This window comes from Corynebacterium sp. HMSC073H12 (assembly GCF_001837775.1).
GTDB lineage: Bacteria > Actinomycetota > Actinomycetes > Mycobacteriales > Mycobacteriaceae > Corynebacterium > Corynebacterium amycolatum.
Window position 1 is genome coordinate 245,746 of the sequence record NZ_KV834027.1, and the last position, 108,102, is coordinate 353,847.

The window sequence follows — 108,102 nt, forward strand, 5'->3', positions numbered from 1 at the left end:
GTCAGAACCTCGGACTCGTCAATGAAGTCAACACCGAGAGACTGCAGAACCTGTGCCTCAACAAAGTGGCCGATACGGGCCTTGGCCATAACCGGGATGGAGACGGCATTGATAATGCCCTCAATCATGTCCGGGTCGGACATACGCGACACGCCACCCTCTGCGCGAATATCGGCGGGGACGCGCTCCAGCGCCATCACGGCAGTTGCGCCGGCATCCTCAGCGATCTTGGCCTGCTCCGGAGTAACGACGTCCATAATGACGCCGCCCTTCATCATCTCAGCGAAACCGCGCTTCACGCGTGCGGTGCCCTGCCCGGAGTTGTTCTCAACCGTGCTCAACGAACCCTACTTCCCTAATAAAACTGGTGAATATGACTGTTTGTAGTCGTCTAACACTATAACGCCTGAACTAGACAGTGCTGTTCATTGAGTCAGAAAACACCACGAACTTCCAGCACAACGGCGGGTTTTCCCACAATTAAGCCGTTGTCAGTCCGTCTGCAACATCAAAATATTCCGGTTCAGGTGCAGTGCCCGCCAGGCGCAGCGCGCGCACTAGCGGCCTGGCTCGCAGCGCTTTCGTATCCGTCACCGCATCATTGTAGAAACGGCGGGCGAGCTCGAGCCGCGTGTGGGCGTCAGAAAGCTCAATTGCCATCGTCCGGTCCACAGGTTGTTCCTCATAGAGCGCCACAATTTTCCTAGTCAGTTCGTTTTCCACGTCTGCGCGCTGCCCAGTGTTGTTGGCTCGAAGTGGTGTGGCTTCCACCTTTGTCACTACGCCGGCGAGCTCCGGGTAGGCGGCACGAGCAACTGCGGCCCTTCGACCCAATGCTGCTTCCAGTGAGGAACGCGCCAAGTCCGTGCGAATGTGCATACGGTTCAAACGCGTCGCTGTCGATGAAGCCACCAAACCGCTAACAAGCACGACAATCAGCGCAATGACTAGGACAACGACCCAGATTGGAACGGTTATGTCCACCGAAAAACCCACTTTCACTCCGCTGCGTTTAATCAGTTGCCACGACGGAAATCTCTATGGCGCAATGACGACTTTTTCGCCATCCATGCGCACCGTATCGTACACACGCAAAACGCCGTCGGCGACCTGCGACCAGTCATACTCCCAAGCCCGTTTATGCCCGAGTGCGCGAAGCTCCTCCCCCAACTTTGGCTGCCTCAAAAGGCGTACGACTGCATCCGCAAGGTCTGAGCAGTTACCGTTTTCAAAGTGGAGCCCGTAATGGCCGTCGTCAAGCACGAGTCTGAACGCATCGATGTCGCTGGAGATTACCGGCGCACCCGCCGCCATCGCCTCTACCAGCACGATGCCGAAACTCTCCCCACCACGCTGCGGGGCAATGTACGCATCCGCATCGGCGAGGATTGCCGCCTTAGCGTCCTCCGACAGTCTGCCGACGAAATGCAGGACATCTGCATTTCTGCCCGCTTTACGACGTGCTGCTGCGACATCACCATCACCAACAACACAGACCTCAAGCTGTGGAATCTCCGCACATATTGCTGGCAACGCGTCGAGCAGAACGTCAAAGCCCTTGCGGGATTCGTCGAAGCGTCCGAGGAACACAAGCCGATAGAACCCCTCACGCCGTGGCGGGATCTCGGGCAACGAGGAGGCGGCCGGACAGGACTCGAAATCTCCAACACGGACACCATTGGGAATGAGAACTGGGTCGCCGCCGAGTTGCTCAACCTGCCAGCGACGAGCCACTTCCGAGACAGCGATGCCTCCCCGAATGCGTTCAAGGTACTTCCGCAAAAATGGCGTGGCCAATTTCAACGCCAGGGAGTCTGTCGCCGCAGAGTGATAGGTCGCGACAATTGGACCGACCGAGTTCACTAAGGACAGCATTGAAAAACTGGGCGAATTCGGCTCATGGATATGAAGGATGTCAAAGCTACCCTCCTCAATCCACGTGCGGACTCGACGGCTGGTGCGGGGACCAAAAGACAGTCGAGCGACCGAGCCGTTGTATGGAATCGGGATGGCGGCACCACCTCGAACAACGAAATCCGGCACGTCCGCCTGCGCGCTAGCTGGGCCGATAAGACTGACCTCGTGGCCGCGACGGATGAACTCCTCACACAAGTCAATCGCGTGAGCTTGAACACCACCTGGGACGTCGAACGAGTACGGGCACACCATTCCGATTCGCACGGCTACTTTGACCTCTTCTTATCCGCTGGCCACAGTGGCTGCACCATGTGCCAATCCGCTGGATGCTGGGCAATATCAGATTCAAAAACAGTAGCGATGTCCTGGACAATGTCAGCTAGCTTGCGCCCCTCAGTCGGCACAAAAGGATGCGCTACAAAACGCCAGCCATCGCGCGTGTAGGACAGGCCCGCGGGCATAAGCCGAGCGCCAGTGTCCAATGCCAGCTTTGCTGCACCGACCGGCATGGTAGTCTGCTCGCCGAAAAAAGTGACCGGGACCCCGTGGCCGCCGAAGTCACGATCAGACAGCAGGCACACAACGCCACCGTCTTCCAATCGCTTCTGCAGTTCCGGCATTGCGGGTTTGCCACCGGTAAGCGGGAGAATGCGGAATCCGAGGGATTCGCGGTATTCCACGAAAGCGTCGTAAAGCACCTCTGGCTTCAGCCGTTCCGCCACGGTACTGAACCGGCCATGGCGGGAAACGAGCCACATACCTGCCATATCCCAGTTACCAGAATGCGGCAGTGGGATGACGATGGAATCTCCTGCCTCGAGGGCCTCAGCAACTCGTTCGAGCCCATCGCTTGTGGATTCGACCGTGTCTGCCAACTCTGGCGACGCGATGGAGGGCAACCGGAATGCCTCCACCCAATAACGTAGATAGGAACGCATGGAAGCCCGAATAAGACCTTGCGGCACTTCCTCAGGTGGACAACCCATAACGCGAGCCAGGTTCTTGCGAAGCTGGCGGGTAGTCGCGGGATTTACTGCTACACGATCGGCGGCTATGTTGCCGATACGGTAGGCCACGCGTTCCGGCAGCAGACCAAAAATCTTCCACCCGGCCATATAGCCGAGCGCAACGAAATCATCTTTAGAGCGAGGCAGGAAGAAACTAGTCATTGTATCCTCCTTTAGTTGTTGGAATCAGCCGAACCCGTGGACTTCGGAGCAGAGTCAGGGTTAATAGATGAACTATCAGCTGTGCCTTCTGGCGGGGCGATGGGATCCAACGCTCCTGGCTGCTTAGCCACCATATACAAGCGCTGGACGACGGTGAATACCGACCCAATCGCCAGGAGCCACATCGCGACGTAGAGGGCATAGTCCACGCCAAGCCCCTGGAGCCCAATACCGATTAGACCGATAATCAGGCGCTCCGCACGTTCGACGAGACCACCGTTGACCTTAAGGGCGCTGGCCTCTGCCCGAGCCTTAACGTAGGAAATGACCTGGGAAGAGCCCATGGTAATCAGTGTCAGAATAAGCAGCACTGAATCCGCGTCATGGTGATACACCACCCAATACGCTATCGCCCCGAACAGTGCAGCATCAGTAATGCGGTCACAGGAAGCATCCAGCGTCGCTCCGTATTTCGTTCCCTGCCCTCGAAGTCTGGCCATCGTGCCATCGAGAAGGTCAAAAGCTGTGAAAATAGCGATTGAAACCGCAGCTGCAAAAAGATGGTTGGTAGGAATCAGGATTACCGCAAGCAGAACGGAAACTGCAGTTCCCACCAGGGTGACCGTGTTCGGGCTAATCCCGACCCGCAAAAGTGCAGCGGCTACCGGTTCAACTACTGGGCGGATTGGAGCCCTGCCACGGACACTCAGCATGCTGCCCCATCCTCCTGATTGAGGGCACGCCAGCCGTCGGCAAGCAATTCGCGTGTCTGACGAAGCGCCTGGGGTAGCACCTTGGTGCCGTCGATCACGGTCATGAAATTGCTGTCGCCGGACCAGCGCGGCACAACGTGCATGTGCAGGTGGTCAGCAACCGAACCGCCGGAGGCCTTGCCCAAGTTGAAACCTACGTTGACGGCGTGCGGACGCGAAACCGATTTGAGAGTACGAACCGCATGCTTGGCAAATCGCATCATCTCGGCCGTTTCTTCGTCGGTCAAGTCCTCAAGGTTGGCGACTTCGCGATATGGAACCACCATGAGGTGCCCTGGATTGTATGGGAACAGATTCAAAACGGCGTACACCCACTCGCCGCGAGCGATAATGAGTGCTTCCTCATCGCTTTGCTGAGGCAAATCAACGAAGGGGTTACGGGATGGCTTGGAGTTATGCACACCACGCTTGACGATGTAGTCCAGCCGGTACGGTGCCCATAAGCGGGTGAGCCGATCCGGTTCGCCGTAACCGCTGTCGACGTACACGCCATCAGACGATTCCTGCTGGCCGGCATTGCCCTGCTGCTGCGGAGGCAACTCTTCACTTCCCGACTGATTCACTGCCATCCCCTTCGTTGCGTGGCCGGGCCCCATTCGAACCCCGACCACATATGTTTCTCTGCTGTAGTTTACGACCTCGCGGTCAACTTCTTTGGATTACCACGCGTGGTTCACCAGTTAAAACAACGCGGTCGAATTAGAGAGCGTTAGCGACCTCTAGAGAGCAGAGACATTCTCCTTGTTCGGCTGTTCGTTATTCCGCGAAGCAACCCAATCACAGATGATGTCCACAGCCTTCTCAACTTCCACCCCGTTAATCTGGGTGCCATCGAGGAACCGGAAGCTGACGGCACCTGCCTCAATGTCGCGGGCACCAGCCAGAATCATGAACGGAACCTTGGCCTGGGTATGGTTGCGAATCTTCTTCTGCATGCGGTCATCCGACGTATCTACGTGGACGCGGATGCCACGAGACTTCAGCTGTGCAGCAAAGTGCTCCAGGTGCGGGATACAGTCATCCGCAACCGGGATACCAACAACCTGTTCCGGGGCCAGCCAAGCCGGGAAAGCACCCGCGTAGTGCTCCAATAGGACGCCAAAGAAACGTTCGATGGAGCCGAACAGCGCACGGTGAATCATAATCGGGCGCTTCTTGGTTCCGTCAGGTGCGGTGTACTCGAGCTCGAAACGCTCCGGCAGGTTGAAGTCGAGCTGAACGGTCGACATCTGCCAGGTACGGCCGATAGCATCGCGGGCTTGGACGGAAATCTTCGGACCATAGAAAGCGGCTCCGCCCGGATCAGGAACGAGCTCGAGGCCAGAAGCATCGGCAACGCGCTGGAGAATTGCAGTGGACTTCTCCCAAATTTCATCCGAGCCGACGAACTTCTTTTCGTCCTTCGTAGACAGTTCCAGGTAGAAGTCATCCAGGCCGTAGTCACGAAGAAGCGAAATGATGAAGTCGAGGACACTAGTGAGCTCTTCTTCCAGCTGATCCTCGGTGCAGTAGATGTGGGCGTCGTCCTGCGTAAAGCCACGGGCGCGGGTGAGACCGTGGATAACACCCGATTTCTCGTAGCGGTAGACGGTGCCGAACTCGAACATACGAATCGGAAGTTCACGGTAGCTGCGACCACGCGATGCGAAAATGAGATTGTGCATCGGGCAGTTCATCGGCTTGACGTAGTAGTCCTGCGGAGCCTTGGTGCAGTTGCCATGTTCGTCATATTCGCCGTCGAGCTGCATCGGCGGGAACATGCCATCCGCGTAGAAGTCCAGGTGACCGGACTTCTTGAACAAGTCGCCCTTGGTTACGTGCGGGGTGTTCACAAAGTCATAGCCCGCTTCGATATGACGGCGACGGGAATGCTGCTCCATCTCGTTGCGGATGATGCCGCCCTTGACATGGAATACCGGGAAACCAGAACCAATCTCATCTGGGAAGCTGAACAGATCCAGCTCGGAGCCCAAACGGCGGTGATCGCGCTTCTCAGCCTCGAGCATACGGTCAAGGTACTCGTCAAGCGCTTCCTTGGACTCCCACGCAGTGCCGTAAACACGCTGCAGGTTATCGCGAGACTGGTCACCACGCCAGTACGCAGCGGAAGAACGCGTGATCTTAAAAGCAGGGATGTAGCGGGTGGTCGGCACGTGCGGGCCGCGGCAAAGATCAAACCACTCGGTCTCACCGGTACGCGGATTGACGTTGCGGTAGCCGGTCAAAGTCGTGCCTGCACCACCGACATCGACATTGGCCTCATCATCTTCGGACACCTTGCCAGCCGACTTTTCAACAATCAGCTCGAGCTTATACGGCTCGTCGGCAAGCGCTTCCTGCGCCTCATCAGCAGACTCGAACGCGAAGCGCTCGAACCGCTGACCAGACTTGATGATCTTCTTCATACGCTTTTCGATGCGCTTGAGATCCTCCGGCGAGAAAGGTTCATCGACACGGAAGTCGTAGTAGAAACCATTGTCGATGGCAGGGCCAATGCCCAGCTTCGTTCCAGGGAACTCCAACTGCACGGCCTGAGCCATCACGTGAGTCGCAGAGTGGCGAATGACATCGCGACCGTCCGGAGTATTCGCCGGAACGGGCTCGAAGACGGTTTCCGCTTCTGGCTTAAAGGACAGATCCTTCAAATTGCCTTCAGGGTCGCGGACACAAACGATGGCGTCAACGCCCTTGTTCGGGAAACCCAAGTCTCTCATCGCCTCGCCCGCAGAAACTCCTGCGGGCACGGAAAACGGTGCTGGGGTTGCAAATTCTTCTGACACGGCGTGCGTGTACTCCTTTTCAAAGTGTCTTCGAAAATCACATACCTGGTGACCTTCGTCAGTCGTTCACACACTTTACCGCACAGCCAAAACTCAGGCCTCGAAAAGGTCCTGCGCCCAGTACTCCTCCTCAGAAGTTCCTCGCGGCATGACAAACACAGCGGATCCAATGTGGAAAATCCACTGATTGAGACGGTCGTTCTTTGACAGCCGCTCCTGAATCGGATCGAATTGCTCCAACGGGTCCTTCTGGAAACAAATGAATACCAGGCCGGTGTTGGTCTCGAATCGACCATTCGGTTCCGGCGGCAGGTCGTAATTGTAGACCCGTCGAAGAATCCGCTGATTGGGTTTCTCCTTCGGAGGCATTGACAGTGCGACATGGCTGTTCGGATCCGTCAGAGGCAGACCATATTCATCAGTCTTCACCAGGTCGACGGTCTCAAATTCGTCCTTACCGCCTATTGGCGCGCCGGTACCGATATCTCTGCCCGTAATAACGGAGCGGCTTTCGCGGTCCAAAACGTCCCAGCCTGGAATATCCATTTCGATACGGCGGACAACCATCGCTGTACCGCCCCGCAACCAGTCAGGACCACTATCAATCCAGACCTGCTTGTCGAATTCTTCACGAGTGCGTGGGTTGACCGTACCGTCCTTCTGGCCGAAGAGATTGCGCGGGGTCTCGCCTTCCTGCCTAGAACCATTGGCGTGCTGGAAGCCAACTTGCACCCAATGGACGTCCAAATAAGAGCCCGCATTTCGGATCATCATTCGGGCCGCATGGGAGACCATTACCGGGTCATCCGCACAAATCTGCAGGCACAGGTCTCCACCGTTCCACTCCGGGCGGAGCTCATCGTTAACGTACTTTGGCAGATCCTCCAGCCACTCGGGCTTCTGGTCTTCCCTATCGATGATTGTGAAGAAGTTTTCCCCATATCCAACCGTGATAGTCAGATTGGCCGGACTCCCCATGAGCTCAGGCTCCAAGTCCGTTCGAGTAGCCTTGCCGGCTGTCATTCGGCGAGCGTCATCGGTCCAGGCACGCATGAGATTTTGGAGACGATTGCGATTGACCCCCTTCTTTACGTTGAAGGCTATTAGCCATAGATTCGCCTGTGCGGGCGTCGCAATCCCCGCCTGATGAGCCCCATCAAAAGATACGGTTGCTGTCTGCAAAGGCGGTTTCGGCGGCTCTTCCTGTGGACGTTCCAACCCAATCGCCTGGGCTTCCGGCGCCCCCAGGGCGAGCGCTGAGGCTCCTGCGGCGGTGCCGAGCCCGCCAAGAAAACGCCTTCTGGAAAAGCCTTTGGACATGTTGTGCACTCTTACCTTTCTGATTACTTCGAACTGGAGCACATGAGGTGGCTGGGAATCCGCCGATTTTTCAATGGCTTCAACGCAACCACTGGCCTATCCAATTCGACCGTATCGAAAACCTTTTTCGGAAAAAGAAAAGCGCCGGAGTTCGATGCATTTGCCGCAATAACCTGCCAACTCCAGCGCTTCTGCCACCATTAGATCCAGTTAATCAATTCCTCGACGTACCTGAGCTCACGCCCGCTTTACGACGAGCCATTGCTTGACCAACTTGTCACAAGAATTAGTGGCCCGAGTGATCCATCTCACCGCCGCCCATATGCTCTGGGTTGTTCAGGTCACCGTCATTACCGTAGTCCTCTTCACCCGCCGGCTGGACACGAACCTCAACGTCCTGGGTGATGCTAGAGCCGTCGGAAAGCTCAATGACGAGCTTGTACTCAGCTCCCACATCCATAGCTTCATCATTGTCCATGATCATGAAGTGAGTGCTACCCGGTTCGAGAACGAGTTCACCATTAGCCGGAATCGTCAGACCTTCCGGCACCTCGAACATCTTGCCGTCCTTGGTGTCGTGCTGCTCGAACTTCGTGCCCTCCTTCAGCCCCTCAAGCTTGAAGGAGGAAACCTTGATGTCCTTATCGGTGTTGTTGGTCAGCGTACCGAAGATGGCGGTCATGCCCTTGTCAGCCGGTTTTTCCTTGATGTAGGCATCGGCCAGCTGCACAGCAGCATCGCTCTTGTCCATCTCAGAAGTAGCCTCGGTCGCAGTGGAGGTTGCGGACTCAGTCACCTCAGCAGCAGTGTTATCGTCGGATGAGCAACCTGCCAGAGCAAGGGTCAGAGCTGCGGAACCAGCAATCAGTGCAGTTGCAGTGCGATTGAGCTTCATGTGCCTATTTTGCCTTTCGATTAATAACGGTGACGACAGCGGCGATGATGACGATGAGTCCACCACCGAGGCCATAAGCCCATAGCGGTATTGACTTCGTTTCCTCGGCGTGCGCACCGGTTTGACGAGATTCTGCCCCAGCTTCGGCTGCGCCAGCAGCATCCGGATCAGCCACTGAGAAAGAGGTCTTTCCTCGGGTGGAGTGACCATCAGAGGAGGTAATCTGGAAACCAATAATGTAGTTGCCAGGCCCTGGATTAATCTCCTCAGGAATATCCAAAGAGACCTCATTACCCACTACTTCTGGCTCGTGGGAGTACAGGACTTCCTTGGCATCTGCATCACTAATTGCAACGGTGTTGAAATTGTTCTTGGGGTTGCCGGAGAACTTGAGAGAAACGTGGTGCGGAAATTCATCGAGAACCTGCTTGTCACCTGGATTCGATGACAGGACGGAATCATGAGCACTCGCAGGGGCTGCATTGATAACGGATGCGCCGGCAAAGACCGCAAGCGCCGCAGCGGCGGCTACTGCACGTCGGAAACCCGACTTTGAGAACCGAAACGTTTCGCCTGAAGCGACCCGGGGACTCACTAGAACAGTTCAACTCCTTTAAGCGGGACAGTTCGAGAAGAACAGCAGTAGTCTGACCGCTGCCCTTATACCTATTGTCGGATGGTAGCCCAGAAAAGTTCCCGAGAGGGACGAATATAGTTCAGGTCACACAGCAAAACCCCGGCCGCGCCGTTTTTATACGATGCGTCGACCGGGGTTTTAAATGGTAGTCCCAACTGGGTTCGAACCAGCGACCTTTCCGGTGTGAACGGAACGCTCTTCCACTGAGCTATGGGACTCGGACAGAAAAGCACTAAGCCTTTGCTGCTCTGCGGAATAAGTTAGCACGCGTTTTGGAAATTTCCCTAATTGAGTTGCATTGCGTTTGCGATTACGCAGTTCGAAGATTTTTTACCCCACCGATGGAAGTCCATGACGATAGCGACTCGATAGCCGTCCAGTAACAAACCCGCGAAAGCGAATAAATGACATTGTTGCGATTCAGAGGCATCAAAGATTGGTCTTTAGCCCTACACCCACAGGCACAATACAGATGTTCACCTGGTAATTTGTAATCAATCGCACAATCACGCTAAAGTATCTTTCGCACCGCAAGGGAGCAATTGAGATTCTCTTTTCGCCCTTCTTGCAACGCGATGCGGATGTAGCGCAGCTGGTAGCGCATAACCTTGCCAAGGTTAGGGTCGCGGGTTCGAGTCCCGTCATCCGCTCTGGTTTCTCAAGAAGTTAGGCCCTGTGGTATAACTTCGAGGCAACCACTGAGGCGGCAGCCTCACGGTGGAATGGCCGAGTGGCGAGGCAACGGCCTGCAAAGCCGTGTACACGGGTTCGATTCCCGTTTCCACCTCAGCAGAGATTCCTTACCGGTTTCGATGTATTGCGCGATTAGCTCAGTGGGAGAGCGCTTCCCTGACACGGAAGAGGTCACTAGTTCAATCCTAGTATCGCGCACCACGTAAGCCCTTATGGGCGAACGTATTTGCGGATGTAGCGCAGCTGGTAGCGCATAACCTTGCCAAGGTTAGGGTCGCGGGTTCGAGTCCCGTCATCCGCTCAGTGCAAAGCCCCCTTCTCTTAGAAGGGGGTTGCGCATGAAAGCTTTCATATAGCTTTTAACCCAGCGCGATTAGCTCAGTGGGAGAGCGCTTCCCTGACACGGAAGAGGTCACTAGTTCAATCCTAGTATCGCGCACCACGTAAGCCCTTATGGGCGAACGTATTTGCGGATGTAGCGCAGCTGGTAGCGCATAACCTTGCCAAGGTTAGGGTCGCGGGTTCGAGTCCCGTCATCCGCTCAGACTAACTCCCTCCCGGGCATCCGGGAGGGAGTTTTCGTTTAACCTCAGTCAAGCAACCAATTTCATTGAGCCCTACCGCTCCCCCGTGTTTAAGTAGCAAGACATGTCTTCCACCGGGCGGCTCGGCTGCCAAGTTTTCCAATTCGGCGGGCTTTGCTGAGCAGCTCACTCGCTTGGGACTATGAATGATCAGCCCATGGCAGCTCCACGAATTTAGGTTTGACTAGACGCCAAGCCCATCGATTGAGACTCCAGCTGAATAGAAATGACCGCCCCAGGAACTTAGCCCTGGAGCGGTCTTTTCTATCAAATTTGTGAACTGAACTCGAGGTTACGCTGCGTCGCGAGCGCCGAGCTCCTTGTCCAGGCGCAGCAGGCCAGCGCCATCGTCACCCAGAATTTCCAGACGACCGATGATGCCGCGGACGGTGTCCTCTTCCTCAATCTGCTCAACTACGAAGCTATCCAGCAGCGGACGAGAGTCGATGTCACCTTCGCTGTCAGCAAGGTTGCGGAGGTTACGGATAGATGCCGAAACCTTCTCCTCGTGCTCGAGCGCAATGCGGAATGCATCGATAGCGGATGTGACCTTTACCTCCGGCGCCTCGACGGCGCCGATCTGCGGGCGATTGTCGCGAGCGTCAAGGTGGTTAATGAACTGATTGGCGTGATCGACTTCCTCATCCGCCTGTGCACGCATCCACTCTGCCATGCCGGAGAGATCCAGCAGGTCCAGCTCGATAGCGAGCTGACGGTAGACGTGCGAAGCGGTGAACTCCATAGTGATCTGGTCGTTGAATGCCTTTTCAAGGGTATCTGTGAGTCGCATACCTTCACTATAGGTAAAACCCTCGTAAACAACAACGATTATGGCGCTGCCCTTATAAGCCAGGCCTTGCCTATTTCGCAATCGTGAGCTTAACCTCGGCGGTATGGCTACACTCACATCCGCAAACCCATCTACCGATGAAATTCTTCACTTTCTTTCCCGACCAGCACAAACAACACCTGCTTCAGCGCCGGAGCTCCCCGCCACTCCCACAGTTACCGCCATCGCCGTCACCAGTATGGACGGACGTGGCGCCATCGAAGGCACCTCAGGACAGCTTGGCAATGACACCGACGCCACAATTTTCAACACGCTTCGAGCGCTTGCCGACGTCGTTTTCGTTGGTACAGGCACCATTGCGGCCGAGGGTTACGGGCCAGTTGAGATACCGAAGTACCTAGAGACCGTTCGACAGGAGCTAGGTCGCTCCGAGCACGTTGCGATGTCCACACTCTCGCGCTCGTTGGACTTGGACGTAGAGTCCGACTTTTTTACAAACGCAGAAGTCAATCCTCCGATAATCTTCACCCCGACTGAGGACATTTTTAATAGCGAAGAGGAAACAGCCGCGCACGAGAACAAAGTTAAAAAGATTGAGTCAGCCGGGGCTCGCGTCGTTAAGCTCCCTGACCCCTCGATAGAAGCGGCGTTGGCGTGGCTGGCTGAACATGGGTATCGGGACATTGTCGTAGAGGGTGGGCCGACGATGTACCGAGAAGCATTCAAAAACGGGTGCGTCGACGAACTGTTCCTGACGTTGTCGCCGACGTGGGTGGGTAACGGTCCCCTGACTTTCGGCGAGAACGACCCTGATGAGGACGGGAACTCGACGAACCCGCAGGCTTTTGAGGTGCGAGATATCCTACGTTCCGACTCACACATCTTCCTACGCTATTCCCGCAGCTTCACCCAGTAGGGTGGAGTATTGTGAGTAAACCAAAAATCGACGTGAGCGCAAGCGCAACGGCATTAACGCAAACGTCCAAGGAAACGCCAGAAACACCTTCGGTGGCTCCACACCCTCTGTCTCGGCACGTGTCGCGAGGACTCAGCGCTTTCTTGTGGCCTATCGCAGCTGTGGTGATTTTTCACCGCACCTGGGTTTTACCGAAAGACGTTTCTGGCACAGATGACTTTACGACGGTCTGGTCGGCAATTAATCGATTCGTATCGCAGGTACCCGTTTATTCGGAAGACTACGTAACAGCCGATCCGCACTATCTGTATTCCCCAGGCGCTACTCTACTTTTAGCCCCGATTGATTTGTTCGGCTCACTTGAATCGGGCCGAATCTGGTTTGCGGTATTTCAGTCAGCTGCAATCATTGCGGCAATTGTGTTGCTACTCAGGTGGCTTGGTATTGCGCGCTCCGGTCCCATCATTCCAGCGTCGATAGCACTGCTCTACCTCACGGAACCCGTTACCAACACCCTTGATTTTACGAATGTCAACGGTTCACTGTTCCTTGCCTTAGTGCTGTTTTTTATTGCACTGACCGAGCGACGCAATATCTTGGCCGGTCTGATTATCGGTATCGCAATCACCATCAAACCCGTATTCTTGCCAATGCTGTTCCTACCGTTCATGCGCAGGCAGTTCTCTACGGTACTGATCGGTATCGGGGTGGTAATTGCAGCCAATGTCATTGCGTGGCCGCTCATGGTGCAACCACGTGACTACCTAGATATCACTATCCCCTACCTGGGAATTGTCCGTGACTTTGCAAATGCTTCACTGACTGGGCAGCTTGTTTGGCTGGGTGCCCATCCGACACTGATTTTGCTGTGGCGGATCTTTTTCGGCATTTTTGTCTTGGTATCTGTCGTGCTCCTTCTTCGCTGGCTCGAAAGGGATGAGAAGTTCTGGATTGCAACGACTTCCGGAGTTCTATTCACCGGCGCGTTCTTCCTTTCCAGTCTGGGACAGCAGTACTACTCGATGACGCTCTTGCCAATGGTTCTCACCGTGCTTCGCCCATTGGTTCTGGATCGCGACAATGAAGGAAATATTGGTTCGACTGTCATGTTGAATTGGGGAGCAGGACTCGGAGTCGTACTCTGTTTCTTCTACGCTAATTGGTGGATTGATGAGGATGACCTCTTTTTCCCGTGGTTCACGGTTGCAATCGGCGGTATTGGCTGGGCCGTTCTTATCCTCTCCATCACGGCAGCACTCATTCGAATGACGATCGTGGATGCCGTCAATGGGCGTAGCTTTGCATCCGGCTTCAGCTGGCTGGGTGACTGGAAGATCGCAGGCAGGAAGTTTAATCAGGAATCTGATCTCAAGTCTGAGGAGGCTATTCAGAATGGTTGATTCGCATAGCGAAGACTGGAATCTGAGCGAAGAAGAATGGCGCGAACGCCTCAGTGCCGCGGAGTACCAGGTTTTGCGTCAGGCAGGTACTGAACGCGCCTTCACCGGCGGGTACACCGATACTAAAACTCAAGGTGTATACCGCTGCCGGGCTTGTGGTTACGAGCTGTTTCGCTCGAACGAGAAGTTCGACTCTCACTGCGGTTGGCCATCTTTCTTCTCTCCACTAGCAGGAGACCGCATTATTGAGCGACGAGATACGAGCCTCGGTATGGTCCGCACCGAAGTACTGTGCAGTCGTTGCAAGTCTCACCTCGGCCACGTCTTTGAGGGAGAGGGATACAATACTCCAACCGACCTGCGTTATTGCATCAATTCAATTTCACTCACGCTGGAACCGGACAAGACGGCTGAATAACTGGATAAAGAAGCAGCGCCGCTGGTCACAATCCCGTCAGTTAACGGGGCTTAACCAGCGGCGCTGCTGATTCTCACGTAGATTGCGCGGGCTACGGCAGAACGTTGATAATCTCCGCGATGTCATCGACGCGACGGCCCGTGTGGAACGGAATCTCTTCGCGGACGTGCAGACGAGCCTCGGTGTAACGCATCTTCCACATCAAGTCCACAATGCGGTCGAGCTCCGGCCCCTCGAATGCAAGGATCCACTCGTAGTCGCCGAGTGCGAACGCCGGGACAGTATTGGCGCGCACATCCGGGTAGTCACGACCAGCCATACCGTGTTCAGCAAGGATGCGACGACGCTCGGTCGGCTCCAGCAAGTACCAGTCGTAGGAACGGACGAATGGGTAAACCGCAATCCATCGTCCTGGCTCTTCACCCATGATGAACGACGGCAGGTGCGACTTGTTGAACTCAGCTGGACGGTGCAGCGCAGCGTTCGACCAGTGCGGGATGGATGCCTGGCCCAGCGGAGTCTCGCGCAGGAAAGCGTTGTAGAACGCCTGCAAATCTTCCAATTTCTCTGCGTGAATCCAGAACATGAAGTCAGCTTCAGCACGCATAGCCGAAACGTCGTAGAAACCACGGATGATCAGATCAGTGTCTTCGTAACGAGCCAGGAATTCCTTGGTCTTAGCCACTGCCTCTTCGCGGTTATCACCGAGTGCACCAGGGGTCACCTTGAAGGCAGACCACATGGTGTAGCGGATGGTGTCGTTGAGCTTCTTGAAATCGAGCTTCGTCATTAGTTGTCTCCTAGTTCGGTTGAAAAGTCTGTTTAAAAACGATGGTTCAGCGCCAGTTTCGTACTCAGCACCAATCTCGCGGCTTTATCGCAGCTCCGCGGCAATCTTGCTAGCCGCAGCCTTGGCGTTGGAAATACACTCCGGAATGCCCGGTCCACTGAGCCATGCCCCTGTTGCTGCGAGCTTAGGCACCTCGTCCAACTCCTGGCGAGCAAAATCCATCAAACCTCCATGCCCCATATCGAAGCGTGGAATCCCTGCCCACCAACGCTGGACGAAAACCGCTGTCGGTTCAGCATCAAAGCCAGTCGCCTTAGCCAAATCCGCCTTTGCCCTGGCGATGAGGTCCTCGTCGCTGCGATGCACGTGCGAGTCATCATCAAAACGGCCGAAACTTGCCCTCACAACGGCACCGTAGCGCTCACCAATATGTGGCCACTTTCGGGACGACACTGTGAAAGCTTTTGCGGACAGGTCCGCACCAATCTCACACAACACGCCGTTGATCTCCGGCAGTCCGTCCGACGTGTCGAAACACATACCGACCACCGCCGAGTTCGACGTGTCTACCCCACCGATAAGCTCTGCCGCCTCTGGAGCAAGGCTGCTCAACAGCTCTGATGTCGTTGCAGAAGGTGCCGCCAGGACAACACCGTCGACGTCGATAGTGTTAACGCTCGTGCCGCTTTCCGACGGCGCTTCCACTGTCACCTCAAAGCCATTGTCATGCTGCCGCAAGCCGGCAGCCTTCGTCGACAAGAGGAGTTCGGCTCCCGATTCGTCGGCAAGCGTGTTGTAGAGAACCTCGAAGCCATCTCGGAACGTTTGGAAGACCACCGGTCGCTTTGTCTTCGCAGAGTCTGTCGCAGCCTCACTGCTCAGACGCGCCTGCTGCGCCTGCTTACGTGCTTCCAGAACGCGTTGGACAGCGCCGGTGAGGCTGACATGATCACCGACACTGGCCATTTCATCAAGCGCTGCCGCCAGCTGTGGGATGGTCGCACGCAGCCCCAGGTCGTATGCGGTGGTTGAGTACACGCCCCCGAGCAGCGGGGAGACGATGCGGTCAACCACTTCTTCACCGAGACGCGCCGCGACCAGCTGGCCGACATTCATGTCGTCGCCCAGTACCCAGTGCAAGGCTGGAGTGAGCTCGGGGTTCGACTCGGCATCAATCTTGGCAAGGGTGGCCTCGCTGAGGAGATAGCCCAACCCCTCTGAGCTTCCTGGAATACCGGTGACCGTATTGCGCGGAAGGTCCTTGAGCTCACCGCCAATGTAGAGCTTGGAAGGCAACCCCGAAGGGGCGACTAGCTGATCCGCCAAACCGAGTTCCTTGAAAAACTCGGTCGCATCGTGACGGAATGCCAGATACGCCTCAGCGCCCGCTTCAAGAGGGCCGTTAGCTCCTGGTCGAGTCTTCAGCTTGCCGCCGACCTGTGCACTGGACTCGATGACAATAATTCTTGCGGCGGGTCCGAGCTTTTTACGCAACTCATACGCTGCGGTCAGGCCGGAGATACCGCCACCTACGACGGCAATGGTAGAAGGTTGTGCAACCACGGTATTTCGTACGCTTTCTCTATGCCCGCCCCTCGAGCAGGCACGGTCGATAAGACTTGTAGGAAATTAGCTAGTGCGTGTTTTACACGCCTGTTTCGTCGGCTTTTACGTTGCGTGAATGATTTCAACGGCGCGCGTAATCGCGTCGGCATCGGTATTCGGTAGCACCCCGTGACCCAAGTTGAAGATATGTCCACGGGCATCACCACGCTTAATTGCACGGTCCGCTTCAGAACAGATGCGCTGAATCTCTTGGGTCATTGCAGCTTCACCGGCAAAGAGAATCGCCGGGTCAAGGTTACCCTGCAATGCAAGGCTGTTTTGCGCCGGGTCTGCGCCTCGGTGAACGTCGGAAAGCGTGGCACGAATGCGGTTGGCAGCAACGTCCAGTGGCACGCGCCAGTCGACGCCCATGACTTCTGGGCCGGCTTCAGCCATAGCACCGAGAAGCTCGCCGGTGCCCACACCGAAGTGGATGCGCGGAATGCCGGCGTCGGCGACGGCCTGGAAGATTTCCTTCGAGTACGGCAACACAAAGCGGCGGTAATCGCGCTCGGTGAGATAGCCAGCCCAGGAGTCGAAGAGCTGAATAGCGTCCACACCAGCGCCAATCTGCGCGCGCAGGAAAGCAATCACCATCGGAGTGACTTTCTGCATCAGGTGATCCCACAATTCAGGATCCGAGTGCATGAGCGCCTTAGTGCGCTCATGATTGCGGGATGGACCGCCTTCAATTAGGTATGACGCCAAGGTGAACGGCGCACCAGCGAAACCAATGAGCGCCTGAGCCTCAGTCAGCTCTTGCAGAATGAGGCCGATGCCCTCGGCCACCGGAGCGAGTTGCTCTTCCGTGATTTCCGGTAGTGCCTTGATGTCTGCTTCCGAGCGCACCGGAGTATCCATTACTGGACCACGGCCAGGAACAATATCCAGGTTGACACCCGCGGCCTTCAGCGGCACGACGATATCGGAAAAAAGAATCGCAGCATCAACGTCGTGCCTACGTACCGGCTGCATAGTAATCTCAGCGAGCAATTCCGGACGGAAGCAGGAGTCCAACATTCCGATGTCCTTGCGCACCTCACGGTATTCAGGCAGTGAACGACCGGCTTGCCGCATAAACCACACCGGGCGGCGCGAAGGAGTTCGACCGTAAGCTGCATCAAGAATCGGGGCATCAGTCAAAGTGCGACGATTGTTCATACGGACAATCATGCCCCACTTACCTTAGAAATTAATGTGTGGGGTACTAAGAACAGGGAAATCGCTCGCCCTGCTGTGCGTTTTCGACAAACCGCTTGGTCGCTTTCCGCTCTTTTCGGCGCGCCTCCCACTAACGCAAGCGACATATGGCTAAGTTCAGGCGCGTGAATGGAACCGATTCAACGCCACAGAACTTCCGCGCCGCGGTCGAGTCAATGCACTCTGCTGAACTGCGACCTGAGATTGCTCTGGGCACCGTTCGGCCACCGCAGAAGCTGGCACCGTTTAGCCACGCTGTCTCGCTTGAGGTCACGCAGCCCGAAGCTGATATTGTCCCCGAGTCCTCGGACGATGATGCCTTTGGTCGTTTAATTTTGCTGCACGATCCCCGCAGTGAGGAAACCTGGGACGGCGATATGCGCTTGGTTGCATACATCCAGGCAGATATGGATGCCTCCCTCGCGGAAGATCCGCTGCTTCCCCAGGTTGCCTGGCAATGGCTCACCGAGGCTCTGGCTGAGAACAACGCCAAACTGTCAAACTTGGGTGGCACGGTGACAACTACGAACTCTGTCCGCTACGGCGAGATTGGCGGCAAGCCACAGGCCTTTCAATTGGAAATGCGCGCATCGTGGACTGCTCGTGGCACCGACCTGCGCACTCACGTTGAATCCTTCGCGCAGGTACTAGCGAACGTCGCTGGCCTGCCACCCGTCGGCGTATCCCTGCTGGGTTGATACCGGCAACTGCTAATACCGACGACCGAAGAGGCGTGCGATGAGCTCCGATGTGGAAACTAGTCCAAACGTAGAAGTAAGACTTGCCCCGGCCGAAGGAACTCCACGCGTGCTTTCCGACATCGCCGACATTATTGATGCCGGTGAGCAGCTGGCCAAAGGACACGGTTGGCTCGCCGTCGATACTGAACGAGCTTCGGCATATCGCTACGACGACCGCGCCTTCCTACTTCAATTTCGCCGCCGTGGAGCGGGCACCTTTCTTATCGATCCCGAAGACGGACGCAAGGCGATGGCCGTTTTCGGTTCCTCAGTCAACGACCTGACCTGGATTATTCACGCAGCTCATTCTGACCTTCCCTGCCTCGCAGCTCTGGGCCTCTACCCCACCAAAGTCATTGACACTGAGCTGGCCGGTCGCCTTCTCGGGCTCGAGCGAGTCAACTTAGCAGCTCTGACAGAACGACTCCTCGGAGTTGGACTTGCTAAGGGGCACGGTCGAGAGGATTGGTCTACTCGTCCGCTGCCATCGGATTGGCTGGACTACGCAGCCCTGGATGTCGAGCTGCTCATCGAACTCGCCGAAGTTCTTTGTCAGGCGCTGGCTGAGCTCGACCGTTTGGAATGGCTAGAGCAGGAATGCGCACGCGAACTCGCTATCAACCGTAAATACCTCGATGGTCTACACGTCGGACACTCGTGGCAAGGACTCAAAGGCATTGGGAAGCTGCGCACTCCCGAACAACTCCACGTCGCCCGTGCACTGTGGACTGAGCGTGACGAAATCGCGCAGCAACGTGATGTCTCCCCAACACACGTCATGGGGCACAGCGTTCTACGTACAATCGCAGAACAACTCCCAGGTACGCAGCGTGAGCTGACTGCAATCCGTGGATTTCCACGTCGCCGTCGCGGTGCTGCGGACGCATGGTTGAAGGTCGTTAATGAAGCCCGTCAGGAACCCAGGTCATCATGGCCGAAGCCTCAAAAGCCGCCTCGCAACGAGATGCCACACTTTCGGCGTTGGGCTGAACATGCCCCACAAGCCGCCGAGATTTTCGAAGCCACGCGAGACTGCATCGACAACGTCTGTGCCCAAATACACCTGCGCAAAGACACACTCATCACTTCCGCGCAGACACGTGAACTGGTTTGGTGGATTCACAGCCGCGCAGTCGGCTCATTCGTATTCCGCCACCACGACAACTACGCTGGCGGCCTGCCAGCCGTTACAGAAATCTCCGCCCACCTCAGCGAACAGGGTTTCCGCCGATGGCAGGCACATTTGCTTGCCGACGTAATCGGCGCCAACGTCCTTGCGCCCATGCGGCACCCACTCTAGCTACAGCTGCTCTAGCACCGCGATGGTTTCAAAGTGATGTGTTAGGCCAAATGCGTCTACGACCTCGAGGTGTTTGAACGCGTAGCCGTGGTCAGCCCAGTACCGGGCATCGCGGGCAAAAGTCGCCGGATCGCAACCGAAATGTACAACCGTGCGTGGCTTGGCCTCAGCAATAGCGGCAATGGCATCCTTACCGGCACCGGAGCGCGGAGGGTCGAGAACGACGACATCCGGGTTTGGTGTTTCCTCATTAGCAACTTCGCGGCGCACAACCTTGGTGACATCCCCAGTAACGAACCGGACTGGTGCCGCAGGTGTCGCATTCCCACTGTGGTCAGCTGCAGTGAAGGCCTTGCGCCCCGCCGTCGCTGCCGCGGCAAACCCCTCGACAGAGAGAATTGACCCCTCAGCATCTACTAGCTTGCGCAGTGCCGCCGCCAGAACGCCTGCGCCGCCGTAGAGATCCCAAGCACAGGAGAAGGACTGACCGGCCAACAGGTTAATGATGCGCGAGCCATAGAACTCAGGAGCATGGCGATGAGCTTGCCAAAAACCGGTAGTCGGCACATCGAAAGTAATGCCGTGAACAGTGTGCTGTGTGGTTGGCTCGCCTTCAATCACTGTTTGCTTGCGATTCCGGCCGCTGCCGGAGACGTACACAGCGCTTCGGTTACCCTCGGCATCCATTGCCACATGGAGTTCTCCCAGCTTCGGCGTTTTGCGCCCTCTACCGCGAGCGGGCTCAGCGACGGGGATGGTTCCGGCCGTCGTAAAGCCAGCGATGAGATTGGGTACTGTCTGGGCACACTCGGAGCCGATGACGAGATTGTGGGAACGAGAACGACGCAGACCCGCTCGCCCCTGGGAATCCACACCTAGCCGCACGCGCGTTCGCCAGCGGGAAGTGGGCGCAAGTGGAACGACATCGATAGCTGGCAGCTCGTCGGTGGTGAAACGTCCCAGACGGCGCAGGCAATCAGTCAAGACATCAGCCTTGAGACGCGCCGCGTGCTCAGGATCAATAAAACCCCAGTCGCAACAACCCGCGCCCTGCCGAGCTGCTTCGCAACGCTGCGAAACTCGGTGCTCTGAGGCATCCAGAACCTCAACGACATTGCCGCGCCACAGCTTGGCATCAGGTTTGGCAATTTCGACAACAACGCGTTCGCCGGGGATGCCGCCGGTGACGAAACCGATACGTCCGTCATAGCTGGCAATGAATTCTCCGCCGGCAGCGGGACGGTCAATAGTCACTTCGATGTTCACGCAGTGTGATACTACCCGCTGACAAGAGAAAAGCCGCCGTCGGGTGACGGCGGCGGGCAGTGCACAGTGGCACCTGCAAATCCTCTTCTAACTGGTCAAGCAGCTAGATTCTCTCTGCTGGCGAGTTGACCAAACTAATTGGTGGAACCATCCGGGTTGATACCAGTAGCGCCCGGCACCTGCCCAGGTTCACCTTCAGCTTGAGCAGCCTGGGCCTGCTGCTGGTATGCCTGACGAATCTGCTCGGCCATCTGCGACGGCAGCGTAACCGGAAGCGGCTGACCTGCCGGCATCGGGTTCTCACCGCGAGACACGAAGCTACGGGCAAGGAGACCGCGGGCGAGATCCGCAAGTTTTTCCGCCCGATCAGCCGGTCCGGAGGCCGTCATGCGAAGCATCCAACGCGGGCCGTCGGCGCCGATGATTCGCATTTCCATATCGGAGGTGCGGCCAACGACCTCAGACCCCCACGGCCCCTGTTCGACGTGGACATCGAGGCCATCGGACTCAAGACCGTCCTTGATTTCCTGAGCAGATTCCTCCCAGAGGCCACCCGACGTCGGAGCAGCGAATGCTACAGGAGTTACGCGGCCATGCTCAGTGGCGACGTGCAGCATAGTTGGACCTGTCGGCCCCATCTCCACCTGAATATCACCAACGTGAGGAATAGGCAGCAGCATCGAACCGAGGTTCAAACTGGCCTTCGCGAAGTCCGAAAAATCAAACTGCGTCGGGCTAGCGCTGTTGATATCGAAGGGGCCGTTTGCTGGTGCATTCTCCGCGGTGACTTCCGACGCGTCGTCATTCAGGGTTGCGGCAGCTTCCTCAGAAGCTGGCGTCGCAGACTCGGTGGTAACGGCGTCTGCCTCGGCAGCTGGTTCTTCTGGCTGGTTCTTCTTTCCAAATGGCCACATGGTGGTTTATTGACACCTCGCTAAAAAGAAATCTTTGTATACGCCTTTGTAAACGCTTTATTGAGCTCTTCACGCATTGAACCACACTTGGTGGGGTCCGCGCGCTGTCAGAGACGTTTTAAAGCGTCGTGGACACTCCGGTTGACCCGTGACCACCCGCACCGCGTTCAGTTTCATCGAGTTCATCGACTTCCAGCAGCGGGCTGAGCTCGACCTTCTGCACAACCAACTGTGCGATTCGATCACCTTTGGCGATCTCCACCGCGTTGGTCGGGTCCAAGTTAATCAGGCAGACTTTAAGCTCACCACGGTAACCGGCATCGATCGTGCCGGGAGCGTTGACGATGGATAGCCCCTTTTTGAAAGCCAATCCGGAGCGTGGATGAACCAATCCCACTGTGCCTGCCGGCAAGGCAATGGCAATTCCGGTTCCGACGAGCGCCCGTTGCCCTGGTGCTAGGACGACATCCTCCGCTGAGCTCAAATCCACACCGGCATCATCGGCATGCGCACGCTGGGGGATCACTGCGTCTTTAGCGAGCTTTTTCACTTGCACCGGGGCATAAGTCATCTCTTCGTATATCCTTCGCTGTCGCGTCTTTTAAGAACCGCACTTCGGCCTTGTCAGTACCGAGCATAGCTGTGTCCTAGAATGGATAACCGTGAGTGGAAAAGATAACCTGCAGCCTCGTCGCGACGACAGCTCAGCATCCGTCTCTGAAGATGCGGCAATAACAATGAGCTCGAGCGGAGATTCATCGATTGTCTATTCCGAAAAGCTCTGGGTTCCCTGGTGGTTCTGGGTACTCGGCGCTGTCGCCGTTTTTGTATGTACGGCCCAGATTGGCTTTAACCGTTCACCGATTTGGCTTGTCGTCGGCGGCATTATTTGCCTGGCCGTAGGCGTGTGGGTGCTGTTGACTATGTCGAAGACTACGGTGTCCGTGGAAGTGGATAGCACGGGTGAGCGCTGGCTTCACGCTGGCACGGCAGTTCTGCCAGCATCGGTTGTTGCAAAATCCCTGGTGGTCCCGAAGTCCGCGCAGCGCAACGCGTTGGGCCGTCAGCTCGATCCGGCAGCATTCCTGGTTACGCACACGTGGATTCCCACGATGGTGCTGCTAGTCCTCGACGATCCGGACGACCCCACCCCCTATTGGCTGGTCTCCACCCGCCACCCCGAGGCACTACTTGACAGTCTCTTCGACCGCTAGGTCACAATCTCTCACCGCCGCTACACGCTTTCCGACGGCCCCTCGCCGCCATAGCCGTGGCAGTGGCGGTTTTCCTTTTCCTAGGAAGTTATCCCGGTTGTATGAGGACTAAGCACAGTCCTGGCAGATGGGGAAACCATCGCCGTTATCGATTGCAATCATCGAGCGGTGCATCACCATGAAGCAGGAGCCACAGGTGAATTCATCCTCCCCCTTCGGGGCAACATCCATATCGAATTCTTCACCCGCGATGTCGGCGACCGGCAACTCGAACGGCTCGACAATTTCGCCGTCGTCAGTGTCGTCGATTTCCTTCTCAGCAGATGCAGCCTGAAGGCCCTCGAGGGAATCGGTCTCCAGCTCTTCGGTTTCACGAGTACGCGGGGCATCGTAGTTTACAGCCATGTCCCAAACCTTCTTTCCGGACCTTTGCTAGACATTGTGAACTGACTTTTTCTCGGAGAATACAACGCGCTGAGACGATTGACACCCTGTACTCTCCAGTGCCTTTCTCAGCGGATATTAAGGCAATTCACGCAATCTGTCATCTCTGCAGGTCAGAACAGGTTTCTATGTCCATTAGCCGAGGAGACGATAACATGATGGCTATGAGTTCAGGCCCCGCGAGCACTTCGAGCGCATCACATCGACGAAAAATTGTTCCCTACGTGGTGGTTTCCGTAGTTGCTGTAGTGATTGCGGCTACGTTATGGGTATTGGCTTTCCGCAGCCAACCGGCAAGTTATCCGGTGTCCTGTTCCCTCCCCGCGGCTGGCACCCCGGTTTCCTCCACCACGCTAATCGGAGAACACGTCGTTCCACCGTCGGATGTTCATGTGCGCGTTTATAACGCCAACGGCAAAGTCGGCCAGGCTACAACCGTCGCCGAACAATTGCGGCAGCTCGATTTTGTTCTCGATGAGCAGGTTCCCTACGGTAACGACCCTATTGTGGAAAACCAAGATCTCAGCTGCTTTGGCCAGCTGCGTTATGGCGAGGAGTTCAATGGCCACGCCGCAGCGCTTCACGCTCTTTTCCCCTGTTTTGAGCTCATCCACGATGGTCGGCCTGATGCAACTGTCGATGTGTCGTTGGGTAAGGGGTTTAAGGACCTCGAAGTAGCCAGCCAGGTTGAGGGAGCGATGTCCGCATTGAACCGTGGCGAACAGGCCGACTTAGAGGGGTTGAGCTCGTTAGGCTCGAGCACCTGCTCCTAGACCGACGAACTAATTTCTAGCCTTCGCGGTCGCACCATCCAATACCTCGAAGAACGCATCGGCAACTTCAGGATTCGCCGCACCGACACCGAAGTCGAGGGGGTCTCCCTCCGGCCGGCCAGCAGCGTTGGCACACTGAGTGAATTCCGGAATCCTGATTCTTGCGCCTGCTTCAGCCGCAATCAGAGAACCTGCTGCATAGTCCCAAATCTTGATGTCGTGTTCGTAGTACGCATCAACACGGCCGTGCGCCACCATGCACAAATCCAGCGCCGCCGATCCCATGCGCCTAATATCTCGACACTCCCCTAGCAACTGCGACGCTATCCGGCCCTGCACCTGCCGGAGACTAGCGGAATAGCTGAATCCCGTTGCCACAAGTGCCTTTTCCAGCTCGGCCGTTGGGGAACAACTGAGCGCCTGCACAGTGCCGTCCCGCCGAGAAACCTGAGCGCCCTCTCCCTTTGCTGCACAGTAAATCTCTCCCGAGGACACATTTGCCACTGCACCCGCCACTACCTCATCGCCTACGGCGCAGGCGATACTCACAGCAAAATTGGGCAGGCCGTAGAGGAAATTCACTGTGCCATCGATGGGGTCTACAATCCAGGTCACTGTTTCGGACGCGTCAGTAGTTTGCGCTGGAGAGCCCGCGCCGTCGTCAAGCCCGCCTTCTTCGCCCAAAATACGGTCGGAGCTGCTAAACGCCTTGATGAGCGAACGAATGAGCTCCTCAGATTCACGGTCGACGACGGTGACGGGGTCTACAGCTGAGGACTTCGTTTCGGAGCTTGCTAAAACGCCATCGGAGCCGAGTTCGACCCGACGACTGGCGATGTGCGCCGCGGCTGCGCGGGCAATAAGTACCGCGCGATCACGCAATTCCCTGACGCTGGGCCGCACGGCCCCGGGGCTATTCGGTGCCGTAAACCCCCTATTATCCGCTCTGCTAGCGAGTTGTTCGGTGCCACGCGACTTAATGCTCATGCCCCCATTGTGTCTGTTTCGTACAATTTGAGCTATGGGACAACGAATTGGATTTGGCATCGACGTCGGAGGCTCTGGAATCAAGGGTGGCCGCGTGGACCTTGATACTGGGCAGCTTATTGGCGACCGCATTAAAATTTTCACGCCACAGCCGGCGACTCCGGAAGCGGTTGCGAAGACCATTGCAGAAATTGTGGACATTGCTCAGTGGGATTCCGATGTCGGCATCACGATTCCGTCCGTCGTACAGAATCAGATTGCCTTGCTGGCCGCCAATATTGACGGTTCTTGGGTTAATACGAACTGCCAAGAGCTCTTCGCTAAGTACCTGCCCAACAACAAGGCGCACGTGCTTAACGACGCTGACGCTGCCGGCCTTGCTGAAGTCCAGTTTGGCGATCCGGGCAATAAGACTGGCGCCGTGTTGTTATTGACTTTTGGTACCGGCATCGGCTCCGCACTTATTCATGATGGACTGCTCTACCCCAATTCGGAGTTAGGCCACCTCGTCATCGAGGGCATGGAGGCCGAACACTTTGCGTCCGCGAGAGTTAAAGATGTGGAAGGGCTTGACTTTGAAGAGTGGGCTGAGCGCGTGAGCAAGGTGTTAAAGACCTACGAGGCGTTGTTTTGGCCGTCACGGATTATCGTCGGCGGCGGAATCAGTCGCGAACACGAAAAGTGGATTCCGCTGTTGACATGTAAGACTCCAGTTGTCCCCGCAAGTTTGGATAATAATGCGGGTATCGCTGGCGCCGCTTTTGCCGCTGAACAGGGGATTTACCCTTAAGCAGTTTCATTTCTTGGGTGGGGATAGGTGCCTCCGGGGCGGGCGTGACACGTCGTTGAACCCATGCCCCGTGGCGGCGATTTTCAGAATTGGTTTACAATAGGAAGTTGACTCACGGCAAGGTTGAATAATCAACAGGCTCGAGGAGGATTGGGAAAATCGAATTCCGGCGCACTGCTTCGATGAGGATTTTCACCGATTACTTCTTCGCTAGGAGCCAGAAAAGCAACACTGATGACCGTGGCACGAAAAGGTCAGCTCTGAATGTTTCCCATTCAGCTAGTTGGCTATAGACGAAGTAAAGGCGCACCACTGGCGCGTCGAGCTTCTCTCTGACCGAGAGAAGCTGACGGCGGCTTTGGCGGCGCACACAACGTACATCGTGAAAGGGCGTTCGTGGCAGGCAACGAACTGGGGCAAGCTCAGGACCAATCCACCGGGAGTGGCACCGGTTCAGCTACTCCTGCAAAGAAGGCTGTAAAGAAGGCCATCAAGAAAGCAGTGAAGAAGACCGTGGCAAAGAAGACTGCCGCGAAGAAAACTGCCGCCAAGAAGACGGCTGCCAAAAAGACAGCTGCCACCAAGACTGCGGCGAAAAAGGCGACCGCTAAGAAGGCAGCGGCCAAGAAGACCGTGAAGAAGGCGGCTAAGAAGTCGGTCGCTAAGAAGACCACACGTAAGGCCGCCGCCAAAAAGGCAACTAAGCGGACAACGGCTGCGAAGGCCACCGCGGCCAAGGCTGCTGCAGCGAAGGCGAAGGACGCACAAGCTCTCGACGCAACTGAGAACGAAGAGCTCGAGGACGAGGAACTCGACCACGACTTGGAGCAGGAGCGGGACTACGACCCGGATCTGGATGATGATCTCGAAGGCGATGATCTTCACGGCGATCTGGATGATGACGACCTCGAAGACGACGACCTCGACGACGATGAAGAAGAGGACGACGAGGACGAAAACGAAGACGAGGATGAAGAGGACGAGGGCGACGAGGTCTGGAACGAGGACGAGTCTGCTCGCCTGCGTCAGGCCCGCAAGGATGCTGCCCTCACCGCCTCCGCTGACTCTGTCCGCGCCTACCTCAAGCAGATTGGTAAGGTCGCGCTGCTGACTGCCGAGGAAGAGGTCAGTCTGGCTAAGCGCATCGAGGCCGGTCTGTACGCGCAGTACAAGATTGACGAGGCCAAGGAAGCCGGCGAACGCATCGCTTACGCTCAGAAGCGCGATTTGCGCGAGATTTCTCGCGACGGTCAGCGCGCCAAGAATCACCTACTCGAGGCCAACCTCCGTCTTGTAGTGTCCTTGGCAAAGCGCTACACCGGCCGTGGCATGGCTTTCCTCGACTTGATTCAGGAGGGCAACCTCGGCCTGATTCGCGCCGTCGAGAAGTTCGACTACACCAAGGGCTACAAGTTCTCCACGTACGCAACGTGGTGGATTCGCCAGGCCATTACTCGTGCAATGGCCGACCAGGCTCGAACCATTCGTATTCCGGTTCACATGGTCGAGGTCATTAATAAGCTCGGCCGTATCCAGCGTGAGCTGCTCCAGGATCTGGGCCGCGAGCCCACTCCGGAAGAGCTCGCTAAGGAAATGGATATCACCGAGGAAAAAGTTCTCGAGATTCAGCAGTACGCTCGTGAACCCATTTCGCTAGACCAGACCATCGGTGACGAGGGCGACTCCCAGCTCGGTGACTTCATCGAGGACTCCGAGGCAGTCATCGCCGTGGACGCCGTGAGCTTCACGCTCCTCCAAGATCAGCTTGGCGACGTCCTGGAGACACTGTCCGAACGCGAAGCCGGAGTCGTCCGCCTGCGCTTCGGCCTTACCGACGGCATGCCACGTACTCTGGACGAGATTGGTCAGGTCTACGGTGTGACACGCGAGCGTATCCGTCAGATTGAGTCCAAGACGATGTCCAAGCTGCGTCACCCATCGCGTTCGCAGGTGCTGCGCGACTACTTGGAGTAACGCTTTCACCTGGCGTGTTATTGGGGCTAATAGCTAGACCCAAAGAATCGGGCTTGAACGAGGTTTCACACCTTATTCGGGCCCGATTTTCTTTTGGTGGTTTGGGGCTAGCGGGTTAGTGACTGCGTTTATGTTCGCGACGACGGGTCAATCGAAGTTACTGACTGCGCTTATGTCAAAAATGGGCGGAAAAATGGCATGAAAGTGCTATAAACTCACACAGTTTCACATTTGCAGCCCAAAGCCCCGAACCACCTAGGTGGAACGGGGCGAAGGAACATCTAAGCAACGCTAGGCGAAGCAGTCCGCTGGCGGTCCAGCAAACTGGACCACCATCCAATACCGGCTACCACATACCCAGCTAGTACACGACGCCGAATACCCACTGCAGCAGCGTCAGCGAAGCCACAGAAATCACCATCAGCGCAACGATGTTCAGCCAAACACCGGCCTTGACCATGTTGTTCATACTGACGTAGCCGGAGCCGTAGGCGATGGCGTTCGGCGGTGTTGCAACCGGCATCATGAACGCCGAAGTAGCCGCCAGTGCAACTGGAACAGCGAAGATCATCTGGTCGTGGCCCAAGCCGATTGCCATCGCACCAACCAGTGGCAGGAAGGTCGCGGCCGTCGCGGTGTTAGAAGTGAACTCGGTCAGGAACAGCACAACGGCCCCGACGACAACCACGAGTGCAGCCACTGGCATCCAGCCGAGGGTAGACAGCTGCTCGCCAATCCAGTCCGACAGCCCAGAGGCACCGAACTGCGAGGACAGCGCCAGGCCACCACCGAACAGCAGCAGCACACCCCACGGCAGCTCCAACGCATTTTCCCAGCGCATGAGCTTCACGCCATCAGGGCCACCCGGAATCAGGAACAGTGCAATACCTACCGTCATCGCGATTACCGCATCGGCAATCTTGGTGTCTGGCAGCAGCACCGGAACAAAGACCCATGCAAGCGCCGCGGCGATAAACACCATGAGCACGCGACGTTCACCAGCCGACATACGGCCGAGGCGCTTGAGCTCATCACGCATGAGCTCACGGCCACCCGGAATGTGCGTAATCTCCGGCTTAAACAGAACATTCGTCAGCAGGAACCATGCACAGAACATCAGCACAATTGCCACCGGGACACCCAGCAGCATCCACTGCCCAAATCCGATATTGACGCCCTGCTCCGCCATATAGGCCGCCAGCATTGCGTTCGGTGGAGTACCAATGATCGTGCCCAGCGAACCAATCGATGCAGAGTATGCAATGCCCAGCATCAGCGCGATACCGAAGTTCGACTTAGGCATCGGATCATAGCTTGACGACGATTCCTCAGCCTCCTCCAGCGCCTCTCCACCAGGGGTTTCGGCAACCGATTCTCCTGCCGACCCCGTAGAGCCCGCAGCCTTTGCTGCCACCTTCTCATCGTGCAACATGCGGACGATGAGGCTCAGCACGGACACACCGATTGGCAGCATCATCACGGCCGTGGCCGTGTTGGATACCCACATCGACAGGAAGCCCGTAGCCACCATGAAGCCTAGAATCAGCATCTTTGGTGACGACCCCATGAGCACCAGGACCCACAATGCGACACGCTTGTGTAGGTTCCAACGCTGCATCGCCAGTGCCAACAGGAAGCCGCCCATAAAGAGGAAGATGGTCGGGTCTGTGTACTTGCCCGAGAAATCCTTAATCTCCGCGAGGTTGAGAATCGGGAATAGCGCCAGCGGCAGCAGAGCCGTAACGGCAATCGGGATAGCCTCGGACATCCACCACACGGCCATAAGCACTGCTACACCTGCGGTTGCACGCAGGTTGTGATCGAGCTCAGCCGGCATAAAGAAGTACACGAGCAAGGACAGGATGATACCGAGTCCTAGACCGGTGCGTTTACGGAAAAGCTCCCGGCTGAGGTAACCACGGTCTTGTTGGCCAGGTGACAATTCCGGGGAGTTGTCGCGCGTAGATGTCGCTGCCACGATTCACGCTCCTATTTTTAATAATCAGCAGACATCCTGTATTGCACGCATGTTCAAACGTTTACCGCATGTAGGGGATGCCAAATGTGGGTACTTTCTGACACCAATATCATTACCAACACTCGGCCAAATATGAGATTTCACTAAGAAACCCCCGGCCGAAACTGCAGGCAGTTGGACTTCGGGGGTGAATTACGGGGTTAGCTCATTTCCTCATTGCGCATCTGGCATTAACCGAAAACTCCGGGCACAAAGTAAGACCGCCATTGACTTCGCGTCCGCACTCACTCCGATTGCTTCTTTGGCTGGTCAGTCCCCATCTGATTAGAGATGCACTCGGCATACTCTCCAGAGGTGCGCTCGAATTTCTCGCACTTCGACATCGCGTCTGATGTCGACCAGTACAGCATCAGCGACACCACGGCAGCTGCAATACCCGTCACAATGCCGACAACGCCCAATCCGAACGAACCGCTGATGACCGCGTCTCCCCCAGCAGCTTGCACGCGCTTCTTCGCGCTCAACGCCTTCGCCATCGCGATGATGCCCAGAACAATGCCAAAGACACCGAGGATGCCACCAACAATCATCCAGGACATCAAGAGTCCGCCGACACCAAAGATCAGTGCCAGCACGCCAATAGTCCGACTGTCATTGCCTGGTACAGCCGACAAACCATCGCCGGTCAATTCCGACGGCCTCGACTTATCACTGCTTGCCGACATTCTTCTCTCCACCATGACCTGTTCGATAAATTGCTCAGTTAGCTTGAAACCCTACCAATTGCGCAGGTAGCTAATGCGATCGCGCAACTGCTCCTCCGTACACAGCGCAGTCGGCGGGCCACCACAGGCGCGCCGAACCTCGTTATGCACCTGACCATGTGGCTTACCGGTTCGCGCCGCCGTCATCGACACCAGCGTATTGAGTTCCTTCCGCAACTTCGGCAACACCTCACTGGCCACCTTCTGCGGCCTCGGGTACGCCGATCCCTCAATGCGGTGGATCGCGCCGCCTTCGCCTCCGCTTGACGACGATTCCCTCGCCTCCTCGCGGGCTTCCTTCTCTCGGGCACTGGCGGCTTTAAGCTGTTCATCCTGCCGCTGACGCAGCAAGAATCGCATTTGATCAGCGTCGAGAAGCCCGGGCAAGCCAAGGTAGTCGGCTTCTTCAGCGGAACCGGCAACGGTTGCGGTGCCGTAGGAGGAACCGTCGTAGATCAGGTAGTCGAGTTCAGCATCCGCGCCAATGGATTCGTAGGCCGGCAGCAGTTCGTCGGGCTCATCCTTACGCCGGTTAGCTTCGGCGACCAAGTCATCTTCCCAGCCCTCCGAAGGCCGATCCGGTTTACCGAGCACGTGGTTGCGCTGCACCTCCATCTGCGAGGCCAAGTCGAGCAGCACCGGAATCGACGGCAAGAAGACGGACGCAGTCTCCCCCGGCATGCGGCTTCGCACGAATCGTCCGATAGCCTGCGCGAAGAATAGCGGAGTCGAGGAACTAGTCGCGTACACGCCGACCGCCAACCTTGGCACGTCCACGCCTTCGGAGACCATTCGCACAGCGACCATCCACTCGTCGGTGGACTCAGAGAAGGTCTTAATGCGTTCCGACGAGCCAGGCTCATCCGAAAGCACCAACGCCACCGGCGTGGAGGCAATTTGCTCGAGAATGCGCTTGTACGCACGGGCAGTTGCCGCATCGGAGGCGATAACCAGGCCACCGGCATCGGGAATATGCTGCCTCATCTGCGAGAGCCGGGTGTGCGCTGCCCGCAGCACCGACGGCATCCACTCGCCCTTTGGGTCGAGCGCGGTGCGCCAAGCTCGAGTGGTCTCCTCTGGGCTCATCACGGTACCCAGACGCGCAGCGAACTCATCACCCGCGCTATCTCGCCAGCGAGCTTCACCGGAGTAAGCCAAAAAGACCACTGGGCGCACGACGCCGTCGGCAAGCGCATTGGAATAGCCGTACGTGTAATCAGCGACGGAGCGCGAGTAACCATCGCCATCCGGCGAGTAGCGAACAAACGGAATTGCCGCGTCATCGGAGCGGAACGGCGTACCAGTTAGGCACAGGCGACGTTCGACATCGCCGTAGGCCTCGGAAATGCCGTCGCCCCAACTCTTGGCATCACCGCCGTGGTGTACCTCGTCCAGAATCACCAATGTCGGCCGAGCGGTGGCTACGGCATGGTGCTTAAACGGATGCACTGCGACTTGGGCGTAGGTCACAACAATTCCCTGGTAGGAAGGATTTACCACACCCTTGGCGTTGGAGAACTTGGGATCCAACGCAATCCCCGAACGAGCAGCAGAGGCAGCCCACTGTACCTTCAGGTGCTCAGTAGGCACTACGACGATAATGCGCTCGACAATCCGCCGCGACAGCAACTCACTGGCGATACGCAGAGCGAAGGTCGTCTTACCTGCGCCCGGTGTCGCCACTGCAAGGAAGTCCTTGGGGTTAGTCGCCAGGTATTTGTCGAGGGCCTCCTGCTGCCATTTACGAAGCCCGCTCACTTGCGACGCAGGGACTTGTAAATCCGCTCGCAGTCAGGGCATACCGGTGAACCCGGCTTCGCCGACTTTTTCACTGGGAAGGTTTCACCGCACAGAGCAACGACGTAGGAGCCGTTGACCGCGGAGTTCACGATCTGGTCCTTCTTGACGTAATGGAAGAACTTCGGAGTGTCGTCCCTCGTCGACTCATCGACGCGGGTATCGGTGCGTTCAATCGTCTTTGTCGTCTTCAATGGAGTGCTCACAGATTCCAATTGTGCCCCATTGGTCAAATTATGCCTAGCGCCCCAGGTGCTGGCCGCTGCTGACTGCTACCTTCCACAGCCATCCACAACACCGCTGCGACTACGCGAGCATGCGGCTGCAACGGGCATAGCTAATTGAGACACTCCCACGCCACAGGCGTATGCTAGACAGCCATGGCGCGAATCAATGACCGTCGCGACTCCGCGCTGCCGAAACGCGGAAGTTCCCGGCGACGCAAGAAAGACGCGGCGTTGATTACCGACGCCCGCGGCTCAAGGATTCGCAACTATGACCACCGCCGCCACGTCTACGCGGTCCTGCAATGGTCTCGCATTCCACTACTACTTCTTTCCGGCGCTTTTTACCTGTGGTGGGATGTGCCGTGGATCGCGGCGATTCTCATGGTCGTCTCCGTACCCATGCCGTGGATCGCGGTTGTCATCGCCAATGGCGTTGGAGAACCCGCTGACAAGCGCAAACCCCGCGTCTACAAACCTGGCGTTGTACGCGAGCAAAACCGCAAATGGGAGGAACAGCAGCGCCAGCGCGCCCTCAAGGAAGCGGAGATGCGCGCGCTCGGTTCTGCCGCCAGTACCGAAGACACCGACGCACCGCCGCGGTCCGATGCCGAGACCATCTCACCCCCCTTCGATGACGCAAATGTCATCGATATGCCGGAAGACGACGATCCGTCGTCAAGCTCCCTTAACTAGCCCCTCCGCCCCGCTATACGACGAAGGTAGTGCCTACGATGACCTTTTCCCCCTCCACCTTCACCCCGCCGACTGATCAGCAGCTTCGTGCTTTTGTCGACTGTGCAGAGGAATTCGCCACCGCACTTAGGCGCCTTGAGTTTTCCAGCGAGTCACTGCGTCGAGTCCTAGGAGCCGAGGGGTTAGCCGCGCTGGACCGCGGTGAGCCCGGCGTTGTCGATGTTCTGCTTACCGAGACAGACGGCGTTTCTGCGGATACTGTGACCGCGTTGCGTCTTCTCATCCTGGGCGATTTCGCCGACGCAGAGCAGCTATTTGGAGCTGAGATGACAGCCAAGTTGCTGGACAGCGGCATACTTGCCGGCACCGCCAGCAACGCACAGGTGTGTATCGATGTGCGCCCGGTTGAGATTGCGGGAGTCGACCGTATTATCTTTTCCGACCGCGACGCCTCTATGAGCGATCACGTTCCTGGACCCGATCATGTCCTTGGCGTAGGGCGGGCTTCCCGCTCCCTCCTCGATATTTCGTCGACCTCAGCGGTGGAATCCGTACTCGATCTCGGTGCCGGTTGTGGCATCCAGAGCATTGCCCAGCCTGATGCAAAGTCGATTGTCGCGACAGACATTCACCCCCGGGCGCTGTTTTTTGCCCGCGCTACTTTCGCAGCTAATGGCTTCGACCAAGCGCAGGCTCTCGAAGGCTCGTGGTTTGAACCGGTTGCAGGCCAGAAGTTTGACCGCATTGTGGCCAACCCGCCGTTCGTCGTAGGGCTGCCAAGTGTGGAACATGTTTACCGTGACTCAGGATTGAATCTGGACGGTGCCACCGAGCTTATGCTCCGCGGTCTGGCCGACCATCTCACCGACGGCGGCACGGCGCATCTACTCGGCGCTTGGGCCCATGTCGAGGGCGAGAGTTGGCAACAGCGCATCGCTTCTTGGCTCCCTGCTGAGGGCCTCGAGGTGTGGGTAACGCAACGGGATCTCGCTACGCCGACGGAATACATTGGCACCTGGCTTCGAGACGAGTCCATCGACCCCCGCAGCCCAGAGGGGTGCGAGCGCTCTCGTGCCTGGCTGGAGCACTTTCGCAACAGCGGCGTGACAGGCATCGGGTTCGGCTACATCACAGTCCAACGCATCAACGGCCCGACTTCCGCCGTGTGCGAGGAAATGCCGCAGCCTTTGGCCGCTCCCTTCGCCGCCGAAGCCGATGAGTATCTCGGCCGCGCCGAATGGCTTCGTACGCAAACTGCCGACACCATCCTCGAAGCTTCCTTTACCGTGCGCCCCGGTGTCGCCATCGAACGCGTTTCGCTTGCCGACGTCGAAAGCGGCCAGGGCTTCACCGAGTTCGATACGCGCATCTCACGCACCGATGGCCCCGCCTGGACACACTCAATCGATGAGTCCGTGGCAACCATTCTGGGGGCGCTGCATCCCGAAGCTGCTCTGGGCTCCGTCATCGATATCATGGCAATGTTTGGAGCCTTCGATGAGTCCGACGTACCTGCCATCAAGGACGCCCTAGTTCCCATCGTCGTTGACCTGGTTCGCCATGGCCTGATTCTCCCCACCGAGCTCTTGGAGGATAAACAGTAAATGAAAGCCGTTCTCACCCGAGTTAAATCCGCGTCAGTCACTGTCGACGGCTCCGTTGTTGGCCACGTTGACGGAGGCGATACTGGCGCCATTTTGGCGCTCGTAGGCGTTGGCCGCGAGGACGCTGCTGATGCTTGGGAAACGATGGCCCGCAAGATCGCGGAGCTGCGCATCCTGGATGGCGAACTCAGCGCTGTCGATGCTGGCGCCCAGGTGCTCGTCGTTAGCCAATTCACGTTGATGGGGGCGACAAAGAAGGGACGGCGGCCGTCGTGGGTAGACGCGGCTCCGGGCCCAGAGGCCGAACCCGTCATTGAAAAAATTGTCGAGAACTTGCGCAATCGTGGCTTGACGGTCGAAACAGGACAATTTGGGGCAATGATGGAGGTCGCATCAGTCAATGATGGCCCCTTTACTGTTCTTGTGGAATGCTAGTGACGGCAGTTTTTCTTAACATTATATTTGCATGGCAAAATTACCCTATTGACATTCATCATCTTTCACGGGAACATTTTCGTAACTCCGTGCGTTGTAACGATTGAGTCCACTTAAGAATCCAGGAGGCAGATTCATGAAGAGTGCCGATATTCAAAATGACGAACTGGAAGGTCAGACAAGGGACAAGGGGCGCCGCACCGGCAATAACTCCAACCCGTCCGCCGATTTGGTTCGTGTGTATTTGAACGGCATCGGAAAGACTGCTCTTCTCAGCGCTGAAGAAGAGGTGGAACTTTCTAAGCGCATTGAAGCCGGTGTATACGCCGAGCACTTGCTGCAGACCGGCGCGAAAATGACCCGTGCAAAGAAGCGTGATGTCAAGATTTTGGCGAAGGAAGGTAAGGCTGCACGCGCCCACCTACTCGAAGCCAATCTCCGTCTTGTGGTCTCGCTGGCGAAGCGCTACACCAACCGCGGTATGCCGCTGCTGGATTTAATCCAGGAGGGCAACTTGGGCCTCATCCGCGCCATGGAAAAGTTCGACTACACCAAGGGCTTCAAGTTCTCCACTTACGCAACGTGGTGGATTCGCCAGGCTATTACCCGTGGTATGGCTGATCAGTCGCGCACTATTCGCCTCCCTGTCCATTTGGTTGAGCAGGTCAACAAGATTTCTCGTATTAAGCGTGAGCTCTACCAGCAGCTCGGCCGTGAGGCTACGAATGAGGAATTGGCAGAGGAATCCGGCATTCCAGAAGCCAAGATCGAGATGCTGCTGCGCCAGTCCCGCGATCCGGTGAGCTTGGACATGCCAGTGGGCACTGACGAGGAAGCCCCCCTGGGAGACTTCATCGAGGACTCAGAGGCAACTGATGCTGAGGAGGCAGTTGTCGCTTCCCTGCGTCACCACGATGTCCGCAAGGTTCTGTCCACTCTCGAGATTCGAGAGCAGGAAGTTATTAAGCTCCGCTACGGTCTCGACGATGGCCTACCCCGCACGCTGGATCAGATTGGCCGCCACTTCGGCCTGTCTCGCGAGCGCGTCCGCCAGATCGAGCGGGAAGTTATGTCCAAGCTGCGCGAGGGAGACCGTGCTGACAAGCTGCGTGAGTACGCAAACTAACGCCACATGGCGGTGACATCGATAGGGTTCCCAATTTCAGCCCTGAGATAGAGCTGGACTGCAATGCCGACCCCGTGCGGGAGTTTCATCCACACTGGCGGTCGGCGTTTTCGTCTGCAAGTCGAACTTTCGACATCGCGTACGCTCCCTTCCGTCTCAGCAGCGCTCACCGAACCAAGCTTTTCGCTGCCTAGTCAGCACCAAAGCCACTGGATTTGCGAGCCCTAACATCTTTCTTACGCAAGTGTGGTTATCCTAATACTTGAGTGAAAACTTTTAAGACTGCGTTATCGGAGGAAAACCGTGAGGGATTTGGTTGACACCACGGAAATGTACTTACGTACGATTTTCGAACTCGAAGAAGAGGGCATCATCCCTTTGCGTGCTCGCATTGCCGAACGCCTTGAGCAGTCGGGGCCGACCGTTAGCCAAACCGTTGCGCGCATGGAGCGCGATGGCCTTCTTGTAGTTGCCCCAGATCGCAGCTTGCAGCTTTCCGACGAGGGCCGCAGGCTGGCCACGGCTGTCATGCGTAAGCACCGCCTAGCTGAGCGCCTACTTACGGATGTCATTGGCCTCGAATGGGACAAGGTTCACGATGAAGCCTGCCGCTGGGAGCACGTAATGAGTGACGAGGTCGAGCGCAAGCTTCTCGACGTGCTCGACTCTTACACACGCTCCCCATTCGGCAATCCGATCCCCGGTTTGGAAGACCTCGGTGGGACTCAGTCACCAGAGCCGTTAGAGAACGTTCGCCGGCTCTCCGACCTAAACCCCGGTGAGTACACGATTGAAATCGTCCAGATTAACGAAATCCTGCAGGTCGAGCAGAGCTACATGAAGCGTCTCCACAAGGCCGGAATTATGCCGGGTACTGAAGCACTTGCCGAGGTTGCCGCTGGCCGCGTGACTCTCGCCCGCGGTGATCATTCTCTTGACATTCCGGATACTCTGTCTCACGCGATCATGGTGATTACCAAATGAAACTCCTAGTCACTGGTGGTGCCGGCTACGTCGGTAGCGTTTGCTCGGCAGTATTGATTTCTCTTGGCCACGACGTCACCATTCTGGACAACTTCTCTGTTGGCAACCGTGATGCGGTGCCGGAGGGCGCAACCCTAGTCGAAGGTGATGTGGCGGACAAAGCCTACGAGGTTCTGTCCTCCGACAACTTCGACGGTGTCGTTCATTTCGCTGCGAAATCACTTGTTGGCGAATCCGTCGAAGTTCCTTCCGACTACTGGCACAACAATGTGGGCCAAACCCTGAAGCTACTCGACGCGATGCGTGATACCGGTACGAATAGCTTGGTGTTCTCTTCGACAGCCGCAACCTACGGTGAGCCAGAGAAGACACCAATTACCGAAGACATGCCAACCGCACCGACTAACCCTTACGGTGCCACTAAGCTGGCCATGGACTACGCCATCGCGTCTTACGCCAAGGCATACAACATCGGCGCTACCAGCTTGCGTTACTTCAATGTGGCGGGCGCCTGGGGCGGTTTTGGCGAAAACCGTGAGGTGGAAACTCACCTCATTCCACTGGTACTCCAGGTTGCGCTTGGTCATCGCGACAAGATTATGGTCTTTGGCAATGACTGGCCGACTCCGGACGGCACCGCGGTCCGTGACTACATCCACATCAAAGACCTCGCGGATGCGCACGTATTGGCACTGGAGTCCAACGCGCCGGGTACGCACCGTATCTTTAACCTCGGTTCTGGCGACGGCTTTTCGGTTCGCCAGGTCATCGAGACCTGCCGTAAGGTCACCGGTCACCCGATTCCCGCTGAGGATGCACCGCGCAGAGCCGGTGATCCGGCCACTCTTATTGCCTCTTCCCAGCGTGCCATGGACGAGCTCGGATGGAAGCCCAATCACACGGAGCTGGAAACCATCGTCGCCGATGCATGGGAGTACACCAAGACCCTCGGCGACCGAGCCCACTCGGCGCACCGCTAGGTACTACAGCACAGCTTGCAGGGGCGCTAATCAATTCGCGGCATTTTCACCTTGTATACCCTGCGCAGTACCTCTTGTGCTGCCCCAAGAATTGTGCCGACGCACCTCGGCACAATTTGATTGGCCACCGCAATTTCCAGCAACTGAGTCAGTGAATGATTCGGTTGCTCCCCCGCTGCCTCATCGAGGGCTGTTTGCGCATAGTTCTCCAGCCCAGCCGCGAACTTTGCGATGGCAAAACACGCTAAAGCGTTTGCACGCAGGCTGCCGCGGTGGACAATTGCGGCCTCGCGCCAGATTTCTCCCATTGATTGCGCCAACTGCGTAGTGATGAAAATCATGGACATATCTCGCAACGTGACGTTGGTCAGTGCTGCAGCAATGGCATATCCTGCGTTTTCATCGCGCACCGCCTCATGTGCATCCATCACACCATCGGCCACGTTTTCCACGGCGGTTTTTAGCATGTCGAAGTGCTCAATGAGCGCGGGATTGTCCGAACCAATTTTGAGCTTCCTCGGCTGCTCAACGGCTATCGCTCGTTCCCGGAGGCGTTCAATCAGAGCCCTGTCTTTACTGTCGCGGAATTGACCACCTCGAAAATAACTGCGGTACTCCTCATAGTTTTTGAAAATCTGTTCTCCCTGCCGAGAGATTAGATTTGCATTCTCGGTCATCAGACTGTCACCGACAATGCCGACGATCTCTCCCTGCTCGTCCGTGACAACTTCCCCTGCAGCAATAGTGGCAACGCCCGCCAAACGCACCTCATGCAGGCCGCCTTCTCGCAGCCAGCCTGTAATCGGTGTGGAGTCCTTTTCAATCCCCCAGGATTCATCGATGATAAACACATCTGCGTGAGTGCAGCCTTCATCGAGCAGGAAGTCCGCAGCTGCCCGCACCAAGTCAGGATTGCTCTCCATCGAGGCCACATCCTTGATCAGCATCGGGCCTGCATGCGCTGTCGGGTCAAACTCGACCTTGCCGTCGATGAAATCTTCGACCTGCTGACGGTACAACGCCGCAATCACTACCTGCCCCCGCGGATAGAATCCAACGATTCCTGGCAGGTTCGTCAGAAAAACACTCGGCTCAATTTCAGGCATCTTTCCTGCACCGAAATTCTTTTTGTTTCCCATTGATTCCTTACCCCTTTTCCCCCATTGGGATAGCTCGACAGCGGACAATCCGCTCGCCACCTGGTGGCTCTCATTGTTATCGAATCCGCAACAGCCTTGCTTGTGCGCGACCGGAAGAATCGGCCCATCTGTGGACTACTTTCAACTTGTGGATAACTGGAATATTTTCTGCGGTATCCTGGTTGCTTACTTCAAATGACGAAAAAATGTGATGCAGGAGGTAGTCGTACGTGAGTGATCCGACCGACAAGCCTCAGGGCAATATGTACGAGGTAGTTTTCCCGGTTCCTGATGTAACGGGAAGCGAGGGGCATCTGACCCTGGTCATTGCTCTTAGCGGTTACGCGGATGCCGGTAATGCAGTCTCGGAATCAGCGAGTTTCCTCTTGGATGCTCTCGAGCACCGTCCATTGGTGAACTTTTCTATCGACGAGCTGATTGATTATCGTTCCCGCCGTCCCGCTGTGACGATGAACCGCGACCAGATCGTGGATGTATCCGATTTGAACCTGTCGCTCAATGTGGTTCGCGACAACGTCGGCAAGCCGTTCTTACTGCTTTCTGGCCCTGAGCCAGACATGCGGTGGGAGGCTTTCTCGACTGCGGTTGCAGATTTGGCAGAGCGCTACGATGTCGGTCGGACTGTGTCACTGTACTCGGCGCCGATGACGGTTCCGCACACCCGACCGCTGGGCATCATCGCCCATGGCACAGATAAGCGGAAACTCAGTGATATGCATACCTGGGGCAACCGCGTCACGGTTCCGGGGGCTGCGAGCCTGAACATTGAGTACGAGCTCGCAAGCCGCGGTTGTGATGCCTTTGGTTTCACCGCACAGGTGCCGCACTATGTCGCGGCCTCTGAGTATCCGCTGGCATCACTGCGGCTGTTGCAGGAGGTAGCAAAGCTAGCCAAGCTCGAGCTCCCGCTCGACGCCTTGGAGAAGGAATCCGCGCGGGTGGCGGAGCTGCTCAATACGCAGACGAATGATTCCGGCGAGGTCTCTCAGCTGGTCAATCTTCTCGAGGAACAGTACGACCAGGAAGTTCAACGTCGTCAAGAGCTGGAGACGTCTCCCCTGCTTGGGCCTAACGGCGAGATGCCTTCGGCGGACGAAATTGGCGCTGAGTTTGAGAAGTTCCTCGCTTCTCAACCGCTGCGTCCAGTAGAGGATTCTTCCTCGCTTGACGCCGAGACGGAAACCCCGGCCAACGCGGATTCCTCGGCACCTACATCAGAGGACGCTGACGCACACTCGGAAGAACCCGAGTCGACCTCGGCGGATGATAGGTCTGCGGAGTTTTCTGCAGACGAAACTGCCGAACAGCCTGAGTCTGAACAGCCTCGGGAAGAGCAGCCTCGGGCAGATCAGGCGGAAAGCGATGAATCCGGTGAACCGGAAAAGCCTCGTCGTCGGCGTGGCTGGAAGCCCTGGTTCCGCTTCTAATCCGGGGTTACCGCTAGGGTGGGAAGCGTGTCACTATCTGAAATGCTTCCCGACCTAGCTGAGGTTCCTGAGTCCCTTTTCGACGATGCGATTATGGACTCGTTCATTGCCTGGACCAGGAATCAGGGCATCACGCTCTACCCGGCGCAGGAAGAGGCCGCTATCGGCCTGGCCGGTGGCGACCATGTCATCCTTGCCACCCCGACGGGGTCGGGCAAGTCGATGGTGGCTATCGCCGCCCATTTCTGCGCGCTCGCCCGTGGTCAGCGCAGCTTTTACACAGCGCCTATTAAGGCCTTGGTCAGCGAGAAGTTTTTCGCCCTCTGCGAAGTTTTTGGCGCTGAGAACGTCGGTATGATGACCGGCGACGCCACCGTCAATGGCGGCGCCCCCATCATCTGCGCAACTGCGGAAATTGTTGCCAATATCGCTCTGCGCGACGGCGCCGATGCCGATATTGACCAAGTGGTCATGGATGAATTCCACTTCTATGCTGACCCTGACCGAGGCTGGGCATGGCAGGTGCCACTGCTCGAGCTTTCCCGTTGCCAATTCCTGTTGATGTCCGCCACTCTCGGCGATACTCAAAAGTTTGAGAAGGATCTGAAGGAACGCACAGGGCTCGACGTAAACCTCGTCACGGGTACGACGCGCCCGGTGCCGTTGGATTTCCACTATGTCTACACGCCAGTTCATGACACGCTGGCGGAGTTGCTGGAATCCGGAAAAGCCCCAATCTACATCGTCTTTTTCTCCCAGCGCCAAGCAGCTGAACAGGCCCAAGCACTGACCGGTCTGAAGCTGCTGACGAAGGAGGAAAAGGAGCGGATTCGCGAGGAGATTGGCGATTTCCGGTTTACGACAGCGTTTGGTCGAGTTCTGTCAAAATTGGTGCGCCAGGGCATCGGCGTGCACCACGCGGGAATGCTACCGAAGTACCGTCGTCTAGTTGAGCGCCTCTCGCAGACCGGCCTGCTGAAAGTCATCTGTGGCACGGATACCCTCGGCGTGGGCATCAACGTGCCTATTCGTACGGTATTGATTACCGGCTTGGCAAAGTTCGATGGCCGTCGTAGCCGAATTCTCAAGTCACGCGAGTTCCACCAGATTGCTGGACGCGCCGGCCGTGCTGGCTACGATACCGAGGGCACCGTAGTAGTCGAAGCACCTGAACACGAAATCGAAAACGCCAAGCTGCGTCGCCGTGCCGGCCAGGATGAGGCCAAACTGAAGAAGTTGCGGCTGAAGTCCGTTCCCAAGGGCGAAGTGACATGGTCGGAGAAGACTTTCGACAAAATCGTTTCTCAGCCACCAGAGCCGCTGACCAGTCGCTTTGCAGTTACCAACGGTATGTTGCTCAACGTCATTGCACGTGGTGGCGATACCTACGAAAACATGCGTCATCTGCTGCGCACCAATCACGACACCCGCCACCAGCAAAATGAGGCTATTCTGACCGCAATTGAGCTCTACCGCGGTTTGGTCAACGCGGGAATCGTCGTCACGCATGGCGAGGGCGATGACTGCCGCCCCGAGCTGACAATGGAGCTGCAGCGTGACTTCGCGCTCAACCAACCACTGTCACCTTTCGCCATCGCCGCGCTCGAACTGCTGGATAAGGACAGCCCGAACTACGCACTCGATGTCATCAGTGTGTTTGAGTCAATTCTGGAAGACCCTCGCCCACTGCTCATCGCGCAGCAGAAAAAGGCTCGCGGTGAGGAAATCGCCGCGCTCAAGGCCGAAGGCGTCGATTACACCGAACGTATGAACATCGTCGAAGACATCACATGGCCGATGCCGCTTGCCGACGAGCTGGAGGGCGCATTCGACACCTATGCCCAAGGTCACCCGTGGGTGCGTGAGTTTTCGCTGTCGCCCAAGTCTGTGGTGCGCGAGATGGTGGAAAAGGCCATGACTTTCTCGGACGTGGTATCTGAGTACGGAATCGCCCGCTCCGAAGGTATTTTCTTGCGCTACCTCACCGATGCCTGGCGCACTTTGCGACACACTCTCCCACCGGAAGCTGCTAACGAGGAGCTCCGGGACATTGTGGAATGGCTCGGCGAGCTCGTTGTGCAGGTGGATAACTCCCTGGTAGATGAATGGGCGCAGATGGCCGATCCGGACAAGCCATTGGACGAAGAAACTCTCCAGGAAGCGGCTTTTGGCACCGACGAGTCGCGGCCCCTTACCGGCAATGAGCGTGCATTTACCCGTATGGTGCGCAATCTCATGTTCCGCCACGTGCAGCTCTTTGCCTTTGAAAAGGAGGAGGAGCTGGCCGACCTGGACAACTACCTCGACGACGCACCAGATTGGCCTGCCGCGATGGATGACTACTTCGATGAATACGATGACCTAGGCATCGATGCAAAGGCACGCGGCGGCGATATGATTTCGATTGACCGCAAGGCTGGTGAGGGCCTATGGCATGTGATCCAGATACTCGATGATCCTGAGGGTGACCACGGTTGGCGTTTTGAAGCGAACGTTGATTTGGCTGCATCTGATGAACACGGCGAAGTCAGGTTGGCATCGCTGCGAATTATTCAGGGATAAACGCCAAAACCGGGCTGGAACTGCCAGCCCGGTTTTGCTTATTTCGTACGCTACTGCAGCATGCGCCAAGAGAGCTTTAGGCAACAGCGTCTATGTATGCCTGCCGTACCAGTTCGGCAATTCGGTTGAACTCGCCGCCGCGTACCGATGATGCGCGGTGAACCAGCCCAATGGTGCGTCCCGGCCGTGCCGGACCTTCGAATCGCGCAACAGCCAGGCCGGAACGGTCGGCCTCAATCTTGACAGCCGATTCCGGCACAAGCGACTGCCCCAACCCACCGGCAACACACTGCACGACGGTCGATAGAGAAGCCGCCCGTGTTTCCAAGCTGGATGACTCGCCGTGAACAGCATCGACCTTGCGACAAATATCCAACACCTGGTCACGCAGGCAATGACCGTCGTCAAGCAGGAGCAAGTCCAAGTCCCTGATTGCCTCAAGCTTTACGTCTTCCTTTCCTGCCAGCGGATGATCCTCTGGCACGACGATGTAGAACTCTTCGTCGTAGAGGTAAATCTCGTCAAAGGAAGGCACATCCGACGGCAGTGCCATGATGGCTGCATCAATGGTGCCGGAACGAAGTGATTCGATGAGGCGCTCGGTCGGCTCCTCGACGATTCTAGGCTTTAGATCTGGCAGCTCGTCACGAACCAACTGGAGGAAGTTGGGCAGCACGTATGGAGCAACCGTAGGGATAACACCAATGGATAGTGGTCCGGACAAATCATCTGTACGGCCAGAGGCGCGAGCGACGATCTCGTCAACAATTTCAGATGCTTGACGTGCATAAGGAATCAGACCGCGACCGAGTGGCGTCACCAGCACTCGGCGAGTCGAACGTTCTACAAGCTGCACCCCCAGTCCCTGCTCAAGGGTGGAAAGCGCTTGTGACAGGCTGGGCTGTGAAATGCCGAGGCGGGCAGCGGCTTGACCGAAGTGACCGGTATCGGCAATCGCGACAAAGGCACGTAACTGAGGCAAAGTGGGCCGATAATCTCTATTACGCATACCTATAAGCCTACACGAGCTTATTAACTTTTTCCTCTTGACGGTTTGGGAATCCATAGGCATAATGGTGTGTGACCCCAGAAGGAATACATTCAGGAGGATTCCATGGCAATTTTGACTGTTGGCGACAAGTTCCCCGAGTTTTCTCTGACCGCTCTCAAGGGCGGCAACCTGCGTGATGCAAACGCTTCTTCTCCGGATGACTACTTCGAGCAGGTGACCAACGAGTCCTACGAGGGCAAGTGGAAGGTCGTCTTCTTCTACCCGAAGGACTTCACCTTTGTCTGCCCGACTGAGATTGCCGCTTTCGGCAAGCTGAACGAAGAGTTCGAAGATCGCGACACCGTTATCCTGGGCGGCTCTGGCGACAACGAGTTCTCCCACTTCAACTGGCGTGCAACCCACGAGGACCTGCTGGAAATTCCGTTCCCGATGTTCTCCGACATCCGCCACGACCTGATGCGTGCACTCGGTGTCGAAAATGCTGACGGTGTCGCTGACCGCGCAACCTTCATCATTGACCCGGACGGCATCATTCAGTTCGTCTCCGTTACCCCGGACGCTGTCGGTCGTAACGTTGACGAGGTTCTGCGTGTTCTCGACGCTCTTCAGTCTGAAGAGGTCTGCGCATGTAACTGGCAGAAGAATGACCCGACTAAGAACATTGACAAGATGGATGTTCTGAAGCAGGAGCTGAAGTAACTCATATGAGTATCGATAACCTTCGTTCCGGCCTGCCGGAGTACGCCAAGGACATGAAGCTTAACCTTGGCACTCTTACCCGTTCGACGGAGTTGTCCGAGCAGCAGCTGTGGGGAACTTTGCTTGCATCCGCTGCGGCAACACGCAATGAAACGGTTTTCTCGGAGATTGCCGAGGAAGCCAAGGAACACCTATCGGCTGAGGCATTTGAGGCGGCTCTTGGCGCTGCAACCGTCATGGGCATGAACAACGTTGCCTACCGCACCCGCCACATGCTCGGTGATGACTACGCACAGGTCAAGTTTGGTCTGCGCATGAACATCATCTCTAAGCCCGGTGTCGAGAAGGAAGACTTCGAGCTGTGGTCTCTCGCAGTTTCTGCCATCAACGGCTGTGAAGCATGCGTGACCTCCCACGCAAAGGTCGTCCGCGATGCTGGTCTGACCAAGGAGCAGGTCTGGGAAGCTGTGAAGATTGCAGGCACCGTCTCTGGTGTTGCACAGGCTGTCTTCGCTGAGGCTAGCCGCTAATTATTCGGAGGATACCTTCGGCTTTGATAGTCGAACGCTCCCACGCAGGATTTCCTGCTAATCAAATAGCGCCCAAGGAACCAATTTGTACCGGTTCCTTGGGCGCTTTTTCTTGTTCGTTTCGGCTACTGCTGCGGAGGGTAATAGCCCGGATTTTCCTGCGCTTCATTAATAACTCGCCGACCACCGATGAGCTGGCGGTAGATGTGCACCTGAACCAGCATGGCCAGCGGCATTGTGTACAGCATGCCGATATAGAAGAGCATCGCACCTGCGGAAGAAACAATCGACGTCAGAATGAATGCGACAAGCATCGTCCAATATTGGGGCTTTACCAGGCGCCAAGCGACAACCGGCGCCTCAAGCGCAGTTGCTCGACCATCGAAAACAAGTAGTGGCATAGTCGCTGTAATTGGCATGATGAAAATCGACGTCAACAACAAAACCAAGTAGCCCAGTGGAATCATCGCCGCGGCAGCTTCACTGCCATTGGCGGACAAGGATACTCCAGCGATGAAGAGCACCATCCCCGGCAGCATGGCGAGCAGTCCCACCAGGAACGTGACAATGTAGGCACCGATCAGAGCGCCCCACCTATTTACACGGAAGAAAGTACCGTAGTTCGGCACTCGCCCATCGACAGCTTCGAATGCACCGCGCAGCATAAATACCTGCATCGCGAACATGCCCACGGCAAATAGGAGTGCCATCGCGCCGACAGTCGCGAACATTGACCCTAGATCCTCAAACGGAACATCGCCTGGATAGTTCGGCTCAAATTCCGGATCGACGTCACCAGAGGCAAAGAGAATTGCCGCTGCGCCAACAATCAGGGCGACTAGTACGGCGAAGAACGTCAGCATGACGCCAAGCCAAGAAGCAAAATTGCTGTTTAAACTACGAAACGCCGCGGAAAAGGCACTTCCAATGTCGACCTTCGTCGGCCCTTGTGCCACAGGCTTCACCGGTGGCTCATTGCCACCTGGCATGTTGACTCCGGGAGCAAGTGCACCGGCTGCAGGATTCCCCCCCTGCCGGTTGCTGCCAGTAGCTTGATCCCGCACCATAGGGCTGGCCACCATAGTTCTCGCTCGGCTCACCAGTTCCGTAGGACGGAATATCGCCATAGGCCTGTTCCCTACCGTAAGCCTGATTCCACTGTGGCGAATCCTCTGGCCCACGCGGGCCATGTTGTGCGTCCGAATCGAACCCGTAAGGGTTGTAGTCCTGCGAACCATTGTTGGGAAAACCGTGGCTCTGGGAGTCATAGTTACTGGACTCATTGTCCCGGGTGCCGTCACCGTAAGGATTGTTGTTGCTATATGGATCGTTTGGGGTATTCATGAAGCAAACTGCTCCTGCCAAATTGACGGATACATACAAATAATGCGCACAACGGACTATACGTGAGACAAGCCCTTGATGAGATTTTAAAGGGCCAAAGTATAAGTCACATTGTGCGCATGAATGTATTTAATTGGACGTTCTTACACGAGCTCCACCGAAGCGACTCCCTCGAATTCGTTCAATGAATCACCGACACCCAACGCGCTACCACGCACGATGATGTCATACTTGCCCGGTGCGACTCCTCCGGTCTCCCAAGTGACTTTGGCGGTGGTATAAATACCGTCCTTGGCAAATTCAATGACAGTTGCCTGGTCCCAGTCATCGGAAACAATCTCACCGCGGTCATTCTTGATAAGTAGGTAGCCGTCTTCCAGTCGCAACTCGTTATTCGGATTTGCCGCGACGAATTGGGCAACGGCTTTCTGCCCTACCGTGACGCTTGCCGTGGATTCAAGCACGTCACCAAAATTCCTGCCCATTGGAGCGGAATCGATAATCTTTCCTCCTGCTGGCGACGGCGGGATGATGCCAGTGAGATCACCTGCAGCACTGCCCGGGTCGACAGCCATGCCGTCGGCAAGCGCGTGAGCGAGATCGTGATAAATGGAAATCATCGCACTGAGCGTGTACTTGCCGAAAGCCGTTGCGCCGCCCTCGTAGTCCTGCTGATCGTATTCCTCTGGGGTAGCGACGTAGTGTCCATAGCTGTTGGTGTAGCCCTGGCAAATGACAGTATCGATTGGAACGCCGAGGACTTCAGCGACGTGCTGACGCATGCGGTAGCCCGACATTGTGGTGGGTTCAAGGCCATTGGTGATCAAGGTGAAGCCACCGATGCGGGTGATGGAGAACATGTGGGTCTGCTGGAGAAGACCATCGATGTAGCCAACTGGCAGCAGGCACTCTTTGTCACCCTGAATCTCCCGGATGTTTTTCGGGAGTACGACGTTATTGAGCTGACGTACCCACGGTGTGCCTCCACGCTCGCCCTCGTTGAAACCTAGGGCTGGTTCGCCGCCGCCGTCCTCCTGGCTACTGGCTGCGAAGGCCGCACCGAGGATTGCAGGTCCAGTGCGGTGCGGCTGGCCGTCGGGCGTGAATTGGCCGTCGATGTCGACATCGCCAAGGTTGACCCACTTGTGGACAGTGGAGATACCGCCTCCTGGCAGTGCAATGGCCTGGCCTTGGGTAGCGTCAATCTGACGCTGACCGAGAATGCGGGCGGACTCTGCTTCGTCTCCGTTGCCTGGGCCCGAATTTGGCACGAGCCCCATGTTCGGGCTGATGTCACCCGGGCACGACATGGTAAATGCGGCGACAAAGGGGGCATCTGCCGGCTCACGGTGGGTAACCCCGCGGTCGACCTCAACCTTCCATGCTGCGTAGCCCTTGTTGTCGCCGTCGATGATGGTGTGCTCGGGGCCGAAGGTGGTCGGATGAATTCCGTACCAGTTAATGAATCCGACTTCGCGGCCACCGCGACTCACGTGCAGTGTATGGCTTTCCGGGTTGACTCCGTCGGGGAAGCGACGCAGCTCTTCTTCAGGGTTACGCTTAAATGCCTGCAGGGAGCGGTTGACACCCGCATCCTTAGCAATCCCCTTGGTCAAGTGGATAGTCGACGGCTGATAATCAGCGTGTGCACGTTCAATAGCCTTGACCACACCGACGACTACAGCTTCGAAAGTGACGGGACGGAATCCAAGGGTAGTCAGGTCAACCATGAGATGGCCCGACGTACCACCCGGCGCAACATGCGTGTGAGATGCGCAGATAAGCACGTTGCCCTCATGGTAGAGGTCTCCGAAGAGAGCTCGGAGACGCCGCAGAACTTCCATCTGGATGGACTGGAACATGAGCCCCATATCTGCGGTGACGTGGACGACACGGTTGTCGTTGTCATCGCCGAAGATGAATGCACGCGCCATCTGGCGAAGACGCAGACCCGAGGTGGTCTGATCCATGACCGCATACCCGTTCATGCCAGCGCCGAGTGGCTCGCCTGTCATATCGGCCATTCCTCGACCGACATTCAAATTGGTGGTCGAATTCCCCGCAGTGGCAGAAGCCCCGTTTGCAGGAGCGGCGTTTGCCTTTGGTGCACCACTTACGGCAGGCATCATACTCGCAGCTGACACGGCAGTTGCTCCGACGAGGAAGCCTCGCCTGCCCACTTGGTACGGGGCGCGTGCGGTTGGTTCTGCCGAATTCGACGATGATGCCATTTGGGGATCGAGCATGTCACATCCTCTTCATATTTCTTTTTGAATATCAATACGTTGGACTTTAATCTGACAATCCCCTACGCGTGGCCTAATAAGCCAAAGTTTCCAAAATCCTCCGCGACAGCAGTAACCGATACGACATTCGCAAGGCGGTATCACTACCATGGACACAGTAGAATTTCGCAATATTTAGCGCGCTCCCCGCAGACACAACTTCAGAAAGGGCACCATGGCTCAGGTTGTCGGTTTTAACCGCGAGAAGTACATCGAAATGCAATCCGCTCATATTAAGAAGCGGCGCGCAGACATCGCAGGTGAAGGCGGCAAGCTCTACCTCGAAATGGGCGGCAAGCTATTTGATGACATGCATGCCTCGCGTGTTCTCCCCGGCTTCACACCTGACAACAAAATCGCTATGCTCGATCGTCTCAAGGACGATCTGGAAATCATGGTGTGCATCAATGCCAAGGATTTGGAGCGCCACAAGGTCCGCGCTGACCTCGACATCACTTACGAAGACGACGTGCTGCGCCTCGTCGATGTCTTTCGTGAACGCGGCTTTGTTGTCGGCAGCGTCGTCGTCACGCAGCTTTCCGACGACAACACCCTGGCAAAGAACTTCATTGAGCGCCTGCAGCGACTCGGATTAAGCGTAATCCGCCATCGCAATATTGAGGGCTACCCAACAAACACCGAGAAAATTGTCAGTGAAGCCGGCTTCGGACTGAATGAATGGGCGCAAACGACGCGGGACTTGGTCGTTGTCACAGCGCCGGGCCCGGGCTCCGGAAAGCTGGCGACCTGTCTATCGCAGATTTACCACGACCACAAACACGGGATTCGTTCCGGTTACGCAAAGTTTGAGACCTTCCCTATCTGGAACCTGGCGCTCGAACACCCGGTAAATCTGGCCTACGAGGCGGCAACGGCTGATCTCGATGACATCAATCTCATCGACCCTTTTCATTTGGCCGCCTATGACACCAAGGTCACCAGCTATAACCGCGATGTCGAGGTCTTCCCACTGCTGCGCACCCTGTTGGAGAAGCTCGCGGGCGAGTCGCCGTACAAGTCACCGACCGACATGGGCGTCAATATGGCCGGTTACTGTATCGACGATGACGAAGTGTGCCGAGAGGCATCCAACCAAGAAATCGTTCGCCGTTACTACAAGGCTCTTGTCGACGAACACAAGAACAGCGCAGACGACGAAGTTTCGCAGCGCATTGCCATGATTATGAGCAAGGCCAACGTGTCGACAGCTGCCCGCCGAGTCGTCGCACCAGCGCTTGAAGTTGAGAAATCTACGGGGGCGCCGGGTAGTGCAATCGAATTGCACGATGGCACAATCATCACAGGCAAGACCTCTGAGCTGCTCGGATGCTCAGCAGCAATGCTGCTCAACGCTCTCAAGAAGCTCGCCAATATCGACCCGGACTTACACTTGCTCTCCCCTGCTGCCATCGAGCCAATTCAAACGCTTAAGACGCATCACTTGGGCAGCCGCAACCCCCGCTTGCATACCGACGAGGTCCTTATCGCCCTTTCCGTGTCGGCGGCCACCAGCGACGACGCCCGCGCAGCCCTCGCCGAGCTGAAGAACCTTCGAAACTGCGATGTCCACACCACCACCATTCTGGGCAGCGTGGACGAAACAATTTTCCGCAACCTCGGTGTCCTAGTTACTTCCGAGCCCAAGTACCAGAAGAAGGCTCTCTATCAGAAGCACTAAACCAGACCAGCAGCTCACGCCGAAAATAGGATAACTGGGAGAGCAGACTAGAATAGTCCCCGTGAGCATCAGCAAGATTCTTCTGTACTACCAGTTCGCCCCGCTGTCCGATCCGCGAGCCATCATGCTGTGGCAGCGCGATCTTTGCGAATCGTTAGGGCTTAAAGGTCGCATTCTGGTGTCCGAGCACGGCATCAACGGCACCGTCGGCGGTGATCTCGATGCCTGTAAGAAGTACATCAAGAAAACCAAGCAGTACCCCGCTTTTCACTCCATGCAGTTCAAGTGGAGCGAAGGCGGCGCTGATGACTTTCCGAAACTCTCCGTCAAGGTTCGCGACGAAATCGTCGCTTTCGGTGCTCCGGGCGAGCTTAAAGTCGATGCCGAAGGTGTCATTGGCGGCGGCACACATTTGAAGCCTGAAGAGGTCAATAAACTGGTCGAGGAGCGCGGCGACGATGTCATCTTCTTCGACGGTCGCAACGCGATGGAAGCCGAAATTGGCAAGTTTAAAAACGCCGTCGTCCCCGACGTAAAGACCACGCACGACTTCATCGACGAACTGGAATCTGGCAAGTACGACTGGATGAAGGACAAGCCAGTTATCTCCTACTGCACCGGCGGCATCCGCTGCGAGATCCTCTCCGCGCTTATGAAGAACCGCGGGTTCGAAGAGGTCTACCAAATCGACGGCGGTATTGTCCGCTACGGCGAAAAGTTTGGCAATAAGGGGCTGTGGGAAGGCTCTCTCTATGTCTTCGACAAGCGCATGCATATGGAGTTTGGCGATGGCATCGAAGACGAGGACTACGTACAGCTCGGACACTGCGTCCACTGCGGCAAGCCCACAAACACCTTCCAGAACTGCATCAACGAAGACACCTGCCGTCGACAGGTGCTTATCTGCGATGACTGCTGGAAGGACACCGAGACACAGCACTGTGGGCGCGAGGACTGCAAGGAAGTTGCCGAAGAGCTAGCAGCCGCAAAGTAGGACGCTTCCTGCTGCCATCGGACCATCTTGAGCGTCTCCAATCAGCACAGATGTGGGTTGTCTACCAAGACACAGCTAATCTAGTAGGCAACCATGACTACTCCTAGCCGTTCTGATAAACCAGCTCCACGTGTCCAGTCGGGAAACCACCACTCCCGCCATCGCAATTCCGCCAGGCCACAGCGCTCTGGCAAGCCTGCTAAGGACACGCGTAAAAAGGAGCTTTACCAGCTCGCTGATCAACTACCTATTCGGGAGGCCCAGTCCTTCCGACGTCGGCTAAAGCGAGCATCCGCGCCGAAGGCGCTGTCTGCAATCTCCGCAGACCTCGACTTTGCGCTGGAGCGGTTAGAAGATCGTCGTAAAGCGATTCCTCGCATCACCTACCCTGCCCAGTTGCCGGTGTCCGCGCGCCACGACGACATAGCAGAGGCAATTGAAAACAATCAGGTCGTCATCATTGCTGGTGAGACTGGCTCTGGTAAGACTACGCAGATCCCGAAGATATGCCTCGAACTGGGACGCGGGGTGCGGGGCAAGATTGGTCACACTCAGCCACGTCGTATTGCGGCGCGTTCGGTAGCGGAGCGCATCGCCCATGAGCTGGGCGAGAAGATCGGACAGCACGTCGGTTATGCGGTGCGTTTTGATGACCGCGTGGGCAAGGATACCTGCATTAAACTGATGACCGACGGTATCCTGCTGGCCGAAATTGGCCGCGACCGACTGTTGCGTGAGTACGACACCATCATCATCGATGAGGCGCACGAACGCAGCCTCAACATCGACTTCCTGCTGGGATATTTAAAGCATATTCTGCCGCAGCGCCCAGATCTGAAGATCATTATCACTTCGGCGACGATTGATCCGGAACGGTTCGCTCGTCATTTCGCGCCTGACGACGAGCACCCTGCGCCCATCATCGAGGTGTCAGGGCGCACCTACCCGGTGGAAATCCGCTATCGCCCTCTGGTACGGACTGTTGTTGCGAAAAATGGGCAAGAAAAGGAAGTCGCCATTGAGCAGATCGATGGTGTTATCGCTGCGTGCGAGGAGCTCATGCGGCTTGGCGACGGCGATATCCTGGTGTTCTTTTCGGGTGAGCGAGAGATCCGAGAAGCAGCCGAAGCCATCGAGGGCAAGCACTGGAAAGGTGTAGAAGCCGTTCCACTATTCGGACGGCTATCTAATGCAGAGCAGCATCGGATCTTCACTCCGCATTCCGGGCGTCGCATTGTGCTGGCGACCAACATTGCGGAAACGTCGCTGACAGTACCGGGTATCGAGTACGTCGTCGATACTGGTGCCGCACGCATTTCCCGCTACTCCACCCGCACGAAGGTCCAACGTCTACCAGTCGAGGACATCAGCCAGGCATCCGCGAATCAGCGCTCTGGACGCTGTGGTCGTGTAGCTGATGGCGTGGCGATTCGTCTCTACAGCGAGGAGGATTTTCTCTCGCGCCCCGAGTTTACGGATCCGGAGATTCTGCGCACCAATCTCGCTTCGGTTGTACTGCAAATGATTTCGCTGCGGCTTGGCGCTATTGAGGCCTTCCCCTTTGTCCAGCCACCAGAGCACAAGGCAATCCGCGATGGCATTAACCTGCTCACAGAACTTCAGGCTATTACCACCACGTCGGGGTCTGGGAGCGGCCGTGAATCTGGCTCCGGCTCCAGTGCCGACGCCCCCGAGCTGACGGACATCGGCCGACAGATTGCCCGTATACCTGTCGACCCGCGCCTTGCCCGCATGCTGGTCGAAGGGTACGAAAACACCACTCTTCGGGCTGTGACCGTCATTGTCGCCGCGTTGTCTTTGCAGGATGTCCGCGAACGTCCGCTGGAGTTCCAAGCTCAGGCAGATCAGCTACATGCCCGTTTTAAGGACACCACCAGCGACTTCAACTCCCTGCTGAAGCTCTGGGAATACTTGGAGGAAAAGCGCCGCGAGCTTAGCGGTAACCAGTTCCGCAAAATGTGCAAGCGCGAGTACCTCCACTATCTACGCGTTCGCGAGTGGCAGGACTTGGTGCGTCAGCTCCACCAGGCAACGGCTGAGCTGGGCTGGCATCTCTCGGCCCGCAGCTCAACCAGCGGTGTCGACGATCCCGACGAGGTGGCAAAGTCGCTGTTACCGGGTCTGTTGTCGATGATTGGTACGCGCGAGGGCGAGGGCAAGGAATTTACTGGCACCCGCAACACGAAGTTCCTCATCCACCCCTCGTCCGCGTTGGCAAAGAAGCCGCCTCGCTGGGTGATGGCAGCGGAAATCGTCGAGACCTCGCGCACTTTTGCGCGCAACGTAGGCACGATTCAGCCGCAGTGGGTAGAGAAGGTAGCCCCTCATCTGCTCAAGCACCAGTACTCAGAGCCTCACTGGTCGACTAAGCGCGGTGCAGCGATGGCTTACCAGAAGTCGACGCTCTACGGCGTGCCTGTGGTGGTTGACCGCCTGGTGCCTTATCACCGAGTCGATGCCGATGCCGCCCGCTCAATCTTCATTCGCTCTGCGCTTGTCGACGGCGAGTGGAACACACATCACGAGTTCTTCAAGAACAACCAAGACAAACTTGCCGAAGCCGAGAAGATCGAGGAAAAGCAGCGTGCACGCGGCATTGTCGTCGATGACGACGTGCTCTACGCGTTCTACGACTCCAAGCTGCCCGCCTCTATCACCACGGCCGCCAATTTTGACCGCTGGTGGAAGAAAACTAAGCCCAAACAGCCGAATCTACTGGACTTTGATCCCAATAAGCTTCTCAACCCCGAAGCCGGCGACATCGATGACAATGCCTTCCCCGAAATGTGGCAGCAGGGCTCGGTCGATTTCTCACTGTCCTATAAATTCGAACCGGGCGCTCCTGATGACGGTGTGACTCTCCGTGTCCCCGTGCCTCTTCTTGCAGGTCTGCGTGAAGATGGCTTCGACTGGCAGGTGCCAGGTCTTCGCGCTGAGCTCGCAGAAGCCTACATTCGCACTCTGCCGAAGGCAATGCGCAAGTCCGTTGTCCCCGCACCGGATTTCGCACGCCGGGCACTGGAGACGATGACTCCGTACTCAGGCCGCTTCGTCGATGTTTTTGCCGATGCTTTACGACGGCTCGGAGGCTCGGGCATCAATGGTGCAGACTTTACCCCTTCGAAGCTGCCACCACACTTGCGCTTTAACTACGCAGTGGTAGACCGCCATGGAAAGATCGTCGATCAGAGCCGGGATCTTGCTGCGCTTCGAGACAAGCATGCCTCGACGGTCTCAACGGCTGTGTCGAAACGTTCGAAGTCTGCAGCTCGCGAAGCTGTGAAAAAGTGGACTTCAGACAACTTGGGCGCCGTCTCAGAAACGGTCAAAAGTACCGTCGACGGTCAGTCCGTCACGATGTATCCGACGCTGGTGACCACTAAGGATGGCGTGGCCATCGAGGTCAAACCAACTAAGGCGCAGGCAGAAGCGACGTTGGCGACCACAAATTTGACCATGTTATTGCGGGATTGCCCAGTAAATGGTGCACAAATGACTAAGGGGCTTCCACTCCAGCAACGTGTTGGCGTGGACGCATGGCCACATGGGGGCGCCGATGGGCTTGTCGAGGACTGCCGTGTCGCCGTGATTCGCGACCGTATGATGGCTGCCGGTGGCCCGGTCCGCGATCCGAAGGAATTCGATAAACTACTCGAACACGTTCGTTCTGGTGTTGCCTCAGAGGTGCGCCAATTGGTCGTCGGCGTTGCCCAGGCTATGCCTCGTTATGTCTCGGTGGTGAATCAGCTAAACAAGTGGGAAGGCGATGCCATTGACGATATGCGTCGCCAGCTGGAGTTCATGTTCCCTAAGGGCGCTGTGGCAAGGCACGGTTGGCAGCACCTACGTCATTTGCCACGTTATCTTCAAGCGATGGAGATTCGACTTGAGGAAATGAACCGTGACCCGGATCGTGATGCTGAACGTGAGGATGAGGTGACTGAGGCCCGCGAATACCTGGCGGCAAAGCTTAAGCAGCTACCTAAGGCACGTTCGAATTCCGCGGAGGTACGGGATATTCAGTGGCTCATCCAAGAGCTGCGCGTCAGCCTTTTCGCACAACGCTTGGGTACCGCCCAGAGCGTATCCCTGACCCGAGTAAAGAAACGTGTGGATAAACTGCGTTAGTTCTTTCTAACCTCGTTGCCATTTGCCTGCGGTCCTTTCCCCTTACGCATGCTGGAAATTTCCTGCGCGAAATCGTCCGCGGAGGAAAAGGACTTGTACACTGAAGCGAAGCGGAGATAGCCAACTTCGTCCAGTTCTTTGAGCGGCTCAAGGATGGCAAGGCCGATATCGTTTGAGTCCACCCGAGGCGTACCTTTCTCGCGGAGGCTCTCCTCCACTTTTTGTGCAAGCTTCTTCAGCTGAGACTCTGATACTTCACGCCCCTGGCACGCACGTCGAACACCCTGGATAACCTTTTCTCGGTTGAACTCCTCAGGGATTCCATCCCGTTTAACGACCATCAGCTGCGAGCGTTCAATCGTAGAAAAACGCTTACCGCAATTCAGGCATTCCCTCCGGCGACGAATCCCCATACCGTTATCTATCAACCGTGAGTCCAAGACTCGTGTCTGATCATGATGACAAAACTGGCAATACACGGTCTCCAGTCTACGTCCAACCCCAACGCCGGAAACCGGAATGATTATTGCGCGGAGTAGGAAGCGTACGTAGACGTAAAGGTGCTTTCGACTGCCTCACTTTCCCCTTGTTCAAAGACCATGCTGCCGAAAACTCCGAAGAAAGCACCAAGCCCTAGAGCCCATACCGCCATCAAGCGAGTCAGGTTAGTGCCTGCGGATACATCACTACGATTGGACTGCTGCGCCCTGCTAACGGATAGAGACGGACGCCCGTAGTTGACCGAGACATGACTGGGCCGCGACCTGTCCCTCCGTATTCGCGCCGATAAAGCCCCATTGCGATTGCGCTGTGCAATACGTGCACGCTGACCGGGCCGAACGATGTGCTGTGTGCAAGACGCACTACGTTCACCCCACACCAACGGGGCTTTCCGTGTCGTCCGAGCAGAGAGCTCGGAAACTTGAGAAAAATCAATATCAGATGCGCTACTAACACCTAGCGCGGTTGAAACCGTAGACATCATGTTTTCTCCCTTTCCAACGTTGACTCTCCCACCGTTGCCGGCCTGGAGAGAATAAGAGTTGTACGACCGTTTCCCGACGCTGTGGAGACTATGTCCAAGGGCGGATGCGGTGAACCCGTCTAGACCTTTTCATCAAACGACTGTTCGAGTAACTTGTCATGTTCGATTTATAACACCATGTTCGAACGTTGTCTACTGCTATCCGGATTTATTTTCGATTTTCGAGACCGACACCGCCTCCGAACACGGATAATGCAGATCTTTTCCAAAGAATTCAAGGACGCACGGTGTTCGATGCTCGACGATTCGAACAGTTTTGAGCTATGATTCATTCGAAAGAGTTTGAGAAGGGATGTTCCATGGCTCAAAAGAAGAAAGCAAACCCTAAAACACTCACCGATCGGCAGCGTCGCATTCTTGACGTCATTTCGGATGCCGTCGTACTTCGCGGATACCCACCGAGCATTCGAGAAATTGGAGATGCCGTGGGCTTGAATTCCACCTCGTCGGTGGCATACCAACTCAAGGAGTTGGAAAAGAAGGGCTTTCTCCGCCGCGACCCACACAAACCCCGTGCGGTAAACGTAAGGGATTCGAAGTCCTCAGCCGGCACTTTCACTCCGGTAAAGCCTGGGCCAAAGGCCACTGGCAGCACCCAAACTCCCGAGATGCCAGAGGACATGCCAGAGCCAATCTTCGTTCCTATCGTTGGACAGATTGCGGCTGGCAACCCCATTTTGGCGGAACAGCATGTGGAAAGTCATATGGCACTTCCGATGGAGATTACGGGCTCCGGTCAGCTGTACCTACTCAAGGTCGTGGGTGATTCCATGGTTGACGCGGGCATTCTCGACGGAGACTGGGTGGTAGTCCGTTCCCAAGACGTGGTCGAACAGGGCGACTTTGTTGCAGCCCTGTTTGAAGATGAAGCAACAGTCAAGGAATGGCACGAAGACGCTGCTGGCAAGTGGCTAATGCCCCATAATCGCGCATTTGACCCGCTCCCCGCGGAGCACGCCAAGATCCTCGGCAAGATTGTCAGCGTCCTACGCAGTCTCTAATTTCCCACATTTTCGTTGCCCGAAACAGACATAAACGGGCATACTGGAAACAGGTAGTAAAGCTGAGAATTCTTAACAGCTAAGGAGCGGGGAATGTACGCAGAGGAACGCCGCCGGAAGATTGCGTCTTTGACAGCAGTCGAAGGGCGCGTGACGGTCGCTGATCTTGCGGAAGCTTTCGATGTCACAGCAGAGACGATTCGCCGTGACCTAGCTCAGTTGGATGCAGAGGGCGCAGTTCACCGTGTACACGGTGGCGCTGTAGCTACACGTTCTTTTCAGACTGTTGAGTTTTCAGTTGCCGCTCGAAAGAACGCGCAGAAAGACGCGAAGCTCTCTATTGCCCGCTGTGCTGCCGATTTTCTTCCTGACTCTGGTGGTGGAATTTTTCTCGATGCCGGAACTACCACCGAGGCTCTTGCAGAGCTGATGGTCCACTCCCCTGATAACCGCCGTTGGTCGGTTGTCACAAACTCTCTTCCCAACGCCATCACACTCGCAGGATCGAACCGCATTGAGCTTCAACTCCTTGGCGGCCAAGTTCGCGTCATTACTCAGGCGGTTGCTGGCGATACAGCACTCCGTACTCTCGCGGTTATGCGTGCCGATGTCGCTTTCATTGGTTCTAATGCCTTGACAATTGACCACGGTCTTTCTACTGCTGATCCGCAGGAAGCAGCGGTAAAGCGCGCGATGATTACGAATGCGCGCAAGGTCATCGTTATGGCGGACTCGACGAAACTCGGCCGTGACTTCCTTGTCAGCTTTGCGGCATTGGAAGATATCGACGTCGTGATTACAGATTCCTCTGCCCCGGAGCAGTTCGTGAACGATCTCAGGGAGCAAGGTGTCGAGGTCGTGGTTGCTTCATGATTCTGACCTTGACTGTAAATCCGTCGATCGATCGACTTGCTCGCCTCGATACGGAGCTCAAGCGAGGTGGAGTGTTCCGCCTACCAATGGCTGAGGACATGGCTGGCGGCAAGGGAATTAATGTGTCCAAGGCGTTGCACTACGCTGGAGAAAAGACGCTCGCGCTCTACCCGGCATCAGACTCCGGAAAATTCACACGTCTGTTGGAAGTCTCTGGCATACCCCATGAAGCCATCAACACGACTAACGAAGCCCGCGTTAATCTCACACTCGCAGAGCCAGATGGGACGACCACCAAGCTCAATTCCCCTGGCATGACATTGACGAAAGCGCACCGTAGGCGTGTCCTGGAGAAGCTTATCCACCATGCTAAACGCGCCACGTGGGTAGTTTTCGCAGGTTCACTGCCCCCTGGTGTCCCCCGGGATTTTTACGTTCAATGCACCGAAGCGGTGTATTCGGTCAACCCGAATATTCGTGTTGCTATGGACACTAGCGACGGCCCACTGACTGAGGTCGTTCGCGCGTTTCCGAAGGTGCGGCCTTTTTTGATGAAGCCAAACGCCTACGAACTTGGCCAAATCATTGATCAGGACGGCGAAGAACTTGAGGCCGCTGCAGCCGAAGGGAACTATCTTCCCGTAGCGCAGGCTGCTCGTGCACTGAACGAACTTGGTGTTTCCGAAGTCCTTGCCACTCTCGGCGAGGCTGGGGCGGTACTTTCAGTGAAGTCAGGCGGTTGTTTCGCTGCTACCTCACCCTCGATAGTCGCTCAGTCCACGGTCGGTGCTGGAGACTGTGCTTTGGCCGGCTACGTTATGTCCCGCGAACGCGGTGATAGCTACCAAGATGCACTAACCACCGCCGTGGCTTATGGGGCGGCGGCAACCAGTCTCCCCGGTACGACCATCCCCTATCCAGAACAGGTTCACCCCGAGGCTGGCCGGTTATGGCAGCTCGACGCTTAGCTTTTCGATGTCTAGATAAGGAACATTAGAAAACCATGTCTTCTTCGGCAGATTTTCCCGCTATTGCATCAGACCTGGCCGATGAGTCGACAGTGTTCCTTGACCTAGATGTCGGTCCACAAAAGGAGAAAATCCTTAACTACCTCATCGCTAAAGCTGTAGATACCGGCCGCGCCACCGACAGCAACGGCATCGTCGCAGCAGCCCTCGAACGCGAAGAGAAGGCCCCGACAGGTCTGCCGGGCGGAATAGCCATCCCCCACTGCCGCCACGAGGACTGGTCGACGCCGACCCTGATGTTTGCCCGCTTAACCAGCGCTACCGAATTCACCACACCAGATGGGCCGGCGGACCTGCTTTTTTTCATTGGTGTCCCAGCCAGTAACAGCGATGTCCACGTCGATATTCTGGCTGCGCTCGCAAAAGCACTTCGCGATAAGGGGTTTCGAGCAGCTCTTCGCGGTGCTGAAAGCGATGAAGAGGCCGCCCGGATTATTAGCGAGCACATCACCAAGGCGCCTCGTCGGAAAGCGAAAAAACCTCCGGCGAAGACCAATATCGTCGCCATTACGGCCTGCCCCACGGGCATCGCTCACACTTATTTGGCAGCCGAAGCGCTTACTGGCGCGGCAGAAAGCATGGCTGATGTCACGCTAACCGTAGAGACTCAGGGCTCGGCAGGAACCCAGGAAGCCCCCGCAGAAGCAATTGACCGGGCCGACGTGCTAGTAATCGCGGCCGATATTGGAGTTACGGGGCTTACGCGCTTCAGCGATAAACCACAGGTCAAAGTGCCAATTCGTAAGGCAGTCAATGAACCCACTGCGGTTATTGAACAAGCGAAGGCGGTAGCAAAACAATCACGCGTTCGCGCCTACGACCGAAAGGCACCGCAACCTAAGGATGACCACGACAAAGAGGCCTCTTCGCAAACCGGTAATGCAGGTGCAGGCCCTACATCTGAGAGGGTACGAGCAACTACGAAGGTGGGGGCGCATAAATCGTCGTTAAGCGGCGATAAAGCCTTCGGACACTGGGTTCGTGACGCCATTATGACCGGTGTCAGCTATATGGTGCCGTTCGTGGCCGCTTCGGGGTTGTTGATTGCGCTGGGATTCCTCGTCGGCGGTCATCAGGTGGGTCTAGTAGCTGACGCCGTGACTAGGGATTTGCGGCTGCCGGAGGTTATCGGACTCGATGCCCCGATTGCTGTGCCGACAAAAGAACTCGGCACCGTGCTAGTTGATCGTAGTGGGCTGTGGCTGTATCTCGGCTCGGCGCTTTTTGCAACTGGCAACCACGGCATGCAGGTCATTGTGGCTGTAATGAGTGCTTATATCGCCTTTGGTATGGCTGGCAGAGCCGGTATTGCACCGGGTTTTATTGGCGGTGCCATCGCGGTCACGGTTGGCGCCGGCTTCCTTGGGGGCCTGGTGACAGGCATTCTGGCGGGACTAGTTGTAGCCCTACTGTTGAGGATGAAAGTCCCGGACTGGCTGCGACCGCTGATGCCGGTTGTCGTGATTCCTATGCTCGGGGCTATGGCCGTTGGGCTCACCATGTACCTGCTGCTCGGGATGCCGCTGGCATGGCTGATGATGGCCCTGCAGCAGTGGCTGCAATCACTGGATACGGCAGCGGCGTTCCTGTTCGGTGGTCTTCTCGGCGCAATGATGTGCGTGGATATGGGCGGAATGATTAACAAGGCTGCTTATCTTTTTGCCGTCGCAAACATTGCCTCGGCAGATCCAGCATCATGGAAGATTATGGCCGCTGTGATGGCCGCGGGCATGGTACCTCCGTTGGCGACATCGCTGGCAGTTGTGCTCCGACCAAAGCTGTTCAGTTCGGCGGAGCGTCAAAACGGCAAAGCGGGCTGGGTGCTCGGTGCGGCCTTCATTTCAGAGGGAGTGATTCCCTTCGCCGCCGCAGATCCACTGCGAGTGATTCCGTCGATTGTGATTGGCGGTGCCGTCACCGGTGGCACTTCAATGGCTTTGGGTGCGGCCACACGTGTTCCGCACGGAGGTATTTTCGTGCTGTTTGCAATCGACAATCCTGTCGCATGGCTTGCTGCAATCGTCTTGGGCAGCATAGTGGCAGCAATTCTCGTTGTGGCAGCTAAAAGCCTGTGGCCGCGGCAAGTCAGTACCGATAATCAAAACCTAGAAGCAGACATTTCAGCGGGCGCCTAAATTCTTTCGCTAAACCCAGCTGCGTACGCAGAAGCATTCCTGCAAACTTCACCAAACATGCCCCATCCCAACCTGCCAAGCGATTAAGCTCTGAACTGGTGTCGAGGAAATCGATAAGCAGAAAGGCAAGGTGCCGCCCCATGGCTACGCAACACGTCCACGTCGGCTCCAAGGTGGGTATTCACGCCCGCCCCGCGTCGGTTATCGCTGAGCGTGCCTCCCGATTTCAGGAAGAAATACTGATCGAACTCATTGATTCACCCGAACCCGACAACGAACCGGCTGATGCCTCCTCAACGTTGATGCTGATGGCACTCGGCGCAGGATATGGCGATGAAGTCACAGTCACCAGTACAAACGCAGTTGCGGTGGAGCAGATTGCACAGCTGATCGCCCAAGATTTGAGCGATTAAAGCAATATGCTTAACGACGAAACATCGTGGCAACGGTCACGGGGTTCCGTCGTTAAGCATTCGTACAAGATCCTGCCCTGGGCGGGTGGCCTACGAGCGGTTCTCGCCGATGCGGTTATAGAGCCAGTTCAAAATTGGATAGCCGATAATAATGCCGACCGAACCCCAAGCAATGCCTTCCAGCGTCAGCGAACCGATGTCGAGGGTGAGGTTGCCGATACCCGCAATCAGCGCGGTGGCGGCAGCGGTGAGATTGACCGGGTTGTTGAAGTCGACCTTTTCGTCCATCCAGATGCGCACACCGAGCAGACCGATCAGGCCGTAGAGCACCATCGTTGCCCCACCGAGCACGCCGGTAGGAATGGTCAAGATGAGTGCGCCAAACTTTGGAATGAAAGCCAGTGCAATGGCCGTGAAAGCTGCCACCCAGTAAGCGGCAGTCGAATAGACACGGGTAGCGGCCATAACCCCGATATTCTCAGCGTAGGTAGTGGTGCCAGAACCACCAGCTGAACCGGCGATGGTGGTGGCTAGGCCGTCTGCAATAAGAGCATCGCCAGCGATGTCATCGAGGTTTCGGCCGGTCATGGCAGCAACAGCCTTGACGTGACCGACATTCTCGGCGATGAGCACTACGATGACGGGCAGACCAATCAGCATCGCATTGAAGTGGAACTCCGGCGCGTGGAATGCGGGCAGACCGATCCAGGCGGCATTGCCGACGGTTTCTGTAGCCTCGGGCGAGAGATTTCCGGTGGCAGCGGCGAAGACCCAGCCGATTAGTACGCCGATAAGAACACCCAGACGGCTGACCATACCGCGGCCAGCGACGGTTGCGAAGACAATGGATGCCATCGTGACAAATGCGACCAACGGCTGAGTGGCGAAGTTCTCCGTGGCAGCAGGCGCCAGGTTAAGTCCGATGAGAGCGACGATGCTTCCTGTTACTGCAGGTGGCATCACTGCATCGAGGACACGCTTGCCGGCGAACTTTACAACGCAGCCAACGAGCATGAGCGCGATGCCGGCGCAGAGCACCACACCGAGCTGAACACCAATACCCTGCGCCTGTGTCGCGGTCAGTGGCGCGATGAAGGCAAACGACGAGCCCAAGTAAGAGGGCAAGCGATTTCGGGTAATCAGGAGGAAGACAATCGTGCCGATACCCGAGAACAACAGTGTGGTGTTGACTGGAAAGCCGGTCAACAGCGGCACCAGAAGAGTTGCACCGAACATGGCAATGACGTGCTGTGCGCCAATGCCAATCGTGCGAGGCCAATCGAGGCGTTCGTTGGGAGCCACCACGGCTCCCGGTGCAATCTTTCGACCGTCACCGTGAATATCCCAACCGAAAAGACGGCCACGTTCGGCGTTTTCAGCAGGCGGATTTGCGGAGGTTCCCTGCTGGGGCTCCGCGTCAGAAGTAGAATTCATGGTTGTAATGCTAGTGGATGCCCACCGCAGATCACGCCACGGATACAGCCTTAAACCAAGGACTGCCGGAGCTCTTTGCCGCTCGCCCTATTCCGACTAGGCGTCGTTGCTACTATTCTCATAGGCATCCGCCGTGAAGTCAGTATCTGCTGCAGGTTCGATGTGGTATGCCGACAGTTCATCCGCGAGGCTAGTGGGCAAACGCACATCCATCTGGGTGCCTTGCTCCGTCCATGTTTCCGACAGCACGGTCGCATCTTCGTGGAGCATGGAGACAATATTGCCCTTGTCATAGGGGATCAACATGTGAACGTGAGACTCCAGCTCATTGAGAGCAAGCTCGAGTCGGGTCTCCAGTTCACCAATCCCCTCACCCGTTCGCGCAGAGACAAAGACCGCATCATCGAGCTGGTGGCGTAGCTGGGCCAGAGTGATGCCATCGGCCTTGTCAACCTTGTTGACTACCAACAGTTCGGGCGGAATCTCGGCCTTTTCTTCCTCCGCGATTTCGTTGATGACTTTGTTGACAGCCTTAATCTGCTCCAGCGGGAATGGGTCAGAGGAGTCTACGACGTGCATGATGACGTCGGCTTCGAGTACCTCTTCCAAGGTCGAGCGAAAAGCTTCAATGAGCTGCGTCGGCAAGTGACGCACAAATCCGACCGTATCGGTCATAATCACCGTGCGACCGTCGCGAAGCTTGGTGCGACGAGTCGTCGGATCTAGCGTTGCAAACAGCGCGTCCTCCACCAGCACACCAGCGCCTGTCAGTGCGTTGAGCAACGAAGACTTCCCCGCGTTGGTGTAGCCGACAATTGCCACGCGCGGCAGGTGACCAGCCTTACGACGTGCGCGCTTAATCTCACGCGCAGTTTTCATGCCAGCCAATTCCTTGCGAATCCGCGACATATCTTGGCGTAGTCGCTGACGATCGGTTTCGATCTTAGTTTCACCTGGACCACGCAGACCCACGCCGCCGTTGGAGCCCGCGCGACCACCAGCCTGACGCGACAGGTTGCCACCCCAACCGCGCAGACGCGTGTACAGGTACTGCATCTGTGCCAGCGAGACCTGCGCCTTGCCCTCCTTGGACTTCGCGTGCTGAGCGAAGATATCCAGAATCAGCATGGTGCGGTCAATAACCTTGGCGTCAAGCCGGTCCTCCAGCGCCACCAATTGGCCAGGAGACAGCTCACCGTCGCAAATAACTGTATCTGCGCCGGTAGAGGCGACAATATCGCGAAGCTCGTTAAGCTTGCCAGATCCCACGTAAGTACCAGGGTCTGGCTTATCGCGGCGCTGCAGCACCATCTCTAAAACTTCCGAACCTGCAGTCTCCGCCAGCGCAGCGAGCTCATCCATCGCCACTTCGGCCTCCTGCAGGGTCCCGGATGTCCAGACACCGAGCAGCACAACGCGTTCCAGTCGGAGCTGACGGTACTCGACCATCACCTCTTCAGACTCAGTATGCGCTACTGACCTGGTCAGCCGGCGCAGAGAGGATCGCGCCTCCAGATCCAAGTCACCGACGGTAGGTTCCCTTTGCGTGCCGACGTTCGTCGCGAACGCATCCCCGGAGGCACTATCGGCGTTTTTGTCAGCATCATTAGCGTCGATGAAAAAATCGTCCATCTCGTGCGAGGTGCTGGCTTGCTGCGACATTTCGTCGCTGACCTCATCAAAGTTGTTGGAAAAATTCGTCATACTAGCTGCTATTGTCGCATGACAAGCCAAATTCTCCGCATTGTGTGCGGAGAATACCGAGCCGAAGCTCAAGACTTAGGCTGCAGAAGGTGGCCTGCGAGTCAGAACCAGTGCGACCGGGCCACTATTAGAACTACCGCCAGCACACGTACCGCTGTCGGACATTCCGCAGTTGGAGCAGCCTCCGCCTGGGCACATGCCGCCGAGGGATTCCCTTCGCAGTTGGCCGGTGTGTTCCATTCGGTCAAGGATGAGGTCTACCGTTGTTCGCTGCAGGCCGGTGATTTCACAGATTTTGCGTCGGGAGCTAATACCCTGCGCAATTGCATCTTGGACAGCTTCTGAAGGCCGACGAGTAACCGTCGCATTCTTCCTGGCTCTAAAGAGTCCCACGGCGATAGCTCCTTTCCGTATCGGGATTCTTTGTTCGACCTGATTTCTAGTTCGCAAGTGTGACTTAGTAGCTTGGCCGAAGCTACTAGGAATCTACGAGGCTTTACAAGAACAGTTTCACCCCTTGGAAAACAATCACGGCCAGTGCCCATGCAACGACCAGCTGCGTTAGCAAACCGAAGCCCGTCCACTTCAAGCCGATCTCGCGACGTTGTGCCGCGAGCGTAGCCACGCACGGTGTGTAAGCCAGCAAGAAGATCATGTATGCCCAGACTGCTGCCAATCCGTGTCCATCGGATGCATTGTCAAAGTCACGTCGAATATTGTCCGCGAGTGGACTGGACGCCTGTTCGGTCGAATCCGAGTCGGTGACGTCCTCTACTGCATAGGTCTGTGCCCAGGTAGAAATGACGGCTTCCTTGGCCACAAAGCCCGTCACCAACGGACCTGCTAGAGACCATGTGCCGAAACCTGCCGGGTTAAACACAGGAGCAATAGTTGCGCTGACTGCACCGTATGCGGAGTCCTGCGGTGCCAGGTCTTCATCGGCAAAGGAGTGCCCGGAGACAACCGGGATAGACATCAGTAGCCAAACGACGATGACAGTGCTGACGATGATTCCACTAGCGGTCTGCAGGAAGCCCTTCAGTCGCATCCACATCACAGATAGTGCCAGTCGTGCGGTCGGTAACTGATAGGTTGGCAGGTCAATGACCAGCGGTTCCGACGGCATGGTGCGCCACAAGGTCTTACGCAGTGCAAGGCCGGTTAGAACGATCAACAGAATCGAGATCACGTACATAGCGAAGACGACTGTGCCCGCGTGTTCCGGGAAGAACACCGCACCCAACATGACATAAACGGTTAGGCGCGCCGAGCAGGCGGTAAACGGAACCAGTAGTGCCGTCAATATGCGGTGGCGCGGATTACTCAGCACACGTGTCGCCGAAATCGCTGGCACGTTACAACCAAAGCCGACGATGAGCGGAATAAATGCCTTCCCCGGAAGACCAATTGCACGCATGACACGGTCGGCCACCACGGCTGCACGCGCCATATATCCTGAATCCTCGAGCACCGCGAGGCACAGGAACATGAGTGCCATCAGAGGAACGAAGGTCAACACCATGCCGACACCGCCGATGATGCCGTTCACAAGCAGCCCCGTGACAATCGGATGGTCCCATCCCATTGCTTCTAATCCACGGGTAACCAAATCTGCGAAATTACCGGTAATAAGGGTTTCCAAACCGTCCTGCAACGGTGCTGCAACCGTCGTCGTGATCTGGAAGACTGCCCACATAACTGCCAGGAACACAATCGGTCCGAGCACCGGATGGAGAACCACGTTATCAATGCGGTCGGAGAAAGTCTGGCGATCTTCTACCCCGCCCGTAGATGCCGCAACCGCCGCATCGATCGCGGCAAAGCGTGCGTCGTCCAGGCGTTCAATCGATTCACCATCGGCCTGGCGAATCGGTGACGACACCGAACTGCATCCGTCCAGAGCCGCTGCTACCGCGTCGGCCAATCGTGCCATTCCCGCTTTACGACGGGGATCCAGCGCCACCACTGGCATCCCCATAGCTGACTGCAATGCGTTCGGATTCACATCGATGCCCTTGGCCTTGGCCACATCGAGTTTGGTCAGCGCCAGAACGATGCGCTGAGGCTGCTCCGCCAATTCCGCGGCCATGTAGAGGCCACGCCCCAGTGCCGTGGCATCGACAACAACGACGACGAGATCCGGACGTTCTTCTTCCGGTTTCTCGATGAGCATCTCGCGAGTGAGCTCTTCGTCCGGGCTCATGGCATCCAGCGAGTAGGCGCCCGGGAAGTCGATGACATCGTACTCAGCAGAATCGGTCTTCCACGCGCCACGGCTGACCTCCACGGTCGTACCAGGCCAATTGCCCATCTGCGCTTTCGCGCCAGTCAAACTATTGAACAGTGTTGACTTACCGGAGTTCGGTGCGCCTACGACTGCGACAACAGGTGCACCATCCTTTGCTGGTGCTCCGCCGCTGCATGCATGGCAGCTGGGCGTGGATGCGAATTTTCGCGTTGAGGAATCCGTAGGTGTTGTCATTGTTAACTTTCAGGAGGGAGGTGAGAAAAAGAGTTGTAGGGGACCTACCCCACGACGGACATCTTGTGCAGCGTACTGGCGTCGATGGCGTAGCGCGCTGCGCCTGCATGGACGATTCGCCCACCGCCGCTGGTGCTCCGTCCCACCGTGACACTCATTCCAGGACGAAGCCCCAATTGCGAAAGCCTGCGACACAGGCGCTCATCCACATGCGACGCTCCCAGAGTGACGGTTCCCCCCACCGGGACGTCGGCAAGCGACTGAATGTCATCCGACTGTTTTCGCGACCACAATCCGAGCATGAGAAACCTCGCTTATAAAGATAAGAATTAAGCTAAGCAAATGTTGTTTACGGAGATGAGCTTACTCTTAGGTATGCCTAAATGGAATAAACCGGGCGCACCTAAGGAAAGTTATTTATGCCACACTTAACATTTGCTTATTTAGCGTGGCAGAATTGTTAGTCCCATCCGAATAGTTGCCGCGGTGTGAAGGAATGGTTTTAGGTACCCCAGAGCACAATGTGCTCACGTGCGATTCGTTAGTTCGCAGATGAAGATATGGGAAGTATCATCGAAAAGTATGACTACTGACTTGCGAAGCATTGGCATGGACTACCCCAGCTGGCGAGACGCGATGGAAGCCGCGATTGCCAGTGACAATCTGTCGGTCATCGGCGAGGTCCGCGGTGGCCAGCTGGTCCGTTTCGAAGATTCCTCTGGTGCGCGTCTGCACATCCTTGGTGTTGAACCATTTTCTACCTACGCCGGCTTCGCGGGCAGCCCGACCGTCACCGCCCATGTATCCAGCGTGGACGATGTCTTGGCACTCGTAGAAATCGTCGAGGATGATCCCTCCTCTGATGACTTTGACAAGGTCATCGAGGTAGCCAGCTGCCTGCTGTCACAGGGGCCAATGATTGTTGATGCCGGAACTCAGACTTTTGAGCATGTCGCGCTGTCAGCTCTGGCAACCGATTTCGCCCTCGACGCATCCGCTGAGGAGTACGAAAAGCGCACTGGGGCAACCCCGACAACATTGGACTTCGAAGGTGCTAAGGCGATTGTCGGAGATCAGGTCGGCAAGGCATCGCCTAGCGCAACCGTGAAACTGGCTGGTGTTATCAATAACTCCCGCAAGCATGTCAATGAGCTAACCGGAAAGAAGTTCTGGGTGCTCAACCTTGCTCTGCCGACTCCCATGGACGTACTTGTCCCCGGCGGCGACGAAGCTCCCCAGCCGGGCATGGTTGTCTCCGGCACCTTCTTGCTGACGGGTGAAATTATCCCGCCGCAGGGCTGTGGTGACGGTTGTGGCGATGGTGGCTGCGGTTGTGGCGATGGTGGCTGCGGCGGACACTAGTCCACTAACGCCCCACCGCTTCCGCTACCCAGCTTGTTCTCCTGCCGCACTAGCTACCAGTCACAGGGCTTCCAGTTCAATATCGCCGAGCGTGTGAATCACGCTCGGTCCAGTTAACGTTGCCGAGAAGGCCCCATCAGTATTGCTGGCCTTGCGTACATCCACAGTCACCACTCCACCGGGCACCTTGACTGTCACAGCTCCCTCGGTCCGGCCGGCATCGGCCAGCGCGGCAATAGCTGCCGCAACCGTGCCGGTGCCACACGAGCGGGTTTCACCAACTCCGCGTTCAATTACCCGCATGGACACCGAATCAGAGGCATCCAGCGGGGTGACAATTTCCATGTTGAGGCCGTTCGGGAACATGGCTTCGTCGGCACGCACTGGCTTCGCAGCACTACCCGCCGCTTCCAATTCCAGCTCCGCCAGAGCGGCGGCATTCAGACCAGGCATGACGCAGGCCAAATGCGGATTTCCCACGTCGACACCAATCCCGGCGAATTTCTGCGCGTTGTTGCCCGAACCGACGAACGCAGTAGCGAGGCCGAGGACCTCCGGCTGTCCCATATCCACCCCGACGACCGCATGCCGGCGGCTGAGCTCATCAATCGAGACAGCGCGCAGCCCTGCTCGAGTGCCCACCCGCAATGTTCCATCGACGACACTGTCCGGGCTGTGAATCGCGGCAATATAGTGTGCAAAGACGCGCACACCATTCCCGCACATCTCAGCAATAGAACCGTCACTATTGCGGTAGTCCATAAACCAATCGTCGGCTTCAACCCCCTCCGGCAATGCCGTCAAAACACCGGCCTCCACGAGTTTCCCCGCACGGGCAACCCGCAGGACGCCGTCAGCGCCAAGACCGCGTTGTCGATCGCACACTGCTGCGACCAGTGATTCGGTCAATTCGATTGACACCAAATCATCTGGAAAAATCAAAAAATCGTTTTGCGTACCGTGGCCTTTGGCAAATGAAACCATGCCCTTGATGCTAGCGGGAGGTCCGAATCTCTTACAGACCAAGTGCGGAAAATGCCTGTCCCGGCACGTCACCGGCAGCGTCTAGCCACGTGATTCGATGATCACGGTTGAACCAGGAGCGCTGACGTCGCACATACCTGCGCGTACCAGTAATCGTGCGTTCACAAGCCGTATCCAAGTCGTAAACCCCATCGAAGTAGTCCAGCACCTGTGCATAGCCGATCGCGCGACTAGCGGTCACACCTTCGCGCAACCCTTGCGCAATCAAACTCTCAGTTTCCTCCACCAGACCAGCGGCAAACATGCCCCGCGTGCGCTGTTCAATCCGCGGATTTAGCCATTCCGCCTGCGTGCGCAATCCCAATATGCGGGTGTTCCACCTTGGCGGCTTATCAATTGACGGTTTCGACGCCGCAAAAGGTTTGCCTGTTAGCTCTATGACCTCCAAGGCTCGGACGGTGCGTCGCGGGTCGTTGGTCTCAATAATCGCCGCCGCATCCGGATCAATCTCTGCCAGCCGATCATGCAACGCCGCCGGACCGATCTCGTCCTGTACGGCCTCCCATTTCGCACGTACCTCAGGGTCCGTAGGTGGAAACTGCCAGTCGTCCACCAACGCCTGCACATACATCATCGACCCGCCGACAAGGATCGGGACTTTCCCCCGCGCGCGAATGGCCTCAACATCCGCGACCGCCTCACGCTGATACGTCGCCACACTCGCCGGCTGCGTCACGTTCAGCACATCCAGTTGGTGGTGCGGAATCCCCCGCCGCTCGTCCACCGACAGCTTCGCTGTTCCGATATCCATTCCTCGATACAGCTGCATCGAATCAACATTGACGACCTCACCGCCAAGCTGCTCCGCAAGTACCAGCCCCAAATCCGACTTTCCTGACGCCGTCGGCCCCACCACAGCAATCGGCACCGGCAAACTCTCACTCTCGAAAGCCGTCACGACCCAGTTCACACTCCTGCACAAAAACTAAAAACGCGAGCTCTTACTCCGCAACACACTGCCAGCTGGCCACGTGGTAACCGATGCCATAAGGTGCCCCGTCATAGTAAGAACGCTTCACGACGGTCATTCCAGACCCCATCCAGCTTTCAGCAGCTTTACTCAGCTGCTGCCATAACTCGGCTGCGTACGCGCCGGGAGCTGGAAACACAACATTTTCCACGTTAACGGTGGAGCAGTCCTGCCCAGCAATCAGACTGCACAGCGCATCAGCCTCCGCTGCACCCTCAATTACGCCGACCGGGGAATCGTCCGCAAGGCCGAATGCGCCGTCGACAAGCACAAGCAGACGCGTGTGGCCGGCAGCGAGTGCCTCAGCGATAGAGTCGAAGCACGTTGCCTGAATGACGCGGCCAGTGTGTCCTTCAGAATTCCGTCGCGCGTAGTCTTCGATAAGCCAGCGCCCCAGCAGCTCAGGTAATTCGGTTCCGCCGGACACCGTGACATCAACCCCATACGGGGAGAAACTGCCGGGTGCGCTGGTCTGGTGCGGGGACTTCACCTGCATCCCGCCAGTGATAATAGCGACCGCGCCGGGCTCCCCGGGTTCGTCATCTCTCCACAGCGTCGCGACAGTTTCACGGGCATGACGGCGCAATTCCGAGGCAGTGGGTGCAAAACCACCCAGCTCCTCGACGATGAGGAGCGCACGCGGAACAATAACAAGCCGAGGCAAACGCGGATTCACGTCCTCAACGCTACCGTGAGGGGCTAGTCGATGCCTTATTCCGGCGGTGTTACGCGCACTGTGCCAAAATTTTTGGGATACTCGAGCACATACCGTAAGTGTTTGATGGCAGCCGTGTCGCGCGGCAGTTCTGCATGAAGATTGGAAGAGGTTTACCCACTATGACCGGTACCAGCAATTCCCCTAAGCCAGGTCCACGCCCGGGTCCACGTCCCGGACCTCGACCAGGTGCAATGCCGGCTCATCGTAAGGCCCCTGGAGCCACTCCAGCGCCTGCGGGGTCGGCCGCTGTGGCACATGCCGTCCACAATGATCCAAAGAAGTTTGGCCGCATTGATAAAGACGGCACTGTTTGGCTGACCACCAGCGCCGGCGAGCGCAATATTGGTTCCTGGCAGGCTGGCACCATAGAAGAGGGTTACGCCCACTACGGCAAGCGCTACGATGATCTGGCCACCGAGGTCGAGCTACTGGAATCTCGTGTAGTCTCCCACCCGCAGGAGGCAAAGACCATTTCCCACAACGCAGTTGAACTGCGTGAGAGCCTTTCCACCGCCGCAGTCCTCGGCGATATCGATGCGCTGGATAAGCGCCTTGCAGAGGTCATTGCCACCTCCCACGTCGCAGAGGAAAAAGTCGCTCACGACAAGGCAGAGCGCCGTAAGAACGCCATCGCACGTAAGGAAGAGCTCGCCGCAGAAGCTGAGGAGCTCGCAGAGAACTCCACCGAGTGGAAGGTCGCCGGCGATCGTATCCGCGAGATTCTCACGGAGTGGAAGCAGATTCGCGGCATCGACCGCAAAACTGATGATCAGCTCTGGCGCCGTTACTCTCGCGCGCGTGATTCTTTCAACCGCCGCCGCGGTGCCCATTTTGCGGAACTGGACCGCAACCGTGCGGCAGCTCGCCGCGTCAAGGAGGACATCATTGAACGGGCTGAGGCCCTGAAAACCTCCACTGATTGGGGTGGCACCGCTGCTGCCTTCCGTGACTTGATGGCTGAGTGGAAGGCCGCTGGTAGAGCCCCACGCGAGGTCGATGACAAGCTGTGGGCGCAGTTCAAGGCCGCCCAGGATGAGTTCTTTGGTGCTCGCAACGCGGTCAACGAAGCTCGAGACAAGGAGTTCGAGGAAAACGCCGCGGCCAAGGACGCACTACTGGCTGAATACGAAGACCGCATTGATCCCTCCAAGGGCCTCGAGCACGCTCGCAACGAACTGCGTCAGTTGCAAGAGAAATGGGAGGCCATCGGCTTCGTGCCGCGTGGTCGTGTGCGTGAGTATGAAAACCGCATTGGCGCACTGGAAAAGCGCGTCTCCGATGCTGCCGATTCGCAGTGGCGCCGCACCGACCCCGAAGCACAGGCTCGCGTCCAGCAGTTCGCCGACCGCGCAGCGGAGTTTGAGCAGAAGGCCGCCGAGCTCGAGGCGAAGGGCAGGGCTTCTCAGGCCGCCAAGGCTCGGGAGCAGGCCGAACAGTGGCGACAGTGGGCAGAGCAGGCCGCGGCGACTCTCAAGGAGCTCTAACAGAAGCTTGGCTCAGCTATGCTCTGGCAACGCGTGGATGATTAAAAGAAAGGGGCTCTCTTCCGTGAACTAGCCCCCGAAAGTTGGACTGAGAAATCAGTTACCGACTAGTGGAGAGCAGTGCAGTGGAAGAGAGCCCCTTTCTTACTGCGCTAGTTAAAGAATCTCACTACTCGTCGCTAATCTGCTCGTCCTGTTCGCCAGCCCGCTGAGAGACATTGTCCGCGCTACTGCCCTGCTGGCCACGATTGCGTCGGCGTGCGCGTTCACGGCGGTCGTCGACGACCTCCACATCAGTAGTTGTATTCGGTGTCAGGCCCGCACGCAGGTAAACCTGCTGCGCTCGCAGTACCGGATCGGTGTCAGCGTGCTTGCGACGTTTCGTCGCGATTGCGAGCTGCTCCTTACTGCGTCTGAAAGCGATGAAAGTCACGGAAATGGCCAGTAGAAAACTACAGAAAATGCCGAGCATCAGGCCGAAGGAAATACCCTCGCCAGCAAGTTCCTGTGGACGAGACTGACGCATCCAGCCAGCGAAGACTGAGTAGACCATCTGAATGCAGGCAAAAAACCAGGTGACAAACGCGAGAATCGTCGTCCGCGTAATCAGCGTGGCAATAGCCAGCAGTACGCCTACCACCACAAGAATGGAGTAAATTCGTTCCGGGCGCGTCGTGAAGTACTGATGTGCAACATCCGTATCCAGCAGCACATCAAAGCCCAAAACGACGCCCGAATGTGGAAGGAAGAAGCTCGTAATAAGGCCGATGACGGCAACCATCATCGGAATCACCGCACGGCCGAGATCCAGCTCGCCAGCGGCCTTACGCTCCTGAACCCGCAGTGCCTGCGCAGATTCCACCGACTGCTCACTGGTGGATTCCATATCACTTTCCGGCGAAGCCTTGTCGCTACTCACAGCCGCATCCCTCACTTACCTTCGTTTCCTCCGGGCGCCCAATCTTTGGCAAGCCCAGACCAACTCCAATCGGAGCGGTCGTTGGAATCTGACCGACCTCCACATTATCCCCCGCTTTAGTGCGGCGGTGTGTCAGCACGCCGGAGTCGGCAATCAGGAAGTGGGGTGCAGAGTCGGTCACGCGCACTGTCACGTAATCACCTGGGCGAATCTTTCGGTCAACGACACCAGGTTCGCTTTCCGACGGGCTGAAGTGCACCAGGCGACCATCCCGACTCCGACCTGACATGCGATGAGTTTCCGCATTTTTACGGCCATCGGACTGGCTTACCAACAGCTCGACTTCGCTGCCGACTAGCTTGGCGTTTTCTTCCTCGGAAATACGCTCTTGGAGCGCTAGCAAACGACCATAGCGTTCCTTCACGACCTCTGGTGGAACCTGATCCGCCATCGTTGCCGCCGGAGTTCCTGGGCGAGGCGAGTATTGGAAGGTGAACGCCGAGCTAAAGCGAGCCTTTTCCACCACGTCGAGAGTTTGCTGGAAGTCCTCTTCAGTCTCGCCTGGGAAACCGACAATGATGTCAGTGGTAATGGCCGCATCCGGCATTCTTTCCCTAACCTTCTCCAGAATTCCCAGAAACTTCTTGGTGCGGTAGGAACGGCGCATGTCTTTCAGCACTCGGTCGGAACCGGACTGTAGTGGCATGTGCAACTGATGAACCACGTTCGGTGTGTCCGCCATGGCGTCGATGACATCATCGGTGAACTCAGCTGGGTGTGGAGATGTAAAGCGCACACGCTCCAACCCCTGAATCTGGCCGCAGGCGCGCAGCAACTTGGAAAAAGCCGAGCGGTCGCGTTCCATGTCAGGGTCTGCGAAGTTAACACCATAGGCGTTGACATTCTGGCCGAGAAGGGTGACGTCAGTAACACCCTGCTCCACAAGTGCCTGCACCTCAGCGAGAATCTCGCCCGGACGACGATCGCGTTCCTTACCACGCAAACTGGGGACGATACAGAAGGTGCACGTGTTATTGCAGCCTACGGAGATACTCACCCAACCTGCGTAAGTGGATTCACGCTTGGCCGGCAGCACCGAGGGAAACTCTTCCAGAGCATCCTTAATCTCGACTTCAGCCCGGTCATTATGAGCGGCGCGTTCCAACAGTGCTGGCAACGAACCCAAGTTATGTGTACCGAAGACTACGTCCACCCATGGGGCCTTCTTTACGACGACGTCCTTATCCTTCTGGGCCAAGCAACCACCGACGGCAATCTGCATGCCTGGATGAGCATCCTTGACTGGTTTGAGCTGTCCCAACGTGCCATAAAGGCGGTTGTCCGCGTTCTCTCGAACGGCACAGGTGTTGAAAACGACCAGATCGGGATTCTCGCCTTCTGCAGCCGCTACATAACCGTTTTCTTCCAGCAAGCCAGACAGTCGTTCCGAGTCATGGACGTTCATCTGACAACCGAAAGTACGTACCTCATATGTGCGAGGCGAAGACTGCTGCTGAGAGTTCAAAGAAGGGGTAGTCACGGCAGTTTAGGTTAGCTGTTTATGGCCCATTTCCCCAATCAGCAATCCTTTTAAACGTAACCAGTCCGCAGCGGGCACATCGAACCGGCTTGCGTTAGCACCGGTGCTGTGAGCGACGGCGTTTATCTTTCCACAACACTGGCGCTAATCTGTGTCCTCTTCGAGTTCTCGGTAGCGATCTTCTAGCTGATCCCGAGCAATGCTCATGGACAATTCGGAGGGGAAACCGCGCCGCGCCAGCACACCGACAACCTTGCGTAAATCCTTTTGCTTGGAGTTGAAGTCAGGTGCCACTGCTTTAATAGTGGCCGCTTTCTTCGCCGCTAGCTTCCGGGCGACTTCTTCTTCCGCGTTGTGCGTAATCTGCGCCAACGCATCAGCACGAAGCGAAGCATCAATACCCTTTTCCTGCAGTTCCCGGTTCAAAACCATCTTCGACTTACCGCGACTGGCAAAGCGCTGCCGCACCCATTCGGACGCGAAAAGCTCGTCATTAACCAATCCGCTTCGGGTCAGGTCATCAACGACTTCTTCAATCATCGAGGTTGAAAACTCCTCGACTGCTTCGAGCCTTTCTACGAGTTCCTTGCGGGAACGCATTCGCTGATCGAGCAAGCGCAGCGCCTTAGCACGAATCGGAGCCTTGGATTCCTCACGACCCGCATCGTAGAGCGAACTACCGTCAGCTTCCGCAATCTGCTGAGCAAGCTTTTCGATAGTCTCCCGCACATCGCGGCCGTTGCAATCCTCCACGGTCCTCACTTTTCATGTGTCGCGGCACTACGCCACGAGCTAGCTAGTCTTCCAAATCATCGAAGTCGATGTCCGGCACGACATCAACCGGAGCATCGATATCGGTCTCGTCCTCGACCTCAGCGAATTCCCCAACCCCGAGCTTCTTCTTAATCTTGACTTCGATTTCCTGAGCAATTTCTGGATTCTCGCGCAGGTGCATACGAGCCTTTTCCTTGCCCTGGCCCAACTGATCGCCCTCGTAGGTAAACCACGAACCGGACTTCTTGACGATGCCGTTATCAACGCCCATGTCAATCAACGAGCCCTCACGCGAAATGCCCTCGCCGTAAATGATGTCAAACTCTGCCTGCTTGAACGGCGGCGATACCTTGTTCTTGACCACCTTCAAGCGCGTGCGGTTACCCACCGCATCCTGGCCGTCCTTCAACGTCTGAATTCGGCGTACGTCACAGCGAACGGAAGCGTAGAACTTCAGTGCTTTACCACCCGTGGTGGTCTCAGGAGAGCCGAACATGACACCAATCTTTTCACGCAGCTGGTTAATGAAGATGGCAGTGGTGCCGGTATTCGACAGCGCGCCCGTCATCTTTCGCAGCGCCTGACTCATCAACCGCGCCTGCAGGCCAACGTGGGAATCGCCCATTTCACCGTCGATTTCAGCCTTCGGAGTCAACGCGGCCACTGAGTCAACCACAATGATGTCAATAGCGCCGGAACGCACCAACATATCTGTAATCTCAAGTGCCTGCTCACCGGTATCTGGTTGGGACACCAGAAGGTTGTCCGTATCTACTCCAAGCTTGCGCGCATAAACCGGATCCAGCGCATGCTCCGCATCAATAAAAGCGGCTATACCGCCCTGCCGCTGCGCCTCTGCAATAGCATGCAGTGCGACTGTGGTTTTACCTGAGGATTCTGGACCATAGATTTCTATGATACGACCACGTGGGAACCCACCCAGGCCCAAGGCCACGTCGATGGCGATATTGCCAGAGGGAATAACCTGGATTGGAGGACGATTGTCATCTCCCAGGCGCATAACTGCACCCTTACCAAAGTCCTTCTCAATATTCGCCAGAGCTACATCGAGCGCCTTCAGGCGATCATTACCTTGGTTCGAAGCCGTAGCCTTCTTACGAGCCATAGTTCGTTGTTCTTCCTCATTGTCATTGTCGCGTACGGTATCGGGTTCTGGAGCCGTACCCAGAGAATGTGTGTTCCGATTTTCATCCAAAACAGAAACTTCGCTCACACTTAGTTAGGCGCGAAACTAGCCGTTCCGGTTCCAAATTGGTCCGCGACACCTCTACTGCCGGTTACACCCGGAAGTTATACCGAATCAGACGGATTGACTTCATCAGCGCTTTCGATAATATGCGAAACCCTGTTCGAATGGCAACGACACGCAAGCGCCGTGGGCAAGCATTCCCCGTCGTCTACGCCACAACCTATTCATCAGGACCGTACCAGCGGTCTTCAGGAATATCGTGTTCCCTACACAGCGCCCACCAGATATCTCGAGGTTCGACCCCGTCTTCGAGCAGTTCCGCGGGAGTTTTGCCATATTCCATCAGCACGTGAGAGTGCAACAGCCATGGGCCGTGCTGGGGTCCAAATTCGTGGTTGACGAAGTTGTGAAAATCGGCCAATCGCATGAGACCAACCTACAAGATACCTGTCACTGATACCTACCTGGCCGCTTTTCTTGCATAATCGCATCCCCGCTCCCCTGCCTGAACAGTGCTCAACCCAGGGGTTTAAGATAATAGCTGTGAATAACTCCAAGGTGTATGACCTCACTATTATCGCTGCTTTCGCAGCACTGATCATCGTACTCGGCGGTATCGCCATTCCCGTTGGCGGGCTGGGCGTGCCGGTCGTGCTACAGAACATGGGCATCGCACTGGCCGGGATGATTCTCGGATTCAAACGCGGCGGCCTCGCCACTACCCTGTTCCTGGCTGTTGGTCTCGTGGGTGTCCCAAACATGGCTGGCTGGAAGCCGCTTCTCGCCGCACTCCCCGGCCCTACCGTGGGCTACATTGTCGGCTACTTGGTTGCCGGTTTCGCAATCGGCGCGATTGCCCAGCAAGCACCCCGGGCGAAGGCACCACGTATCGGGGTCTTCATCGGCGCGGGCCTCGTCGGAGTTCTACTGCAGTACTTCTTCGGATCTGTCGGATTGGCATGGCGTATGGGACTTAGCTTCACCGACGCGCTGATTACGAATGTCCCGTTTATTCCAGGCGACGTTGCAAAGGTTGTCGTAGCCGCGCTTATTGCTACTGCCGTACTGCAGGCTTTCCCTGATTTGCTTCCCGACGCTGCCAACCGTAAGCAAAGTCGTTTGGTTAAGGAAGCAGCCACCTCGGGCAATTAACCCACAGACTTAGAAAGGTCCTCGAGTCGCACTATGCCCACCATCGCTTTTGACCGCGCTTCCGCAACCTATTCGGGACGCCAGATACTGAAGCCGACCACGCTAACTCTCACAGAGAACCGCATCGGCATTATCGGCGAAAACGGTGGCGGTAAGTCCACGCTGGTGCGACTTATTAACGGCCTGGGTCCGGTCACTGGAGGCACGGTCACATATGAGGGCATGAATATCGCAAAGCAGGCAAAGGCAATTCGCAAGAAGGTCGGCTTCATCTTTTCTGATGCGGATAACCAAATTGTGATGCCGACAGTCGCAGAGGACATTGCCTTTTCACTTCGCAAGCGAAAACTGTCAAAGGATGAGCGTAACCGACTGGTGCAGGAAGCCCTCGAGCGGTTTGGGCTTGCCGATCATGCTGACGCCTCGCCACACTTGCTCTCGGGTGGGCAAAAACAGCTACTGGCGCTGGCCGCAGTGTTGATTCTCAATCCCACGACGATCATTGCCGATGAGCCCACTACGCTCCTCGACTTGCGCAATCGCCTCCACATTCGGAATATTTTCGCCCAGCTTGAGCAGCAACTTATCGTGGTCACTCATGATCTGGATTTTCTTATGGACTTCGACCGAGTTATCCGTGTAAGCGCAGGTGAAATCGTCGACGACGGTGCGCCGAAGGAAGTTATTGACCAATACGTCAGCGATATGACTCGTGCGGAAGAAGGCCGCTCATGATTCATCCAGCCGATGTCCCGTTGGGGCTTTACCTCAACCATAAGTCGCCTGTGCACAGGCTCCCGACGGCCCCCAAACTGATAATTGTCATCGCATTTCTGTTGCTGACCGGGATTCTCGTGGATACGTGGCTAGGCGGGGCGATTGCCCTGACAATTGTCACCCTCGCTTATGCGGTGGCCAAGGTACCACCCATGGTTGCTTTCCGACAGCTCCGTGGGGCCGTCATCATTCTGGCGCTGCTTTCGCTTCTCCTGTGGTGGCGCGCCGGAGGCGAGCAAGCGCTGACGACCTTCCTCGCGCTTCTCGCTGCAATCGCAGTGGCCATATTGCTAACACTGACGACCCGCGTCAGCGACATCATGGATACTTTGACCACTGCGATGCAGCCGTTCGCCCGTTTCGGCCTACCAGTCGAAACCATCGCACTCGCACTATCGCTGACGCTGCGTATGATTCCACTTCAGGTCATGGCCGCCACCGAGGTGCTGGAAGCCCGAAAAGCCCGAGGCACCACCGGTTCCATCCTCGCCTTCGGCGTACCCGTAGTCATTCGGACCATCAACCGCTCGAAGGCAATGGGCGATTCACTAATCGCCCGCGGCGAGGGTGAGTAGCGGAATTAGTTTCCCTCACGCAGCTGCCGCATGCGCTCAGCGACTGCAGGATCAACGTTGGAGGCAGCGTTACCCTCAATGGACTTCTGAGCCTCACCACCAGAGAGCTCGTTGCCGCCGTTCATTTCTGCGCGAATCTGCTCCAGGCGAGAGTGCCCAGCAAGCTGAACACCTGCGGCCTCTACCTCCGCCATACGCCCCTGAACGGAGTTCTGAGCCAGCTCAGCCTGACCAAGAGCGTTAGCGTAACGACGCTCGATCTTGTCACGAACCTGATCCAGGTTAGGGGTAGAACCCGAAGAAATCTGATTCATCGACTGCAGGGACTCGGAGACCTTTTCCTGCATCTTTGCTTGTTCCAGCTGGCTGAGGAGCTTTGCGCGCTCCGCGACCTTCTGCTGCAGCTGCATGGAGTTACGCTCGACGGCCTTCTTAGCCTGAGCTGCCTGCTGCAGCGACTGGTCGTGCAGAGCCTTCAAATCTTCTACCGACTGCTCAGCAGTAACCAACTGAGCTGCAAAAGCCTCAGCTGCGTTCTCGTACTCAGTAGCCTTGGCAGTATCCCCTTCAGCACGAGCCTTGTCAGCGAGCTGCAATGCCTGGCGAGTGTTACCCTGCAGTTTCTCAATCTCAGCGAGCTGGCGGTTAAGACGCATTTCCAGCTGGCGCTGATTACCAATCACCGCCGCTGCCTGCTGCGATAGTTCCTGGTGCTGCCGCTGGGCATCCTCGATAGCCTGTTGAATCTGAACCTTCGGATCAGCGTTTTCCTCAATCTTGGAATCAAAAGCGGCCATCAAGTAATTCCATAGCTTTACAAATGGATTAGCCATAGCGTTCCATACACCTTTCTAAATGCAACTACCGCAACACAGGTCTGTGCTTATCGCGCACCCAATCTTAACTAATGCCGAGCTTTTTCGGGTGCTAAGTGCCGGAGCAATGGAATGAAATTCCACCGGCGCAACTATTTTTACATCGCTGCCAATTCAGGGCTCGCCGAGTGCAGAGCCATCGCTGTAGCCGCTTCCATCATCAAATCCGACACGGTCACTCCGAGCGCCGCGCATACCGACGCCAGCAGCTCAGATGAAACTTCTTTCCGGCCGCGCTCCAGCTCAGACAGATATCCAGGGCTAATAGCCGCATTTTCAGAAAGCTCACGCAGCGTCTGTCCACTACGCGAACGGATATCACGCAGGGTCTCTCCCAGCGCCTCTCGCAGCAGAGGTTCCCGGGAATCCTCCCGTTCCGCCAAATCCTGTGCAGTTAACTTTGCAACTGATCCTGGCTGCCCCGCTACGGCCACCTTCGCAGACTGCGCTGTGGCATCCATCGAAGCCGCCAAAGCAGCAGCGCTATCTACCTCTGGGTAGTGAATGGTCATAAGTGCAGTATTGTTGGTCATCACTTTCTCTAACGTCTTAGAGGGCCGACCTGTTCCCAATTTTCAAAAATTCTACTCACTGTCGAGTTTCTGCATCAACAGTTCTAACGCCAATACCACTGCTTGACGACGAATCTCCGCGCGCGAGCCTTCTCCATTCACCGGTAATCTAACAGCGGTTACCCCGTCGAGATACAAAGCTCCTGGTGACTTCAGGCCACACCAGACTTCGCCTACTGGGTGCCCATCCTGCATCGCTGGACCAGCAACGCCAGTTAGCGAAATCCCCCAGTCCGCCACTGCTTTATTCGCCACTCCAAGCGCCATATACCTGGCCGTCAATTCGGACACCGGGCCATAAGTGGCCAAAACATCCTTCGGCACGTCGGCAAGCAACGCCTTTGTGTCAGTGGCGTAGGTGACCACGCCACCGCGCAGAACGGCGGAAGCTCCCGGTACGGAGGCGACGGTGGCGCAGAGAAGACCTGCGGTGAGCGATTCGGCAGCTGCGAAAGTCTCGCCACGAGCCGTAAGCGTTTGGACGAGTTGAAGCGAAACGCCATCGACACCGTCAGCGTTTTCGTCGCTCTGGGCGAGGTGTTCGACTGTGTTCACAGCTTTACCCTCCACTTAATTTCTCTACGAGGCCTTTCGCGCATCCACAATGTACTGGATACCAGTACCGACGGTGACGACAATCGCCGCAATCATCACAATCCAGGACGGCCAGAACAACCAGTCCACTGGCATCAGGAAGAGCCCCACTGCTACAGACTGCAGGACCGTCTTTATCTTGCCGCCCCGAGAAGCCGGAACAACACGCCCCTGACGCAGTGCGAACATACGCCAGATGGTGATGCCACCTTCGCGAATCACGATGATGACAGTCACCCACCACGGCAGAATGCCGATGATGTTCATACCAATCAGCGCAGCCAGCATCAGCGCCTTATCGGCAATCGGATCGGCAATCTTGCCAAAGTCGGTAATGAGATTACGGCTACGTGCGAGGTGCCCGTCCAACTTGTCAGTCGCCATCAGAAGCGCGAATACGACAAACGACCACCAGCGCCAATTGGTGGCTTCGCCGCCCTCCTGAAGAAGTACCCACAGGAACACCGGTACTCCGAGGATGCGAAGCACGGTCAGGAAATTGGGCAAGTTCCAGTTGGAAACACGGCTTGTATCAGCACTTGGAGCAGTCACAGTTGTTACCTTATCTCACAATCGTGTTCGATTAACGCCCAGGCTCGTTCTTACCGGTGTGTGAACCGTTAGTTTCGCTTCCGGCCGGCGCTGACCCCTCACCGACAGACGTAGAGGAAGCGTGAGAGCCGAGGCCATCGCGGCTTCCATCATCGTGGTGAACACGCGGAAGAGCAATCGCACCCATGTTTTCATCACGCTTAATCTTGAGCCACGATGCCAGGACAGTCACCACCAGAACGATGACGATGACCGCCAGCGACGCCCAGGTCGATACTTCAGGCACCGACACGTTCTCACCGCCGTTGATAAACGGCAGGTTGTTTTCGTGCAGTGCGTGCAACATCAACTTCACACCAATGAAGGCCAGGATGACACCTAGGCCATAAGCCAGGTACACCAAGCGATCCAGCAGACCGTCGAGCAGGAAGTACATCTGACGCAAACCCATGAGAGCCAGGGCATTTGCAGTAAAGACGATATATGCCTCATCCGTCAGGCCGTAGATAGCCGGGATAGAGTCAAACGCAAACATCACATCGATAAAACCGATGGATACCAGCGCGATGGCAAGTGGAGTCAAGTAACGCTTGCCGCTTTCCTTAACGGTCAGCTTGTCCTTGTTGTAATGGTCCGAAATTGGGACGATTCGACGCAGCCATTGAATCAGCTTCATATCCGACGGATCGGGTTCCGGCTTATCGACGGCTTCGTCGTACACCGTCTTGATAGCCGTGTAAATCAGGAAGATTGCAAACAGGTAGAAAACGTCAGACCACTTGGCAATAACGGCAGCACCAGCCCAAATGAACAGGCCTCGGAATACTAGCGCCATCGCAATACCGAAAAGCAAAACCTTTTGCTGGTACTGGCGTGGAATCTTAAACGCGCCGATGATGAGCGCAAAGACAAATAGGTTGTCTACGCTGAGCGCCTTTTCTGTGATATAGCCCGATAGAAACTCAATGCCTCGGTGGTGATCCCATAACAGCCACACCATTCCGCCGAAAATTAATGCTAAGACTACGTAGAAAGCGGTCCAAATGCCGGCTTCCCTAATAGTTGGGTTATGCGGCGTGCGAACGTGTGCATAGAAGTCAAAGGCGATAAAACCTATGACGACCACAATGGTGATAATCCATACCAATGCGGGGACATGCATATTAAAAAAAGACCTCCGGTCGTGCGAACATGAACCGGAGGTCTCTCCTGCTTCTGCCATAGTGGCAAAAGTGACGGCACCGGGATTGGATGTGCACAAAGCGAGTCTGTGCGTCCAATCCGTGCTGACGATAACCGTCACGGGCTAGCGGAAAACATCCGCTTTTACCGGGGATACTCCCCTCCACGTGTGCCGACTATACACGCAATCAGAAACGGCGGTAAGGCTGGGTCGTCCTACGCCATAGACTGATTCGGATCAGCGTCGACTACGTTTACTTCTTCCTTAGGAGCATCCTCCGGGTTTGCGCCCTTGATCATCCACTTAATGGTTTCGAGCTCCTCTGGTTTGACCAGCACCTCACGTGCCTTAGATCCCTCTGACGGTCCAACCACTCCGCGAGTTTCCATCAGATCCATCAGTCGACCGGCCTTGGCGAAACCGACTCGCATCTTGCGCTGCAACATCGAGGTCGACCCGTGCTGTGCGGTGACCACCAGCTCGACTGCCTGAAGCAAATCTTCCAGGTCATCTCCGATATCGGGGTCAATGTTGCGCTCAGCCTCAGCGCTCTTATCCTCCGTGACGCCCTCGGTGTAATCCGGCTCGGCCTGCGCCTTAGCTGCATCGACTACTGCCTGAATCTCTTCGTCTGTGACGAAGGCCCCCTGAAGACGTCGCGGCTTGCCTGCACCCTGTGGGATGAACAGGCCATCGCCCATACCAATGAGCTTTTCAGCACCGCCCTGGTCAAGAATGACGCGGGAGTCCGTGAGCGACGAGGTAGCGAATGCCAGCCTCGATGGCACGTTCGTCTTAATCAAGCCGGTGACCACATCCACAGACGGACGCTGCGTAGCCAGCACCAAGTGGATACCGGCGGCACGTGCCTTTTGCGTGATGCGCACAATCGCATCTTCGATATCGCGGGGTGCGGTCATCATCAGGTCTGCCAACTCGTCAACGACACAGACAATGTACGGGTACGGACGGTACTCGCGCTCCGAGCCAAGTGGGGTCGTAATCTCACCGGACTTGACCTTACGGTTGAAGTCCTTGATGTGACGGACGCGGGCGGCCTTCATGTCCATGTAGCGCTGTTCCATCTCTTCAACCAGCCACTGCAGAGCCGCCGCGGCCTTCTTCGGCTGAGTGATGATTGGCGTAATTAAGTGAGGAATCCCCTCATATGGAGTCAGCTCGACCATCTTCGGGTCCACCAGAATCAGGCGGACATCCTCCGGGGTCGCACGAGTCAGCAGCGACACCAACATCGAGTTTACGAACGCGGACTTACCCGAACCGGTCGAACCGGCAACGAGAAGGTGCGGCATTTTCTGGATGGAGTGCGAGATAAACTCGCCCTCAATATCCTTACCGAGGCCAATCAGCATTGGGTCATCGTTCGCAACGGTCTTGGGCGCGTTGAGTACGTCGGCAAGCCGAACCATCTCACGGTCGTTGTTCGGCACCTCGATACCAACGGCCGACTTCCCCGGAATCGGAGTCAGTAAGCGGACATTGTCGGTCGCTACCGCGTAGGCAATGTTGGACTGCAGGTTCGTAATCTTCGAGACCTTCACGCCCGGGCCAAGCTCGACCTCGTAGCGAGTCACCGTCGGACCGCGAGAGAAACCAGTCACCGCAGCATCGACCTTGAATTCTGCGAATACTTCAGTAATCGCCTCAATCATGCGGTCGTTCGTCGCCGTACGCGTCTTGGGGCGCTCACCTGGAATCAACAGGTTAGTCGATGGCAGGTGGTAGTCAGATTCCGGCGTGCGTGCCGACGAACCGGAAGTACCCTCGGCATCCTTTTCCAATTCAGACTTCGGAGTTGTGGCCGGAATCTTAGAGGCATCGATACCAGAACGAGCGGCAATGGCATCCATTGTGCGGCGGGTAGCCTCAGACACTGCATCCCGCGAATCATCGACAGACGACTCGCCCTGCGGCGCGCTCGCCGGCTCTACGACCTCAGGTTGAACAGCGGGCTGTTTCGGAGCTCGGGAATCGGAAACACGATTCCGTTCGCTGTTACTAGCTGCAGCAGCCTCCTGCGTCGGGTACTCGGAGTACTCGTCATAATCCTCGTCGGCAGCGTGGTAGTTCGTGCCCCCGACAGCTGGAATAGTCGATTCTGTCTCAGCGGTGTCGCGATGTACTGCATCCGACTGAGCTTCCTCCACGTACTCAGCTGCCGGAAACGCCGGCTCCACCGGGGAAACTCGAATAGAGTGCGGTGCCCCATTCCGGACATCGAACACTGTGGTCTTTGCCGAATCGTAGTCGACATCCTCAACCTGACGGGCAGGTCGTGGAGCCTGTCGGTTCCTCTGCGGCTCTTCGTCCAAAAGATCGTAGAGGTTACCGTCAGTATCCGGTTCGTCGTAAGGCGCGGGTTCGGGTGCGGACATACGGCTATCCGCGCCACGACGAGGCGCTCGGTAAGCAGAGCGATCGGTCGAACGAGACGAGGAATGTTGCGTGCGGCTGCTGCGGCTTGGGCGACGCTCGATTAGCTGCGTCGGCTGGTCAAAGTCCTCATCGGCATATGCGGTATCGGAATCCCAGCTCGCACGACGTTCCAGCATGTCATCGACATTGCCGTAGGGATCGTCCGATTCCGGCTCGTCGCCGGCACGACGCGAAGACCATTCGGAAAAGTTGAAGTATTCCTTAGTGGCATCGATAAGCTGGCGCACCGTCGCGCCAGAGAGCACCAGAGCGCCGTAAAAAACGATACCCAGCAACAAAACCACGGCGACCCACGAGGTAAACCCGGCTGCTAGCGGCGAACCAATATAACCACCAATTGCGCCACCGGCTGCACGTCGCCCCTGCCAGTCCGCAGGACGACCCGAGCCAATATGCACAATTGCGAGCAGCCCCACCACAATCAGCGAAGCTCCAGTGATGGTAGGTGTCAGACGTTCACGGCGCGGCATAGCATCCAGCATCATTAATACGGAAACAACACCGAGCAGCACCGGAAGTACAAAAGCGCCGATACCAATGAGCGTGCGCACTGCCGTTTCAATGAACTCCCCCACGGGTCCTGCCAGGTGGAACCATGTCGAGCCAGCGAGCACAATCGCCAACGCCAGCACGAGTAGTGCGAAGCCATCCTTCGATCCCGGTTCGCCACCCTCATCGAAGTCTGCGCCGAACTCGTCAGCTGGCACGGAGGCCGGTGCCGGCGGTTCAATTACATCGTCATAACCGCTAGCTGCTTTACGACGCTTCCTACGGGGCTTCGTCGAAAAATCGGCGTCACTTTCGCGCCGCGACATATTCTCCTCTTCATCTCGCTTATTTTTGCGACCGCCTACCCGACGGGCAAGACCGGCCACGCCGCGGGCAGTTTCAGTCCAGGCGCTGGCCAAGCTATTGCCCACGAACGACATGGCGCTAGGAGTGCGCTCGAATTCCTCCGTGGCGCTGTGCACGGGGTATCGCCGCGTGGCATCTGTCTCCGCAGAGCGGGAAGATCCACGACGATTGTCAGTTCTGGTTCGGCTGGTCGCAGACATGCCCATAACCTTACAGCTAACACCGGATCGTTTTCACATTAGTCACACGCGTGTCATTGTTTAACAGGCGGGCTGCCACGACCGTCCAGAGCTGAGAACGTGATCTTAAAGACTGTTGCGCTTGATGCCCGATTCGTCGCCGTCGATGGTGACGCGTACCTCGTCACGGCCATAGAGCCACAACACCAGTTCCCCGACGCTTCCGCGGACAGTCACAACCGGAGCACCTTTAGCACTGTTGTCGATTAGGGTCACCGCAACTCCGTCGTCGCGCATTAGCACCACGGTCGAGGTCGAACCGCGCAACATCATACGGCCGGCAGTAGTGACCAGGCGCCACAGGTCTGAAACTCCGGAGGGTGGTAGCTGACGAACGGTCCAACCTTCCTGGGCACGACGGACATCCTCGTGGTGGACGAAGTTCTCCGCAGTGTTGACGTAGCGGTCTGCCCAGTTCATTGGATTCCATCGCGGAGCACCACTGCCCCACTTCCCCACCACTTCGACGTAGGGCATTCGATTGACCTCAGCGGTAACAGCATCGAGGCGATCCGAAAGCGCCTTGACGAACATCCCGCCAGCGGCATCCAGACGGTTTTCGCGAATGTAAAGGTGGTTGGCCAGATCCCGGGTTGTCCACCCCTCGCACAAGGTCGGTGCGTCGGGGCCGACGCTGAGCAGTAGATTAGCTAGGTCTTCACGTTCCCGTTCAGCAAAAGTCATAGCTCCAGACTAGACCAGGCACGGATAAGCCCGCATCCACACGGTTTTAGGTGGATGCGGGCTCTTACGCTAAAAGACGCTCTAGAAACTTAGATGCTTTCGCGCGACTCCTTGATTTCCTCGTCGCTAACCTCTTCGGCTGCCTCTGAGGACATCGGCACGATGGTCGGAACAACCATCGGGCTGCGACGCCACTTCTGATTAATGACGCGCTCGGTGCGACGACGAACTTCCTGAGCCATACGGTACGGGTTGTTCTCACCACTGCCAGCCAGGTCAAAGAGAGTATCGTCAACGACCTGCTCGACGGTTGCGAGCACTTCCTTGGCGTCGTCCGAGTAACCGCGAGCCTGAGCCCGTGGCTTCTCCAACGGGCGACCAGTGCGGTTATCGATGACGGCTGTGACGGTGATAAGACCACCTTCACGCATTTCAGCACGGTCTGCCAGCACGTCCGCGTCGACGTCACCCATGGTGACGCCATCGACGTAGAGGTTACCGACCGGAACCTGGCCAACTACACGAGCACGGCCGTCAACGAGGTCGACAACCACACCGTTCTGAGCGAGGACAACGTTTTCTGGCTTAACACCGGTGGAAACTGCCAATTCCTTGTTGGCGCGGATGTGTCGCCACTCGCCGTGAATTGGCATGACATTCGATGGGCGTGCTGCGTTGTAGAGGAACAGCAGCTCGCCGGCAAAGCCGTGGCCAGAGGTGTGGACCTTGGCATCCTTGCTGGTGACAACCGTCGCACCGATCTGCGCGAGCATGTTGATAACACCAAAGACAGCTTCTTCATTACCCGGCACCAGCGAGGAGCTGAGGATAATCAGGTCGCCATCACGGACGGTAATCTGACGGTGCTCACGACGGGCCATGCGAGACAGCGCAGCCATTGGCTCACCCTGCGTACCGGTAGTCACCAGCACGACCTTGTGGGGCGCCATGCGAGCGGCCTCGTTCATCTCCACAATGGTATTTTCCGGTGCGGTCAGCAACCCCAATTCCTGCGCGATGCGCATGTTGCGAATCATAGAGCGACCATTGAAGGCAACCTTGCGACCAGCCTTAACAGCTGCGTCGATGACTGCCTGCACTCGGTAAACATTCGAAGCGAAGGCCGCGACGATAACGCGCTGCTTGGCATCCATAATCAGGCGGCGCAGAGTCGGAGCCAAGTCCGCCTCGGATCCCGAAAAGCCTGGAATCGTAGCGTTGGTGGACTCACACAAGAAGAGGTCGATTCCCTCATCACCGTAGCGACTCAGCGCCGGCAGGTCAGTCGGCTTTCCGTCCGGCGGGGTCTGGTCCATCTTCACGTCACCGGTGTGGACGACCATGCCAGCTCCGGTCTTAATGACGATGCCAAGACACTCCGGAATCGAGTGGTTCACATTGAAGAAACGCAGATCGAACGGACCACGCTGAATGTGGCTGGTGTCGTTGACCTCGATGACCTTCGGGCGCTGACGGTGCTCCTGTGTCTTGGCCTGAATCAGTGCCAAGGTAAAGCGAGAAGCAATAATCGGGATGTCCGCACGCTGCTTGAGCAACCAAGGGATAGCACCGATGTGATCCTCGTGACCGTGGGTGACCACGAGAGCTTCCACGCGATCCCACTTGTCTTCCATGTAGGAGAAGTCAGGCAGAATCAGGTCAACACCCGGCTCATCCGAGCTCGGGAACAGCACGCCACAGTCGACGATAATCAGACGGTTTTTGTACTCCAACACGGTCATATTGCGACCGATTTCGGAAATACCACCCAGCGCCACCACGCGCAGACCGTCCTTGGGGGCCTTCGGCGGCGCGGGCAGACGTTGCGTCAAGTCTGCACCCTGCATCGACTGCACTACGTTACGTCGGTTGCCGCCACGCCCGCCACGGCCACCCCGCGAATTATTTCCGCGATTACCGCCACGGCCACCGCGACCACCACGAGAACCGCGGTTGGAAGAATTCGACGAACCTTGGGACTTCTTAGCGTTGCCGGATTTCTTACGATCACCGGAACGCTCAGAGCGCTCGGAACGCTGCGAGGACTTCGAGCCATTGGAGTTAGCTCCACCTTTGTCGGAGCCCTTGGATGCAGAGTTCTTGGACTGCTCTGCTGCAGCCACGTCAGACTCGGAAGGCGGACCGGCCTTACGAGTTACCTTGCGGGCGCGATTGCGTCCTTCAGCCACTACAGAACACCTGCCTTCCGCATAGCTTCTTCAAGCACCTCAAGCTGCTGGTCATTTGCTGCAATTTGCGGCAAGCGTGGATCTCCTATCTCAATGCCCTGCAGACGCAGAGCGGACTTAGCAAAACTTACACCGCCAAGTGCAGCCTGAGCGGCAAACAGCGGAGTCATCTTCGCGTGGGCTGCCTGCGCACCAGCAAGGTCACCCTTGTCAAAGCAAGAGCGCACCTCGGCCAGCAGCTGCGGGGCTGCATGTCCAATAACGGAAATGAACCCGGTGGCGCCAATCGACAGCCACGGAAGGTTCAGCACATCGTCACCGGAGTACCACGCCAAATCAGTATTAGCGATAATGCCGGCGGCAGTTCCCAAGTCCCCCTTGGCGTCCTTAACAGCCTGGATTCTCGGGTGCTCCGCCAACCGGTAAATGGTATCAACTTCAATCGGAATAACCGAACGCGGCGGAATGTCATACAGGCACACCGGAGCCTCGGTTGCGTCGGCCACCGCCGTAAAGTGGCGGTACAGGCCCTCCTGGGACGGCTTGGAGTAATACGGCGTGACGACGAGCAGTGCATCCGCGCCCGCCTCCACAGAAGCCTTTGCCAGCTCAATGGACTCGGCCGTGTCATTGGTGCCGGCACCGGCCACAAGCTTGACCTTATTGCCCAGCTCTGCGCGGACAGCTCGGAGAAGCTCAAGCTTTTCCTCAACGGTCGTAGTAGGCGACTCGCCAGTAGTACCGGCCAGAATGAGTGCATCGCAGCCGCCGTCTACAAGGTGCCCAGCGAGCTGCACACCTGCCTTGACATCGAGGCTTCCGTCCTTATCAAAAGGGGTCACCATAGCTACGGCGACAGTGCCGAAAATGTCAGCACCGCGAGTTGACGCAATTCCTGTGCTCATTGTTGACTACCTTTTCTTAAAAATCTCAATCGACTATATCTTCACACTGTACGTGCGATTACCCCTCGAAGGCGTAAGGACTCGACGCGACAACCGACCCATCCTTCAGAGTGTTGATCTCAAAATCCCCAAAAGCAACAGGAGCGCAGCGCTGCAGCTCCCGCAGACAAGCCACTGCCAACTCCCGAATTTCAGCATCGGCATGCTCGGTCGCACGCATCGAAATGAAGTGGCGCCAAGACCGGAAATTACCAGTAACCACGATTCGAGTTTCGGTGGCATTGGGCAAAACCGCCCGGGCTGCCTGGCGTGCCTGCTTCCGCCGCAAGATAGCGTTGGGTTCGTCGGCCCACTTCTCTTCCAGTGCGTCTAGTAACTCACCATAGGCGAAACGGGATTGATCAACCGCGCTTTCGAAAACTCGCAACAAATCCGGGTCCTCCGCAATTGCGGGAGGAACCACAACATTGTTGGAACTGGCCGGCACAAACCGCTGCGACAACTGCGAAAAGGAAAAGTGACGGTGTCGTGTGAGTTCATGTGCACACGAGCGCGACAGCCCACGGACATAGATGCTTGCACTTGCGTGTTCAAAAAGTGAGGTGTGGCCTACCTCGAGCACATGCCGCAGATATCCCCTATTCGTCGCAGTTCGCGGGTTGGGCTTGTCCCACGTTTCATAACAAGCCCGGCCAGAGAACTCAATTAATGCTTCCCCACCGTCGGCATCGGTATCAAAGTCGATGTCCTCTGGCGGGAAGAAGCTGGTCGCGGCGATTAGCTGCGCCTTGAGAGTGACATTTTCAGACATTTTTAGTTAACTCCCGGCTATTAAAGTCCCAGGAATGGCTCCAGTCCCACAGTCAGACCCGGAAAATCCTCAATCTTGCGCACTCCCAGCAGTACGCCCGGTACGAAGCTGGTACGCGAGTAGGAGTCCTGCTTAATGGTTAGCGACTGTCCTTCAGCACCGAAGATAACGGTCTCGTGAGCCACCGAACCGGTCATACGGACTGCGTGCACCGGAATGCCCTCGACATCGGCGCCGCGAGCACCATCCAGAGTCTGCTCAGTGGCGTCGGGCTGCTCCCCCATGCCTGCTTCCTTGCGAGCACGGGCAATAGCCTCAGCAGTGTGGATAGCGGTGCCCGAGGGGGCATCCTTTTTAAAAGGATGGTGCATTTCGATAACTTCAGCGGACTCGAAGTACGGAGCGGCTAGCTCTGCCATCTTCATGGTCAATACTGCGGAGATTGCGAAGTTCGGTGCAATAAGGACATTGGCGGCACCGTCGGCGTCGTCAAGCCAGCGCTGCACCTGATCGAGGCGCTCCTTGGTAAAGCCCGTGGTACCCACGACGGCGTTGATGCCATTTTTAATGCAGAACTCAAGATTGCCCATCACAGCGTCGGGCTGAGTAAAGTCAACAATGGTCTGCACACCAGCGGTGACAAGTTCATTCAGGTCATCGCCAGAGTCAAGACCTGCTGCCAGCTCCAAATCGTCGGCGGCTTCAACTGCCTCGCAGATGGTGGACCCTACCTTGCCCTTGGCGCCAAGTACGCCGACCTTGATATTGCTCACAGCTCTCTTGTCCTTTCCCAACGGGTTTATCTCTATCCCTTACCTTAGAATGTGTTGGGCAACTTGTGTGCCAATGCCCCCGTCGGCTTTGCCGTCTTGTCGGCTTACGATGGGGTTTTTCTTGCGTTAAGATGCAATATCTTCGAAAACCACTTATTCCAATACCTATATCTAGAAAGAGACTTCTCTTGGTTTCTGAATCTGAAGATTCCGAATTGAGCCCAAGTTCGGAAGCAGCACAGGCCAAAGCGCCGAAAAACGCTTACATGGCCATTTACGTGCTACTAGCTGCGGCATTTATGGCTATCTTGAACGAGACGGTCATGAGTGTCGCAATTCCCGTCGTCAAGGCGGACCTTAACATCAGCGCAACGACTGCCGGATGGCTGACAACGTCATTCCTGCTGACCATGGCTGTTGTCATTCCAATCACTGGATTTCTCATTGCCTCAGTGCGCTTCCGCACTCTTTTCGCGATCAGCCAGGGGCTATTTGTCGTAGGCACTCTCATCGGTGCCTTCGCGCCAGGTTTTGCAATCGTGCTGCTCGCACGCGTTGTTCAAGCCTCCGGCACCGCAGTACTGCTGCCGCTGCTGATGACCACGGTGCTCAACGTAGTACCGGAGCATGAGCGCGGCCGCATGATGGGACGAATGAGCGTAGTCATCGCTGTCGCACCTGCTATCGGTCCGACCGTCTCCGGTCTAATTCTGGAGATTGCAAACAACAATTGGCATGCGCTTTTCGACACGATGCTGCCGCTCGGTCTGATTGTGCTAGTGGTCGGCGTCATCCTCGTGCCCAACATCGAGGAAAACTCCGCCAAGCCCATCGATATTCTCTCGGTGTTTCTCAGCGCTGGCGCATTCGGTCCGCTCGTGTATGCGCTCAGCCGTGTGGGTGCCGAATTTTCGCTTATCGACGGAATCCTCTGCGCAGCCGGAATCGTGCTACTGGTGCTCTTCATCATGCGTCAGCGCCGCTTGGCACCGCGAAACCGAGCTCTGCTGGACCTTCGGACCTTCCGCACCAAGAGCTTCACACTGTCCACAACCATCCTGACTTTCGGCTTTATGCTGATGTTCGGTGTGATCATCATTCTGCCGCTCTACCTCAACCTGCGCGGTGTTGATGTCAAGACCATTGGACTAATTGTGATGCCCGGCCCGCTGATTATGGGGCTTATGGGCCCGACTGTTGGTCGCCTTTTCGACACCTACGGTCCGCGTCCGCTGGCAATCCCTGGTTCTATTATTCTCGCCCTCGGTCTCTTCGGGCTCGGCTTTATCTCGGCGTCCACTCCGCTGTGGTGGATTGTCGCCTGCCACATCGTCTTTGAGATTGGCTTGGGGCTGCTGTTTACTCCACTGTTCACATTCGGCCTTGGCGATCTTCCCAAGAACCTCTACCCGGATGGCTCTGCGATCCTGAACACGCTGCAGCAGGTTGCAGGCGCGGTTGGTACTGCACTGTTTGTCGCGCTGTCGGCTGTCATTGCCGCGGGTCTTTCCGGCGCTGGTGCAGCAGCTCCTGCAACCGACGACCTGATTCGTGGCTATAGCATTGCGATGTTTACCGCCGCGGGTCTTGGCGTGGTGCTGATCTTCTTGACCACGCTGCTCAAGCCGCAGCGGAAGAAGATCGCATTGCAGTAGTTCTCGCTTTGAGCGAAACAAAAAGCGGCTAGGCGCAGTGCCTAGCCGCTTTTGTCTACTTACTGTCTACGACAGGCGGTTAGTCGTCCTCGACCGGAACCAGCGAGATCTTGCCGCGGTTGTCGATATCAGCGATTTCGACCTGAATCTTGTCGCCGACATTGATGACATCCTCGACCTTCTCGATGCGCTTGTCGCCACCGAGCTTCGAAATGTGAATCAGACCGTCACGGCCCGGAGTCAGGGAGACGAAAGCACCGAAAGCGACAGTCTTCACGACAGTGCCCAGGTAGCGCTCGCCGACCTTCGGCAGCTGCGGGTTAGCGATTGCATTAATCTGCTCAATTGCAGCATCCGCGGCCTTACCGGAAGTTGCCGAGACAAATACGGTGCCGTCGTCCTCGATGGAGATATCAGCACCGGTTTCCTCGGTGATGCCGTTGATGGTCTTGCCCTTCGGGCCGATGAGCTCACCGATCTTGGACGCCGGAACCTTAACGGTGGTGATCTTCGGAGCAAGACCGCTCATCTCGTCCGGAGACTCGATGACCTCAGCCATGGTGGAGAGGATGGCCAGACGTGCATCACGAGCCTGGGACAGGGCATCGGCCAGAACCTTCGACGGAATACCGTCGAGCTTGGTGTCCAGCTGCAGTGCGGTAATGAAGTCCGCAGTACCAGCGACCTTGAAGTCCATGTCACCGAATGCGTCTTCGGCACCGAGGATATCGGTCAGCGCGACGAAGCGGTTCTCACCGTCAACCTCGCCGGAAACCAGGCCCATGGCGATACCGGCAACCGGAGCCTTCAGCGGCACACCGGCGTTGTACAGCGACAGAGTCGAAGCACAGACCGAACCCATGGAGGTCGAACCATTGGATCCAAGCGCCTCGGAGACCTGGCGAATGGTGTACGGGAACTCCTCACGGGACGGCACGACCGGCAGCAGAGCGCGCTCAGCCAGTGCCCCGTGACCAATCTCGCGGCGCTTCGGAGAGCCAACACGACCGGTCTCGCCGGTGGAGTACGGCGGGAAATTGTAGTGGTGGATGTAGCGCTTGGAAGTAACCGGGGTCAGCGAGTCAATCTGCTGTTCCATCTTCAGCATGTCCAAAGTGGTGACACCCAGAATCTGGGTCTCGCCGCGCTCAAACAGCGAAGAGCCGTGGGCACGCGGAACCAAGCCGACCTCAACGCCCAGGTCACGAATGTCGGTAACACCGCGACCATCGATGCGGAAGCCCTCAGCCAGAATCTTCTCACGGACAATCTGCTTCATCACTGCGTTGTATGCAGCGCGAATCTGCTTAGATACAGCCTGCTCGTCGACATTATCGGAGACGAAGCGCTCCAGCAGTTGCCCCTCGACGTCCTCCATGTACTCGTTGGTGGCGTCATCTCGATCCTGCTTACCCGGGATTGTGAGCAGCTTGGCCAGCTTCTTAGCGGACTTCTTCTCGACTGCGTCAAAAATCTCATCGCTGTATGCCGGGAACAGCGGGAACTCCTGTGTGTCCTTCGCTGCGCGCTCAGCCAGACCCTTCTGTGCCTCACACAGAACCTTGATGTGCGGCTTTGCGGCCTCGAGGCCAGCGGCGACGATGTCCTCGGTCGGGGCCGGTGCACCGTCAGCAATTCGCTTGACGACGGTCTCTCCTGCTCCGGCCTCCACCATCATGATGGCGACATCTTCGACGTTCTTGCCGCGGCGCTTGCGGGTAACGATACGGCCAGCGACAACCATCTCGAACAGAGCCTGCTCGTGCTGCTCCTCGGTCGGGAAAGCGACCCATGCGCCCTCCGGGTGCTTGTCATCGGCGACAAGCGCGATGCGGACGCCACCGACAGCGCCGGAAACCGGCAGCCCGGAAAGCTGAGTTGCAGCTGATGCGCCATTGATTGCGACGACGTCGTAACGGTCCTTCGGGTCCCAGGACATGACGGTGACGACAACCTGTACCTCGTTGCGCAGGCCCTTGACGAAGGTCGGGCGCAGCGGACGGTCAATCAGACGACATGCCAGGATGGCGTCGGTGGACGGGCGGCCTTCACGGCGGAAGAACGAGCCCGGAATCTTGCCCGCAGCGTACATACGCTCTTCTACGTCAACGGTCAGCGGGAAGAAGTCAAAGCCCTCGCGGGGCTGGTTGGAAGCGGTGACGGTGGACAGGAGCATGGTCTCCTCGTCCAAGTAGGTGGTCACCGAACCATCGGCCTGACGAGCCAGCTGACCCGTTTCAAAGCGAATGGTGCGGGTGCCGAAATCACCATTGTCGATGGTGGCAACGGCCTCGGTAATACCGAAATCCTCATCAAAGAAAAATTCAACAGCCTTGCTGTTGGCCATAGGTTTCTTACTCCTAGAAATAGCGGCGATCATCGATGTCGCCTTCATCAAATCGAGTGGACTTTGTTTGCGCCCAGCATTCTACCAGGTAACCCGGGAAGTTCTCGTATTGGGCGAGTCGGAGATCTCTCACTGTCATCTGGGTTTTGCACCTACGCGGAGTTCTAGGAGTTTGCGGAGCGGGGGAACTTATCGATGAATTCTCTTCACTCATCGATGGATTACCGTGTCTTGTCGACGAATTACCGTGTCTTATCGATGGTGCCCCGGCACTTATGCGCACGCTGTCGATCAGCCCCTCCACATGTCGATGAGGTATTCACTTGTGGCCACGCTGCAGCGCATCGATGAGTGAATACCACAACGACAAGTGAGCAAAAAGACCCGCCGTGAGCTTCCATCCAGTGGAAACCCAAACGGCGGGTCCAAAAAGCTTAAAAGCCTTGAATTAACAGAGCAACTTACACCAATGGTGCTCTGGCAAACAGGGCCTTAAGGGAAACCTTAGCGACGCAGACCCAGGCGCTCGATCAGCTTACGGTAGCGCTCAACGTCGTTGTCCTGCAGGTACTGCAGCAGGCCCTTGCGGCGACCGACCAGCAGCAGCAGACCACGACGAGAGTGGTGATCGTGCTTGTGGAACTTCAGGTGCTCGGTCAGCTGACGAATACGAGCGGTCAGCAGTGCAACCTGAGCCTCCGGGGAACCGGTGTCGGTCTCGTGCAGGCCGAACTCCTTAAGGATCTCAGCCTTCTCTGCAGTGTTCAAAGCCATGTAAATCTAACTCCTTAAATCAAATTATGGTCGTTTTTTCAGTCCACACTCTCGGCTTTACCGGAACCAAACAGCATTTGGCAGCTGATTCCTCGCGACTGCTTGTGGACCGCAGTCACAGCCAGCGTTTTACTTTAACAGCTAATCGGTCTTTGCCAAAATGGCCTCGGTGTCTGCTACGTCCTGGTTCATCCGGTCAATGAGCTCCTCGACCGAGTCGAACTTCTCCATTCCGCGAATCCGGTCGACAAATTCAACCTGCCCGGCGGTGCCGTAGAGGTCCGCGTGACGGTCAATCACGTAGGCCTCGACCGTTCGATCAGTGTCTCCAAAGGTCACATTGGTGCCCACCGACACGGCTGCTGGGTAGCGCACCCCAAACTCGATATCGCCCTTCGGGTCCGGCTCCGGGCGCGCTGCCGTCGGCTGAGCCGTAAACCATGCCGCGTAGACACCATCAGCCGGGACTGCCAGCCCCTCAGCGAAGTCAATATTGGCGGTCGGAAAGCCCAGTTGTGCTCCCCCACGCCCCTGACCGGGAATAACGTCACCATCGACACGGTAGAAGTACCCGAGACACGAGGCGGCTGCGGACACCGCGCCGTCGGCAAGCAAACCGCGAATACGTGTCGACGAAACGCGTTCGGTCGAGTTCGCGGCAGTGACGTCGAGGAGGTCGACGATGGTGACGTCGACCCCACACTTCCGGCCGTGCTCCGGCATAGTCTCGGCGGTACCTGCGGCCTTCTGCCCATAGGTGAAGTTCTGGCCAACGAAGACGGCCTGTGCATTCAGCTTGTCGCGGATAACGGTACGTACAAAGTCTTCTGGGGGGATGCTGGAGAAGTTCTTGTCGAAGGACACGACGAGCATGGCATCAATTCCCTCCGCCTCTGCCAGCTCGGCACGACGGGACACGGTGGACAGTGCCGGCGGCACCTTATCCGGGGCAAACAGCGCTACGGGGTTGGGGTCGAAAGTCATCAACAGCGACTTCACGCCACGAGCGCGAGCGTCACTGACTGCAGCAGCTATCAGGCGCTTATGTCCTAGATGAATACCATCGAACACTCCGATGGTTACGACCGTGTCCCCCAGGTCTTCGGGTGCATTGTCCAAGCCATACCAAATCTCCACAAAGAGCCAGTGTAACTGGTCACCGTTTAACACACCGCATATAGCGCAACATAGGATTGCGTCTATGACCGACTTCGATCCGATTGCAGACTCCGGCATTGTCATCGTCGACAAGCCCCAAGGCTGGACAAGCCACGATGTAGTGGGCAAACTCCGTCGAATCTTCCGCACCAAGAAGGTCGGCCACTCCGGCACCCTCGACCCAATGGCCACCGGTGTGCTCGTCCTCGGCATCGGCCGCGGCACGCGTTTTCTACCGCATGTCCACGCGGACACGAAGTCCTATCAAGCCACCATTCGGCTCGGCGCTGCCACGCTTACCGACGACGCCGAAGGCGAGTTGCTCTCCGAATCCTCGGCGGCAGCGGTGACCGATGAAATGGTTCGAGAGGAAATTGCGAAGTTCACCGGCACGATTATGCAGAAACCGGCGGCGGTATCCGCTGTGAAGATTGACGGTGTCCGCGCCTACGAGCGCATCCGCCGTGGCGAGAAGGTCGATATCCCAGCGCGCCCGGTGACAATCACCCGCTATGAGGTTCTGGACATCCGCCACGACTCCGATCCTTCCCGTCCCGGGGAGTGCATCGATATCGACGTGGAGGTCGACTGCTCTGCCGGCACTTTCATCCGCGCCTTAGCTCGTGACTTGGGGGATGCACTGGGAGTCGGTGGTCATCTCACCGCTCTGCGACGTACTGCCGCCGGCGTTTTCACTATTGAAGAAGCATTGACTATCGACGAGCTCACAGCGAAAGCCGAGCAATTCGACACCGCCAATCCAGAAATTGCGGAGATGCGACGCCCTCTTCCGGAGCGCGCCGCTTCCTTGCTACCGATGAGTCTGGACGCGGCCTGCCTGCGTTGCTTTGATACCCGCGAAATTACTGAACAGCAGGCGGCTGATTTGGCTCAGGGCAAGTGGCTGGAGCCAATCGGAAAACCTGGAGTCTATGCGGCGGTGTCTCCAACGGGAAAGGTCCCGGCGCTGCTCACAGAATCCGGCAAACGGGCCAAGACGGTCTTCGTGGTACGCCCGGCCACGCTGTAACTATTTCTCAAGGCTTTTTAACACTGCTCGAGCCACACAGCAGTGGCAACGACGCCTGCGCCGCGGGCCCAGAAACCCTTTACTCCGCGGAAGGCGTCGGGAATCTCACGGTGAAATGTTAGCTGTAGAGGTCCGCCTGCGAGTCCTCGGGAAAAACCTCGCGCTGCTATCCGTCTCTTCCTCGTTTGCACGGAAACTTCGTCGAAGTCTAGCCACTGCCCGACTATCGGCTCCCAGAGTTTGTACATTGATTCCTTGGCGCTAAATTGCACCAGCGGGTCCAGGCGTGCTTCGTCAGTGCGCAAGACTGCATTGATGATTCCTAACTCTAGAGTCTGCTCGACCTCGACATCGATGCCAATCCCCTGCAGCCGTTCAGCGCTCGCAGACACAGCTGCCACGGCCCCGTCGCAGTGGCTAATTGACCCCACGACTCCTCGCGGCCACAGCGGCGCTCCGGTGGTCGACATGCCAATCCCACCTGGGGCAGACTCTCCTAGCCGTTGCAACGTCTCATGCGCAGCGAGGCGCCCTCGGGTGAAATCACGGATTCGAGCAGGTGCTGCACTATCAGACAGCCTCAATTCAGCGCTACGGAGCTGCTGCAATTCCGCATCGCTAAAAGGACGCTCGGCATTGGAGTCAATAACCAGCCGGCTACCGGCGGGTAAATGCCTGGCCAGGTACTCCTGGACATCGGCAAGCACACTCATGCGCTGATGCCGTACCATTTCTCTCCACGGAAACGGGTAGCGACAAAGATGAGTCGCAGAATCATGAATGCCAAGAGACCGCACCATACGCCAATCAGCCCCCAGCCAAATGCCTGAGCCAGCCAGACCGGTGGGAGGAATCCGCACAGGACCGCGCTAACGGTGGCGTTACGGAGGAAGGCTGCGTCGCCGGCGCCGAGCAACACGCCATCGAGCGCGAAGACGACACCTCCGATAGGAATCATCGCGACAAGAATCCACCATGGTCCGGCGGTGACTGCGTCAATCACGCCTGTGGAGTCGGTAAAAATGCGGACGATACTGGCATTACCCACTGCGAAGACAGCCGCTAGGCCGAGAGCAATGACGCTTGACCAGACAGTAACTCGCTTGCCAGTCCAGCGGGCAACGGCCGTGGAGCTACCGCCCAACGCTGCACCGACGAGCGTCTGTGCAGCAATCGCTAGCGAGTCGAGCACCAATGAGATCAGATTCCACAGTTGCAGCATGACCTGGTGCCCACCTAGCGTGGTCGGCCCAACGCGGCCAGCAACCGCTGCGGCAGAGAGGAACGCTACCTGAAAGGACAAGGAGCGAACGATGAGATCGCGGCCGAGGACCAGCTGGCTTTTGATAATGGCGCCATTCGGGCGCATGGAGAGCTTGCGGTTAGAGCACTCTTTGAAAAGACTGCGGAGGAACAGCCCGCCGGTAATCAATTCGCCGAAAAGAACGGCCATCGCAGAGCCCTCGAGACCGAAGGCGCGGACCAGCGGCACAATCACAATGGCGGCCGGAACAAGGCCTGAGAGCACAAATAGCAGCGGCGAGCGGGTGTTTTGGATACCGCGCAACCAACCATTTCCAGCCTGCGCAATCAACGTCAGCGGAATGGCGAAAGCAGCAACTCGCAACCATTGCCCTGCACCATGAGCGACCTCCGGATGAGGAGCTAACCAACCGGTAAATACCGGTGCCAACCCCACGATGATGGCAAAGAGACTAAGGCCCACAAAGATGGCGACCCACGTCGCTTGCAGTCCCTCTTCGACCGCCTCGTCCACGTTGCCCCTGCCAAAGGCTCGCGCTGATCGGGCGGTCGTGCCGTAAGCCAAGAAAGTAAGCTGCGTAGTTACCACGGAAAATACCGTCGAACCAGCAGCAAGCGCCGCAAGCTGGACGGCTCCGAGCCGACCGATGACAGCCGTATCCAGCAGCACATAGAGTGCGGGCGCGGCAAGAACGCCCAACGCTGGCAGCGCCAGCGAGACGATTGCGCGAAGGCTGACATCTGACTTCGCACTGTGCCCGGTTCGCTCTATGGCAGTTTTCTCAATCTCAGTGCGCTCCTGAGTTTCTCGCGAGTCCGACATTCCCTAGGCCTCGCTTGTGTCTCGGCGTGCCTGGGCTGCGACATCGCTGGTGTCCAGGATGGCCTGCAGCAGCTCATCCTTGCTGCACTCGCGAGTCAGACCGGCGGCACGCTCGTGGCCACCGCCGCCGATTTCCAGGGCGACCTGGGAGACATCGACAAGCTCGCGAGAACGCAGCGAGACCGCCCACTGCCCTGGCTCATACTCCTTAAGTACCGCACAGACATCGGCCGCATTAGTCGTACGCACAATGTCCACGACCGATTCAATCTCATCGTGACCAACTTCGACGGTCTGGTCGTGCTCAATGACAACGTGGATTAGGCCTGCGCCGTCGCCCCACTCGGGCACCAATGTCGCGGTGGAAAGCACCTTGCCCAGGAACGGCAGGTAGGCAAACGGATGCTCTTCCAGCAGCTGTGCACCAATCGTGCGCGGATCGAGCCCCTTATCCAGCAGACGCGCCGCTGCAGTGTGCATGCGAGAACGGCCGAACTGGAACGACGCGGTATCCGTCAACAGCCCGGCGTAGAGAGCATGAGCCATCGGCGTGGTCAGCTTGATACCCCAGACACCAAAGAAGTCCAGGAGCACCATGGTCGAGGACTCTGCGAGTTCATCAACCATGTTGACGGAGCCAAAGCGAGTGTTGGTCGCGTGATGGTCAACATTGATAACGCGATCGGAGGCCGTCACGCGATCTTCGAGCGCACCAAGACGCCCCGGGCTTGCGCAATCGACAGTCACCCATGTGTCAATGTCTTCATCCAGGTCCGTGTACTCGACGAAGCGTTCCCATCCGGGGATGGTCAGCAGCGACTTGGCAGGCAAATCGCTCTCACCGTAGCTGGCGACAGCCGAAATGCCACGCTGTACAAGTGCCATGACCATCGCAGATGCGGCACCAATCGCATCCGCATCGGGGTGAACATGGGCAATGACGCCGACTTTCTTAGCGTCGGCAAGCATATCCTGCATCTGCTGAATCGGCTTGGACATGCGGCGATTAATCGCCTGGGAAAGCTGGTGAGCTGCCTGCTCCTGAGCCTGCGGAGAAGTGGTCACGTAGATGCCCCTTTCATCGATAGATGTGGCCGGTGGAGAGTTTTACTCCTCGTCGCGGTATGGGTTGGCATCGCCTGCGGGCTTAGCGTTTCTGGCCTGCTCAGCCAATTCCGCGTCGCGCGCGCGAGTCTTATCGAGCAGCTCCTCAAGGTGCGCGGAGATCTCCGGCACCGTGTCAACCTCAAAAGCCAGCGTCGGTGTGTAGCGCACACCGGTGCCACGACCGACTAGGGAACGCAGCTGCCCCTTCGCCTTTTCCAACGCTGCTGCTGCCGACTCGTAGTCCGGTTCCTCGTCGAGCGTACGTCCGCGCACAGTGTAGAAAACTGTGGCGTCGTGCAAATCGCCGGTGACGCGGCAGTCGGTGATGGTCACAAACTCCAGCCGCCGGTCCTTAATCTCACGCTCAATTGCGCTGGCGACAATCTCCTGAATACGCTTGGACAGCCTGCGCGCGCGTGCTGGATCTGCCATTTTCGGCTACTCCCTATCTATCTATATCTGTGCGCAACCATTCGTAGCTAGACCCCATATAGCGTGAGGCCTGAAGTGCCCCTTCGCTGACAAAGCCCCATTTGGGATCCGGCAAAAACGGTTCAATACAAAGGACTGCTAATACTAACACGCAAAGCACTACTCAACTTCGAACCACATTTTTCGCGACTTCGCCTAAGCCCGTCTACCGGGTGCAGTCACTTGCTTCGCCGCACGCTCGCCCTTTGTTAATAGCCTATTAATCATCACGACAACACTGCCGCCATCATCGATGTCATCGACGGCTTGGGGGCACTACCACGGAATTGCGCAGCTGAAACGCGGTCTCCGCAAAAACAAAGCCCGCTGCCCCACACCAATTCAACGGTCGGAAAATTCACGCCAGGGAGCAGCTCAGAATCTTTGTCTACAGCTAACGGCCTACCCGTACGCTCTTAACGGCGCTCCACGAAGTTGTACATCGGTAACCCATTAACATGAGAACAGTCAGGCAGTGAATCCATCACGCTGTCCTGCAATGGTGTTTCTCCCTCGATACCGAAAATCCATTTAACCGCAGCATTACCTAGCTCCAGCGGATGAAAAAGATACTTACCTCACCGTTTTTATCATTGGGCGCCACGCTGCCATGGGTTTGTTCCAATTCAGCCACATCCGTCGGATGTAGTACCTCGACGTGTTCACCATTAGCGAACGGTACCTCGAAATCCAACAGCCTTCCCGAGCTGAAGAACCGCTGCATGTCAAAATCATAGTCTTCGCAGCTTGCCCCTAATTCTCTGGTGGGAGTCTTATAGTGGCACAAATCGACAACACTATTGATGCACAGTGACCAACTTGCACGAGGATCATTCGCCAACGCTGCGTCCTCAATAAGGTCGTATACGTCGTCAGTCCCGAAGAGCAGCGTTGGCCCAAACGCTACGCAAAAAGGCGCTCCCCGAAGGGAGCGCCTTATCAAAGTTCACGCAGTGTTTAGCTTACGTTGCTACGTGCGCGGAACCTCGACCATCTCGTAGACCTCGATAACGTCGTCCACCTGGATGTCCGGGTAAGACAGCACCATACCGCACTCGTAACCGGCTGCGACCTCGGTAGCATCGTCCTTCTCTCGCTTCAGCGACTCGATAGTCGCCGAATCCGTAATGACGTTGCCGTCACGAACCAGGCGAGCCTTCGCGTTACGGCGGACCTTGCCGGACTCGACCATACAGCCGGCGATGAGGCCAACTGCGGAGGACTTGAAGATGGCGCGAATCTCTGCACGACCAATCTCCTTCTCCTCGTAGACCGGCTTGAGCATGCCCTTCAGAGCAGCCTCGACATCCTCGATAGCACGGTAAATCACCGTGTAGTAGCGGATGTCAACGCCCTCAGCGTTGGCAACCTCGGTGGCCTTACCCTCGGAGCGAACGTTGAAGCCGATGATGACGGCGTCAGACGCAGCAGCCAGCGTGACGTTGGTCTGAGTAACAGCACCGACACCACGGTCGATGATGTTCAGTGCGACTTCGTCGTCGACCTCGATCTTGAGCAGGGCTTCTTCCAGTGCCTCGACGGTACCGGCGTTGTCGCCCTTCAGGATCAGGTTGAGGGTGTTGGTCTCCTTCAGGATCTCGTCCAGGTTCTCCAGGGAGACGCGCTTGCGACGACGTGCCTGCAGTGCATTACGACGACGTGCGTCGCGGCGGTCTGCAATCTGGCGGGCCGTACGATCCTCGTCAACAACCAGGAGGTTGTCACCAGCACCCGGTACGGACGTCAGGCCGAGCACCTGAACCGGACGGGAAGGGCCGGCCTCATCGACGTCGTTGCCGTACTCATCGACCATGCGGCGAACACGACCATATGCGTCACCGACAACGATGGAGTCACCGACGCGCAACGTACCGCGCTGAACGATAACGGTTGCCACCGGACCACGGCCGCGGTCAAGGTGAGCCTCGATGGCGACACCCTGAGCATCCATATCCGGGTTGGCGCGCAGATCCAACGAAGCGTCGGCAGTCAACAGCACTGCTTCGAGAAGCTGATCGATGTTGAGGCCCTGCTTAGCGGAAATATCGACGAACATAGTGTCGCCGCCCCACTCTTCGTCAGTGAGACCGTATTCAGTCAGCTGACCACGAATCTTCTGCGGATCTGCAGTTTCCTTATCAATCTTGTTGACTGCAACGACAATCGGCACATCAGCGGCCTTAGCGTGGTTAATAGCCTCAACCGTCTGCGGCATGACGCCGTCATCAGCTGCAACAACCAGAATCGCGATATCGGTCGACTTGGCACCACGAGCACGCATAGCGGTAAACGCCTCGTGACCAGGGGTATCCAAGAAGGTAACCTTACGCTTCTCGCCGTCGAGCTCCACCGGCACCTGGTAGGCACCGATGTGCTGGGTAATACCACCGGACTCATGGCCACCAACGTTGGCCTTACGAATCGTGTCCAACAGGCGCGTCTTACCGTGGTCGACGTGACCCATCACAGTTACCACTGGTGGGCGCTGCTCGAGGTCCTCATCGTCGCCCTCATCCTCACCGAATTGGAGGTCGAAGGATTCAAGCAGTTCGCGATCCTCATCCTCAGGCGAAACAACCTGGACCTTGTAGTCCATCTCGTCGCCGAGCAGCTGCAGGGTCTCGTCGGACACCGATGCAGTTGCCGTAACCATTTCACCGAGGTTGAACAATGCCTGAACCAGTGCTGCGGCATCGGCATTGATCTTCTCAGCGAAGTCGGACAACGATGCGCCGCGTGCGAGGCGAATGGTCTTGCCCTTACCGTTAGGCAGCTTGACGCCACCCACCACGGATGGTGCCTGCATTGCCTCGTACTCGTTGCGCTTCTGACGCTTCGACTTGCGTCCGCGACGCGGGGCGCCTCCTGGCCGCCCGAATGCACCTGCAGTTCCACCGCGACGTCCGCCGCGACCACCGCGCGGTCCACCACCCGGACCACCTGGGCCGCGACCACGGCCGCCGAAGCCACCGCCACCGCCACCGCGGCTTGCCTTTGCAGGCATCTGTCCCGGGTTCGGGTGCGAAGGCATCATCGCCGGAGTCGGACGATTTCCGCCCGGCTTATTACCGCGGCCCTGTCCACCTTGTGAACGCGGGCCACCCTGACGTGCTCCTGGCTTTGGGCCCGGACGGCCGTTTCCACCCTGCGGGCGAGGGCCACCCTGGCGTCCACCCGGCTTCGGGCCAGGACGGCCGTTTCCGCCCTGCGGACGCGGCATATTGGACGGCCGCGGTGCCGGACGGGAGGATCCGCCGGTCGAGAATGGGTTATTCGCCACACGCGGTGCGCGTGCGCCTGGCTTCGGCCCCGGCTTCGGGCCAGCAGGCTTCGGCGAGCGTGGCATTTCCTGTCCCGGCTTCGGCGAACGGGACGGTGCAGCTGGCTTGGCACCCGGTTTTGCCGCCGCTGGTGCAGCCGGCTTGGCG

The 108,102-nt window shown here is 57.0% G+C and carries 96 protein-coding genes and 7 tRNA genes (1 of these 103 only partly in view); 40 read left to right on the forward strand and 63 right to left on the reverse strand.

Translation table 11 applies throughout. The features are described from left to right. The 11 genes from pdxS to HMPREF2708_RS03255 all read right to left on the reverse strand — a co-directional run. Nucleotides 1–341: the 5' portion of a pyridoxal 5'-phosphate synthase lyase subunit PdxS gene (gene pdxS, locus HMPREF2708_RS03205; RefSeq protein ID WP_005511452.1), read on the reverse strand. Its footprint begins 562 nt before the window's first position; the window shows 341 of its 903 coding nt (coding positions 1–341); it begins with the start codon at nucleotides 339–341; its stop codon lies beyond the left edge, outside the window. Between the two features lie 139 nt (nucleotides 342–480). After that, nucleotides 481–984, reverse strand: a complete 504-nt coding sequence (locus HMPREF2708_RS03210) for an NUDIX hydrolase (RefSeq protein WP_070832244.1) — start codon at nucleotides 982–984, stop codon at nucleotides 481–483. Between the two features lie 54 nt (nucleotides 985–1,038). Continuing rightward, nucleotides 1,039–2,181, reverse strand: a complete 1,143-nt coding sequence (locus HMPREF2708_RS03215; protein ID WP_070832247.1) for a glycosyltransferase family 4 protein — start codon at nucleotides 2,179–2,181, stop codon at nucleotides 1,039–1,041. 2 nt (nucleotides 2,182–2,183) lie between these two features. Continuing rightward, nucleotides 2,184–3,086: a phosphatidylinositol mannoside acyltransferase gene (locus tag HMPREF2708_RS03220; RefSeq protein ID WP_070832250.1), complete on the reverse strand. Its 903-nt coding sequence runs from the start codon at nucleotides 3,084–3,086 to the stop codon at nucleotides 2,184–2,186. 11 nt (nucleotides 3,087–3,097) lie between these two features. After that, nucleotides 3,098–3,799 carry a phosphatidylinositol phosphate synthase gene (pgsA, locus tag HMPREF2708_RS03225; protein ID WP_070832253.1) on the reverse strand — a complete coding sequence of 234 codons (702 nt, stop codon included), beginning with the start codon at nucleotides 3,797–3,799 and terminating at the stop codon, nucleotides 3,098–3,100. After that, on the reverse strand, nucleotides 3,793–4,428 hold the full coding sequence (locus HMPREF2708_RS03230) for an ATP adenylyltransferase (RefSeq protein WP_070832256.1): 636 nt from the start codon (nucleotides 4,426–4,428) through the stop codon (nucleotides 3,793–3,795). The genes pgsA (HMPREF2708_RS03225) and HMPREF2708_RS03230 overlap by 7 nt, the downstream gene beginning before the upstream one ends. Before the next feature lie 150 nt (nucleotides 4,429–4,578). Next, on the reverse strand, nucleotides 4,579–6,573 hold the full coding sequence (gene thrS, locus HMPREF2708_RS03235) for a threonine--tRNA ligase (protein ID WP_246840322.1): 1,995 nt from the start codon (nucleotides 6,571–6,573) through the stop codon (nucleotides 4,579–4,581). A 159-nt stretch (nucleotides 6,574–6,732) separates the two neighbouring features. Next, complete coding sequence (locus tag HMPREF2708_RS03240; protein ID WP_070832262.1) at nucleotides 6,733–7,959, reverse strand: Dyp-type peroxidase; 1,227 nt, start codon at nucleotides 7,957–7,959, stop codon at nucleotides 6,733–6,735. A 286-nt stretch (nucleotides 7,960–8,245) separates the two neighbouring features. Beyond that, nucleotides 8,246–8,854, reverse strand: a complete 609-nt coding sequence (locus tag HMPREF2708_RS03245) for a copper chaperone PCu(A)C (protein WP_070832265.1) — start codon at nucleotides 8,852–8,854, stop codon at nucleotides 8,246–8,248. Nucleotides 8,855–8,858: 4 nt separating this feature from the next. After that, nucleotides 8,859–9,449, reverse strand: a complete 591-nt coding sequence (locus tag HMPREF2708_RS03250; protein WP_070832268.1) for a copper resistance CopC family protein — start codon at nucleotides 9,447–9,449, stop codon at nucleotides 8,859–8,861. Between the two features lie 185 nt (nucleotides 9,450–9,634). Then, nucleotides 9,635–9,709 (reverse strand) — tRNA-Val (locus HMPREF2708_RS03255). 359 nt (nucleotides 9,710–10,068) lie between these two features. Here HMPREF2708_RS03255 and HMPREF2708_RS03260 point away from each other — a divergent pair. From HMPREF2708_RS03260 to HMPREF2708_RS03285, 6 genes are all read left to right on the forward strand, one after another. Further along, nucleotides 10,069–10,141 (forward strand) — tRNA-Gly (locus HMPREF2708_RS03260). 66 nt (nucleotides 10,142–10,207) lie between these two features. Continuing rightward, nucleotides 10,208–10,278 (forward strand) — tRNA-Cys (locus HMPREF2708_RS03265). A gap of 32 nt (nucleotides 10,279–10,310) precedes the next feature. Next, nucleotides 10,311–10,385 (forward strand) — tRNA-Val (locus HMPREF2708_RS03270). A 27-nt stretch (nucleotides 10,386–10,412) separates the two neighbouring features. Next, nucleotides 10,413–10,485: transfer RNA gene (locus HMPREF2708_RS03275), tRNA-Gly, on the forward strand. Between the two features lie 66 nt (nucleotides 10,486–10,551). Next, nucleotides 10,552–10,626: transfer RNA gene (locus HMPREF2708_RS03280), tRNA-Val, on the forward strand. A gap of 27 nt (nucleotides 10,627–10,653) precedes the next feature. Next, a tRNA-Gly gene (locus HMPREF2708_RS03285) sits at nucleotides 10,654–10,726 on the forward strand. A gap of 334 nt (nucleotides 10,727–11,060) precedes the next feature. Here the strand turns inward: HMPREF2708_RS03285 and HMPREF2708_RS03290 are convergent. Next, nucleotides 11,061–11,558, reverse strand: a complete 498-nt coding sequence (locus tag HMPREF2708_RS03290) for a ferritin (protein ID WP_070832271.1) — start codon at nucleotides 11,556–11,558, stop codon at nucleotides 11,061–11,063. 103 nt (nucleotides 11,559–11,661) lie between these two features. Between HMPREF2708_RS03290 and HMPREF2708_RS03295 the strand changes: the two genes are divergently transcribed. From HMPREF2708_RS03295 to msrB, 3 genes are read left to right on the forward strand one after another with little or no spacing between them, the layout of a single operon-like run. Next, complete coding sequence (locus HMPREF2708_RS03295) at nucleotides 11,662–12,474, forward strand: dihydrofolate reductase family protein (RefSeq protein ID WP_070832274.1); 813 nt, start codon at nucleotides 11,662–11,664, stop codon at nucleotides 12,472–12,474. 11 nt (nucleotides 12,475–12,485) lie between these two features. Continuing rightward, the gene (locus HMPREF2708_RS03300) at nucleotides 12,486–13,874 is read left to right on the forward strand and encodes a glycosyltransferase family 87 protein (RefSeq protein ID WP_246840312.1); all 1,389 of its coding nucleotides are present in this window, start codon (nucleotides 12,486–12,488) and stop codon (nucleotides 13,872–13,874) included. Further along, nucleotides 13,867–14,292, forward strand: coding sequence for a peptide-methionine (R)-S-oxide reductase MsrB (gene msrB / locus HMPREF2708_RS03305; protein WP_070832280.1), 426 nt, complete (start codon nucleotides 13,867–13,869; stop codon nucleotides 14,290–14,292). The genes HMPREF2708_RS03300 and msrB overlap by 8 nt, the downstream gene beginning before the upstream one ends. A 91-nt stretch (nucleotides 14,293–14,383) precedes the next feature. Here msrB and hemQ read toward each other — a convergent pair whose 3' ends face one another. The 3 genes from hemQ to hemE all read right to left on the reverse strand — a co-directional run bounded on the left by hemQ (nucleotide 14,384) and on the right by hemE (nucleotide 17,860). Further along, nucleotides 14,384–15,082 carry a hydrogen peroxide-dependent heme synthase gene (gene hemQ / locus HMPREF2708_RS03310; protein ID WP_070832283.1) on the reverse strand — a complete coding sequence of 233 codons (699 nt, stop codon included), beginning with the start codon at nucleotides 15,080–15,082 and terminating at the stop codon, nucleotides 14,384–14,386. Between the two features lie 84 nt (nucleotides 15,083–15,166). Next, nucleotides 15,167–16,645 (reverse strand): protoporphyrinogen oxidase, encoded by a 1,479-nt coding sequence (gene hemG / locus HMPREF2708_RS03315; protein WP_083321848.1) that lies wholly within the window; start codon nucleotides 16,643–16,645, stop codon nucleotides 15,167–15,169. Nucleotides 16,646–16,750: 105 nt separating this feature from the next. Next, nucleotides 16,751–17,860 carry a uroporphyrinogen decarboxylase gene (gene hemE, locus HMPREF2708_RS03320; RefSeq protein WP_070832286.1) on the reverse strand — a complete coding sequence of 370 codons (1,110 nt, stop codon included), beginning with the start codon at nucleotides 17,858–17,860 and terminating at the stop codon, nucleotides 16,751–16,753. Nucleotides 17,861–17,994: 134 nt separating this feature from the next. On the opposite strand from hemE, the gene HMPREF2708_RS03325 reads away from it, so the two are divergent. Together HMPREF2708_RS03325 and HMPREF2708_RS03330 are read left to right on the forward strand one after the other, a co-directional pair. Then, complete coding sequence (locus HMPREF2708_RS03325) at nucleotides 17,995–18,585, forward strand: DUF3000 domain-containing protein (RefSeq protein WP_070832291.1); 591 nt, start codon at nucleotides 17,995–17,997, stop codon at nucleotides 18,583–18,585. A 40-nt stretch (nucleotides 18,586–18,625) separates the two neighbouring features. Further along, complete coding sequence (locus tag HMPREF2708_RS03330) at nucleotides 18,626–19,927, forward strand: HRDC domain-containing protein (protein ID WP_070832294.1); 1,302 nt, start codon at nucleotides 18,626–18,628, stop codon at nucleotides 19,925–19,927. Here HMPREF2708_RS03330 and HMPREF2708_RS03335 read toward each other — a convergent pair whose 3' ends face one another. From HMPREF2708_RS03335 to dut, 3 genes are all read right to left on the reverse strand, one after another. After that, nucleotides 19,928–21,193 carry a class I SAM-dependent RNA methyltransferase gene (locus tag HMPREF2708_RS03335; protein ID WP_070832298.1) on the reverse strand — a complete coding sequence of 422 codons (1,266 nt, stop codon included), beginning with the start codon at nucleotides 21,191–21,193 and terminating at the stop codon, nucleotides 19,928–19,930. Between the two features lie 134 nt (nucleotides 21,194–21,327). Next, complete coding sequence (locus HMPREF2708_RS03340; protein ID WP_070832301.1) at nucleotides 21,328–22,107, reverse strand: DUF3710 domain-containing protein; 780 nt, start codon at nucleotides 22,105–22,107, stop codon at nucleotides 21,328–21,330. Nucleotides 22,108–22,225: 118 nt separating this feature from the next. Then, entirely contained in the window at nucleotides 22,226–22,678 is a 453-nt protein-coding gene (gene dut / locus HMPREF2708_RS03345; protein WP_070832304.1) for a dUTP diphosphatase, read from the reverse strand. Nucleotides 22,679–22,844: 166 nt separating this feature from the next. Here dut and HMPREF2708_RS03350 point away from each other — a divergent pair, with 166 nt between their 5' ends. Continuing rightward, the gene (locus HMPREF2708_RS03350) at nucleotides 22,845–23,321 is read left to right on the forward strand and encodes a DUF3093 domain-containing protein (protein WP_070832308.1); all 477 of its coding nucleotides are present in this window, start codon (nucleotides 22,845–22,847) and stop codon (nucleotides 23,319–23,321) included. Nucleotides 23,322–23,429: 108 nt separating this feature from the next. Here HMPREF2708_RS03350 and HMPREF2708_RS03355 read toward each other — a convergent pair whose 3' ends face one another. After that, entirely contained in the window at nucleotides 23,430–23,726 is a 297-nt protein-coding gene (locus HMPREF2708_RS03355) for a DUF4193 family protein (RefSeq protein ID WP_016422655.1), read from the reverse strand. Between the two features lie 203 nt (nucleotides 23,727–23,929). Between HMPREF2708_RS03355 and cei the strand changes: the two genes are divergently transcribed. Next, on the forward strand, nucleotides 23,930–24,538 hold the full coding sequence (gene cei / locus HMPREF2708_RS10830) for an envelope integrity protein Cei (RefSeq protein ID WP_168168094.1): 609 nt from the start codon (nucleotides 23,930–23,932) through the stop codon (nucleotides 24,536–24,538). A 9-nt stretch (nucleotides 24,539–24,547) separates the two neighbouring features. Here cei and HMPREF2708_RS03365 read toward each other — a convergent pair whose 3' ends face one another. After that, entirely contained in the window at nucleotides 24,548–25,525 is a 978-nt protein-coding gene (locus tag HMPREF2708_RS03365) for an inositol monophosphatase family protein (RefSeq protein WP_070832316.1), read from the reverse strand. 34 nt (nucleotides 25,526–25,559) lie between these two features. On the opposite strand from HMPREF2708_RS03365, the gene ppgK reads away from it, so the two are divergent. Both ppgK and HMPREF2708_RS03375 read left to right on the forward strand, forming a co-directional pair. Next, nucleotides 25,560–26,315, forward strand: a complete 756-nt coding sequence (gene ppgK, locus HMPREF2708_RS03370; protein WP_070832319.1) for a polyphosphate--glucose phosphotransferase — start codon at nucleotides 25,560–25,562, stop codon at nucleotides 26,313–26,315. A gap of 396 nt (nucleotides 26,316–26,711) precedes the next feature. Beyond that, on the forward strand, nucleotides 26,712–28,289 hold the full coding sequence (locus HMPREF2708_RS03375) for an RNA polymerase sigma factor (protein ID WP_070832321.1): 1,578 nt from the start codon (nucleotides 26,712–26,714) through the stop codon (nucleotides 28,287–28,289). A gap of 361 nt (nucleotides 28,290–28,650) precedes the next feature. Here the strand turns inward: HMPREF2708_RS03375 and HMPREF2708_RS03380 are convergent, their stop codons facing one another. From HMPREF2708_RS03380 to HMPREF2708_RS03395, 4 genes are all read right to left on the reverse strand, one after another. Beyond that, nucleotides 28,651–30,267 (reverse strand): SLC13 family permease, encoded by a 1,617-nt coding sequence (locus HMPREF2708_RS03380; protein ID WP_070832323.1) that lies wholly within the window; start codon nucleotides 30,265–30,267, stop codon nucleotides 28,651–28,653. A gap of 284 nt (nucleotides 30,268–30,551) precedes the next feature. Continuing rightward, entirely contained in the window at nucleotides 30,552–30,992 is a 441-nt protein-coding gene (locus HMPREF2708_RS03385; protein ID WP_070832326.1) for a hypothetical protein, read from the reverse strand. A 51-nt stretch (nucleotides 30,993–31,043) separates the two neighbouring features. Beyond that, a complete protein-coding gene (locus HMPREF2708_RS03390) occupies nucleotides 31,044–32,789 on the reverse strand; it encodes a DEAD/DEAH box helicase (protein ID WP_070832329.1) in 1,746 nt (581 codons plus the stop codon). Next, on the reverse strand, nucleotides 32,786–33,034 hold the full coding sequence (locus HMPREF2708_RS03395; protein ID WP_005509477.1) for a DUF3039 domain-containing protein: 249 nt from the start codon (nucleotides 33,032–33,034) through the stop codon (nucleotides 32,786–32,788). The genes HMPREF2708_RS03390 and HMPREF2708_RS03395 overlap by 4 nt, the downstream gene beginning before the upstream one ends. Before the next feature lie 174 nt (nucleotides 33,035–33,208). Between HMPREF2708_RS03395 and HMPREF2708_RS03400 the strand changes: the two genes are divergently transcribed. The 6 genes from HMPREF2708_RS03400 to galE all read left to right on the forward strand — a co-directional run bounded on the left by HMPREF2708_RS03400 (nucleotide 33,209) and on the right by galE (nucleotide 38,877). Next, complete coding sequence (locus tag HMPREF2708_RS03400) at nucleotides 33,209–33,748, forward strand: DUF3099 domain-containing protein (protein ID WP_070832331.1); 540 nt, start codon at nucleotides 33,209–33,211, stop codon at nucleotides 33,746–33,748. Nucleotides 33,749–33,786: 38 nt separating this feature from the next. After that, entirely contained in the window at nucleotides 33,787–35,352 is a 1,566-nt protein-coding gene (locus HMPREF2708_RS03405) for a DUF7782 domain-containing protein (RefSeq protein ID WP_070832334.1), read from the forward strand. After that, a complete protein-coding gene (gene dtd / locus HMPREF2708_RS03410) occupies nucleotides 35,353–35,787 on the forward strand; it encodes a D-aminoacyl-tRNA deacylase (RefSeq protein WP_070832337.1) in 435 nt (144 codons plus the stop codon). It abuts the gene before it with no gap. A gap of 136 nt (nucleotides 35,788–35,923) precedes the next feature. After that, nucleotides 35,924–36,913 (forward strand): sigma-70 family RNA polymerase sigma factor, encoded by a 990-nt coding sequence (locus HMPREF2708_RS03415; RefSeq protein ID WP_038628815.1) that lies wholly within the window; start codon nucleotides 35,924–35,926, stop codon nucleotides 36,911–36,913. Between the two features lie 303 nt (nucleotides 36,914–37,216). Further along, entirely contained in the window at nucleotides 37,217–37,897 is a 681-nt protein-coding gene (locus HMPREF2708_RS03420; protein ID WP_070832340.1) for an iron-dependent transcriptional repressor DtxR, read from the forward strand. Then, nucleotides 37,894–38,877, forward strand: a complete 984-nt coding sequence (gene galE / locus HMPREF2708_RS03425; protein WP_070832343.1) for a UDP-glucose 4-epimerase GalE — start codon at nucleotides 37,894–37,896, stop codon at nucleotides 38,875–38,877. Before HMPREF2708_RS03420 ends, galE begins: the two co-directional genes overlap by 4 nt. Before the next feature lie 26 nt (nucleotides 38,878–38,903). Here galE and HMPREF2708_RS03430 read toward each other — a convergent pair whose 3' ends face one another. After that, entirely contained in the window at nucleotides 38,904–40,016 is a 1,113-nt protein-coding gene (locus tag HMPREF2708_RS03430; protein WP_070832346.1) for a DUF4192 domain-containing protein, read from the reverse strand. A 230-nt stretch (nucleotides 40,017–40,246) separates the two neighbouring features. Between HMPREF2708_RS03430 and HMPREF2708_RS03435 the strand changes: the two genes are divergently transcribed. Both HMPREF2708_RS03435 and HMPREF2708_RS03440 read left to right on the forward strand, forming a co-directional pair. Next, on the forward strand, nucleotides 40,247–41,464 hold the full coding sequence (locus HMPREF2708_RS03435) for a PAC2 family protein (RefSeq protein WP_070832349.1): 1,218 nt from the start codon (nucleotides 40,247–40,249) through the stop codon (nucleotides 41,462–41,464). A 42-nt stretch (nucleotides 41,465–41,506) separates the two neighbouring features. Next, nucleotides 41,507–44,026, forward strand: coding sequence for a DEAD/DEAH box helicase (locus tag HMPREF2708_RS03440; RefSeq protein WP_141762912.1), 2,520 nt, complete (start codon nucleotides 41,507–41,509; stop codon nucleotides 44,024–44,026). A 76-nt stretch (nucleotides 44,027–44,102) separates the two neighbouring features. Here the strand turns inward: HMPREF2708_RS03440 and HMPREF2708_RS03445 are convergent, their stop codons facing one another. Beyond that, nucleotides 44,103–45,035: a hydrogen peroxide-inducible genes activator gene (locus HMPREF2708_RS03445; RefSeq protein ID WP_070832355.1), complete on the reverse strand. Its 933-nt coding sequence runs from the start codon at nucleotides 45,033–45,035 to the stop codon at nucleotides 44,103–44,105. A gap of 105 nt (nucleotides 45,036–45,140) precedes the next feature. Between HMPREF2708_RS03445 and HMPREF2708_RS03450 the strand changes: the two genes are divergently transcribed. Together HMPREF2708_RS03450 and HMPREF2708_RS03455 are read left to right on the forward strand one after the other, a co-directional pair. After that, nucleotides 45,141–45,737, forward strand: a complete 597-nt coding sequence (locus HMPREF2708_RS03450; protein WP_070832358.1) for a peroxiredoxin — start codon at nucleotides 45,141–45,143, stop codon at nucleotides 45,735–45,737. A gap of 5 nt (nucleotides 45,738–45,742) precedes the next feature. Then, nucleotides 45,743–46,267 carry an alkylhydroperoxidase, AhpD family gene (locus tag HMPREF2708_RS03455; protein WP_070832361.1) on the forward strand — a complete coding sequence of 175 codons (525 nt, stop codon included), beginning with the start codon at nucleotides 45,743–45,745 and terminating at the stop codon, nucleotides 46,265–46,267. Nucleotides 46,268–46,392: 125 nt separating this feature from the next. Here HMPREF2708_RS03455 and HMPREF2708_RS11225 read toward each other — a convergent pair whose 3' ends face one another. Together HMPREF2708_RS11225 and HMPREF2708_RS03465 are read right to left on the reverse strand one after the other, a co-directional pair. Further along, nucleotides 46,393–47,130: a hypothetical protein gene (locus HMPREF2708_RS11225; protein WP_246840314.1), complete on the reverse strand. Its 738-nt coding sequence runs from the start codon at nucleotides 47,128–47,130 to the stop codon at nucleotides 46,393–46,395. A gap of 624 nt (nucleotides 47,131–47,754) precedes the next feature. Next, nucleotides 47,755–49,857: a neutral/alkaline non-lysosomal ceramidase N-terminal domain-containing protein gene (locus tag HMPREF2708_RS03465; RefSeq protein ID WP_070832364.1), complete on the reverse strand. Its 2,103-nt coding sequence runs from the start codon at nucleotides 49,855–49,857 to the stop codon at nucleotides 47,755–47,757. A 214-nt stretch (nucleotides 49,858–50,071) separates the two neighbouring features. Between HMPREF2708_RS03465 and HMPREF2708_RS03470 the strand changes: the two genes are divergently transcribed. From HMPREF2708_RS03470 to hrpA, 3 genes are all read left to right on the forward strand, one after another. Next, nucleotides 50,072–51,574, forward strand: a complete 1,503-nt coding sequence (locus HMPREF2708_RS03470) for a DUF1846 domain-containing protein (RefSeq protein WP_070832367.1) — start codon at nucleotides 50,072–50,074, stop codon at nucleotides 51,572–51,574. A 61-nt stretch (nucleotides 51,575–51,635) separates the two neighbouring features. Beyond that, nucleotides 51,636–52,568, forward strand: a complete 933-nt coding sequence (locus tag HMPREF2708_RS03475) for an oxygen-dependent tRNA uridine(34) hydroxylase TrhO (protein WP_070832370.1) — start codon at nucleotides 51,636–51,638, stop codon at nucleotides 52,566–52,568. Nucleotides 52,569–52,661: 93 nt separating this feature from the next. Continuing rightward, entirely contained in the window at nucleotides 52,662–56,717 is a 4,056-nt protein-coding gene (hrpA, locus tag HMPREF2708_RS03480; protein ID WP_070832373.1) for an ATP-dependent RNA helicase HrpA, read from the forward strand. Here the strand turns inward: hrpA and nrdR are convergent. Continuing rightward, nucleotides 56,714–57,196 carry a transcriptional regulator NrdR gene (gene nrdR, locus HMPREF2708_RS03485; protein WP_070767330.1) on the reverse strand — a complete coding sequence of 161 codons (483 nt, stop codon included), beginning with the start codon at nucleotides 57,194–57,196 and terminating at the stop codon, nucleotides 56,714–56,716. The genes hrpA and nrdR overlap by 4 nt on opposite strands. Before the next feature lie 865 nt (nucleotides 57,197–58,061). On the opposite strand from nrdR, the gene lexA reads away from it, so the two are divergent. The 5 genes from lexA (at nucleotide 58,062) to HMPREF2708_RS03510 (ending at nucleotide 63,212) form a co-directional block, all read left to right on the forward strand. Further along, the gene (gene lexA / locus HMPREF2708_RS03490) at nucleotides 58,062–58,763 is read left to right on the forward strand and encodes a transcriptional repressor LexA (RefSeq protein WP_005509663.1); all 702 of its coding nucleotides are present in this window, start codon (nucleotides 58,062–58,064) and stop codon (nucleotides 58,761–58,763) included. Nucleotides 58,764–58,856: 93 nt separating this feature from the next. Next, complete coding sequence (locus HMPREF2708_RS03495; protein ID WP_016422628.1) at nucleotides 58,857–59,636, forward strand: DeoR/GlpR family DNA-binding transcription regulator; 780 nt, start codon at nucleotides 58,857–58,859, stop codon at nucleotides 59,634–59,636. Next, on the forward strand, nucleotides 59,633–60,604 hold the full coding sequence (locus tag HMPREF2708_RS03500; protein ID WP_070832377.1) for a 1-phosphofructokinase family hexose kinase: 972 nt from the start codon (nucleotides 59,633–59,635) through the stop codon (nucleotides 60,602–60,604). Before HMPREF2708_RS03495 ends, HMPREF2708_RS03500 begins: the two co-directional genes overlap by 4 nt. A 35-nt stretch (nucleotides 60,605–60,639) precedes the next feature. Then, entirely contained in the window at nucleotides 60,640–62,799 is a 2,160-nt protein-coding gene (locus tag HMPREF2708_RS03505; RefSeq protein WP_083321849.1) for a PTS fructose transporter subunit IIABC, read from the forward strand. Between the two features lie 140 nt (nucleotides 62,800–62,939). Next, a complete protein-coding gene (locus tag HMPREF2708_RS03510) occupies nucleotides 62,940–63,212 on the forward strand; it encodes an HPr family phosphocarrier protein (protein ID WP_070832380.1) in 273 nt (90 codons plus the stop codon). A gap of 90 nt (nucleotides 63,213–63,302) precedes the next feature. Here HMPREF2708_RS03510 and HMPREF2708_RS03515 read toward each other — a convergent pair whose 3' ends face one another. The 5 genes from HMPREF2708_RS03515 to HMPREF2708_RS10835 form a co-directional block, all read right to left on the reverse strand. Next, complete coding sequence (locus HMPREF2708_RS03515) at nucleotides 63,303–64,646, reverse strand: uracil-xanthine permease family protein (RefSeq protein WP_246840316.1); 1,344 nt, start codon at nucleotides 64,644–64,646, stop codon at nucleotides 63,303–63,305. Between the two features lie 96 nt (nucleotides 64,647–64,742). Continuing rightward, nucleotides 64,743–66,350 (reverse strand): GTPase HflX, encoded by a 1,608-nt coding sequence (hflX, locus tag HMPREF2708_RS03520; protein WP_070832383.1) that lies wholly within the window; start codon nucleotides 66,348–66,350, stop codon nucleotides 64,743–64,745. Nucleotides 66,351–66,425: 75 nt separating this feature from the next. After that, a complete protein-coding gene (locus HMPREF2708_RS10995) occupies nucleotides 66,426–66,743 on the reverse strand; it encodes a FeoC-like transcriptional regulator (RefSeq protein ID WP_141762911.1) in 318 nt (105 codons plus the stop codon). Nucleotides 66,744–66,846: 103 nt separating this feature from the next. After that, nucleotides 66,847–68,832, reverse strand: a complete 1,986-nt coding sequence (feoB, locus tag HMPREF2708_RS03525; RefSeq protein WP_070832386.1) for a ferrous iron transport protein B — start codon at nucleotides 68,830–68,832, stop codon at nucleotides 66,847–66,849. Nucleotides 68,833–68,876: 44 nt separating this feature from the next. Beyond that, nucleotides 68,877–69,134, reverse strand: a complete 258-nt coding sequence (locus HMPREF2708_RS10835; protein ID WP_083321850.1) for a FeoA family protein — start codon at nucleotides 69,132–69,134, stop codon at nucleotides 68,877–68,879. Between the two features lie 280 nt (nucleotides 69,135–69,414). Between HMPREF2708_RS10835 and HMPREF2708_RS03530 the strand changes: the two genes are divergently transcribed. Next, nucleotides 69,415–70,194: a hypothetical protein gene (locus HMPREF2708_RS03530; protein ID WP_070832389.1), complete on the forward strand. Its 780-nt coding sequence runs from the start codon at nucleotides 69,415–69,417 to the stop codon at nucleotides 70,192–70,194. Nucleotides 70,195–70,254: 60 nt separating this feature from the next. Here the strand turns inward: HMPREF2708_RS03530 and dapF are convergent, their stop codons facing one another. From dapF to HMPREF2708_RS03545, 3 genes are all read right to left on the reverse strand, one after another. Beyond that, nucleotides 70,255–71,178, reverse strand: coding sequence for a diaminopimelate epimerase (gene dapF, locus HMPREF2708_RS03535; protein WP_070832392.1), 924 nt, complete (start codon nucleotides 71,176–71,178; stop codon nucleotides 70,255–70,257). A 31-nt stretch (nucleotides 71,179–71,209) separates the two neighbouring features. After that, nucleotides 71,210–72,112 carry a tRNA (adenosine(37)-N6)-dimethylallyltransferase MiaA gene (gene miaA / locus HMPREF2708_RS03540; protein WP_070832507.1) on the reverse strand — a complete coding sequence of 301 codons (903 nt, stop codon included), beginning with the start codon at nucleotides 72,110–72,112 and terminating at the stop codon, nucleotides 71,210–71,212. A 67-nt stretch (nucleotides 72,113–72,179) separates the two neighbouring features. Continuing rightward, on the reverse strand, nucleotides 72,180–72,884 hold the full coding sequence (locus tag HMPREF2708_RS03545; protein WP_070832395.1) for a hypothetical protein: 705 nt from the start codon (nucleotides 72,882–72,884) through the stop codon (nucleotides 72,180–72,182). Nucleotides 72,885–73,174: 290 nt separating this feature from the next. Here HMPREF2708_RS03545 and HMPREF2708_RS03550 point away from each other — a divergent pair, with 290 nt between their 5' ends. Further along, complete coding sequence (locus HMPREF2708_RS03550; protein WP_246840317.1) at nucleotides 73,175–74,410, forward strand: DUF349 domain-containing protein; 1,236 nt, start codon at nucleotides 73,175–73,177, stop codon at nucleotides 74,408–74,410. A 169-nt stretch (nucleotides 74,411–74,579) separates the two neighbouring features. On the opposite strand, the gene HMPREF2708_RS03555 is transcribed toward HMPREF2708_RS03550, so the two are convergent. The 5 genes from HMPREF2708_RS03555 to HMPREF2708_RS10840 form a co-directional block, all read right to left on the reverse strand. Continuing rightward, nucleotides 74,580–75,329, reverse strand: coding sequence for an Rv2732c family membrane protein (locus HMPREF2708_RS03555; protein WP_224786671.1), 750 nt, complete (start codon nucleotides 75,327–75,329; stop codon nucleotides 74,580–74,582). Then, the gene (miaB, locus tag HMPREF2708_RS03560; RefSeq protein WP_070832399.1) at nucleotides 75,322–76,869 is read right to left on the reverse strand and encodes a tRNA (N6-isopentenyl adenosine(37)-C2)-methylthiotransferase MiaB; all 1,548 of its coding nucleotides are present in this window, start codon (nucleotides 76,867–76,869) and stop codon (nucleotides 75,322–75,324) included. The genes HMPREF2708_RS03555 and miaB overlap by 8 nt, the downstream gene beginning before the upstream one ends. Before the next feature lie 144 nt (nucleotides 76,870–77,013). Continuing rightward, nucleotides 77,014–77,622, reverse strand: a complete 609-nt coding sequence (locus tag HMPREF2708_RS03565) for a regulatory protein RecX (RefSeq protein WP_070832402.1) — start codon at nucleotides 77,620–77,622, stop codon at nucleotides 77,014–77,016. A gap of 43 nt (nucleotides 77,623–77,665) precedes the next feature. Further along, nucleotides 77,666–78,769: a recombinase RecA gene (gene recA, locus HMPREF2708_RS03570; RefSeq protein ID WP_070832404.1), complete on the reverse strand. Its 1,104-nt coding sequence runs from the start codon at nucleotides 78,767–78,769 to the stop codon at nucleotides 77,666–77,668. Nucleotides 78,770–79,073: 304 nt separating this feature from the next. Further along, entirely contained in the window at nucleotides 79,074–79,280 is a 207-nt protein-coding gene (locus tag HMPREF2708_RS10840) for a DUF3046 domain-containing protein (RefSeq protein WP_042389280.1), read from the reverse strand. A gap of 107 nt (nucleotides 79,281–79,387) precedes the next feature. Between HMPREF2708_RS10840 and HMPREF2708_RS03580 the strand changes: the two genes are divergently transcribed. Genes HMPREF2708_RS03580 through HMPREF2708_RS03590 form a run of 3 tightly spaced genes read left to right on the forward strand, consistent with a single transcriptional unit; the run spans nucleotide 79,388 to nucleotide 81,357 of the window. Continuing rightward, a complete protein-coding gene (locus HMPREF2708_RS03580) occupies nucleotides 79,388–80,005 on the forward strand; it encodes a biotin transporter BioY (protein ID WP_070832510.1) in 618 nt (205 codons plus the stop codon). Nucleotides 80,006–80,038: 33 nt separating this feature from the next. Beyond that, nucleotides 80,039–80,740, forward strand: a complete 702-nt coding sequence (locus HMPREF2708_RS03585; protein WP_070832408.1) for an energy-coupling factor ABC transporter ATP-binding protein — start codon at nucleotides 80,039–80,041, stop codon at nucleotides 80,738–80,740. Next, nucleotides 80,737–81,357 carry an energy-coupling factor transporter transmembrane component T family protein gene (locus tag HMPREF2708_RS03590; RefSeq protein ID WP_070832411.1) on the forward strand — a complete coding sequence of 207 codons (621 nt, stop codon included), beginning with the start codon at nucleotides 80,737–80,739 and terminating at the stop codon, nucleotides 81,355–81,357. Before HMPREF2708_RS03585 ends, HMPREF2708_RS03590 begins: the two co-directional genes overlap by 4 nt. 5 nt (nucleotides 81,358–81,362) lie before the next feature. Here HMPREF2708_RS03590 and HMPREF2708_RS03595 read toward each other — a convergent pair whose 3' ends face one another. From HMPREF2708_RS03595 to dapB, 11 genes are all read right to left on the reverse strand, one after another. Further along, nucleotides 81,363–82,190: a PspA/IM30 family protein gene (locus HMPREF2708_RS03595; protein ID WP_070832414.1), complete on the reverse strand. Its 828-nt coding sequence runs from the start codon at nucleotides 82,188–82,190 to the stop codon at nucleotides 81,363–81,365. 140 nt (nucleotides 82,191–82,330) lie between these two features. Further along, on the reverse strand, nucleotides 82,331–82,765 hold the full coding sequence (locus HMPREF2708_RS03600) for a helix-turn-helix domain-containing protein (protein WP_070832417.1): 435 nt from the start codon (nucleotides 82,763–82,765) through the stop codon (nucleotides 82,331–82,333). A gap of 51 nt (nucleotides 82,766–82,816) precedes the next feature. Beyond that, nucleotides 82,817–83,359, reverse strand: coding sequence for a CinA family protein (locus HMPREF2708_RS03605; protein WP_070832513.1), 543 nt, complete (start codon nucleotides 83,357–83,359; stop codon nucleotides 82,817–82,819). Between the two features lie 24 nt (nucleotides 83,360–83,383). Continuing rightward, complete coding sequence (pgsA, locus tag HMPREF2708_RS03610; protein WP_070832420.1) at nucleotides 83,384–83,950, reverse strand: CDP-diacylglycerol--glycerol-3-phosphate 3-phosphatidyltransferase; 567 nt, start codon at nucleotides 83,948–83,950, stop codon at nucleotides 83,384–83,386. A gap of 31 nt (nucleotides 83,951–83,981) precedes the next feature. Beyond that, nucleotides 83,982–85,112, reverse strand: a complete 1,131-nt coding sequence (locus HMPREF2708_RS03615) for a TerC family protein (protein WP_070832422.1) — start codon at nucleotides 85,110–85,112, stop codon at nucleotides 83,982–83,984. 236 nt (nucleotides 85,113–85,348) lie between these two features. Continuing rightward, a complete protein-coding gene (locus HMPREF2708_RS03620; RefSeq protein ID WP_070832516.1) occupies nucleotides 85,349–88,645 on the reverse strand; it encodes a DNA translocase FtsK in 3,297 nt (1,098 codons plus the stop codon). Between the two features lie 105 nt (nucleotides 88,646–88,750). Continuing rightward, nucleotides 88,751–89,368: a TIGR03085 family metal-binding protein gene (locus tag HMPREF2708_RS03625; protein ID WP_070832425.1), complete on the reverse strand. Its 618-nt coding sequence runs from the start codon at nucleotides 89,366–89,368 to the stop codon at nucleotides 88,751–88,753. Between the two features lie 89 nt (nucleotides 89,369–89,457). Then, entirely contained in the window at nucleotides 89,458–91,557 is a 2,100-nt protein-coding gene (locus HMPREF2708_RS03630; RefSeq protein WP_070832428.1) for a ribonuclease J, read from the reverse strand. Further along, nucleotides 91,557–92,462 (reverse strand): 4-hydroxy-tetrahydrodipicolinate synthase, encoded by a 906-nt coding sequence (dapA, locus tag HMPREF2708_RS03635; RefSeq protein WP_070832431.1) that lies wholly within the window; start codon nucleotides 92,460–92,462, stop codon nucleotides 91,557–91,559. The genes HMPREF2708_RS03630 and dapA overlap by 1 nt, the downstream gene beginning before the upstream one ends. Before the next feature lie 58 nt (nucleotides 92,463–92,520). Continuing rightward, nucleotides 92,521–93,273, reverse strand: a complete 753-nt coding sequence (gene thyX / locus HMPREF2708_RS03640; protein ID WP_069358744.1) for an FAD-dependent thymidylate synthase — start codon at nucleotides 93,271–93,273, stop codon at nucleotides 92,521–92,523. Between the two features lie 20 nt (nucleotides 93,274–93,293). Continuing rightward, entirely contained in the window at nucleotides 93,294–94,046 is a 753-nt protein-coding gene (gene dapB / locus HMPREF2708_RS03645) for a 4-hydroxy-tetrahydrodipicolinate reductase (protein ID WP_070832434.1), read from the reverse strand. A gap of 266 nt (nucleotides 94,047–94,312) precedes the next feature. Here dapB and HMPREF2708_RS03650 point away from each other — a divergent pair, with 266 nt between their 5' ends. Further along, on the forward strand, nucleotides 94,313–95,701 hold the full coding sequence (locus tag HMPREF2708_RS03650) for a DHA2 family efflux MFS transporter permease subunit (protein WP_246840319.1): 1,389 nt from the start codon (nucleotides 94,313–94,315) through the stop codon (nucleotides 95,699–95,701). Nucleotides 95,702–95,780: 79 nt separating this feature from the next. Here the strand turns inward: HMPREF2708_RS03650 and HMPREF2708_RS03655 are convergent, their stop codons facing one another. The 4 genes from HMPREF2708_RS03655 to HMPREF2708_RS03665 form a co-directional block, all read right to left on the reverse strand. Further along, nucleotides 95,781–98,048: a polyribonucleotide nucleotidyltransferase gene (locus HMPREF2708_RS03655; RefSeq protein ID WP_070832441.1), complete on the reverse strand. Its 2,268-nt coding sequence runs from the start codon at nucleotides 98,046–98,048 to the stop codon at nucleotides 95,781–95,783. Nucleotides 98,049–98,061: 13 nt separating this feature from the next. Continuing rightward, a complete protein-coding gene (locus HMPREF2708_RS11350) occupies nucleotides 98,062–98,187 on the reverse strand; it encodes a hypothetical protein (RefSeq protein WP_256380886.1) in 126 nt (41 codons plus the stop codon). Between the two features lie 365 nt (nucleotides 98,188–98,552). Further along, nucleotides 98,553–98,822 carry a 30S ribosomal protein S15 gene (gene rpsO, locus HMPREF2708_RS03660; RefSeq protein ID WP_016422594.1) on the reverse strand — a complete coding sequence of 90 codons (270 nt, stop codon included), beginning with the start codon at nucleotides 98,820–98,822 and terminating at the stop codon, nucleotides 98,553–98,555. Nucleotides 98,823–98,963: 141 nt separating this feature from the next. Beyond that, entirely contained in the window at nucleotides 98,964–99,959 is a 996-nt protein-coding gene (locus tag HMPREF2708_RS03665) for a bifunctional riboflavin kinase/FAD synthetase (RefSeq protein ID WP_070832518.1), read from the reverse strand. Nucleotides 99,960–100,023: 64 nt separating this feature from the next. On the opposite strand from HMPREF2708_RS03665, the gene truB reads away from it, so the two are divergent. Continuing rightward, nucleotides 100,024–101,010 carry a tRNA pseudouridine(55) synthase TruB gene (gene truB, locus HMPREF2708_RS03670; protein ID WP_070832444.1) on the forward strand — a complete coding sequence of 329 codons (987 nt, stop codon included), beginning with the start codon at nucleotides 100,024–100,026 and terminating at the stop codon, nucleotides 101,008–101,010. A 17-nt stretch (nucleotides 101,011–101,027) separates the two neighbouring features. Here truB and HMPREF2708_RS03675 read toward each other — a convergent pair whose 3' ends face one another. From HMPREF2708_RS03675 to infB, 6 genes are all read right to left on the reverse strand, one after another. Beyond that, entirely contained in the window at nucleotides 101,028–101,741 is a 714-nt protein-coding gene (locus HMPREF2708_RS03675; RefSeq protein ID WP_070832447.1) for a 4'-phosphopantetheinyl transferase family protein, read from the reverse strand. Continuing rightward, a complete protein-coding gene (locus HMPREF2708_RS03680; protein WP_083321852.1) occupies nucleotides 101,720–103,096 on the reverse strand; it encodes an MATE family efflux transporter in 1,377 nt (458 codons plus the stop codon). The genes HMPREF2708_RS03675 and HMPREF2708_RS03680 overlap by 22 nt, the downstream gene beginning before the upstream one ends. 3 nt (nucleotides 103,097–103,099) lie before the next feature. Further along, nucleotides 103,100–104,161, reverse strand: a complete 1,062-nt coding sequence (locus HMPREF2708_RS03685; protein ID WP_070832450.1) for a DHH family phosphoesterase — start codon at nucleotides 104,159–104,161, stop codon at nucleotides 103,100–103,102. 42 nt (nucleotides 104,162–104,203) lie between these two features. After that, complete coding sequence (rbfA, locus tag HMPREF2708_RS03690; protein ID WP_016422588.1) at nucleotides 104,204–104,635, reverse strand: 30S ribosome-binding factor RbfA; 432 nt, start codon at nucleotides 104,633–104,635, stop codon at nucleotides 104,204–104,206. 586 nt (nucleotides 104,636–105,221) lie between these two features. Then, nucleotides 105,222–105,515 (reverse strand): hypothetical protein, encoded by a 294-nt coding sequence (locus tag HMPREF2708_RS11175; protein ID WP_210400312.1) that lies wholly within the window; start codon nucleotides 105,513–105,515, stop codon nucleotides 105,222–105,224. A 129-nt stretch (nucleotides 105,516–105,644) separates the two neighbouring features. Then, nucleotides 105,645–108,102 (reverse strand): translation initiation factor IF-2 (gene infB, locus HMPREF2708_RS03700; RefSeq protein WP_083321853.1); only part of this gene is annotated, 2,458 nt, incomplete at its 5' end.

Excerpts from the sequence above, each read along its gene's own strand:
- HMPREF2708_RS03295 (WP_070832274.1), top strand. The coding sequence starts at position 11,662 with ATGGCTACACTCACATCCGCAAACCCATCTACCGATGAAATTCTTCAC.
- dapA (WP_070832431.1), bottom strand. The coding sequence starts at position 92,462 with ATGAGCACAGGAATTGCGTCAACTCGCGGTGCTGACATTTTCGGCACT.
- truB (WP_070832444.1), top strand. The coding sequence starts at position 100,024 with ATGACCGACTTCGATCCGATTGCAGACTCCGGCATTGTCATCGTCGAC.
- recA (WP_070832404.1), bottom strand. The coding sequence starts at position 78,769 with ATGGCTCGTAAGAAGGCTACGGCTTCGAACCAAGGTAATGATCGCCTG.
- HMPREF2708_RS03240 (WP_070832262.1), bottom strand. The coding sequence starts at position 7,959 with ATGTCCAAAGGCTTTTCCAGAAGGCGTTTTCTTGGCGGGCTCGGCACC.
- dapF (WP_070832392.1), bottom strand. The coding sequence starts at position 71,178 with ATGGTTTCATTTGCCAAAGGCCACGGTACGCAAAACGATTTTTTGATT.
- HMPREF2708_RS03505 (WP_083321849.1), top strand. The coding sequence starts at position 60,640 with ATGTCTTCTTCGGCAGATTTTCCCGCTATTGCATCAGACCTGGCCGAT.
- HMPREF2708_RS03365 (WP_070832316.1), bottom strand. The coding sequence starts at position 25,525 with ATGAGCATTAAGTCGCGTGGCACCGAACAACTCGCTAGCAGAGCGGAT.
- HMPREF2708_RS03450 (WP_070832358.1), top strand. The coding sequence starts at position 45,141 with ATGGCAATTTTGACTGTTGGCGACAAGTTCCCCGAGTTTTCTCTGACC.
- HMPREF2708_RS03385 (WP_070832326.1), bottom strand. The coding sequence starts at position 30,992 with ATGTCGGCAAGCAGTGATAAGTCGAGGCCGTCGGAATTGACCGGCGAT.
- HMPREF2708_RS03625 (WP_070832425.1), bottom strand. The coding sequence starts at position 89,368 with ATGACTTTTGCTGAACGGGAACGTGAAGACCTAGCTAATCTACTGCTC.
- ppgK (WP_070832319.1), top strand. The coding sequence starts at position 25,560 with ATGGGACAACGAATTGGATTTGGCATCGACGTCGGAGGCTCTGGAATC.
- HMPREF2708_RS03650 (WP_246840319.1), top strand. The coding sequence starts at position 94,313 with ATGGCCATTTACGTGCTACTAGCTGCGGCATTTATGGCTATCTTGAAC.
- HMPREF2708_RS03680 (WP_083321852.1), bottom strand. The coding sequence starts at position 103,096 with ATGTCGGACTCGCGAGAAACTCAGGAGCGCACTGAGATTGAGAAAACT.
- HMPREF2708_RS03230 (WP_070832256.1), bottom strand. The coding sequence starts at position 4,428 with ATGGCAGTGAATCAGTCGGGAAGTGAAGAGTTGCCTCCGCAGCAGCAG.
- HMPREF2708_RS11225 (WP_246840314.1), bottom strand. The coding sequence starts at position 47,130 with ATGCTGACGTTCTTCGCCGTACTAGTCGCCCTGATTGTTGGCGCAGCG.
- HMPREF2708_RS03600 (WP_070832417.1), bottom strand. The coding sequence starts at position 82,765 with ATGACCAACAATACTGCACTTATGACCATTCACTACCCAGAGGTAGAT.
- HMPREF2708_RS03405 (WP_070832334.1), top strand. The coding sequence starts at position 33,787 with ATGACCTTTTCCCCCTCCACCTTCACCCCGCCGACTGATCAGCAGCTT.
- HMPREF2708_RS03245 (WP_070832265.1), bottom strand. The coding sequence starts at position 8,854 with ATGAAGCTCAATCGCACTGCAACTGCACTGATTGCTGGTTCCGCAGCT.
- hflX (WP_070832383.1), bottom strand. The coding sequence starts at position 66,350 with ATGACGAATTTTTCCAACAACTTTGATGAGGTCAGCGACGAAATGTCG.
- HMPREF2708_RS03495 (WP_016422628.1), top strand. The coding sequence starts at position 58,857 with ATGTACGCAGAGGAACGCCGCCGGAAGATTGCGTCTTTGACAGCAGTC.
- pgsA (WP_070832253.1), bottom strand. The coding sequence starts at position 3,799 with ATGCTGAGTGTCCGTGGCAGGGCTCCAATCCGCCCAGTAGTTGAACCG.
- HMPREF2708_RS03530 (WP_070832389.1), top strand. The coding sequence starts at position 69,415 with ATGACTACTGACTTGCGAAGCATTGGCATGGACTACCCCAGCTGGCGA.
- HMPREF2708_RS03220 (WP_070832250.1), bottom strand. The coding sequence starts at position 3,086 with ATGACTAGTTTCTTCCTGCCTCGCTCTAAAGATGATTTCGTTGCGCTC.
- HMPREF2708_RS03330 (WP_070832294.1), top strand. The coding sequence starts at position 18,626 with ATGAGCTCCGATGTGGAAACTAGTCCAAACGTAGAAGTAAGACTTGCC.
- HMPREF2708_RS03590 (WP_070832411.1), top strand. The coding sequence starts at position 80,737 with ATGATTCATCCAGCCGATGTCCCGTTGGGGCTTTACCTCAACCATAAG.
- HMPREF2708_RS03445 (WP_070832355.1), bottom strand. The coding sequence starts at position 45,035 with ATGCGTAATAGAGATTATCGGCCCACTTTGCCTCAGTTACGTGCCTTT.
- hemQ (WP_070832283.1), bottom strand. The coding sequence starts at position 15,082 with ATGACGAAGCTCGATTTCAAGAAGCTCAACGACACCATCCGCTACACC.
- HMPREF2708_RS03595 (WP_070832414.1), bottom strand. The coding sequence starts at position 82,190 with ATGGCTAATCCATTTGTAAAGCTATGGAATTACTTGATGGCCGCTTTT.
- HMPREF2708_RS10835 (WP_083321850.1), bottom strand. The coding sequence starts at position 69,134 with ATGCTCGGATTGTGGTCGCGAAAACAGTCGGATGACATTCAGTCGCTT.
- feoB (WP_070832386.1), bottom strand. The coding sequence starts at position 68,832 with ATGACAACACCTACGGATTCCTCAACGCGAAAATTCGCATCCACGCCC.
- HMPREF2708_RS03675 (WP_070832447.1), bottom strand. The coding sequence starts at position 101,741 with ATGGTACGGCATCAGCGCATGAGTGTGCTTGCCGATGTCCAGGAGTAC.
- HMPREF2708_RS03455 (WP_070832361.1), top strand. The coding sequence starts at position 45,743 with ATGAGTATCGATAACCTTCGTTCCGGCCTGCCGGAGTACGCCAAGGAC.
- HMPREF2708_RS11350 (WP_256380886.1), bottom strand. The coding sequence starts at position 98,187 with ATGACAGTGAGAGATCTCCGACTCGCCCAATACGAGAACTTCCCGGGT.
- thrS (WP_246840322.1), bottom strand. The coding sequence starts at position 6,573 with ATGAGAGACTTGGGTTTCCCGAACAAGGGCGTTGACGCCATCGTTTGT.
- HMPREF2708_RS03355 (WP_016422655.1), bottom strand. The coding sequence starts at position 23,726 with ATGGCTGTAAACTACGATGCCCCGCGTACTCGTGAAACCGAAGAGCTG.
- dut (WP_070832304.1), bottom strand. The coding sequence starts at position 22,678 with ATGACTTATGCCCCGGTGCAAGTGAAAAAGCTCGCTAAAGACGCAGTG.
- HMPREF2708_RS03290 (WP_070832271.1), bottom strand. The coding sequence starts at position 11,558 with ATGCGACTCACAGATACCCTTGAAAAGGCATTCAACGACCAGATCACT.
- hemE (WP_070832286.1), bottom strand. The coding sequence starts at position 17,860 with ATGATTGTCCGTATGAACAATCGTCGCACTTTGACTGATGCCCCGATT.
- HMPREF2708_RS03515 (WP_246840316.1), bottom strand. The coding sequence starts at position 64,646 with ATGAATTCTACTTCTGACGCGGAGCCCCAGCAGGGAACCTCCGCAAAT.
- HMPREF2708_RS03325 (WP_070832291.1), top strand. The coding sequence starts at position 17,995 with ATGGCTAAGTTCAGGCGCGTGAATGGAACCGATTCAACGCCACAGAAC.
- HMPREF2708_RS03620 (WP_070832516.1), bottom strand. The coding sequence starts at position 88,645 with ATGTCTGCGACCAGCCGAACCAGAACTGACAATCGTCGTGGATCTTCC.
- HMPREF2708_RS03585 (WP_070832408.1), top strand. The coding sequence starts at position 80,039 with ATGCCCACCATCGCTTTTGACCGCGCTTCCGCAACCTATTCGGGACGC.
- hrpA (WP_070832373.1), top strand. The coding sequence starts at position 52,662 with ATGACTACTCCTAGCCGTTCTGATAAACCAGCTCCACGTGTCCAGTCG.
- HMPREF2708_RS03400 (WP_070832331.1), top strand. The coding sequence starts at position 33,209 with ATGGCGCGAATCAATGACCGTCGCGACTCCGCGCTGCCGAAACGCGGA.
- HMPREF2708_RS10840 (WP_042389280.1), bottom strand. The coding sequence starts at position 79,280 with ATGCGATTGGCCGATTTTCACAACTTCGTCAACCACGAATTTGGACCC.
- galE (WP_070832343.1), top strand. The coding sequence starts at position 37,894 with ATGAAACTCCTAGTCACTGGTGGTGCCGGCTACGTCGGTAGCGTTTGC.
- HMPREF2708_RS03510 (WP_070832380.1), top strand. The coding sequence starts at position 62,940 with ATGGCTACGCAACACGTCCACGTCGGCTCCAAGGTGGGTATTCACGCC.
- msrB (WP_070832280.1), top strand. The coding sequence starts at position 13,867 with ATGGTTGATTCGCATAGCGAAGACTGGAATCTGAGCGAAGAAGAATGG.
- thyX (WP_069358744.1), bottom strand. The coding sequence starts at position 93,273 with ATGTCTGAAAATGTCACTCTCAAGGCGCAGCTAATCGCCGCGACCAGC.
- rpsO (WP_016422594.1), bottom strand. The coding sequence starts at position 98,822 with ATGGCTTTGAACACTGCAGAGAAGGCTGAGATCCTTAAGGAGTTCGGC.
- HMPREF2708_RS03350 (WP_070832308.1), top strand. The coding sequence starts at position 22,845 with ATGAGCTCGAGCGGAGATTCATCGATTGTCTATTCCGAAAAGCTCTGG.
- dtd (WP_070832337.1), top strand. The coding sequence starts at position 35,353 with ATGAAAGCCGTTCTCACCCGAGTTAAATCCGCGTCAGTCACTGTCGAC.
- HMPREF2708_RS03465 (WP_070832364.1), bottom strand. The coding sequence starts at position 49,857 with ATGCTCGATCCCCAAATGGCATCATCGTCGAATTCGGCAGAACCAACC.
- HMPREF2708_RS03470 (WP_070832367.1), top strand. The coding sequence starts at position 50,072 with ATGGCTCAGGTTGTCGGTTTTAACCGCGAGAAGTACATCGAAATGCAA.
- cei (WP_168168094.1), top strand. The coding sequence starts at position 23,930 with ATGAGTTCAGGCCCCGCGAGCACTTCGAGCGCATCACATCGACGAAAA.
- HMPREF2708_RS03655 (WP_070832441.1), bottom strand. The coding sequence starts at position 98,048 with ATGGCCAACAGCAAGGCTGTTGAATTTTTCTTTGATGAGGATTTCGGT.
- HMPREF2708_RS03415 (WP_038628815.1), top strand. The coding sequence starts at position 35,924 with ATGAAGAGTGCCGATATTCAAAATGACGAACTGGAAGGTCAGACAAGG.
- HMPREF2708_RS03340 (WP_070832301.1), bottom strand. The coding sequence starts at position 22,107 with ATGTGGCCATTTGGAAAGAAGAACCAGCCAGAAGAACCAGCTGCCGAG.
- HMPREF2708_RS03430 (WP_070832346.1), bottom strand. The coding sequence starts at position 40,016 with ATGGGAAACAAAAAGAATTTCGGTGCAGGAAAGATGCCTGAAATTGAG.
- HMPREF2708_RS03615 (WP_070832422.1), bottom strand. The coding sequence starts at position 85,112 with ATGCATGTCCCCGCATTGGTATGGATTATCACCATTGTGGTCGTCATA.
- rbfA (WP_016422588.1), bottom strand. The coding sequence starts at position 104,635 with ATGGCAGATCCAGCACGCGCGCGCAGGCTGTCCAAGCGTATTCAGGAG.
- lexA (WP_005509663.1), top strand. The coding sequence starts at position 58,062 with ATGGCTCAAAAGAAGAAAGCAAACCCTAAAACACTCACCGATCGGCAG.
- HMPREF2708_RS03500 (WP_070832377.1), top strand. The coding sequence starts at position 59,633 with ATGATTCTGACCTTGACTGTAAATCCGTCGATCGATCGACTTGCTCGC.
- HMPREF2708_RS03440 (WP_141762912.1), top strand. The coding sequence starts at position 41,507 with ATGCTTCCCGACCTAGCTGAGGTTCCTGAGTCCCTTTTCGACGATGCG.